The organism is Campylobacter magnus (assembly GCF_028649595.1).
Taxonomy (GTDB): domain Bacteria; phylum Campylobacterota; class Campylobacteria; order Campylobacterales; family Campylobacteraceae; genus Campylobacter; species Campylobacter magnus.
Genome location: NZ_JAQSLK010000003.1, coordinates 1 through 112,800, shown reverse-complemented (window position 1 = coordinate 112,800; position 112,800 = coordinate 1). Strand labels below are relative to the sequence as shown.

The following is a 112,800-nucleotide window of genomic DNA, read 5'->3' as shown; positions in this document are numbered from 1 at the left end:
AGATGCTCTAAGAGAATTCTAGAATATTTGCTTGTTTTTGTAGTAACCGCAGCGATTTTTGCGCCAGTATTTTTAGCTAGAAGCAAGGCTTCATCACAGCCTGCTTTTAGCGTGGTGCCTGCTAAGTAGCTTTTAGCATAGCTTTCTTTGTAAGCTTTGATGATAGCAGGGATTTGATCATCACTTACTCCAAGTCTAGCAAACATAAAATCAAGTGGATAACCGATGAGTTCTAGTATAAGCTCCCTGCTTGGGCAAGGCAAACCAAGAGCCTGGGAAGCATCGCAAAAGCCCTGAACTATGGGCTCTGTGCTGTCAATTAGCGTGCCATCAAGGTCAAATAAAAATGCTTTTATCATTGTGGTAAGGCTGTAGTTTTGCCGGGTAAAATAGGCGCTGGTGACGCGCTGCCATCTTGGGCGTGATACACAACTTGTGGGAAAGGTATGTTAATGCCATTTTTATCAAAGGTGTTTTTGATCTCTTCATTTAGCCCAAAGTAAGCATCCCAGTAGTTTGGCGTGCGAACCCAGCAGCGAACGGTAAGGTTTATGCTAGAATCAGCAAATTCCAAAACGCCCACGAAAGGATCAGCCGGAGCTTCTGGGGCTCTTAGCACGGTTGGGTTTGCGTCTGCGGTTTGTATGATTAGCTCTCTTACTTTTTTGATATCTTCGCTGTATTCTATGCCAAAGACAAGGTCTACCCGACGGAATTCTTGAAGTGAATAGTTTATTATGCGGTTTGCGATTACTTGCGAGTTTGGCATGATTATCGTGCGGTTATCTGTGGTGTGGATTAGCGTGCTAAATAGATTTATCTCGCCAGCCCGACCGCTAACGCCGTTTATTTCTATAAAATCGCCTAGCTTAAATGGACGGAAGAATATTATCAGCACGCCTGCGCCTATGTTGCCAAAGGTGTCTTTAAAGCTCATACCGATGGCTAAGCCCACCGCACCAAGCACAGCTACAAAGCTTGTGGTTTCAATTCCTAGATTTGAAAGTGCTGCAAGCACCACGAAAATAAACAGTAAGGTTTTTATTATATTTAGCAAAAAGCCTGCTAACATAGGGTCAATTTTAATTTTTGAAATAATTTTTTCTAATATAAATGAAAACTTGTTAATTATCCATTTACCGACAAAAAATATCAGCAAAGATACGACAAATCTAATTGCATATTTGCCACAAAGCATGGCAAAACCGATATAATCAAAGTTTTTAAGAGATATAATCTCTAAGCCTAATTGTTCCACTTTTTTACCTTTTTTAATCTTAAAATATAGGGAATTCTAGAATTCTCTAGTACTCTAGAATTCTAGAATTCCTACAATCCAGAATTCCTACAATCTAGAATTCCATAGTGCTCTAGAATTCTAGAATTCCTACAAATAAAAAAAGCCCTAGCAAATTGCTAGGGCTTTGTCTTTGGGCAAAAGCCCAGCGCTTAATTCAGCAAAGATTACTTGCGGAATCTTGCATCAACACGGCGGTTTTTAGCACGACCTTCTTTTGTAGCATTGTCAGCGATTGGTTGAGTTTTACCATAGCCTACAGTGCTGATGCGGTTAGCTGCTACGCCATTTTTCATAAGCACTTTTGCAACAGCAGCTGCTCTACGCTCTGAAAGGCCTTGGTTATACTTATCTGAACCAACGCTATCAGTGTGACCCTCTAGGATAACTGTGTAATCAGGGTTAGCTATTAGTAGGTCTGATACTTCTTTGATTTTGTCAGCATAAGCAGTAGTTATCTCTGTGCTGTCAAATGCAAATAGAACGCCAAGGTCTAAGCGGATAACTTTCTCACAACCCCACTCATCAACAACATGACCTTTTGGAGTGCCTGGGCAGCGATCTACATTGTCTAGTACACCATCACCGTCCTCATCGCCGATCACAGCAGCAGGAGCTGGCAAAGCCTCATATCTCTCGCCAAGACCAAAGCCTAGACCTAGAGTATAAAGCTCTTTACCTTTACCATGGCGGAAGCCGATAAGCTCTCTAGCTTCTAGTTTAAGAGCTACACGCTCAGTTAGGTTAAAGCGAAGACCTAGACCAGCTTGAGCAAAGCCACCTTTTTCAACTTTGTCGTTTGATTTGTGACTGAAGTGTTGATAACCAGCACCAACTAAGCCATAGATACCAAAAGTATCGTTGATTTGCCAGATTTTTACAAGGTCAAGGTAGCCTCTAAAAATATTTGTTTTGTCTTTTTTACCAAAATCATAGCCGTTATCTTTGTATTTTACGCTTGGAGCAAACTCAGCACCAAGTTCGATTTGGCTTAGCCATGGTAGGTCAAGATTTCTAGCGATTCTAGCACCAAAGAATCCTTCGTCTTTGATACCTTGTTTGTGTGGGGTACCGTAGCCTATAAGTGGAGTAAGCTCGTAGTCATATTTACTAGCACCAAATAGTAAGCTAGCAGTACACAGTGCGATTGCAACTTTTTTCATTTCTGTCTCCTTAAAATAGAAATTTATAGGGCGCTATTCTAGCTTTTTTAAACTGATAAAAAGTTTAAAGAATTTAAAAATATCTATTTACTTTAACTTTAAAATTACTTCACTATAATTTCAAGGTAATTTTACTTTTAAAGGAGAAAAAATGGACGCAGTTGTAAAACAACTAAACAAAATTCAAGCTGAAGCTCACGCATTTTATGTAGCTTTTCACGACTATCACTGGAATGTAAAAGGTATGCAATTCTACTCAATTCACGAGTATACAGAGCATGCTTATGATGATATGGGTGATCTTTTTGACGATATGGCTGAGCGCGCACTTATGATAGGCGGCAGACCACTTATAAGCATCGATGAAATCGTAAAAGCTGGCAAAGGCGCACCTGTAGAGGCAAAAGGCGACTACACAGCAGATGCTGTTCTAGTAAATATGCAAAAAGCTTATGAGCACCTAAAAGCTGAGTTTATTAAGCTTGAAGAAGTGGCTGAAAAAGCAGGCGATCAAACAACAGTAGCAATGGCTCAAGAAGGCTATGGCAAGCTAGAAAAATCACTTTGGATGCTTCGCCAAGCACTTAGCAAGTAGGAATTCTAGAATTTTACTTTTGCTTAACAACTTTTATTTAAAGTTGCAAAATTTTTTTTAAGGAGAAAAGATGAAAAAATTTCTTGTTTCTGCACTAGCTGCGGCTGCACTTTTTGGTACTGCAAATGCAGCAGATTTTGAGGTTAGCGAGACTTCTAAAGTAGCTTTTAGTGTAAAACACCTAAAGCTAATGACAGTAGATGGAAGCTTTGGCAAATTTAGCGGTAAAATCAGCTATGATGCTGGCAAACTAAGCGCACTAGAGGGCAGCGTAGATGTAGCTAGCGTAAATACTCAAAACGGCAAAAGAGATGACCACCTAAGAGCAAATGATATCTTTGATGCTGCAAAATACGCTACAATGACTTTTAAAATGAGCGAGTTTAAAGATGGCAAAATCATAGGAACTCTAAATGTAAAAGGCAAAGACCACCAAGTTGCCCTTGATGCTAAAATCAGCGAAAATGCTGGCAAACCAGTAATCGCTGCAACTGGCGTGGTAAAAAGAAGCGAGCTTGGTCTTGTTTGGGAAAACAGTCTAAAAGACAGCGCAGCTAGCGACGAAGTTACTATCAATCTTGAGCTAAGCGCAAAATAATTTTTTTAATTTTCACTTCTTTTGCCCGGGCTTGTAGCTCGGGCTTTTTTTATGCTTGTATTTTTTTAAATCATTTTTAGTGTTATGGGGTATTCGTAGGAATTCTAGATTTCTAGATTGTAGGAATTCTAGATTTAAAACTTAGGAATTCTAGTTTTAAGACTTAGGGAATTCTAGATTTGTAGGTTGTAGGAATTCTATATTTATAGGTTGTGGGAATTCTAGATTTTATCTTAGGAATTCTAGTTTTAAGACTTAGGGAATTCTAGATTTAAAACTTAGGGAATTCTAGTTTTAAAACTTGGGGAATTTTAGATTTGTAAGTTGTAGGAATTCTAGTTTTAAGGCTTAGGAATTCTAGATTTAAAACTTAGGGAATTCTAGTTTTGTAGGTTGTAGGAATTCTAGATTTTAAAATCTAGAATTCCCTAGCTCCGCGGTAGCGGCAGTTAAAACAAGGCTCCAAGATTGCGAGGTGATTTTATTCGCCGCACGCCGACGATAGAATACATAATTCATCGAGGCGGGCGGCGGATAAAGGCGCCCGCAAGCTGAGCCAGCCTATAAAGTCTTAGAGTATTTTTTGCCTCTAAGCGCTAACCCCCATAGCACAAACATACCTATGCCGATGACATACACAAAGGCTGGTACTTGGACAGCATCGCCTGCTGCGTAGCTGTGCATGCCTGTTAGATAGAAGTTTACACCAAAATAAGTAAACACAATCACCCAATACGCAAACATACTAGCTACCGCAAATGTTAGCTGAGAGTTTAGGCATTTTACAAAGCGCATGTGAAGCACAGCAGCATAAACCAAAATGCTAATTAATGCCCAAGTCTCCTTGCTATCCCAGCCCCAGTAGCGACCCCAGCTTTCATTTGCCCACACGCCACCTAAGAAGTTACCAAAAGTAAGCAGACAAAGTCCTAAAATCATTGCCATTTCATTTATGCGAGTGGCTTCAAGTATATTTGTGCTAAGCCTTGTGTTTTCGCTCTTTCCTTGCAGGGCAAAAAGAAGCAAGGTAAAAATACCAAGTAGCGAGCAAAGCCCCAAAAAGCCGTAGCTTGCAGTAATTACGCTAACATGGATTGTAAGCCAGTAAGAACGCAAAACCGGCTGTAAGTTTGTAATCTGCGGATCTATCCAGCTAAGATGCGCTACAAAGAGCACGCAACCTGCTAAAATCGCTGTGAGGGCTAGACTGATTGCTGAGCGGCGAGAGAAGACAATACCAGAGAGTGCCAAAGCCCAAGCTATATAAACAAGACTTTCGTAGCTATCGCTCCACGGTGCGTGTCCGCTAATGTACCAGCGCAGAGCAAGACCTATTGTATGAGCGATGAAAGCTAGGATATTTACTATATAAACTATTTTAAATATCACATTTAGGCGCACACTGCTTGCTAGACGGATAAAGACCACGACCAAAAGCGCAAGTCCAGCGATAAGATAAACTGGCACAAGATTAGCAAAAATGTTGTATTTGTTAAAGGCAAGCTCGGCTTTTATGTGAGCTTCATTTGGCATGATGGCTGCACCTTCTTTTGCTTGGTAGGCTTTGATGGCATTTACAGCTGTATTGGCGTCATTCCAGTTATTTGTAGTAATTCCAGCATCAATGCCTGCTAGATACATGTGAAGTAGCGTGGCGATGATTTCTTTTTGTTCGTTATCAAGGTTTGCACCAGCTATAGAGTTTGGGTCATACCAAGTGTTGCTAGTGTCATTTTTGATAGGGAAAATTCTTAGCAAATCGCCATGAAGCATTAAATACAAAATATTTACCTTCTCATCTGCTTTTACTATTTCTTTATCTAGCGTGGTGCGAGCTGAGAGTGGCTTGCGGTTTGCTTCTTCGCTTTTGATTTTTAGCTTGTAGTTCATGTTTTCGCCATCTTTGATAAAAAAGTCATCAAAGCTAGCGTATTTTTGAGCATCACTTAGTCCCAAAAGCTCACGCAGACGCTCATCAGCGACCTTGATAATAGGCACAGTTCTCCATAGCTCAGGCGCATAAGTCATGCTAAGTAGCACCTCATCAGCTTTCATACCATTAAAGCTTGATGAACGGTAAAGCTTGTTTAAAAGCTCATTAGCTAGAGTATCAAGTGGCTTCATGCGGCCATCGTTGCTTTGAACTACTATTGTTTTTGCAAGTTCTGTGTGAGACTCATGAATTCTAGGTAGTTTGCTCATATCAAGCTCGCTAGCTCTTAGCTCGCCAAGGCTCAAAGCAGAGAACAAAACTAGCGCAAAAATAGCGCATTTTGGTGCCCCAGCCGCTATTAGCTTAGAGAGTTTGATAAAGCGTGAGTGTGGATTTATAAGGCTTAAAAACATTCCAAGTCCTAGTAGAAAATATCCTATATAAGTAGGGATTTTGCCTGGGTCGCGGTTTACTGAAAGTATAGTGCCGCCCTCGTCCATATCATAGCTGCTTTGGAAAAATCTATATCCACCATGGTCTAGCACATGGTTCATGTAGATATGATATGGATAGCTTGTATTGCCATCAATGACATTTACAAAGCTAGAATAGCTCATCGGCGAGCTAGACCCTGAGTAGCGCAGCATCTCAAAACGCTCAAGCTCTAAAGAAAAAGGCAAATCTATTTTCATAGGATTAAAGCTAGCTTCAAAGATTTTATCATCAGCGATTAGCTGCGAAGGCCTAGCGTTTACAAAGATATCCATAGGATAGCTTTTGCCATTGTAAATTAGCTCTGCTTTGATAGCGTCATTGCCGTTTTCATTAGCTTTTAGTGATACTAGCTCTTGTTTTGCGCTAGCTTTCATAGTCTTTGGCGAGAAGTGGATAATCTCATCAGCACTTTTTAGTGTATAAATGCTAAGTTCGCCCATTTTAACTTTTTCATCATTTTTTAGCTGGATGGCGTTCGTATCATTTATAGCGCCCATTTGGCGAGAGAGCAAGTTTATATTATTTGAGATATAAAACTCTCCATTTTCTAGGCTAAATTTTATATATTTGCCACTAGCTGGCTCTGCGTTAAAAGCAATGCTTAAATCGCCTACTTCCATGTGATCACCAGAGCGCAATGTAAGCGTTCTAGAATCAGCTTTATTTGAAAATACAAGCTCTAGCACACTTTCTCCATCGCTGCTATCAATCCACGCATAATCAGCATTTGGAACAAAACCAAGGTATTTTAACTCTGCTCTTTTGCCACCTAGCTCGCCTTTTAGGCTAAAGTCATTACCAAGCGATTTTGAGAGATACATAGGTTTTGAGACCACAGCCGAGCCATTTGCATCAAGCATGCGAAGCTGGATGTAGCTAAGAGAGGTGCGAACCTCGTTAGAACTCTCACCATTGCGGATATGAAGTATGCCCTCTATACCAAAATAGCGTGTAATCCCAGCGCCTACTAGTATAAAAAGAAAGCTTACATGAAAAATAAGCACCGGTAGTTTTTTAAGAGCAATTAGCTTATAAGCAAAGATGTTATAAAGCAGATTTATCCCTAAAATAAGATGAATCAGCCCAAACCACGCCGTGCCATAAACCATCGCCCAAGCAGTAGCTGTGTCGTAATAGCTCTCAATAAATGTCCCAGCCCCACAGGCTATGGCAAAAATGAGAAACCAAACTATCGCCGAAGCTATGCTTAAAAAGAATTTCTCTATCATTCTAGCTCCAAAAAAATTTTTAATGAGTGATTTTAACTATAAATAGTAAATGTAAGTGAGCGTTTTTGTTAAAAGCAAAAAAAATTTATCAATATTAAGAAATTTTGATATAATCTTGCCTTTAAAGCTTAGGAATTCTAGAATTCCTAGGGAATTTTGCGCAGGAATTCTAGATTTGGGAATTCTAAATTTGGGAATTCTAGAATTTCTAGGCTTTTTGGGGGTTAGGGGGTATTTTTTATCTTAGGGAATTCTCTTTAATGAATTCAAGTTGAAAGAATTCTAGAATTCCTATGAAATTCTAGAATTCCCTACTATGTCATACCCCAGCTTGACTGGGGATCTCTATATGGAATTTTAGAATTCCCAAAAATTCGTCATTGCGAGGGAGCAAAGCAGAGGGAGCAATCTCATTTATTAAGCCTTGAACGAGATTGCTTCGTCGTTCGTTTCACTCACTCCTCGCAATGACGGAATTTCCGCAATGACGGAATTTTAAAATTTTCTGTGATGAGATCCTAGGGTCAAGTCGGGGGCACAATGCTTAAAATTTGAATTTTATCAATTATGCTCTCTATTGTTGCAGAACTGTTCATTATTACTCCTTTTATATTAAATTTATTATCACGCATACAGCAATAATTACTATACCTATATAAAATAAAATATAAGAAATTACAGCAAATAAAATTTTAAAAATATATACAAGATTTTCACAAATTCTATATAATGTGCTACTGTATTTAACTCTACCATCGGCTAAAATAGATTTTAATAATGCACATTTTATAAAATAATCATATAAAGAACCGCTGTATTTTTTTGCATAATACGCGCTTAAAAGTAAGTATAGACCTATACCAAAAGAAACAACCCCAAATAAAAATGTTTGCTCAAACATATTTTATGTCCTTTTAATTTAAAATTTTGAATTTTTTCCACTGCTACTTACAGATACTATATCAGCAAGATTGTTGCTGTTTCTCTCAAATTTTGCTAGATCAAAATTATCTGTGTTTTGTATCTTGGGATATTTTTAGCCTTAGGAATTCTAGTTTTTAGGAATTTTAGATTTGGGAATTTTAGAATTCCTTAAAAAATACCCCTAACCCTGGGCCAGCGGATTGCGCAGCAAAAAAAACTTAGCAAGCAGCGGATGCAAAGTAAAAATAGGAATTCTAGTTTAAGGAATTTTAGTTTAAGGAATTTTAGAATTCCTAGGGAATTTTGCACAGGAATTCTAGATTAGGGAATTCTAGAATTCCTAAGGAATTTTGAGCAGGAATTCTAGATTAAGGAATTCTAGAATTCCTAGAAAATTACTAAAAACAAAAGCACTCTACTCCAAGCTAGCTGCGCTTTCGACGACTTTGTAGCTTTCTACATAATCGCCCTCTTTCATATCATTAAAGCCCTCTATGCCAACGCCGCATTCATAGCCTTTTGCTACCTCACGCACATCGTCTTTGAAGCGTTTTAGCGAGCTTACATTGCCCTCAAAAACAACCACACCATCACGGATCACACGGATTTTTGCGCCACGGTTTATGCTGCCCTCAGTTACCAGACAGCCTGCGATTTGACCGATTTTTGGCACAGATATTACTTGCTTGATTACAGCTTGGCCTAGTTCTTCTTGGCTGATTACTGGGCTCATTAAGCCGCTGAGCAAGGCTTTTACATCATCTATTAGATTGTAGATGATATTGTAGGTTTTTATGCTTACACCTCGTTCTTTGGCTAGTTCTTTTACCTCGCCGGTTGGGCGGACATTAAAGCCCAAAATCACGCTATTTGCGCTAGCACTTGCTAGTGTGATATCACTTTGAGTTATACCGCCCACTCCTTGGTGGATGATATCTACTTTTATCTCATCATTTCTAAGCTTTTCTAGGCTTGCTTTTATCGCTTCTAGCGAGCCTTGGACATCTGCTTTGATGATTACAGGAAGGCTTTTTAGGCTGCCTTCTGCGATTTTTGCGCTAAGTTCGTCAATGCTAACTTTTGTAGATTTGCTAAGCTCTTTTTGGCGCAGATATTCATATTTTTGCGCTGCGTAGTCACGGGCTTCTTTTTCACTTTTTACGCTTATTAGCGTCTCGCCAGCATCAGGCACTTCGCTAAGGCCGATTATCACACCACACTCGCCAGGGCCTACTGATTTTAGAGGATTTCCTAGATCATCATTTAGAGCTCTAACCCTGCCGTGAGCTATGCCAGCTACAATTATATCGCCTACTTTTAGAGTTCCATTTTCTACTATTATAGTAGCTACTGGGCCACGGCCTTTTTGAAGTGAGCTTTCTATTATCGTAGCTTTGGCATCTCTTTTTGAATCAGCTTTTAGATCCAAAAGATCTGCTTGAAGCAGCACGATTTCTAGCAGATCTTCTACGCCTTGACCAGTTTTTGCTGAGATTGCGCCAAACTCATACTCGCCACCCCAGTCAGTAGTAAGCACACCAAGCTCAGCAAGTCCTGATTTTACTAGATCTGGATTTGCGTTTTCTTTATCCATTTTATTTATTGCGATGATTATAGGCACATTTGCGGCTTTTGCGTGAGAGATCGCTTCTTTTGTTTGTGGCTTTACACCATCATCAGCAGCTACTACGATAATAGCGATATCAGTAGCATTTGCCCCACGCGCTCTCATCGCTGTGAATGCCTCGTGTCCTGGAGTGTCAATAAAGGTGATTTTACGCCCGTTTTTTTCTACCATATACGCACCCACATGCTGTGTGATACCACCAGCCTCGCCGCTAGCGATGCGAGAGTTGCGGATATAGTCTAGTAGGCTGGTTTTTCCGTGGTCCACATGTCCCATGATAGTAACTACTGGCACCTTTGTTTCGCTGCCACGGCCTTCGTTTTCGCTCTCATAAGCCTTGATATAATCAAAATCCTCTTGTTCATCTATAATGCTAACTTCTATACCGAACTCAGCACCCAAAATCTCAATCTCATCTTCATTTAAAAAGTCGTTTTTAGTTGTCATTTTGCCCAGTTTAAACAAAGCACCGATTACTTCGCTTACGCTTTTTTTGATCTTATCAGCAAACTCATAAAGGCGAATTTCTTTTGGGATTTCTACGCTTGTTACGCTCTCATTATCGCTATTTTTGATTACTTTTTTGTGCTTTTTGCGAGCACCACGAGATATGCCACCATCAAAGTTAAAACCTGTATTTTGCTGTGGCGTTCTATAAACATTTATTTGTTTTTTGGGCTCTTTGCGCTCTACTTCAATAGGCTTTAAAGTAAGATCAGGCAATACCACTACATCTTCATCATCAATTACTATATCGCTACCAAATGAGCCTAGCAAATCAAGCTTTTGCGAGCTTTCATGTTTTCCTGCTGGGCGAGATGCATTAGGCTTTTTCTCTTTTTTCTTTTTAGCTTGCGTGTTACTTTGGCCATCTAAACTAAACATAGATTCAAGATTTTTGCTTTGTTCTTTTAGTGGGCTTGGGCGTTCAGGCTCGCTTTGGCGTTTTTTTACTATTACTAGCCCTTTACGCTTGATTGACTCTGTTTTTTCAGGGATTTTTGGCTCATCTTTTTCATTTTTCATAGTGCTTAGTGCGTTTTCTACAGCGATTTCGTTTATTATATCAGCACTTGGAGTGCTCTCTTTTTGTGCTGGCTGCTCTTTTTTAGGGCTTGGTTTTTCTTGTTTTGAAGTTTCTTTTGTGCTTTTTTTCTCAGCTGTTTTAGTGGTAGTTTTTTTTGCAGCTGTTTTTGGCTCTGCTTTTTGTGCTGTTTTTGGCTCACTTTTTTCGCTGGTTTTTTCAGTAGTAGTTTTGGCAGTAGTTTTTTTGGCAGCTGTTTTTTTGGCTGTTTTTTTGGTCTCGGCTTCTTTTGCCTTTTTTTGACGCTGGGCTATGCTTGCTGGCACCACTCCACTTGTAGTATACTCAAATATCGCCTCAGCATCCTCTACACTCACTCTTGAAGTAGCGTTTTTGACATCAATGCCAAGCTCTAAGGCTTTTGCCACGATTTCTTTGCCCTCATAGCCTAAATCTGCTGCTATATCGCTAATTTTAACTGTATCTTGCATCAAAAGTCTCCTTTTTCATATGTGCCGAAGCGCCCCAAGGCTTTGCGTAGGATGTTTTCGTCCTTTTGCAAGCAGTTTTGGCATAGATAAAACGACCGGCAATTTTTGGGATTTTTTATGATTTTACCATCAATGCTGGCAAATCTTGCTAGTTCGTGCTGAAATAGCCGCATCCTACACACGACACACATACGGATAGGCTGATGAGATTTGCGCATTTTCGTCCTTAAAAACTGCGATTATATCATAATTTCAGGCTTTTTTGGCAAAAAATGCTTAAAAATTTAGCTTTTTTTGCTAGGAATTCTAGAATTCCTAGCAAAAAACTCAAAGAAAACTCAAAAAAAGCCAGATCACTAAAACATTGATAAAATCAATAAAAAAAACGCCACTTAGGCAAAGTATTGCTAGAGCACTTTTTGAGCTAAAAAATCTAAGTTCTAGTTTTTCAAGATTTGCTAAGGCTATAGGCGTAGCACCAAGGCAAAGCCCGCACTGAGCAGATGAGAGCAAAGCTGCCTCATAGTCCCTGCCCAAAACCCTAAAAGTGATGAAAAACACAAAAAAAAGCATTAACACAAGCTCTAAGCACAAAAGTACAAAAAGTGGCAAGCCAATATCTAAAAGCGCCTTTAAATCAATGCTCATAAGGGCTAAAGCCAAAAACAAAGCTAAGCAAAAATTGCCAAGCAAAGCTAGATTTTTGTGTGCTAATGTTAGCCCAAAAAAATAGCATAAAACTCGCAAAATAAGGGCAAAAATAAGGGCAAAAATAATAGCTGGCAAAGAAATAAAAAGCTTTATAACACTAGCGCAAAGCACGCAAAAAGCCAGTAAAAGCACAGAAATAATTGTGTTTTTTAACTCTTTTTTGCTAAAAAAAAGCATTAAGGCATTACCTAGCTCATTGCCTAGCTCTTTTTGGCTAGGGTTTTTTTCTTTACTTTCAAATCTAGAATTCTCTTTTTTCAAAACAAACTTTTCAATTAAAAAAGCCCCAAGCGGTGCACCTAAAACTGAGCCAAAAAGTGCGCCAAAAGTCGCACAAGCAATGCTTATATCAAGCGCATTTGTGATATTGTGAGGCTCGGTTTTTAACACCTCGCTCCAAAAAGCCCCCATACCAAAAGAGCCACTAAGGCTGATTGAGCCAGCAATAACTCCAAGTTCTTTTTGCTTATCAAAGAGTGAAATAATCGTAATTCCAAGTAAATTTTGTAATACCATAATAAAAGCACAAAGCCCTAGAAAAATAAAGAAGTTTTTTGAAAAATTAGATTTTTTGCTAAAATCAATGCTAAAGCCAAGCCCCAAAGAGGCAAAAAAAGCTAGCAAAAAGCTCTCTTTTAAGCTCTCATCAAAGCTGATTTTTAGCTCAAAAAAATGTGAAAAAAGCACTAAAACACTAAGCGCAAAAACACCACCCAAAACAGCAGCAGGCAAGCACAAAACACTAAAAATTCTAAGCTTTGAGAGCAAATAGCCAAAGCCTAAAATCAAAAGCCCTGCACCAAAAGTTTCAAAAAGCCCAAATGAAATCACTGCTGTCCTTTGGCAAATTCTAGAATTCTTAAAGTAAAGTCTAGAATTCTTAAAGTAAAGTCTAGAATTCTTAAAGTAAAATCTAGAATTCCTAAGCAAAAATAAGCTAGGAATTCTAGATTATCTGGACGCCCTCATTGTCTAGCTCATAAGCATTTACGCTAAAAGAGCTAAACTCGCTAGCAAGCAAATTTTTTAGCTTTTTGGCATCATTTTTGTAAACTAGATTAAAAAAGCTAGACCCACTGCCTGAGAGCGTGCTAAGAAGTGCGCCGTTTTGATAAGCTATTTCACGGATTTTAAATAGTTCTGGCACAGCTTTCATGCGAGCATCCTCGTGCATTTTATCCACTCCGCACGAGCGCAAAAGCTCATAGTCACCACTGACAAAAGCAGCACTCATAAGGCTTGCGTGGCTAAGATTGCTGACACAATCGCTGCGAGAGTAGCTAGCTTGCAAGGCTGAGCGAGAAGCCGCAGTTGAAATTTTGATAGGCGGGACTACGACCACAGCACGCAAATCTTCGCTTAAAGTGGCTTTTTTGGTAATTACACTATTGCCTTTTAAAATACTAACACAAAAGCCGCCGTGTGCGCAAGGAGCGATATTATCAGGATGTGGCTCGTAAGCTAAGCCAAGGTCAACTAGCTTGTTTTTACTAAGGCTAAAACCAGCGATTTTATAAGCAGCAAAAATCGCTGAGATGATAATAGCTGAACTTGAACCAAGTCCACGAGAAAGCGGAATTGCGTTTTTAAAATCAAAGCGAAAGTTTTTGCCTTTTAGCCCAAGTTCGCTAAGAGTGCTATTAAAGATATTTACAAAGCTATTATTTTTTTTAAGGCTAGAATTATTTTCGCCCTCGCCACTAATGCTAATTTGGCTAAAACTTTGTTCTGTGATTGTTATTTCATTGTATAACTTAATAGCAAGTCCAAGGCTATCAAAGCCAGGACCTAGATTTGCGCTAGTTGCAGGGGATAGAATTTTCATATTTTTCCTTTGTCTAAACTGCCTCTAAGACATAATTTGGCAAAACATCAGTGCTAATGCTAAGATTTTTTAGGCTTTTTGGCAAGCTAGCACTCACGCCCAAAATAGGCTCAAGGCTGATTTTATCATCATTTAGCACAAAGCTAAAACCTTTTTTAGCAGCGATAGGAGCATTACCATTTAGGCTAAATCCACTAACTGCGCCAAACTCACAGCCATAAACCCCAGCAAACACGCTAAGAGCGACAAAAGCTACTTTTAAGCCCATAAAAGAACCAGGTCCATTTACGTAAATGATTTTTGTGATTTTGTATTGTTTTTTCAGTTCGGCTAGAAGCTCTGTTATAGCCTCGCTGCTAGGCTTATCGCTGCTTAAACTCTGCTTTAGCTCGCCATTTTGGTAAATGCCAACTAATAAAGGCGAGCCGAGCGTGATAAAAAGTAGCTCACAGCTAGGCAAAGACACGAGATAGCTCTTTGCTTTCTTGGCTTTTAAGGCTTACAAGCTCGTAGTTTGAAGCATCGCTTAAAAGCTCCAAACTAAGCTTGTGATTTAACTCGTGGCTACCAGCAATCGCCTCATAATCACCTAGAATTTGCGCACCAAATACATTTAAATCACCAATAGCATCAAGAATTTTGTGGCGAACAAACTCATTTTCATAGCGCAAACCATCTGGATTTAAAATCTTATCGCCATCTATGACAATAGCATTATCTAGGCTTCCACCAAGTGCTAGTCCCATGGCATTTAGCTTTTTAACATCATCTAAAAAGCCAAAAGTGCGAGCACGAGCGATGTGCTCTAAGTAAGTTTTTTTGCTAAACTCAAAGCTAAAGCTTTGTTTGCCAATAGCTGCTGAGCGAGCAAAATCAATGCTAAAGCTAAACTTAGGGCTAGTGCTAGGGCGAAGTGCTACCATTTTTGCGCCATCTTTGATGATAACTTCTTTTTTTACTACTAGCACTTGTTTTGGCTCATCTAGTTCGCTTATGCCAGCTTCATCTAACATCATACAAAAGCTAAGAGCCGAGCCGTCCATTATAGGCACTTCATTTGCATCCACGCTGATTTTGATATTATCAATTCCATAAGCACTAATCGCACTCATCAAATGCTCTATTGTAGAGATAAATCTGCCACTCTCCAAGTCCCCAAGCACGGTAGCTAGCTGCGTGTTTTTGATATTAAGAGCTTTTGCCTCAAAGCTAGCATCTATATCAGAGCGATAAAAAACAATGCCAGTATTTGCCAAAGCTGGTTCTAACACTAATTTTACAGGTTCGCCTTTATGTAAGCCAATGCCGATATTTTCTACTTTTTTAGCTATTGTTCTTTGCTTTATCATTATAAAAACCTTGAAATTACTTCAAAAAATGTGCGATTTTAGCAAAATTTTTATAAATTTTGCTTAAATTACTTGCTGCCATCTATAATTTTTTTAGAATTTTCTAAAATATCATAGACACTTTCTTTCATCCATTTTCTATCCATCCACTCCTCAGGACGAACCTCTATGCCTTGAATCACCACACCAAAGTGCAAGTGATCGCCAAGCGCAAGTCCTGTAGTGCCAGTAGTTGCGATATTTGCCCCACTTGGCACTATTTCGCTTTGCTCGTGTGCCATGGTGGTACAGTGACCATAAAGTGTATAAAGTCCAAAACCATGGTAGATGATCATATTATTGCCATAAATGCCGTTTTTATCGGCAAATACTACCTCTCCTCCATTGCTAGCTACAATGCCAGCCATCGCTGTGCTAGCAAAGTCTAGTCCCATATGATAGCTCTCACTAAGCTCAGCCCCATCAAAGCTAAAAATGCGGTGATCGCCAAAGCTAGCCACCACAGCTCCATTTTTTAGCGGATAAAAAGGCGTGATTTTAAACTCGCCAAGCTTGTCCTCTCGTATCTGGCTGGTAATTTGCTCGATTATATCCTCATTTGCGTTGCGCAAGGTCTCATTTACAAACTTAAACTTAGCAATAGCGTCCATTTGATCAACGTCCTTTGCGTATTCATTGGCAAGTTCTGTTATTTTGCCGTCTATAAAGGCATTTGAGATAGCAATTTTGCTTTCTTTGTATTTTTTGCTTTGTAGATATAGTCTTATTGGCGTTTTGCTAGTATTTCCAGCCTTGTCAGTGGCTACTACTGAGGCAGAAAAACTACTCTCCACACTAGGCCAAGCTAGCAAAACAGCGTAATATCCGTCTTTATAAAAAGGCACTGGCTTAAACTTCTTGCCAAAAGAACTCTCTACATAAAGCTCACTAAGCTCGCCGCTATCATCACTAGCCATAAACACAGCCGAGGCTGCGCCGCCTTGGATAATTTTATAGCTTTGATTTAGCACAGCTAGCGCAGGGGCTTTTGCATCGATTACTACTTTTAGATTTTTTTTAGCTTCGTTTCCGCTAAAAAAGTTAGCCTTACTAGTGTCATTTGCGACGATGTCTAGCTTGTATTCTTGGCCACTTTTATACTTGATATTTTTAGGGAATTCTAGATTTAAGTTAACTTCTTTTTCTCCGCCAAAGCTTTGAGATATTAGCTTTTGGCTACCCTCAGCTGAGCTAAAAATCACCTCAACCTTACCTACGCCACTCTCATCACTGATAGCTACTTTAAGTGGTTTTTTAGGATTGTGATAAGTAGTGCCTGCTTTTTCATTTTCAATCTCTATTTTTGGCGCAGATTCTTCAAAAACGCTAACCCCAGGACTAAAAACCAAAACCCCAGCAGCAACTATCAATAAAACTACTATAAAAAAGATTTTTTTCATATTTCCTACTTTTAAAAAATTTTTTGATTATAGCACAAAGGCTAATAAAAAAGATGAATTCAGGCTAGAATTCTCTAACAAACATTATCTAGGGAATTCTAAAATTCTTACAAATCACAGCATCTATCCTAGCATCAATTGCCAAGCTTAGCTCTTCATCGCTTTCTACGATGAGCGCAATTTTGCTATCAAAAAGATAATCATCAGCTACGCTTTGAAGCTCTTTTGCTAGGCTAAGATTATTACAAACTACGAACTTTACGCCCCTTGCGTTTGAGATTACGGCCTGTAGTTTGTTTTTTACTAGCACAAACTCGTCATTTTGGCTGCTGTTAGAGGCGCTAAAATCGCTGATTTTTGGCGTTTTGCTACTAACTAATGGATGAGAAAAAAGTATCATTTTTTAGCCTTTTATCTGCTGGCACTCTTGGCAAAGTCCGCCTTTTAGCTCATCGCTGCTTACAAAAGTCCCGCACTTTTTACACTCACTCAAAGCTTCTATTTCATCATTTTCTTTGCTTTTTTTGCCTGATAGCTTTGATTTTAGCATGAAATAAATCACCGCAGCAATTAAGGCAAAAATTAAGATTTTTCCTAGCATTTTACACCTTTTATAAATACATAATTTCGCTCTTTAGCTTTTTTTATGCTGATTTGTGCTTTTAGCCCTGATAGTTCAGCTTCAATGCTAGAGCCTTTAAATAACGCAAAGAGTGTATTTTCATCATAAAAACCCTTTGAGAGGGAGAGTAAATCAGCCACCTTAAAAGCTGCCCTTGATGTGATAATATCGGCTCTAAAAGGCTCTTCATCTTCTATTTTTTTGCTATGAACTACGATATTTTCTAGTCCTAAATGCGCCTTTGCGTAGCTTAAAAAGCTCGATTTTTTAGCATTTGGCTCAAAAAGATGAAAAGTACACTCACTCATTTTCATAGCTAAAAAAACAGCTGGAAACCCAGCCCCAGAGCCTATATCAATAACCACCTTTGCGCTAGAAAAGTTAGAGAATTCTAGAATTCCTAGGCTATCTTTTGCCACCTCATCAAGGTTTTTGTAGGTGCTTAGGCTGTGGATTTTATTAAATTTAATAAAAATATCCTCATAAGCCCTAAGTCTCTCATCAAAATCCATCAAAGCAAATGCCCCATTTGTTCTTTTTTGATACGCAAATACTCTTTATCATACGGATTTTCTGGCATTTTTATAGGAATTCTAGACTCTATTTGAACTGATTTTAAAGCTGAGATTTTTGCTGGATTATTTGTAAGCAAATTTATCTTTAAAATTCCCAAATCTGCTAGTATAAACTCAGCCGCTTCGTATGTGCGCTCATCAGCCTCAAAGCCTAGTTGGTGATTTGCCTCAATGGTATTTAGCCCACTATCTTGGAGATTATAGGCGTTTATTTTGTTAAGTAAACCTATATTTCGCCCTTCTTGGCGCAGGTAGATTAGCGCTCCGCCATGTTCGTTTATGTAAGACAAAGCACTTGCTAGCTGCTCGCCACAATCGCACTTCATAGACCCAAAAGCATCGCCAGTTAGGCACTCTGAGTGAATTCGCACATTTATAGCCTCGCCCTTGCTAATAAGCTCATCAAGGTCATTGCGAAACACGACGCAATGCTCTTTTTGCCCACTTTTATAGACCTTTATTTTAAAAAGCCCAAATTTACTAGGTAGATTTGCTACTTTTGAGCTTTTCATTACTCTACCACCACTCGCTCTAAGCTAGGGCTAAGCTTGACTAAAATATCATAGTTTATAGTATCAAAGTACTTTGCCCAGATATTTGCATCATTTATTACACAAAGCTCATCGCTAAGGCTGTCGCTAGAAAAGCTATCCATTGACATGCGTCCTAGCATTTTGTCTTTGGCGTTAAAGACAAACTCGCCCTTGCCATTATAGCGCAAAAGCCCATCGCCATATCCTAGGTCGTAAGTAGCGATATCCATAGGCTCTTTTGCGCAAAATACCCCACCATAGCCCACGCACTCGCCACGCTCTAGCCTGCGCTCGCTAAGTTTGCTAGCCCAAAGACTAAGCACTGGCTTTAGAGCTAAACTCTCATCAAACTGAGCATATCCATACTGCGCAATGCCTACACGCACACACTCATCACGGTTTGCTAGGTTTTTATCACGCTCAACGGCAGCTGAGTTGTGTAGATGAAAGATAGGATTTTTCACACCAAACTCTACGCAAAGCTCTTTAAAATATGCTTTAAGCTCCAAAAACATCTCATTTTGTATAGCAAAGCTAGCGCTTAGCTCATCAGCCCCACAAAAATGCGTATAAGCACCGCAAATATTTATTTTACGCTTTTTAGAGAGCCCAAAAGCCTCTTTTAGCTCGTGCTTTTTTAGTCCGTGGCGATGCATGAGAGTATCAAGAGTAATCTGGACTTTTGAGCCACTTTTTATATGCTCTAAATTGCTAAAATCATTTATAGCATAAATAAACTTAGCATTTGTGCTCTCAGCTCCATTTGCCCTGTGAGAGAGGATAATAATACGCTCAAAAAAGCTCTCAATGCTTCTAGCCTCGCTCTCATCTCGCACCACAGCAGTTTTTAGCCCAAACTCACTAGCAAGAGCAGCGATTTGAGTTAGTCCGTGGCCATAAGCATTGTCTTTTAGCACGGCAAAGACACGGGCTTTATCGCCAACCTTAGCACAGATTTGCTCTAAATTATGAAAATACGCGCTTTTGCTAAGCTTTATTTGTGCCATTTATTGCTCTACTAAGATTTTCATTTTATCGCCATCAAGGCGGACAAATAGGGTTTTTTCGCCCTCAAACTTATAAGAGCTAGTAAGGTATTTTTCATGAAAAATCACTTTGAAAAATGAGCCTTTTTCTACTGATGGATAAGGGATAATGCGAAACTTAGAAAAGTTTATAAATTTGCTTTCTTTTTTGTTAAAAATGCTAGTTTTCATCTCGGCAAAGGCTTTGTATCTTTGCCCATCAAAGCGAATAAAGTCCTTATCATAAAAAGCTAGGTATTTTTTTATATCACTTACACTCCACGCATGCTTCCACGCAAAAAGCTCGGCAAAAATAGCTGCAATCTGCTCGTTTGTAGCTTCTTTTATGCCTTCTTCATTGATTAGCACCACGCCGCCTTTATCGCCTACGATATTCTCGTATTTTACCAGCTCGTCATTGTCAAATGCCACGCAACCACGAGTTTTTTCAGCATCTATGCGATCTCCATCAAAAGGAAGTCCATGTATCCAAATGCCGCCGCCATCACGCTTTCTAAGGCTATCGTATAAATCAGGATAGCTTAGAGAAAAAGCAGCTGGACCATAATACTGATCGCTTGGCTTAAAGTGTCTTGTGATGTGATAAGCACCAACTGGGGTTTTTAGATCGCCTTCTTTTAGCTTATCACCCATTAGACCTGTGATTATGTTTTTTTTAGAAAAGCGACTTTCTAACTTGTCGTTTTCGTAGTGTAGTAGTTCTAGCTTTTTGCTAGTTTTATCCACTACTGTGATAAAAGTAGGTGCTGGATAGTAGCCGTATTTTAGCTCTTTGCCTTTTAGTATTTCTTGCCAGTGCTTTTTGCTTTGCAAGTTATTTTCTATAGCATCACGCACAGCTTCTAAGCCATTATCAAGATAAATTTGTTCCAAGCTCTTTGCGCCCAAAACGCTAGATAAAAATACTAACGCAAGAAGTAGTTTTTTCATTGTTTTTACCTATTTTTTTGAATTTTTAAGGCGCAATTATAGCTAAGTTTTTCAAAAAATTTACTACTTTTTTATAAGTTTTTAGCTAGAATTTCAAACTTTTTTTAAAAAAATCAAGGAGAAAAGATGAAAAAGTTTGTTTTAAGTATAGCTAGCATTGCTGCTGTCTTTGGCGCAGATGTTGAAATAGATGGAGCTTACGCAAGGGCAAGCATACCAAATGTGCCTAACTCGGCTGCTTTTTTTGTGATAAAAAATAATAGCGACAAAGATATCGCAATAACTAGCGCAAATAGCGATATAGCCGAAAAAAATGAGCTTCACACTCACATAAAAGAAAATCAAATGTTGAAAATGATGAAAATAGAAAAGCTTGTAGTGCCTGCAAAATCAAGCTTGGAGCTAAAAAGTGGTGGCGATCATGTAATGCTAATTGGGCTAAAAAAAGAGCTAAAAGCAGGCGATGAAATAAGCTTGGAGCTAAGCTTTAGCGATGGTGATAAAAAAAGCATCAAAGTGCCTGTAAAAGACCTAGCAAGCACTATGCATAAAATGCAGCACTAATGCCTTGGCAAATCATAACTAATCTAGAATTCCCTAGCGGAATTCCAAAATTCCCTAGCGTAGAAATTCTAGAATTCCTAGAAAATCTAGAATTCTTGAGTGAAAAAAGCATAGCAAAAAATCTAGCAAATCTACAAAAAACCTTCATAGCTCATAATGCAAAAACTGGCGAGTATTTCGCTGCAAGAGCGCTTTTTTGCCATAAAGGTATTTATTATTTTTTTGATGGTAAAGATTTTAAGATTTCTAAGAGCAAAAACGAGCTTTTAAAAGGCATTAAAAAAGAGCTTGATTTAAGCGCTTTGAGTGAGTATTTAAGCTTTATGTCTGCAAAAAAAAGCTTTTTTAAATCAGTTTTTGAACTTAGGGCTGGGGAGTATTTGCGCTACAAAAACGGCAAGCTAAAAAAAGGCGTTTTTGATAGCTTAAAAGGCGTGGGAATTCTAGATTGTGATGAGAAAAATCTAGAATTCCTAAAATCTAGAATTCTTACTACCCTAGAAAAACAAATCAGCCTTTATCACAGCCAAAATCCTTGCGCCTTGCTCTCTGGCGGGCTTGATTCATCCTTGCTAACAGCACTTTTTGCTAGGCAAAGCAAGCAAAAAGTTCAGGCTTTTAACCTAGCTTTTTTAGACGCTCCGCACTATGATGAGAGTGAGTTTGCTAGGACTGCGGCTGATTTTATAGGCTGCAAGCTTCATAGTGTGAATTTAGCTAAAAAGGACTTTTTGGATACTTTTTATGCTAGTGATTTTAATGCCGAACCCCTAGCTGATAGTGCTAGTATTGCCTTGCGCTTTTTGTGCGAAAAAATCGCTAGCCACGGACACAGCGTAGCATTTTCAGCTGAGGGGGCAGATGAGTGCTTTTTGGGCTATGATCTTTATTTTAGAGTGCTTGAGTTTTACCGCTACGACCTGCCCCAAGCTCGCTACCCACTTATCTCAAAAGACAGCGAGTACCTGCGCAGAAAGGCTTTAGGTTTGCCTATTTATGGCGGATTTTGTGAGGTTTTTACTCGCTATCAAAAAGAACTGCTTTTTGCTGATTGTAAGGATTTTAGCATTGATGAGCCGATTTTAGCATATCAAAATAATTACAAAGAACTACGCCAAATGCGATACACGGATTTTCGCATTGCAAGCGAGGGCATAGTAGCTAGAAAGCTTGGTGCTATGAGCGATTTAGTGGAGATTAAAACGCCCTTTTTTGCGCTAGCAAAACTTGCTTTAAGCCTTGAAAATCCAAGCCCTAATTATAAGCCAAAAGAGCTTTTAAAAAGCATAGCAAAAGAACAAGGGCTTTTAAGCGATGAGATAATTTATAGAAAGAAAAAAGGGCTTAGCACGCCGTTTTTAGAGTGGGTGCTAAAAGAAATGGATGCTAGTAGCGAGATTTTAAAGGCAAATAAAATTTTAGGCTTTGCGCTTTTTAGCAAAGTTTTTGTACGTGAGCTAGAGCGCAAGGCTAGGCGTGGACGCTTTAAACAGCATTTATGGTCTTTGCTTTGTTTTGTTCGTTGGCTAGAGCGGCACTTTGGCTAAGCAAAAGTGAAGGCAGCAAAATCAAAGATGATGCTAGCATAAAAAACATAACTAAATCTGTGAGAGCTCCAAAATAAATAGTAGGCCAAAAGTTGCTACTAATCATAACCCCAAAGCCTATAAATACAGCAAAGCTAGTATAGTACAGCGCATATCCTATGCTAGCGTGGCTTGCGATGATTGCTTTTTTGCTATCTTTAAAATGCGCTAGTTCTCGCTTGTAGCGGTAGATATAGTGGATTGCGCTATCTACGCCTATGCCAAGGCTGATTGAGCCTATGGTTATGCTCATGATATCTAGGCTAAGCCCAGCTAAGCCCATAGCTCCAAGCACGCAAATAAGTGGCAAGATATTTATACAAATCGCAATTATCGCTAGTCTAAGCGAGGCAAAAATCAGCCAAAATGTCGCAAAAAATGCTAACAAAACAAAGCCAAGGCTATTTATTTGAGAGCTAAAAAGTGAGTCTAGCATATTTGTATAAAGCTTCATTGCCCCTGAGATTTTTACCTGGGCGTTCTCACCTACAAGCTCATTTAGTTCATTTTGTAAAGTACTTAAAAACTCTGCTCTTTTTAGGCGCGGGTCGCTATCAAGGGTTCGCACGCTAAAATGCAGCTCGTCATTTTCAATACTTACAAAAGGCGTCAAAATAAGCTCTCTGCGCTCTCCACTAAGACTAGAATAAATAAGCGCAAGCGCAAGCGCATCAAGCTCTCTGCCCTCATTTAGCTCTTTGCCAACCTCTAACAAATCAGCCAGCGAGCTAACTGAGCCTATGAACTCTTTGTTTTTTAGATATTCATTAACACTTTTTAGCACGCTCATGCGCCGTTCATTAAACCAATACTGAGCAGCATCACTACTAGCAAACTCATCAGCAAACTCATCGTCTAAACTAGAATTCCTAGGCTCTTTTTTATCTTTTTTAAAGCTGATTATTATATCAAGCGGCACGGTGCCACCAAGCTTATTGTCTATTAGCTCCATGCCTTTATAAATATCAGTGTTTTCTTTAAAATACCCTATGAAGCTGTTTTCTACGCTAAGCTTGCTTATGCCCCAAAGCCCTACGCAAAGCCCAAGTGCGCTGATAGCAAAAACCACCTTGCGAGCTCTAAGATTTAAAGCGATTTTTGCGCACAATGTTGTAAGAGAAAAATACCGCTCAAAGGCTGTATTTACGCTCTTTTTGCTAAGTAAACTCATAATAGAGCCAAAAAGCCAAAAGCTAAAGATAAGCGAAAGCGTAATAGAAGCACTCATCATCACCCCAAGGCTGATAATAGGACGAATATCACTAAAAACTAGCGAAATAAAGCCAATAATCGTAGTAAAAATCGCAAAAAAGCAAGGACTCATACGCTCTTTTAAGGCTAAATAAACGATAGCTTTTTGGCTAAAAGAGCTTTTTTTACGCAAGAATTCCCTATATGAGTTTATAAGGTGGATCACAACCGAGAGCGTGATAATAAGCTGTAAGGCGATGTAGTTGCTAGAAATCACCGTAATCTCAAAGCCAAGCAAGCCAAAAAGCCCGCTAGCTGCGCCAACACACACTAAGCAAATAAAAATAGCTAAAAAAACATAGCGAAGCTGTAAATAATAAACAAAAAGGCAAAGCGAACACAAAAGCAAAGTAGCTAGCCCATAAGTAGCAAGATCACTTTTAACAAAGGCTATCATATCATCAGCTATCATATTTATACCGCCTAAAAATAGCTGTGAGCTTGGGAATTCATCTTGGTACGGAATTCCGTTTTGTGAATTTGAGAATTCATCTTGGTGGGGAATTCTAGATTGTGAATTTTGATTATATTTAGCGATTACTTGGCGAATTTGTGTGATTTGCTCGTGTTCTGCTACTCTTAGCTCATCTCTGTAGGCTTTAAAAGCAGCTCTTTGCTCTTTTAGCAGAGTTTTTACTGTGGCGTTGTTTTCAGCGGTTTTTAGCGTGTTTTCTAGCGCAGTTATACTAGAGATAAACTCGTTATACCCAGGATTTGGCTCTAAGGTTAGCAAAAGTGCTGTGGTTTTAAAATCGCTACTTACAAGCGAGTTTTTATAAAAAGGTGAGCTTAAAAACTCAGCTTTTATCGCTTCTTTGCTAGCGTTGCTGTCTTTTAGCGTAGGGATTGTACCTAATAAATCAGAAAATTTTAGCCCTGAGCTAAGCAAAAGTGGCGCATCAAGCATGCTAAATACGCTCTTTACACCCTTAATCTGCGCTAGGTCTTTGCTAAGCGCAGCAAGCGTGCTAATGCTACTTTTGCTAAGTAAATCAGAGTTTGGTGTGTAGGCAATTACCAGCGTGTTTGGGATTTTATATCTTTTTGTTATATCACGCCAGAGCTCTAAGTCTTTATCATTTTCTAAAAGCAGAGTTTGGGTGGAAGCATCAATTGCTAGTTTTGGCACAAAGGCACATAAAAAAGCGCATAAAATAAGAGCCAAAGCCAAAGATAACTTAGGCGCAGATACTAGAATTCTAGCTAGTTTTTGCTTGATTTTATCGCTTTTGTTCATTTATTATTTTTTGCCAGCTTCATCAATGGCGTTTTTGGCATTTATCCTAGCTAGTATTTCATCAAAACCAGCGTTTTTTAGATCCTCAAACTGCGCTCTGTATGTTTGGATGATGCTAACGCCCACAATATCTATATCATAGAGTAAATACTCATTTTCAGCTTTTTTGTGAAACTTAAAAATGATTTTATAAACTTCATTTTCGCCTTTTATTTGTGCGTGGATGAAGTATCTTTTAGGATTTGGGCTCTCATCACCTGTGATTTCTATGCTTTGATTTGTATAAAGTCCTAGCTTTTCGCTAAAAGAAAACTTAAGCCTTGCTACAAAAGCACTCTCAAAACGCTTTTTTTGCTCATCATTCAAGCCCTTATAAGCCTCTCCAAGTGCTAATCTAGCCATAAGCGCATAGTCAAAATACTCATCAAAAATAGCAAAAAGCTCGCTTTCCTTTTCTTTTAAGCTTTTTTGCGTAGCTAAAATCTCCACGGCCTTTCTCAAGTCAACATTTAGCTTAGGTTTTATAGTACCAAGTTCAAGCGCAGATAGTGGCAAAATCACTAGGAATTCTAGAATTCCTAAGGCAAAAAGTAGTTTTAAAAATATTTTTTTCATTATTATATCCCTTGGGCTATTCTTTTATTTGAGCATTGCGTCTTTGTTCGTAAGTATCACGCAAAAATGGATAAAGATCAATAGCATCTTTTGTTAGAATTCTATACTCATCAGGGTTTGTGCCACCTTCGTTTAGTATGTAGCCAGCACCCATGCCAGGGCCTATGAAGCTGTTTTTCCACGCATGTCCGCCAGCCCATCCATCAGCATAACTTATAGGATTTATAAAAAACTCGGCCACTAGTCCTACGCTATCTCTAAGGTTGCTTTGACCGATGATAGGTAGCACAATAGGAAAACCAGAGCCTATGCCCCAATGGCCAAAGGCTTGAGCGATATCTTCATCATGCCTTGGTATATTAAAATGAGTATTTGCCACCTCAAAAAGCCCAGCTACTCCAAAAGTCGTATTTATAGCAAAAGAAAAAAGCTCATCTGTGGCATCCATAAAGCGAAATTGTAAGATATTTCCTACAAAGCGGATAGGGAAAAATAAATTATAAAAAAAGTTTGAAACGCCCTTTTTAGCAGGTTCTGGCACTACTGCGTTATAGCCTTTAAAAACTGGTCTAAAAAAAGCATAATACAAAGAATTATTAAAGCCGGTCATAAAACGGTTATAGCCACTTAATGGATCAAAAACCTCAGCCTTATTAAACTCGGTGCTAAAATCGCTAAAATCATTATTTGAAGTATTTTCTACCTCAGCACAAAAAGCCGATAAAAACAGCAGCAAAGAGAGCATAAATGCCTTCATCTTAAATTCCTTAAAAATGTAAAAACTTGCAATTCTATAAAAATCATCTTTAAAATATAATAAAATTTTTGCTATAATAAATTAAAATTTTATATAAAGGGCAAAAATGATATTGCAAAGCCAGCTAAAAATAACTCTAGAAAACGGCGTTAGCCTTAGTAATGATGATATAGAACTACTAAAAGCTCTAAAAGAGTGTGGCAGCATCATAAAAACAGCTAAAAATATGAAAATATCATATAAAACAGCATGGGATGCTCTAAATAAAATAAACAAAAATAGCGAACTTTTTACTAGCAAAAAAAATCAAGGTTGTACTCTAAATGAAAAAGCCTTAGAGCTAATTAATAAATGCGAACAGATAAAAAAGGCTCAAAATTTTTTAGTCCAAAAAATGCTAGAAAAAAATATAAATTTAGAATATATATCTAGAATTCCTTTAAAACTAAGTGCGAAAAATCAGCTAAAAGTAAAAATACTAGAAATTAATGAAAGTATTGTAAATACTGATATAATAGCCACTTTAAGCACAAACGAAATTCTAAAAGCAAAAATCACAAAATCTAGCCAAAAAGAACTTGGGCTAAAGGTAGGTGATGAAGTAATATTCATCTTTAAAGCTCCAAGCCTAATGATAAAAAAACAAGATTTTTCAAAACTTATATTGCCAAATCTCATAAAAGCAAAAATCACCTCAGCAATCATAGGTTCGCAAAACTGCCAAATAACCGCACTTACAAGTGATAAACAAAATTTAACTGCCATCATACCAAATGATGTAACAATGGATCTGCGCCTAGCGGTAAATGATGAAATAGGCGTAATAATAGACCCAAAAGATATAATAATAGGAATATAAATATAAAAAAATAATTTTTTTGACAAGAATAAAAATTTTTTTTACAATGCTAGAAAATTTTTAAGGATAAAAAATGAAAAAAATCTTGCTTTTTACTCTTTTTGCTGCTATTTGCTTTGCTGCCCAGCTAAAAGTAGCTGCTGCTGCTAATCTAAGCTTTGTGCTAAATGAGATAAAAGATGAGTTCATAAAAACTCATCCAAACGATGAAATAAGCATAACTTTTGGCTCATCTGGCAAGCTTGTTAGCCAGATAAAAAATGGGGCTCTTTATGATGTATTTCTCTCAGCTGATATGGGCTTTAGCGAGGCTTTGATAAAAGATAATTTTAGCGCTGATGAAGCAAGTGCAATCTACGCAAAAGGCAAAATAGCAATGTTTAGCACAAGGGGCTTTGAGACTTGTAGCGATCTAAAATGCCTAAAAAACCCAAAAATAAAAAGCATAATAATCGCAAATCCGAAGCTAGCACCTTATGGCAAAGCTAGCGAGCAGGCTTTTAAAAACGCAGGTGTATATGAAGATATCAAAGATAAAATCATAAAAGCTGGCTCAATCGGTGAGGCTCTAAGCCAAAGTCTAAGCGCTGGTGATGTGGGCTTTGTAGCACTCTCAGCACTAAAAAGTGAAAAGCTAAAAGAGTGGCAAAACGCCTACAAACCCGTTGATAGCAGTCTTTATGAGCCGATTTCTCAAGGCATGATTAAGCTAAAAAATAGCCCAAATCCCAAACTAGCAAAGAAATTTTATGATTTTATTTTAAGCGATAAAGCCAAAGAAATATTTAAAAAATATGGTTATGAAATCTAGAATTCCTAGGAATTCTAGATTTTGCATAAAGAAAAAAGACGCAAAATGTTAGAGCTTAACTGCCAAAAAACTTTTAGCAAAGATTTTAGCTTAAATGCTGATTTCATCGTCCCAAAAGGACAGATTTGCGCTCTTTATGGAGCTAGTGGGGCTGGCAAAACTAGCATTTTGCGCATTATCGCTGGGCTTGAGAGAGCTAGTGGATATTGTAAAAAAGGCGCAAAAATTTACTTTGATAAGCAGTGTTATTTGCCCCCACAAGAGCGAAATGTAGGCTTTTTGTTCCAAGACTACGCTTTGTTTGAAAACTACGATGTTTTAGGCAATTTGCTCTTTGCAAAAAAAGACAAAGATAGGGCTGATTTTTTGCTAGATTTGTGCGGAATTTATAGTAAAAAACATGCTAAAATATCAACTCTCTCAGGTGGAGAAAAACAGCGTGTGGCACTCTCTCGCGCTCTTATGAGAGAGCCTGAACTGCTGCTTTTAGACGAGCCCTTTTCTGCGCTTGATAGCATTAGTAAAACCCAGCTTAGCGAGTATTTGCTAAAAGCGCATGAGAGCCTAAAAAGCACAATTTTGCTAATCAGCCACGATAAAGCCGAGATTTACAAGCTTTGTGCGCTCATAATCGAAGTAAAAAACGGCAAAACACAAAAAATACGCTCAAAGGCTGATTTTTTCAGCTCAGATACTGGAATTTTGGCTAGAATTCTAGATATTTTAAGCCCGGATGAAGCCTTGGTTTTAATAGGCGAACTAAGCCAAAAAATAAATCTAAAAAACGCAAATAGCTTTGCTAAAAATGATGAAATAATCATAAATCTAAGCCAAGCAAGCAAGGTGTAGACAAAGGTTTAGGCAAGATGGATTTTAGCCCTTTTTATCTCTCATTTAAACTAGCTTTTATTAGCACGGTGATTTTACTGGTTTTTTGCGTGCCACTAGCGTATTTTCTAAGCCGCGTTAGCTTTAAAGGAAAAAGCATTATAGAAGCTATTATTTCACTACCTCTCGTGCTGCCGCCATCGGTGCTTGGCTTTTATATTTTAGTTTTTCTCTCGCCTTATTCAGCCATAGGCTCTTTTTTTGAAGAGCACTTTGGCATTAGGTTAGTTTTTAATTTCACTGGTCTTGTTATAGCTAGCTGTATTTACTCGCTACCTTTTATGTTTGCGCCGCTTTTAGGGGCTTTTAACTCTTTGCCAAAAAACATCATCGAAGCTAGCTACACTCTTGGCAAAGGACGCATCACCACCATGCTAAAAATCGCTTTGCCAAATATCAAGCCAAGTCTATTAAATGCTATTATAATAAGCTTTGCACATACTTTAGGTGAGTTTGGCGTAGTGCTTATCATAGGTGGGTCTTTAAGCAGAGAGACAAAAGTAGCTAGCATTGCTATTTACGAAGCTACTGAAATGCTTGATTTTACAACCGCTCATATCTACTCAGGCATAATGCTAGCAATTAGCTTTTTTGTGCTATTTTGTGTATATTTTCTTACAAAAAAGATGAAAAAAGATTAAATTCAAATTAAATTCATAAACTTTTAGCTAGAATTGCGCCGTTAAACTCTAAAATTTTTAAGGAATTTTCAAAATGTTTGAGAATATGGATCTTAGTAAAATGAGCGAAATGATAAGCTCTGTTAAAGAAAAGGTAGAAGCTTATGAAAGCGAAGTAGCAAACAAAATCTACGAAGCAAAAGCAGGTGGCGGCATGATATCTGTAAAAATCAATGGTAATAGCGAAATTCAAGATATAGATATCGACGATGAGCTACTTAGCGACAAACAAAGCTTACAAATACTACTAATTAGCGCAGTAAATGATGCAATCGCACTAGCAAACGAAGAAAAGAAAAAAGGCGCCGCACAGGCCTTTGGGCTAGGCGGACTTGGAGGATTTGGATTATGAAATTTTTAGCATTTTTATTAGCATTTGTAGCCCTTAGCTTTGCTGCGCCACGCCCTACAGCTGAGGATTTGCAGATCTGCTATGAGAAAAACAAGGTCTCGCAGTTTGATTATCACGGACATGTAGCAGTAGCACTAACAGCAAATCTCGCTGCTGTAATCGCAGATGATAACAAAACTCTAGCACCAGTTGATTATATCAAGCACGATCCGTATCTTGGGCTATATTTAGTCAAAATTCCTACTACAATGATAGCTCCCTTTATGATGAGCGAAAAAGATCTTAAAATAGATACTTGGGTAAATGTTTTAGATGCCAATGTTACAGCTATGGGACATGTAAAAGCCCTTAGTGCTAATCTTGGCGAGTTTGACGAGCTAAGCTTTGAGGCACCAAAGACTGGCATATTGCTCTGTGACTGCTGTCAAATGGTAGGTATCGCAAAGGGCGCAGATAAGTTCATTGGCTCACGCTACTTACGCCACTTTATCAAGCATGAAGATGTTTATTACGGCGATATTGGCACTGTTTTTGATAGCGTTAATGAAAAGCTGATTGTAAAAAGCGTTTATCCTTTTGGTCCAGCTAGCGACAAGCTTCAAGCAGGCGATATAGTAAAAGCAGTAAATGACATGATACCACGCGATTTAAGGGAGCTAAATGAGAGTGTGCTTTTTGCCGAAAAAGGCGAGATTTTACGCTTTGAGGTTGAAAGAAATGGCAAAAAGCAAATCATAAATGTAAGCCTGCCAGGCGATAATAAGCAGTTTTTTGACAGCAATGCTACGATGATAAATCTTGCAGATATTAACTTTGATAGTAATGTTACAAAGCCAGAGGTAAATGCTACAAAAATTCCACTACCAGAGAAAAAAGAGGTAAAAAAACCAGTAGTAAAAGACAATCTCTACAAAGCCTACGGCTTTAGCGTGGGTAAGGATATGAGAATAACAAGGATAAAAGCTGACTCACCAGCCGCAAAAGCTGGGCTAGAAAGAGGCGATCTTATCATGCAAGTAGGCAAAGAGCCTATCAAAAATGCTCAGATTTTAGAGCGCAAATTAAGCAATGGTAGGCTAAATCATCTTTTGGTTGAGAGAAAAGATTTTCAGTTTTTTGTAAGAATTCGCAAGTAAATCTAGAATTCCTAGGACATTTTTTCTAGGAATTCTAGAATTTGGAATTCTAGAATTCCTGAGTGATTTTTTCTAGGAATTCTAGATTTTGGGTATTTTTATGATTTAAAAAGGACAAATATGAGTTTTTCAGATTATTTTAACGAGCATATCCCAAGCGTGGAGAGCTTTCATCCGCATTTTGATGAGGCTTTGGGCTGGATTTTAAAAGCTGGTGGCAAGCACTTTCGCGCTCAGCTAATGCTAAGCTGCGCTGGCGAACTGGGTATGAAAAATATCCACGATGCTTATCCAGTAGCCCTTGGCATTGAGCTAATTCATGCTTACTCGCTTATCCACGATGATTTGCCTGCTATGGACAATGCTGATTTGCGCCGTGGCGTAGAAAGCGTTCACAAAAAATTTGGGCAAACTACTGCGATTTTAGTAGGTGATGGACTAAACACTCACGCATTTTATGAGATTTCACGCTGCGAACTAAGCTACAAAAAACGCTGTAAAATCATAGAAATTCTAGCCAAAAACGCTGGTATAAAAGGTATGATTATAGGTCAGGCGATTGATTGTGAGTTTGAGGGCAAAAGCCTAAATGAGAAAAAACTGCGCTTTTTACACGAGCATAAAACAGGCGCACTAATAGCAGCTTGCATACAAATCGCAGCCATCTTAGCAGAGCGCAAACACAAAAAAGAATACCACGACCTAGGGCTTGATCTAGGGCTTGCATTTCAAATAAACGATGATATAATAGACGCCACAGCTAGCGAGCAAGATGCTGGCAAGCCAGTAGCACACGACATAGCAAAAAACTCATTTGTAAATCTACTAGGACTTGAAGGTGCTAGAAGCGAGCTAAAAAGTCTGCGTGAAAAAATCATCAAAAAGGCCGCCAAACTAGGCGTAGGAGTCAGCATAGCAGAGCTTATGCAAACATATATAAAGGGCTAAAATGTTTAATAAAATGTCAAACGAACTGCGTTTTTTGTGTGCCGATATGGTAGAAAAGGCAAACTCAGGCCACCCAGGCGCACCTATGGGACTAGCTGAGATCATCACAGCACTTAGTGGCAACTTACGACATAATCCAAAAAATCCAAACTGGCTAAACCGTGATAGACTAGTCTTTAGTGGCGGTCATGCTAGCAGCTTGGTTTATGCTTTTTTATATCTTAGCGGCTATGATCTTAGCATGGATGATCTAAAAGCCTTTCGTCAGCTAGGCTCAAAAACCCCAGGTCATCCTGAAATCACTACCCCAGGCGTGGAGATTGCCACTGGCCCACTAGGTCAAGGCGTAGCAAACGCAGTAGGTCTTGCCATGGCAGCAAAAAGCGCAGCAAGCTTGCTTGGAGATGATATTATAAATCACAAGGTTTATTGCCTTTGTGGAGATGGGGACTTACAAGAGGGCATTAGCTACGAAGCTTGCGCACTTGCAGGACATCACAGGCTAGATAATCTAGTGTTAATCTACGACTCAAATCGCATCACTATAGAAGGCGATACAAATGTAGCTTGGAGCGAAAATGTAAAAGCTAGATTTGAAGCTCAGGGCTTTGAAGTAGCTATTATAAACGGTCACTGCGAAGATGAAATAAAACTAGCACTTAGTAAACAAAAAGAAAAGCCTTATCTAATCATCGCAAATACAGTAATCGCAAAAGGTGCTTTGGATCTTGAGGGCAGCCACAAAACCCACGGCGCACCGCTTGGAGCAGAGCTTTTAGCCAAGGCAAAAGAAGCAGCTGGCATAAAGGGTGATTTTAGCGTGAGCGAAGATGTGCTTTTTGCCTTTAGAGCTATGGGTGAAAAAGGCGAGCTAGCAAACGCTAAATGGGATGAGCAAGTAAAAAATGCTGGAAAAAAAGAGCTTTTAGATTCTTTATTAAAGCCTGATTTTAGCAAGATTTCTTGGCCTGATTTCAAAGGGCAAAAAATCGCCACCAGAGATAGCAATCACAAAATCTTAAATGCTATTAGTGCATCTTTGCCTGGCTTTTTAGGCGGTAGTGCTGATCTAGCGCCTAGCAATAAAACCGAACTAAGTGGTGCAGGCGACTTTCCAGCTGGTAAAAACTTGCACTTTGGCATTAGAGAACACGCAATGGGTGCAATCACAAATGCTTATGCACGCTATGGGTTATTTTTGCCCTTTTGCGCTACATTTTTTGTATTTAGCGACTATATGCGAGCTTCGGTTCGCATGGCAGCGCTTATGAGCTTAAAAGAGTTTTTTGTTTGGACGCATGATAGCATAGGAGTGGGCGAAGATGGACCTACGCACGAGCCAGTTGAGCAGCTAAGCTCACTTCGCGCTATGCCAAATCTTTTTGTCTTTCGCCCAGCTAGCGGCGTAGAAAACACTCTTTGCTGGCAAAAAGCCTTGGTGCTAAACGCGCCATCGGCCTTTGTGCTCTCTCGCCAAGGACTAGAGGCTACGCCTGAGGCTGCATTTGGCAGCGTAGAAAATGGCGCATACTTACTAAAAGAGAGTAAAAACGCACAAATTACCTTGCTAGCAAGCGGCAGCGAGGTAGAGCTTTGCCTAAAAGCCTCTGATTTGTTAGCTAAAGAAGGTGTGGTGGCAAATGTAGTTAGCGCGCCTTGCTTTGAGCTTTTTGAGAGCCAAGATAAGAGCTACAAATCTAGAATTCTTACTGGCAAAGTGCTAGCAGTAGAAGCAGCTAGCGGCCTAGAGTGGTATAAATACGCCCATGATGTGCTTGGTATGAGCACTTTTGGCGAGAGTGGCAAGGCTGAGAAATTATTTGAGCATTTTGGCTTTAGTCCTGAAAATGTAGCCAAAAAAGCAAAAGAGCTTTTGGATAAATAGTGATAGAAAAATATAAGAAATTTTTGCTTGTTTTTGTTGGTTTACTTTTTTGCGCCAGTGTTATATACACTGGTGGCTTTATCTGGGCAAACACACTAGAAAATGGTACAGACGGTTTTTATTTTACTAAAAATTTTTTATTAGAAAATACAAAAGATAGACCTCGTATTATCTTAGATGGTGGCTCAAGCACTCATCACAGCATAAACTCGCTAATGATAGAAAATAAACTCAATAGAATAACCTTAAACATGGGTTACAATGCAGGATATCCTCTAGATTTTAGACTGCATAGGCTATCACATTTTATAAGTTCTAATGATATTATTGTTTTGCCGCTAGAATATCCATACTATAGCCGTGATGAACAAGCAATGATTTCTGTCATATCAGATGAGCTAGTAAGTTATGGAAAATTTCATTTTAATGCCTTGCCTCTTAGTAAAAAACTTTTAGTTATCACTAGGCTAAATTTTAATCAAGCCACAAAACCACTTAAGAATGTTTACAGACTAGCCAAACATAAACTCTTGGGCTCTGATTTTAACTTTGATGAAAAATTGGAAATTATAAAATTATTAGAAAGTGGTGAGAGGGGTGATATAAATTACAATGCTTTATTACAACAAGGTATTGATTTGCATAAAATAGATCATAACAATGGCGCTACATGCCAAGAGTATATAGCAGTTGATAAAATAAATAGCGATTTTGTTAAAAATATAGAACTAATAAAGCAAATACAGACTGAGAGTGGAGCAAAATTTATTTTTACATACCCTGCACTTGCTGGTAAAGACTGCTTTGATTTTAGCACCACACAAGGGAAAAAGCTAAAAGCATTAATAGAACAAATCAAACCACTTGTAGAATCTTATGGATTGTTATTTGTAGGAAATCCCTTTGAAAGTTATTTTCCAGACAATATGGTAGATACATACTGGCATATAGATGAAAAGGCAAGAGATATTAGAACCAAAAGGCTTATTGAAGAGTTAAAAAAGACAGGGCTTTTCAACACTAACAAATAAGAAAATTTTACACTTTCAATACAAGGATAATTATGCTTTTTACTACCTTTGATTTTATTTTTATATATTTACCTATTGTTTTTGCGATTTATTTTATTTTAAATAAATTACGACTTATTCGTCTTGGTATAGCATTTTTGGCTGTGGCGAGTGTGTTTTTTTATGGATATTGGAACTACATTTATGTCCCTCTCATCATCGCAAGTTTTACTTTTAACTTCTTTGTGGGCTCAAAGCTGTGTGCAATTGCTACTAAGTTTGAAGGACAAGAAAAGGCTAAAAAACCAAAGGGCTTTCTAACTTTTGGAATTTTAGCAAATATCACCTTACTGGGGTACTATAAATACACTGATTTTTTTATAGAAAACTTTAATGGTATTTTTGGCAGTTCTGTGCCACTTATGCATGTGATTTTGCCACTTGGTATTAGCTTTTTTACCTTCACACAGATTGCTTTTTTGGTAGATTGCTACCGTGGCTTTGTGCGTGAAAGAAGCTTTATAAACTACGCTCTTTTTGTTACCTATTTTCCGCATCTGCTTGCTGGTCCTATTATACACCATGCTGAGATGATGCCTCAGTTTGCTAACCTTCGCCGAAAAAAAATTCACTACAAAAACATAAGCTTTGGTCTATTTTTATTTTGTGTGGGGCTATTTAAAAAAGTAGTAATTGCTGATTTTTTTGCTCGCTTTGCTACTTATGGCTTTGATACTAGCACCACACTTAGCATGGCTGAGGCGTGGATTAGCTCGCTATCTTATACCTTTCAGCTATATTTTGATTTTAGTGGCTATACTGATATGGCAATAGGCATTTCTTACATGTTTAATATTGTCTTGCCATTTAACTTTAACTCACCTTATAAAGCTACTAGCATTGGCGATTTTTGGCATAGGTGGCATATGACACTATCTCGCTTTTTGCGCGATTATATCTATATCCCTCTTGGTGGTAATAGAGTAGGCGAGACTAGACTTTATACAAATTTATTGATGGTATTTTTAATAGGTGGAATTTGGCATGGTGCTGGTTGGACTTTTGTAGTATGGGGATGTATGCATGGCATTGGTATTGTGATTTCTCGCTATTATAGCTTGCACTTTAAAAAACTAAATAAGTTTTTAGCTTGGTTTTTGACCTTTAACTTTGTAAATATTGCTTGGATATTTTTTAGAGCAAATGATATGAATGGCGCATTTAAAGTACTTGGGGCTATGTTTGATTTCACAAATATAAAGTTTGGTGTAGAGTTTGTGAGATTTGTAAATTCTACCTTTGGTATTGTTAATAACATAGAAAGATTTAAAGTAGCAAATGCTTCTATGTGGGGTGTTTTGCTTCTTGCGCTTATAGTCTGCGTATTTGCTAAAAACTCGCAAGAAATGATGGAGCGTTCTCACTTTGATTGGCGAACAGCTCTATTCTTGTGCTTTTTGCTGATTTGTTCGTTTTTTGCTACTCGCAGCGTAGTAGAGTCTCAGTTTTTATATTTTAATTTTTAAAAGATATTAAATTATTTTAGCACCTTATACACCTTCATTGCTGGATCTAAAATGACTGGCTCAAAGAGCTTTTTATCATAATTTTCTAGCACAAAAAGCTGTATATAGCTAGATGCAAAGCTCTTGCTATCCATGATAAGAAAACGCCCATAATCATTCATAAAAATCACAAAAAGCTCAGCAGAGCTATTCATCCAAGCAGAGCTTACCTTTAGCTTACCATTTTCATATGAGGTAGTAAAATATGTGTTTATATCATAGCCCTCGCCACCATAGTTTATTCTGCCAAGCCCAAGGTCTATTACAAGCTCTCCACCACCAAGCCTTATTATATCTCCATCTCTACTAAAGCTCTCAGAGCTGATAAACACGCCATCTCCATAGCTTTTGCCATCACGCAAATCAAGATTGCTAAACTTACTAACCACACTTAAAATTCCATGCATCCTATCAGGCAGCACAAAATACACATCACGACTAGGCTCAGGGGTCTTAAATCTCTCATCATTTAGCGAAAATAAAAACTCATTTACATCACTAGCATTGTAGTCTTTCATCATCCAGCCAAGATTTGAGCTAGCAGGACGCTTTTTATTAAATCCAAGCTCAGTATACTCCACCTCTAGCCTAGCTATATTTGCAGCTATGTTCTGAGGGCTACTTAGTGCTAGACTTACAGCAAAGTTATCAGCGCCTAAGTGCTTGCCACCATCGATCAAGGTCTTTACATCACTATAAAAGCGAATTGCATATCCATAGTCCCACCACGCAAGGGCGTAATCCTCTCTACTTGCTATGTTTTTTAGCTCATTTAGCACCCTCACCTCACTAGCAGCAAAGACGCTAAAAGGCTTATAAACATAAATATGAGCAAGGCTTGGCATAATAGCAAGGCTAGCAAAGGCAAAAATCAGCCACTGCTGCGGCTTATAAAAATAAAATACAAAAATACAAAGCAGACCAAAAACAGCCGCCACCACCCAAAAATGTAAGCTAAACTTGGTAAAGTCACCTAAAATCCACGCTCCCACAAAAAGACTAAAAAGCAAAATAGCTAAAAATATAAGCTTTAGCTTTCTAGAATTCCTTAAACTTTTGCTAGATAAAAAAGCCCCTAGCCTAAGTGCCAAAAAATCTAAAAAAAAGCCAAAGCCAAGTGCCATTACAGGCACTGCATAAATGGTAAATCTAAGCCCTCCTTTAAGTGCTAAAAAGCCAAGGGCTAACATAGGCAAAGCAAAAAGCAAAGCTCTATAACGAAAGCACGCAATAGCGTAGCCAAGCACACTAGCTACAAAAACAGCAACCGAGCTAGAAATACGCTGCGCAAAAAGGTCAAGCGGTGGGGTATTGCTCTCCATTATAGTCTGATTTACATTGAAAAAATAAAAATCCTGCCCGCTGCTTTCTGCTAAATCTCTAAAAATATAAAACTTTAGATTAAACCAAAAAGGATTAAAACCACCAAAAAAGCCAAAAAGTAGCACACAAACTACGCACAGTCCCCATAAAATAACCCTGCGCTCTAAAAGCCCAGGACGAATCTGCGCTGCTACGCAAAGTAGCAAAATCAGTCCCAAGCGCAAAAACTCGCTAAAAGCACAAAGTGCAATAAGCATAAGCGAAATAGCAAAATACCCCTCGCTCTCACGCCTGCGATAAATTAGCACAAAAAGCGTAAAAAGAGCCAAAAAAGCAAGATTTAGGTTTATACTAGATGGATACCACCACATATTTGCTAGCATCGCAAGGGACGCAATAAGTGAGCCAAAACGCAGCCTAAGCACAAGTCGCACCAAGCCCCAAAGCACAAAGCACGGCAGCACGATAGTAAGCATATCAGTATCATAATATCCTGCCATGGTGCGGTTATAGTAGCTATTTGCCACCACAGCTATAAAAGCAGCCACAACACCAGCCCTAGCCACGCCCAAATCACGACACACTAGCACCAAAGGTAGCACAATAAAGGAGCTAAGAGCCGTGCTAAGATAAATCATCACGCTCTCTAGCTTAAAGCCAGTAATACTAACTATAAAAGCACTAAGCGCTGAGAGTGGCGAGCCATAAAAACTAAGGTCATTTGGCTGGTGAAAGCCAGCTAGCATATCCCTGGCACCCTCAGCAAATGCATAGCCGTCATTTGTGCTAATCATCAGCTCATTATCCCAGCTAAACTGAGCAAAGCCCTGCGCCCACAGCACCCACTCAAACCTACACAAAACACCAAAAATAAAAGCTGCTAGTGTAAGCCAAAAAACATAACTTTTATAAAAACTTTTTATCATCTTTTTTTCTCTAAAATAAAAATTTGTTCTAGAATTCCCAGGAATTCTAGAATTCATTGTGAAAAAATCTAGAATTCATTGTAAAAATTCTAGAATTCCTAGGAATTCTAGAATTTTTTAGCTCTTTGCTAATACTGAGATGTATTTAGATGTCTTTTTAGCGACTGTTCAAGGTCGCGCTTACCAGCCTTAGTTGAAATAATCTCAAAGAAATCCTTAACATGCACAGTATCATTACTGCCTTTAAATAGCACAGCAACAGTTTGATGTCCCTTGCTCTTACGAGCTTCTTCGATTGCGTTCTTATAGGCTTCATAAGTAAAGCCCTTGATGCCACAATCACACATTACTACTTTATAAGTATCTGTTTTTAGCTTTTTGTAGAACTGACCTATATCATTTACCACATCTACGCTACTAGCAAAGCTTAGCATGGCACTTTTGTAGATATTGCTTGCTGCAAGCGATTTTTTAAAGAGCAAGATATCCTTGATACCACCGGTAATAAGACCTTTTCGTCTTTTGAACACATTTATAGAGTAGATGATTTCTTGTTCTAGTCGCTCGGTTTTATTTTTATCGCAGATTATAGAACGCAAGATAGGCGAGTTTATATCACCCTCTTTTAGTTTTTCGTTTGAGATGCTTACTACTGGGCAGTCTACTTTTAGGTTTTTGAACATATCAGTATCTACAAAGACTATATCGTATTTGCCAGAAAGCTTTCCTTCAAGCGTGAAAACTTTATCTTTTTTGCTATCATCGTAGTCTTTTATCTCGCTTGAAGGTAGTTTTACATGCTGGATGTATTTTGCCACTAGAGAGCTTATGGCTGTTGTAGTTAGTACTAGGGCTGTGGCGTCTAGTTTTTCTATATTTTGTTCGCCTCTGGCTTTGCCTGTGATGATATCATAGGCATTTGCTATGCTATTTACACAAAATGGAGTTTCTATATGCACCTTATCATCTGTGATGACATCTGGTGGTGTAGGTGAGCAAAAGATACATTTTTGCATATCAAAAGGCTCTTTTTCGCCAACTACTATATAGATAGCATCATCAAGCTTAGCATCAGTAAACTCATAATCAAAGCCTAAGTATCTAAGATACGAGTCTAAAAGCACTCTTGGCTTAAGTGTCTCATTATTTTCACCCATAGGTAGCTCAAATTTAGGCAAGCTACTTTCATGGACATAGATTTTTTTGCCAGTATAAGCACCTTTTAAGTTGTGTGCATGATTGCAAAACTCAGCTTCTAGGATAAATGAAGCTTTGGTTCCTTTTTGTGATGAGTTTATTTCAAGCTTTGAGCCCATAACACGCAAATACTCTCTAGAAATTGTTAAATTAAGCCCTTTGGTGCTATATACTTTTATGTTTTTGTCAGTTTGACTATGTTCTATTAGCATTGTTTGATCAAAGCCAGAGCCATTGTCTATTATGCTAATTCTAATTCTTTTTATAATTTTTTCGCCTTGGATTTCTGTGTGTTCGCATTTTATTACCAAAGCAATCATACCATTTACCGAACAATACTTAATCGCATTGCCTAGCAATGTAGCAAAGATAAAACGAAGTTTTGCTATATCACAAACTACGCCACCTTCTAGTTCTGGGTCAATATAGGCTATGAAGTTTATTCTTGTTTTATTATTTTGCTTTATGCTAGCAATCACATCAGAGATTACATTGTTAATAGCGTCAAATATATCAACTTCTAAGAGCTCTAGGCTTAGATTTTTAGCTTGTATGCTAGAAATTTTTAGCAAAGAATTAAATAAAACATCAAGTTCTTTTGCACTACCTAAAAGCTTGTTGTAATAAGTCTCGTGTTGTTGTGTATTTGATTTTAACATTTGTAAAAGCTGGATATTTCCAACTATATCATTTAGGGGGTTTTTTACCTCACTAGTGATAAGATCCATGAAAAATGAATATTCATTTTTATTTCTTAGTTCAATTTTATCCATTTCATAAAAATGCTCGCTAATATCACCAAAAAGCTTGTATATTTCAGCATCATCTGGATTTTTGCTACGAAATCTAGCTATGGCTTTTAGGTTTTGGGTATGCAAATCTAAAAGAGATAGATTTTCTAAAAAGCATTTTTCTCTCCTTTTAAGCGAGATAAATGTATAAGCACAAAGAAGCACGATAAAAAATGAAACACAGGTATAAAAGGTGATTATATAAATCGAATTAAGCTGAGTTTTTTTAGTAAAATCTATCAAAAAATCTATGTTTTCTCCATTTTTATTTTCTATTTTTCTTGATACATCCATGATTACATTTGGGTTAGTTGTTATCTCGCCTCTTATGATTGCGCTATGAACGATGTTATAAAATTTTTCTATATTATATTTTGTGTATTCTTTATCTTGGCTATATTTTGCTTTTATCTCATCAAAATCTATTTTGTTAAAAGTAGCAAACGAAGCTGGTGTTTGATAAAGAATATCTATGTAATTAGCATACTCAAAATACAAATCATCTAATAAAAGCAAATCATCTTTGCTTAAAACCTTGTCTGCCCAAGCAGCCTTTACAAGCAAGTCTTTTATATTATTTTGTCGAACATCATCTTTAGCAATTTGCCACATAGCCATGATGATGCTGTTTATTTCGCTATTTACATTTTTTAAATGCAGTCTATCAAACTCTGCTAAAATATACTCATCAAGTTCTGAAAACCCAAGCAAAAACTCTCTATTTGTAACATTTACATCAAAGTTTTCTCTCATGGAATTTAGCTTGTGAAAAAAATAATCAGGCATATTTAGCTCTTTTGCCAAATTATTTGTAGCCTCTTCTAACTCGCCTATATCAATATCTACATCTAAATAAAACTCTTTAATAAGTCTAGCAGAACGCTCTTTGCTAATATCTTTAATCAAGCTATATAAAGGTGAAGCTCTATCTATAAGCTCTCTAAACTTAATACTACTATAAAGCCCCCAACTAAAATAACAAAGCAATATAATAGATAAAAAAAGTAGCACAAGAACACTTATTTTAGCAAAGAAAAATGTAGAAATATTAGCCTTCATACTTTATCCAAAAAAATAAAATTTAAACATTATAATATATTTTAGCTAAAAGAAAACAAATTTTTTAAGCATTTAAATTAAGAATTTTATTTGTAGTGCTTTTGTATTCTAGATTTTGCTATTTCTAACAAAATCTAGAATTCCTACTTCAAGATTTCTAACTATTTGCCCACACAATCATCGCATAAATAATGGCAAACATAATTAGCGTAGGCACCTCATTCCACACTCTAAAAAACTTGCCAGGCAAGGCGCATTTGCCTAGTCTAAAACTACGCAAAAAGTATCCCAAACTAAAATGATAAATGATAAGTAACACCGCAGCCGTTAGCTTAAGATGAAAATACGGCATTTGCATAAGCTCAGGTTTTAAATGCAATAAATAAAGCCCGCTTAGCAAGGTTATACCAAGCCCCAACCAGCCAATGCCATTATAAAGCTTACGCTCTTGAATTTTTACTACATCGCAAAAGCCAGAGTTTTGTCTATGCTCTGCGTGATAAACATAAAGCCTAGGCAGATAAAAAAGCATCGCCATCCACGAAATAAACGCACAAAAATGCACAAACTTCACCCAAAAATAGTCCATTATTTCTCCTTATTTTTTAATCAAAAGTCGTAGCAAAATAATAACCACGCCCAAATTTATCATCACATCAGCGAAGTTAAACACAGCAAAATTAAACCACTTATGCCAAAATACATAATCTACAACTCCGCCGTGGATAAAGCGATCAAGCACATTTGAAGCACCAGCTCCAAGAATTATTCCAAGCTCTGCGCTAAAGCGAGCAAGCATAGCTCTCTCGCCTATTAAATAGCCAAAAATTCCCACAATTAACACAAGCTGGATAATCTTTAAATACTCGCCTAAAAAGGCAAACATAGAAAAAGCAACACCGCGGTTGTAAGTAAGAACTAAGTCTATCCACTCGCTCTTAACACTAAGTCCGCCGTGAGTAAATAAGTATTTAATAGCTTGATCCACACACATAATGCAGATAAAAAATATAAAAAACTTACCTAAAATTCTAAGCATTTTCACTCTTGTTTTGGCTAATTATTACTAGGAATTCTAGATTTTTTACGCAGACTTTTTGTTACAAAAACCATAATCGCAAAAAGCAAAAAGCCATAAAGTGGATAGCGTATCCAAGTAAGCGTGGTTTTGTTTGAACTGCCTATTGCGCTTTGAAGCTCTACACCTTTGCTAAGAGCAATTCGCTCAGCTATATCAGCAAAGCCATTTAGCAAGGCAGCATTGTAAATATCATCTCTTTTTGATGCTAATAGTGGCAAAATCGTGCCGGTATTTGGCATAGGACTAAGCACAGCATCTTTATCTAGCAAATCAGGATTTGAAAGAATTATATCTACTTTTCCAGTTTTTTCATCAATTTTTTTTGGCACTAGCACGAGAATAGCATACTCACCACTAAGCTCAAACTTAGTGCTAGCTAGTTCTTTTAAAGATAAATTATTAGGATTTGTGCTTGTTAGCAAATGTGCGTTTATGTTTGTTTTTTCTTTTAGCTCGCTACTCATAGTCTCAAGCTTTGAGAGTACATTAGGGTTTAGAAGCTTTGCCTCATCAATAATAAGGGCATTTAGGGCGCACAAGGCGCCCACAAAAATTGCGATGAAATAACGCATTAGCCGATGAAAAGGTGGTTGTTTGTAAGCACAGACCACGCAGTTATAGCAGCTGCAACGATAAGACCGATTACGATTATATAGTCAAGAGCAGATTTCATTTTTACTCCTTTGATCTCATAATTTTACTTTCAGTGTCATAGCTATCAAGCATTTTGACACCAGCAAGCTCGCTGCGGTCGTATTCATAAGGCTTTTGCATTACATCTTGTTGAGCTGAAATTCCAAGCACAGTAAGAACTACTAAAATAGAGAGCAAAAGCACAGTAGCAATTAACATACCACCAACGCCACCAAATCCGAAAACAGATCTATTTTGATTTTCCATTTTACTCTCCTTTTAGCGAGTTAATATATGCACCAACAGCTTTTTGTTGAGTAGCATTTAGCACGCCTGAGTTAGCAAAGTTAGGCATCACACCGATAAAGCCACTTTTACCACGATTTAGCACATCAACTACAAAGTCGCTTGAGCCATATTTGCTAAGGTCTGGTGTCATACCATCCATACCTTTGCCATCTTCACCGTGGCAGCTAGCACAAGTAACAAATGCTTCTTTGCCAGCAGCTACTAATTCTGGATTTTTAGTTTTCTTTATAGCTGAAACTTCAGCAGCCACATAAGCAGCGATTGCCTTAGCAGTAGCATCATCTATTCCTAGATCAGCAGCTTTATTCATCTCACCCATAGGGTAGTTTAGACCTTTTGAACCATTTATTATAGTCTCATAAATAGCCTGTTCGCTACCCCATACATTTAGGTTAGCTGCTTTGCCGTTTATTCCGTTAGCGTCAACACCGTGGCACTGAGCACATTGAACCAAGAAAACTTGCTCACCCATAGCAGCTAGATCAGCACCTGATACACTAGCAAATTTTGCTTCAAACTTATCGTTATAGGCTTTTACTTCTTCGTTATACTCACCGATTTGAGAATATGAGTTTAGCGGATATCCTGCTAAGAAATACCAAATCGCCCAAATAATAGTACCTGCAAAACAAATCGCCCAGCCAAAAGGCAATGGGTTTTTATACTCGCCAATGCCATCCCAGCTATGCTCAGAAAGCTCACCTTTATCTGATCTATCTTTCATGGTACCAAATAGCCTGATCACAACAACAGCTGTGATTGTCAAAATAGCTATAGCACCAATAAAAGTAAGCAGATTTATATTATCTTCTAGATTAAACCATTTCATTTATTACTCCTATTGTCTGCAGAAGACTCGACAAGACTATCATCTAGCTTATCATCAAGAGCTAAGCGACCATATTTTTCGTAATTTCTACGACCAGCTTTTTCAGATTTTACCAAATGAAACCAGTAGCTGTATAAAATCACTACCATTAGCACTAGTAGTATGAAAAACCCATACCCCTGAAGCTCTCTAATTGTCTCTACACTCATTTTTTGCCTTATTTCAAGCTATTTAGATATGCGATAAGCGCTACAATTTCGCGGATTTCGCCATTTTTCTCAAATGCATCTTTGATCTCTTGATCTTTCATTTGATCGATAATAGCTTTAGCCTCTGCTTTTACTTGCGCTTGCGCTTCATCCCAAGAACCAAGTTTTACACCACCTTCAACATCATAAGGTACATTAAATACCTTCTTAACAGTCAAAGCCTCAGCATAAGCAGTTTCTATATTTGCATTGTTTTTAAACATATGTTTATAAGCAGGCATAATAGAGCCATCAACTACGCTTGTAGGATCTTTCATGTGGTTTTCGTGCCAGTCAGCTGTGCGGTAGTTACCGATGCGAGCTAGGTCTGGACCAGTTCTTTTAGAGCCCCAAAGGAAAGGTCTATCATAAGCAAACTCACCACTAACAGTATAAGCACCGTATCTATCAGTTTCTGATTTAAACGGACGAATTAGCTGTGAGTGGCAGGCGTTACAGCTGTCTTTTATGTATATATGGCGACCTGCAAGCTCTAAAACACTATAAGGTTTAGTATCTTTTGTAGGTCTTGCACGCTCAGCAAAATCTGGCAAAATCTCAACTACACCAGCATAAGCAATGAAAACAAATACAAAAACAGCAAAAAAGAAAGGATTTTTTTCTAACCAACTAAACATTTTATCTCCTTTTTCTTAATTGCCCATAGGTGAGGCAGAAGCTGGCTCACTCTCGATTTTTCTAGCACCCAAAGATTTCATAATGTTATAGCAGAACATAAAGAAACCAACTAAGTATAGCAAGCCACCAATTGCTCTAATCCAATAATATGGCTCTAGAACAGTCACAGTATCGATGAAAGTATAAGCAAGGTTACCAAACTCATCAGTAGCTCTCCACATCATACCTTGTGTGATACCTGCGATCCACATTGAAGCAAAGTATAGCACGATACCTGTAGTTTGGATCCAAAATTGTGCTTCCATTAGTGATTTTGAGTAAATCTCTCTTTTAAACACGCGTGGAGTCATATGATAAAGTGCGGCCATGGTCATAAAGCCAACCCAGCCAAGAGTACCATCGTGAACATGTCCTGGAATCCAGTCAGTAAAGTGTGCAATAGCATTTACTGATTTGATTGAAAGGATTGGACCTTCAAGAGTAGAGAACATATAGAATGTACTAGCTAGAATCATAAACTTAATAAGTGGTGATTCTCTTAGTTGACCCCACTCACCTTTCATAGTAAGCAAGATGTTAATAGCTGAACCCCAGCTAGGCAAGATTAGCACAATCGAGAAAATAGAACCCATTGTTTGCATCCAATCAGGAACAGCTGAATAGATCAAGTGGTGACCGCCAGCCCATAGATAAACAAACATTAGACCCCAGAAGGCAAATACAGAAAGTTTATAGCTGAAAATTGGTTGACCGCTTTCTTTTGGTAAGAAATAATAGATTTGCGCAACGATAGCTACTGTAAATACAAACGCAACTGCGTTGTGTCCCCACCACCATTGAACAAGAGCGTCGTTTGAACCAGCATACATAGATACTGAGTGCCACCAATCTCCTAGTCCTGTTACAAAATAAGTAGGAACTGCCATATTGTTAAAGAGATATAGCATAGCCACGCCAAGGAAAGTAGCTATATAGTACCAAATAGATACATATAGAGTTTTCTCACGGCGAATTCCAATAAGACCAAAAATGCTAACACCCCAAAGAACCCAGCAAATCACGACCAAAATATCAATTGGCCACTCTAGCTCAGCATATTCTTTTGATGTAGTAATACCAGCAAATAGTGTAATTACTGCAAGAGCAATGATAAGAATATATAGCCAGAAGTGCAATTTACCAATAAACATCAAAAACTTGCTCTCGCTCATTGATACTTTTAGCACCCTTTGACCTACATAATACCATGTAGCCCAAATACCTGAAAGCATGAAACCATATACCACACCATTTGTGTGCAATGGTCTAAGACGGCTAAATGTTGCGTATTCGCCAGCTAGATAGTTTAGATCTGGATAAGCCATTTGGAACGCAATAAGCGTACCAATGCCCATGCCCACGATACCAAAAATCAGCGTGGAAAACATAAACAATTTAGCAACACTAAAATCGTAATTCAATACATTACCTGGTTGCATTGAAGTCCCCCCTACTAAAATTTTGTTTTGAGATAAACAACGAGCGAAGTATAGCATAAATAAAACTTAAATAATATTAAAATTATATTAAAAAGTGAAAAAAAATAAATTTTTTAAAAATAAAAAATTCCTAGCAAAAAAATAAATTTTTAGTTTTTTTTTGCTATAATGCGCCAATTTTATACAAAATTTTCAGGGGAACACCATGCAAATAAGCACAGCTATAAACGAATCTGTCCTTCATATCTGCGATGTTTTGGATACAAAAGTAGATTTTGCTGATTCTATAGAAGGCGAAATTTACGGCTCTTCAATCCCAGTTTATGAAAAAACAGAAGAAGGAGAAAAGGAAATTCAGTTTTTCTTGTATTTCAAAAAAGAAGTTTTAAAAGACGCTGCTGATAAATTGCTTCAATCAAGCTACACAGAAGACGATTTAGACGACCTTTCACGCGAGCTAGCAAACCAAATAATTGGATATGCTAAAAATCTTTTAAACAATGCTTCTGCGCACAATCCTTACTCTTTGGGCGTACCTGAGTTTTTGGGTGTGGTTGAGCATTTTCACATAGAGTTTATTGAATCAAAAATTTATAAAATAAATGGCAATGTACTAAAAATAGGTTATAGAATAGCATGGCAGAAGAAGAATTAAGCCCCAATGGGCTCTTTCATGGCTATGATGAGCTACTTGATATCGGCGTAGAGTTTATTAGCGAGCTTGGCACTAGTACTATTAGTGTGCGGGAGCTACTAGCACTTGATATAGGCAGCATCATAGACCTTGAAAAGCCAGCCGGTGAAAGCGTTGAGCTATATATAAATAACTGCATAGTAGGCAAAGGCGAGGTTATGGTATATGAAAAGAACCTAGCTATTCGTATAAACGAAATTCTAGATTCTAAATCAGTTATTCAATACTTCAAAAAAGAGCTCTCGCAATGATTTTACGCCTTTTTTTTACCCTTTTTGCCAGCTTTGTTTATTTGCAAGCTGGCAATTTGCTTACTTATAATCTATATTCTAGGGCTGAGAATTTTGATATAGTGCTTGGCTTTGATGAGCCTTATAATGCGCAGATTAGACAGCAAAATCAAGATGGTAAAATAATACTTTTGCTAGAAAATACCAAAATCAAAGAAAACTTTTCTCAAGCTCTAAACTCTAAGTTTATAAACTCTATAAGCATAATGAACTTTCAGGGCCAAATGCTTGGCATAGAGCTAAAAAGCGATAAAAACCTACAAATCACCCCAGCAAAAAATCCTGATAAAATGAGTATGTTAATCCGCATAACCCCAAAAGCTATTAGCAATTTTAGCGAGCTTGGAGCGCAAAAAACTAGCTCAGTTGACGGTAAATACACAAGCCTTATCGTCGTGCTTTCGCTACTTTGTATCGCCCTTGTGATAATAAGAAAGCGCCTTGATAAAAAAATAAAAAATGCTAAAAAAGCAAAGGCTGTCCAAAAAAATCTTTCTAGCTCAGAGAATTCTAGAAAAACAGAACAAAGCGTAGAACAAAAACCAGAACAAAACACGCAAAAAAATATAGAAAGCAAAAAAACTGATTTTGCAAGCGAACTGGCAAATGCTGATTTTGAGATAGAAAACACAGCAAAAATCATCTTTGAAAAGCCACTAGATGATAGAAATAAGGTTGTGCTTTTTGAGCATAATGCCCGCAAATACCTTGTGCTAACTGGCAGTTCAAATGTGCTTTTAGACCGCTTTGGCGAGGATAATATCCGCACACAAAGCGACTTTGAGCTGTTTTTTGAACAAAATAAAAATATGCTAGCAAACTTTATATCAAAGCGCACAAATAGCTTAGAAAATTACAAAAACAACCTTGGCGCAGAATAAGGGAATTCTAGAATTCCCTAAAGAATTCTAGAATTTTGTTAGATAAATATAAAAAATAATTCTAGAATTCCCTAAGGAATTCTAGAGTAAGGAATTCTAGAATTGGTTAGATAAATATAAAAAATAATTCTAGAATTTCGTTAGATAAATATAAAAAATAACTCTAGAATTCCCTAAGGAATTCTAGAATTGGCTAAGAAAATAAGTTATAGCTTACCGCCTTCAACTACGATATCATCAGCATTTGAATCAGCTCCATAAACTGGACGCAAGGTCTCTTCATAGGCTTTATGAAAGAAGTTTTCTTTGCCAAGCTCAACGATTTTTTCATTTATCCATGATAAAAGCTCTTTATTTCCCTTTTTCACAGCAGGGGCAATCACATCCAAATCACCTAGCTTTGCTATACCTACGCTAAAGCCTTCATTTTGATTTGCCCAAGCTTGAACCTCGGTATTATCGGTGCTAAAAGCATCCCCACGACCATCTAAGAGTGCGTTATATGCTTGAGAGTATTGATCGAACTTTAAAAGTTTTATCTCAGGGTAATTTTTTGTGAAATAAAAATCAGCAGTAGTACCCTTTACCACTATTAGCGTTTTGCCTTCAAGCTCTTTTACATCGGTAATTTGCGCCTTTTTAGGACTTACTACGCCAAGGGCTACTTTCATATAAGGCAGAGCAAAATCTACTTGCTTTTCTCTCTCGGCTGTTTTTGTGAAATTTGCTAGGATAATGTCAGCCTTATCGCTTTTTACAAACTGCACCCTGCTAGCTGGATCAAGTGCTAAAAACTCTAGCTTCACGCCCAAATCCTGCGCAATACGCTTAGCAAAATACACATCATATCCTTGATACTCACCCTTGCTATCAACATAGCCAAAAGGTGCTTTATCGCTAAATACACCTATACGAACCACGCCTGCTGCTTTTATTTCATCTAAACTTTTTGCCCATAAAGAACCAAAAAGCACAGCTGCTAGAAAAACTATTTTTAATAGTCTCATTTTTTCTCCTTTAAATAAAATGTTTAGGGAATTCTAAACTAGCAAAATAAATATATAGTAAATAACAAATATTTTTTCTAAAACTTTAATATATAATGTCTTAAAATATTTATAAAATTACTTAGTATTCAAAAGACTTCAAAAATTCTCTAGCTCTTTCATGCTTTGGTGAGCTAAAAAATTGCTCTGAGCTCTCATCTTCAGCCACCCTACCACCATCTAAAAACACTACCCTAGAAGCCACCGCTCTTGCAAAGTTCATCTCATGCGTTACTATAAGCATTGTCATTCCATCATTTGCTAGATCTCGCACGACTTCTAGCACCTCTCGCACCATCTCTGGATCAAGCGCAGCTGTAACCTCATCAAACAGCATTAGCTCAGGTCTCATACAAAGTGCTCTAACAATCGCAATGCGCTGTTTTTGTCCACCACTTAGCTCTCTTGGATAAGCACTTTGCTTTTCTAAAAGTCGCACACGCTCCAAAAGCCTTAGCGCAAACTCTTTTACCTCTTTTTCATCTCTTTTTTGAACCTTAAGCGGAGCTAGCATAATGTTTTGGAGTACATTTAAATGGGCAAAAAGATCATAACTTTGAAAAACCATACCGATTTTTTGGCGCATTGCGATGATATTTTTTTTGTTAATTAGCTCGTCTTTGAAGTAGATTTCCCCACTATTTATGCTCTCAAGTCCATTTATCGTGCGAAGCAAGGTACTTTTTCCACACCCAGAAGGCCCTAGCACGGCTACAACTTCGCTTTTTTTTATCTCTAAGTTTATACCCTGTAAAACCTCTAAGCTTCCATAGCTTTTTACTAATTGCTTGATTTTTAACATTTTATCTCTTTTCAAAAAATTTTGAGCACAGTGAAGTAGCAAAACACAGCACAAAATACATCATAAACACCACCCCATACACCCACAGCGCACCATTTGGGTGGCTAAATCTCGTGCTATCAATGATCTGTTCGGCTACTTTTAGCACCTCCACCACGCCTATTAAGGCTACTAGCGAAGTAGTTTTTATGATACGAGTAATGAGATTTATACTAAGTGGAGTTAAATTTTTTATAGTCTGTGGAATGATGATATAAGCATAAGTTTGGGTTTTATTTAGCCCTAAAGCAAAGGCGCTTTCATACTGGTGTTTTGGAGTGTTTATAAGAGCTGAGCGAACCAAATCTCCCATTTCAGCTGTCCCCCAAAAAGTAAAAACAATCACAGAGCTTAAAAACGCAGATATATCAAGCCCCAGCCATGATGAAACACCAAAATACATAATAAAAAGTAGCACCAGCTGAGGCATAATACGCACAAACTCTAAATAAATGCGTGAAATAAGCTTAGTAAGCCAAAAATCTATAGTCATAAAAAGACCAAAAATCACACCAAAAACTAGCGAAAAAAAAGCAGAAATAAGGCTAATCTCAGCACTTACTAAAAGCCCTTCTAAAAGCCTAGAAAAAACACCATCAGCAAATAAAATACTAATTCCCATAGCCAGCAAACCTTAGTTTTTTCTCCAAATAAAAGCCAAGAGCTAAAATAGGCGCAAGCAGCAGCAAATACGCTACTACAAGCATAAAAAGGCTTTCATTTATCATATAATCAATGCCGATTTGATCCTTTGCTACATACATTAAATCAGCTAGCGCAATTGCGCTAAAAACCGAAGTTTCTTTTAGCAAAAACACTACATTTGCCAAAAACGCAGGCACACTAACACTAAGTGCTTGCGGTAAAATCACATAAAAAAACGCTTGAGCATTGCTAAGTCCAAGGCTAAGTGCACTCTCACGCTGAATTTTCTCAACTGAGCTTAGCCCAGAGCCAAAGGCCTCGCACATATATCCACCACCTAAAAACGCAAGCCCTAAAATGCCGCAAACCTCAGCACTAAGGCTAATCCCAGCCTTTGGCAAAGCATAGTAAAGAAAGATAATTTGAATTAGAAGCGGAGTATTTCTGCTAAGTTCTATATAAGCACGGATTAAAAGCCCTAGCACAGGGACAGCACGAAAGCCAGCGCAAAACAGCCCCAGCAAAAATGATAGAAAAATCCCCAAAGCACCAATGCGCAAAGTAAGCCAAAAAGCGTCAATAAACTGATGATAATTTTCTAATATATAAGTAAAATCCACAATTAGCCTTAAAAAAATCCTGGGAATTCTAGTTTAAAAGTTTAAATTGAAATTTAACTTTATATTTTTTATCTAAAAAATTTTGCTTTGTATTATAGATAATTCTAGAATTCCTTAGCAAAGATTAACCAAAATTAGCTATAATCGCAAGGAATTTTAAGCAAAAAGGATACAAAATGGCACTACCAGAATCACAATATATTTGGTATGATGGGAAAATGGTGGCGTGGAAAGACGCTACTACACATGTATTAACTCACTCACTTCACTATGGAAATGCTGTATTTGAGGGCGTTAGAGCCTATAAGCTTGATGAGGGTTATGGCATTTTTAAGCTAAAAGAGCATACAAAACGCCTTTTTAACTCAGCTAAGGCTTGTTTGATTGACATCCCTTTTAGCGAAGATGAGATAAATCAAGCTCATATTGATGTAATAGCTCAAAATACCTTTAATAACAATGTTTATATCCGTCCAATCGTGTTTTTAGGATATGGCAAAATGGGCGTTAGCCACATCGGCTGTCCTGTAAATGTAGCAGTAGCTGCGTGGGAATGGGGTGCTTACATGGGCGAAGAAGCGCTAGAAAACGGCATCAAAGTAAAAATCAGCTCATGGGCAAAACCAGGCGCAAACACAATGATGGCAAAGGCAAAAGCCAGCGCAAACTACTTCAACTCACAAATGGCAGGCTACGAGGCTCACACAGCAGGCTACGATGAGGCACTTTTACTTGACCCGCAAGGCTTTATCGCAGAAGGTCCTGGCGAGTGCTTTTTTATCGTGCGAAATGGCGCGATCATCACTCCGCCAAACGACACTAGCTTAGAGAGCATCACACAAGCAACTGTGATTGAAATAGCAAAAGACCTTGGCTATGAGGTTCGCAGAGAGCGACTGACAAGAGATCATGCTTACACAGCTGATGAGGCGTTTTTTACAGGTACTGCAGCAGAGGTTACGCCTATTGCCTACATCGATGGTCGCAAAATCGGCTCAGGCAAAAGAGGCGAGGTAGCAAAAAGACTTCAAGATGAGTATTTTGCCGCAGTAACTGGCAAAGTAGAAAAATACAAAAAATTTATCACAATAATTAAATAAAGGATAAAAATGCCAGCAGATTTAAATGATTATTTCAACAAAAATAACAACAATAGCAGCAAAAGCTCACGCCCAAAAGTAGATTTTAGCAACTTAAAACTACCTGATTTTAACAAATTCTCAGGGCTTATCTACACTCTAATCATTATTATAGTGATTTTAGTAGTGGCAAAACCCTTTGTCATCATAAACTCAGGTGAAGTAGGCATTAAAAGCACAGCCGGTAGATTTGATCCAATGCCGCTAAATGCAGGCTTTCACTTCTTTGTGCCTTTCATCCAAGAAGTGCGAATCGTAGATACTAAAGTGCGCCAAATCAACTATACATCAAGCGAAGGTCGCAACGAAACAGTTACAAGGGGCAGTGGTATAGAGACAAAAGATACTATCTCAGTGCTTGACTCTCGTGGTTTGCCAGTATCTATGGACATCACAGTTCAATACCGCCTAAATCCACAAAACGCACCGCAAACCATAGCAGCGTGGGGCTTTAGCTGGGAGAATAAAATCATTGATCCAGTGGTGCGAAATGTCGTTCGCTCTGTAACTGGTAAATACACAGCCGAAGAGCTACCTGAGCGCAGAAACGAGATAGCAACAGCAATTGATGCAGCAATTAGAGCTGATATTGACAAACAGCCAAATCAGCCTGTTGAGCTTGCTAGCGTTCAGCTAAGAGAAATTATCTTGCCACCAAAGGTAAAAGAACAAATCGAGCGTGTCCAAATCGCTAAGCAAGAAGCAGAGCGTACCAAATACGAAGTTGAGCGGGCAAACCAAGAGGCTCTAAAAAAAGCCGCCCTTGCTAAAGGTAATGCAGAAGCAATTAAAATCGAGGCGCAAGGTAAAGCCGATGCTGTAAAGATCGAGGCTGACGCACAAGCGTACTCAAATAGCGAAATTGCTAAATCGCTAACCGGCAACTTGCTAAGCTTAAAACAAATTGAAATTCAGCGCAATTTTAACGAGGCACTAAAAGAAAATAAAGATGCTAAGATCTTTTTAACCCCAGGTGGTGCAGTGCCAAATATCTGGGTGGATACAAAAGACAAAGCAAAACAAAGCGCAATGCAATAGTAGTCTAAGCTAGATAACAGTTTTGAAAGCAATGAGTATGCAAATTGATTGGCAAAAAGGACTAATCCCAGTAGTAACCCAAGATGAAAACGGCGAAGTTTTAATGCTAGCTTACATGAACGAAGAAGCATTTAAACTTAGCTGTGAGAGTGGCTATGCTCACTATTTCTCACGCTCAAAAAACCGCATTTGGAAAAAAGGCGAGAGCAGCGGCAACACCCAAAAAATCAAGCAAATCAAGTTTGATTGCGACAATGATGCAATCTTGCTAAAAGTGGAGCAAATTGGCGCTGCTTGCCACACTGGCTCTCACTCTTGCTTTTTTAAAGAGCTTGATATTCTAGAAAAATCTAGAATTCCCAGCGAGAATTCTAGAATTCCTAGTACAAACACGCCTAGCTACGGCATTTTAGACGAGCTTTATCACACTTGCTTAGAGCGCAAGCTAAGTGGCGATGAGAGCACTAGCTACACAGCCAAACTCTACAAAAAAGCCCCAAACTCATATCTTAAAAAAATCGCCGAAGAAGCCTGCGAGTTTGCCCTAGCTATAAAAGACTTTAAAGCTGGCGCAAAAGGCGAGCACAAAGAGACCCAGCCAGCTTATGACATAGTCTATGAGGGCGCAGATGTGCTATTTCATATGCTAGTGGCTTTAGCTGATGTGGGCATACATCCTGAACAGCTTCTAAATGAGCTTAGGCGCAGAGAAGGGCTTAGCGGCTTAATAGAAAAGGCTAATAGAAAAGGCTAATAGAAAATGAAACAAAGCATAAGTGAGCTAAGAGGGCACATTTTTTTTTATTTAGAAAACCTTAATAGCTATGATTATATCTTGCTTGCGTGTTTATTAGCTGGCTTTTTGGTGCTTATGATTTTTGCCTTTTGGGCTTTGTTTCGCTCGCAGTTTTTGGGGGCTATTTTTATCTTGCTAGCAGTGGTGTATTTGCTTTGTGGTGGATACTTTGGCTACAACTATATTGAAGAGAATTTTCGCACAAGAGAGCTACAAATTGTAAACTCAAAGCAACTAGCCTACTCTGATACCTTTTTACTGGATTTAAACCTTACAAACAAAAGTAGCAAAGCCTTTCACATTTGCCGTGTAAATGTAGAGTTTATCAAAAACTCAAAAAAACAAATAAACAAGATAAAAAATACCATAAAACCGCTAAAATCAGTCTTTGCGCAAAGCGAAGGTCGCATCTCCCCAAACCAGAGCGTGGAGCTAAATATGACTATTTATAACTTTAGACCGCAAGATTATAATATCACTACCTTTTCGCAGTGTTTTTAAGGAGAAAATATGTATTTTACTTATATACATATAATTTTTATTATTTTACTTTTTATCATTTTTTGCCTTTTTGGCTTTTTGCTTTTGCGAGGCACAGTTCGGCTAAAAAAGCTCATTATCACAATAAGCTTGCTTTTTGCTGGTTTTTTAGCCTCATCAACTATCATTTCTTTCATCATCGATGACTACACAAAAGTCGCTAAAATAAGCGAGGTAAAATACCAGCGTGTCCTACTAAAAGAGAGCCTAAACTTCACAGGCATTATCAGCAATGTCGGAGGCTTTGATATCACAAGCTGTAATATAAATATCCGCATCACAAATAGCCCCAGCACACTACAAGCCCTCACACCTGATCTTTTCAAACAGCCAGATAGGAGCTTTTTGGACTTTTTTAAAATAAAGAAAAAAGAGTTTAAAATCAGCACCATAAATGAGAATTTTACCATAGGCGAGAGATTAAAAGCAAAATCAGCAAGGCCCTTTAGCCTATATGTGCGCTATCCAACTACTTTTAAAGACCCAAAAGTTAATTATACTCTAACTTGCCACTAAGGAGATAAAATGAGAAAAGATTTGATAAATCTTGCCCAAAGAGCCGCAAAAGCCGCTGGCGCTGAAATTTTACGCTATTATCATGAGGGCAACTTTGAAGTAAGCACAAAAGAAGACAACTCACCTCTAACAAACGCAGATATAGCCGCAAATGATGCAATTTACTTTTATCTTAGTCAAAGTGGCATTGATATTTGTAGCGAAGAAGCCTTGCTAGACCCAGCAAAAATGAGCGAAAATGACACTTTTTGGCTAGTTGACCCACTTGATGGCACAAAGGACTTTTTGGCTCGCAATGGCGAGTTTAGCGTGTGTATTGCGCTGATTGAAAAGGCTAGACCAGTTTTTGGGCTTATTCATATACCTATTAGCAGCGAGACTTTTTATACTAGCACGCTTTTTCAAAGCTTTAATGACCGAGGCTTAATAACGCCCCAAACTGGCTCAAACGCTATTATTTCAGGCAACTCAAGCCATAGCCCAAGCGTGGATAAAATGTGCGATTACTTTGAGAGTGAGCGTTTGCGCTGTGGGTCTGCTATAAAGTTTTGCCGTGTAGCTCAGGGTATTGCGGCTGTTTATCCAAGGTTTTGTGGCAGCAGTCTTTGGGATATAGCAGCAGGGGACGCTATCGTAACAGCAGCTGGCGGTGGTATGTTTAGCATTCTAACAAACGAGCCTTTAAAATACACTGGCGAACATCTGCGAAACGACTATTTTATCGCATTTAGCAAAGACGCCCTAGCACACAAAGACAAGTTCTTAGCCTACGCTAGATCACTTTTAGATAAATAGGAATTCTAGAATTCCCTGCCGTCATTGCGGAAATTCCGTCATTGCGAGGCTTTGAAAAAAGAGGGAGCAATCTCGTTTAAAATTCCGTCTAAAATTCCGTCATTGCGAGGGAACAAAGCGACCGAAGCAATCTCTAGGGAATTCTAGAATTCCTTAGTTCTGTGTCATTGTCCGGCTTGACCGGACAATCTCTATAAAAATCCCGCCTTGCTTTTTTGTCATCCCCCGACTTGATCGGGGGATCTCATCACAAAAAAATTTAGAATTCCTTGCGTCATTGCGAGGGAGCAAAGCGACCGAAGCAATCTCATTTAAGTCTTAATAAATAAGATTGCTCCCTCTTTTTTTTAAAGATTCGAAATGACGAATTTTAGGGAATTCTAGAATTCTATATAGAGATCCCCCAGTCAAGCTGGGGGATGACATAGTAGGGAATTCTAGAATTCCTAAGACTAAAATTCCCACAAAAACACAGATAAAACAAGAGAATTCTAGATTTTAGCGGGGTTGTAGGGGCGGCAGCCACTAAGGGTTTAGGGCGTAGCCCTTATAAAATTTGCGGGGCTAGGGGCTTGCCCCACTAAAGCGAGCAAAAATCTAGAATTCCTAGCAATAAAATCTAGAATTCCTAAGTAAAAATCTAAAATTCCTAGGCAAATTTATTAGGAATTCTAGAATTCCTAAAACTAAAATTTCCTAAACTAAAATTCCTGCGCAAAATTCCCTAGACTTATTTTATATACTCGCCTTGAAGCTCGGCTGGATTTTTCGTAATAGCAGAAGAAGCATTCTCTGCGCTAGAATTCCCTGCAGAATTCTCTGCGCTAAGCTTGGCAATTTGCGCTTTTAGCTCAGCAATTTGCTTTAAAAGCGCTATTACCTCAGGGCTATCCGCGCTTACTAGATTTGCCGCGCGTTCTTTGCGTTTGGCCTCTAGCTCTGCTGCCTCGCGCTCTAGCTCTGCTTTTTGTGTCAAAAGATTTGCTATGCGGATTTTGGCTAGTTCTATCTCTCCAGCCTCTCCAGCCTCTCCACCCAAAAAGCTCTCTAAGCCCAGCGTGCTAGCGTTTTTCTCAGCCACCAAACAACAAACCAAAAGCCCCAAAAAAAGAGCCACTCTACCAAAACTACGCAAAACTCCACGCCCTTTTTAGCATTTCAAGTCGTGAGCTAGCCCCAAGCAAAAGCATATCAGCTAGCACCAGTCTCATCATCGCAGTCGCCACCACCGAGCCTCTCACACCGATACAAGGATCATGTCTGCCAACTAGCGCAAACTTCACCGCCTCTCCACGCTTATTTATCGTTTTTTGTTCGCTAAAAATACTAGGCGTGGGCTTAAAGTGGCTTAGCACCACTAGATCAGCCCCAGAGCTTATACCAGCTAGCACGCCACCAGCGTTATTTGAGCCAAACTCCGCTCTCATCGCCCCAAAACCTCCATTGCTAGCAGGCAAAAGCTCATCATTATTTTCACTACCCCGCAGCCTGCTAGCTGCCACACCTGCGCCGATTTCTACGGCTTTTACGCCGTTTATACTCATCATCGCTTCTGCAATTTTGCTATCAAGCTTATCATACATAGGCTCGCCAAGCCCAGCAAAAAGCCCCTTTGCCACGCTTAGCACGCTAGCCCCCACGCTCTCGCCGCTGTCTTTACATGACTTTATCAGCTCTTTTTGGCTCGCCTCATACTCTGGCAAAAGCGCAAAAATCTCGCTATTTTCAGCATTTTCAAAGTCCACCGCCCCCAAAAGCTCAGCATATCCGCCCTCTGCCCTGCCTATCTCGCCCACGCTTAGCACGCCGCTTTTTACTTCTATGCCAAAGTGATTTAGCAAAAGCTGTGCAAACGCCCCACCAGCCACTCTAACTGCTGTTTCTCTAGCACTAGCTCTGCCGCCACCTCTATGATCCCTTATCCCCCACTTAGCAAAGTAGCCAAAGTCCCCATGCCCAGGGCGAAAAAGCTCTTTAATATTCTCATAGTCTTTGCTATGCTGGCTTGTGTTTTCTATCACAAAGCCTATGCTAGCCCCTGTGCTAAAAAGCTTGCCATTTTCTTCAAAAACACCGCTTAAAATGCGCAATTCATCATCTTCTTTGCGGTTTGTGGCGTATTTGCCGCCTGGCTTTCGCTTGCTCATCTCATTTTGCAAGAATTCTAGATTTATCTCCACATTTGAGGGCATTCCATCTATCACGCCACCTATTGCTACCCCATGACTCTCACCAAAACTACTTAGCGCAAATCTTTTACCAAAAGTATTCATTTTTTATCCCTTAAATTCCAAGCTCAGAGTGAGAGCCAATATTTGCTAAATATAGCAGCAAGGCATTATGTTCTATTTTATAGATTAACACCAAATCAGGCTTAATATGACAATCCCTAAATCCCAAATATTTACCCTTTAATGCGTGGTCGCAATATTTCTCATCTAGCTTTTCATTATTTACGAGCTTACCTAGAACTTCTTTTAAAAGTCCTTTATCTCTATCATTTAGCTTTTTAGCTGCTTTTTTAAAGCTAGCCGATGCTTTGATTTCTAGCATTACAAATCTTTCATCAGCTCATCTACGCTTTTATATACGCTAAATTCGCCACTATTAAACTCTTTTATCGCCTTATCAAGCGCAGGTATTTTATCATCCCTTATACTATATAGCTCTTTTGGCTTGTTTTTTAGCAGTGCTTTTATCGCCTCTATCACATCTGCGCCTATTTTATTATCCAGCGTTATCGTAGTCATTTGCTCCCCTTTTTTAGCGCCTCTACTGCTATCATCGCACATTTTTGCTCGGCTTCTTTTTTGCTAGCGCCCACAGACCTTGCTATTTCTTTATCCCCCAAAAACAGCGCAATCTCAAAGCTCTTTTTATGATCAGGCCCACTAGATCCTATTAGCTCGTATTTTGGCAGCAGTCCTAGTCGCTCTTGTGTTATTTCTTGAAGCCTTGTTTTGTAGTCTTTTAGCACATCTTTATCTATGTTTTTAAACTCACTCTCCACTAACGGCACAAACACGCCCTTAGCGCACTCCAAGCCACTCTCCAAGTAAATCGCCCCAAATATCGCCTCCAAAGCATCGCTAAGCAAACTAGGCTTTTTATCCCCACCGCTTTTTCTCTCGCTTATACTCATTATTAGATACTCGCCAAGCCCCAGTGATCCTGCAATTTTTGCAAATGAGCGCTCATTTACAAGCCCAGCTCTTATCTTTGAGAGATCGCCCTCGTTATGCTCGCCTTTTTTGGAGCTAAACTTATGATATAGATACTCGCCCACCACAAGATCTAGCACCGCATCGCCTAGGAATTCTAGTCTTTCGTTATTTACCCCAGAGCGTGCGCTTTTGTGCGACAGCGCCGCTTTTAACAAGCTTTTATCTTTAAACTCATAACCTAACAATTTTTCTAATTTTTTAAATTTTTCACTCATAATGACATTTTGCCACAAATTCATTTAAACTAAGCAAAAAGTGATGAAATTTCGTAAGAAAATGTGATATAATAAAAAATCGGCTAGCCAAAACTAGCCGAAATAAACCACCAAAGGCTAACTATGAAAAAACATAGTAGCCGAACGCTGAAATTATACCTGAATTTTTGCCTTTTTGGGTGGAAAATCTGTATAAAAATAAGCAAGTAAGCACTGGGGGCGCAAGCCCCTAGCCTTTGGTGGCGACTATTTCATATTTTTAGGCAGTTCTAGAAGCTTACAAAATTTCTGCTATAATCCCCCAAAATTTTTTCTAAAAAGGACACCACATGCCAAAACTACTTTGGATAAGCCAGTTTAATCTCCACGACTCTAGCTCAGGCGCAGCCAAACACTGTAAAGCATTATTAGAACAGCTTGCTAAGCGTGGCGTAGAAATTCTAGCTATCGGCGGTTTTGTCTTTGATAGCATCGCAGGAGCCAAATCCACCTTCCCAAAACTTGAAGCCGAAATCCAGCAAGACGCTGCTAAAAAGCCACCCATATCCCTGGAGCAAAACGGCATTAACTATCTTTATATCCCCACTAGCACGACCTCTCTCTCGCTCCTACCACACGATGAAGAGTGGCGCATATATACAGCCTTTTGCAGACAGCTAAATATATTTCGCCCTGATGTGTGTATGGGCTATGGTATGGCGCTTTTTGGCACGGCAGTTCACGCTGAGTGTAAGCGCCGAGGTATCCCCCACGCCTATCCTATCTGTAATGGCAACCACCCCTACTACAACTTCTGGGATAGTGATTTGCTTTTTACTGATAGCGCAGCAAACGCACAGCTCTACGCACAGCGAGACCATCTAAACCTAGCTACAACAGGCGCTTTTATAGACAAAGACGCCTACATCGCTGGGAGCGGTAGCCACGAGTATATCACCATGATAAACCCAGAACCCCGCAAAGGCGGAGCCATCCTAGCAAAGCTTGCCCTACTAGCAAAAAACGACCCTGAGCTAAAAAATGAAAAATTTCTAGTGGTAAATAGTCGTGGCAACTTTGCCTCTACTGTAAGCGTCCTACACGACGGCGATGGCGCCACAAACTACAAGCCTGAAATGTTTGATAATGTCAGCATGGCGCAAAACACCACAAACATGAAAGCCATCTACGCCCTAACCAAAGTCCTACTAGCCCCAAGCGTGCCAAAAGCTTGGCATGAGGGCTGGGGCAGAGTCGCTAGCGAAGCGGTGCTAAACCGCATCCCTGCGCTCGTAGCAAAAAACGGCGGCTTAGAAGAGGCAATGGCTGGTGCTGGCATAGCGCTAGATGTGCCTAGCACTCTTCATGACGACCCAGCTCGCATGCCAAGCGATGAAGAAATCGCTCCATGGCTAGAAGCACTAAAAGAACTACTAAAAGCCAAAAAACCAGCCGCCAAAAAATCTAAACCAGAACTAACCTTCGATGAGTGGAGAGCCGCCGAGACCAAAGAGTGGCAAGCCCGCTTTGATGAGGCAGCAAGGCTACTAGACATAGGGCGTAGCACCGATAGGACTATGGCTATGTTAGAGCCACTCTTTGCTAAGCGCGCTAGCCAAAATCCGCATATAATGCTAAAAGGACAGCTGCGCTTCGGCTTCGACGGCAACCCTTATTAAAAAGCCTTGTGTGCCAGCGTGTCATCCTCGGGCTTGACCATTATGTGTCATCCTCGGGCTTGCGTTTTTGTCATCCTCGGGCTTGACCCGAGGATCTCTAATGGCAGGAATTCTAGTTTTTTTGGGGGTGCGGGGGTATTTTTAGCTTAGGAATTCTAGATTTTAGCGGTGTTTTAGGGGCGGCAGCCCCTAAGGGTTCAGTGCGGTGCGTTGTGTTCTGTTATGTTTGTAGCGATGATCGCACTTTTGGCAGTCTATGCTAGTATTTTAAAAAGGTTGTAATATGGAAAACTTTGTTTTTGTTGCTATTGCTGTAATGATCGGCTTTTTGGGTTTATACATGGCTTACATAGGCAGACAAATAGCAGCCTAGCCCCAAATTCCCGTCATTGCGGAATTCCGTCTAAAATTCCGTCAAAAACGCAAATAAATCAAGAGAATTCTAGATTTTAGTGGGGTTTTAGGGGCGCAGCCCCTAAGGGTTTAGGGCGTAGCCCTTATTAAAATTTGCGAGCAGTGGGGCTTGTCCCCACTAAAGCGAGCAAAAATCTAAAATTCCTTAACAAAATACTTTAATAAAACATTAATAAAAAACAAAAAAATAGCTTAGTTTAAGCAAAGTTTAATAATTAAAACACTACAATTCCGCCACAATTTATCTTAAAGGAGTTAGCCATGAAAAAGGGCTTTACAATGATTGAGTTGATCTTCGTGATCGTAATTTTAGGAATTCTAGCTAGCGTAGCTATCCCTCGTCTAGCTGGTACAAGAGAGGACGCTGAGATCTCAGCTGCTGTTGCGAACCTACGCACACTACTAAGCGACGCTGCTAGCTACTATGCAGTAAAAGGAGACTTTAAGGACGCAGGGGGCACAAACGACGCAAAATGGACTGAAATTACAAGTGTGCCTCTAAAAAAGGGTGCTGATGGTGCTGCTATGGATAATACAGTAGAAGCTGATACAACTGCATACCTAAAAGTAGGTAACGTTAATGACTGCATCGGTGTTGCAGTGGTAGGTAAAACCACCAATGCACCAGCTCACATTAAATTTACTCTAAAACAACAACCTGCTGGTACTGGACAAACTGGAACAGTAACAACAACAGAAGGTGTTTGCGGTAAAGTTCTAGCTTCAAAACCTGTAAAAGCTTATATTGATTCAGTTGTAAAGGATAATACTACTAATGGTATTGCAAATGCTATGGCTATCGGCTCAAACACATCAGTTTATCAATAACCAACACAACCAGCACCATAAGCTAAAATATTTAGCTTAAAGAGCTAGGGAATTCTAGAATTCTTAATTCTAGAATTCCCTTTTTTTTTAAATTAAATAAAAAGGAGAGAAGATGAAAAAAGGCTTTACAATGATAGAGCTAATCTTTGTTATCGTTATCTTAGGAATTCTAGCTAGTGTAGCTATCCCTCGCCTAGCTGGTACAAGAGAGGACGCTGAGATCTCAGCTGCTGTTGCCAACCTACGCACACTAATAAGCGACGCTAGTGGTTACTATGCAGCAAAAGGAGACCTTATTGGTGCAAAATGGAGAGATATCACAAATGTGCCTCTAAAAGATGAGAATGGTGATGCTATTGATACCACAGTAGGCGCGGTTTACGACGGTACAAGAGTATCCCTAGCAGTAGGTGGTAAAAACTGTCTACAAATATTTCTTCGAGATAGTGAGATAGGCACATATTTTGCTTTTAAACCAGTTAACGGAAATAATGATCCTCTTTGTACAGCAGTTTTGGCATCTACTCCAGTAAAACAACTCTTAGATTCAACTCTACCAAACAGTGGTAAACCTGAAGACGGTACAGCAAACTGTACAGGTGTGAAGAATGATGGTACTGGTCTGGGCTGCGTAGCAATCAGTTCAGGTAAAATATACTAAGTAAATAACGCTGGCAAGCTCAAAACCCTTAAAATCTAGAATTCCCTGCTGTGTCATCCTCGGGCTTGACCCGAGGATCTCTATAAAAATCCCCCGACTTGCGTTTTCTGTCATCCCCCGACTTGATCGGGGGATCTCAAACCTTGTGTCATTGTCCGGCTTGACCATTCTGTGTCATTGTCCGGCTTGACCGGACAATCTCTATAAGGAATTCTAGAATTCTTTAGTGATGAGATCCTCGGGTCAAGCCCGAGGATGACATAGAATGGTCAAGCCCGAGGATGACAAAAAACAGCCCGAGGATGACAAACCTTGTGTCATTGTCCGGCTTGACCGGACAATCTCTATAAGGAATTCTAGAATTCCTTAGTACTGAGATCCTCGGGTCAAGCCCGAGGATGACACACTAACACGCAAGGCGAACAATTTTTATAGAGATCCTCGGGTCAAGCCCGAGGATGACACAAAACAGCCCGAGGATGACATAGAATGGTCAAGCTGGGGGATGACAAAAAACAGCCCGAGGATGACACAAGTAGTTAGGAATTCTAGAATTCCCACTCGCTGCTTAGATCTTTAAATTCTGGATTTTGCTTTTTTATTAGTTCTATTTTCCACTCTCTATTCCACTTTTTGAGTGTTTTTTCTCGTTTTATAGCCTCGTTTATATCACTAGTTTGTTCAAAATACACTAGCTTATTTACATTGTATTTTTTTGTAAAGCCATCTAGTAGTTTGTTTTTATGCTCGTATAATCTGCGCAATAAATTATTTGTTATGCCTATATAAATGACTGAGTTTGTTTTGTTTGTGAGTATGTAGACATAATAATAGTTCAATTCTTGCCTTTTATTTTGTGTTTTTTAGTCTTGTGCCATTATACGGATTGCGTGCTTTTTTTGGGATCCCCCGATCAAGTCGGGGGATGACACAGAATGGTCAAGCTGGACAATTTTTATAGAGATCCTCGGGTCAAGCCCGAGGATGACAAAAACGCAAGCCCGAGGATGACAAACCTTGTGTCATTGTCCGGCTTGACCTGACAATCTCTATAAGGAATTCTAGAATTCTTTAGTACTGAGATCCTCGGGTCAAGCCCGAGGATGACACAGAACGCAAGCCCGAGGATGACAAAAAAGCAAGTCGGACAATGACACAAGTAGTTAGGAATTCTAGAATTCCTTGCCCCATTCGTAGACAATTTTACCTGATTTTATGCTTAGGACATTTGCGCCTTTTAGCGTTTTGCCAAAAAGCGGCGAGTTTATGCTTTTACTGAAGTTTAACTTCTCATCAAAAATATATTCTATATTTGGATCGATTATTGCGATATCTGCTAGCTTGCCTACAGCTATCTCGCCCCTATCATCAAGCCCTAGAATTTGGGCCGGTCTTTTTGAGCATACTCGCACCATATCTTCATAGCTTAGCACGCCCTCACGCACTAGATTTAGCGTGAGTGGCACTAGGGTCTGCAGTCCTGTGATACCAAAAGGCGCATCCTCAAAGGTGCTGTTTTTCTCATCCTTGCTGTGTGGGGCATGGTCGGTTGCTATCACATCTATAACGCCGCTTTTTAGCCCTGCTTTCATCGCCTCTACATCAGCCTTTGTGCGAAGTGGCGGGCTCATTTTGTAGCTTGTATCGTAGTTTTCTAGTGCACTCTCATCGTAGGTGAAGTGGTGCGGCGTAACCTCGCAAGTGATGTTTATGCCCTTTTCTCTAGCCATTTTAACGAGTTCTAAACTCCACGCAGAGCTGATGTGAGCTGTGTGTATGCGGCCGCCTGTTTGCTTAGCAAGTAGTAAATCACGGCTTATCATTATCTCTTCTTGTTCTCGTGGCATGCCTTTTATGCCTAGTTTCATACTCATTTGCCCCTCGTTCATATGTCCGCAGCGGCAAAGTGAGCAGTCTTGGCTGTGATTGATGATAAAGCTGCCGTGATGCGCACTATACTCAAGCGCAGCTCTCATCACATCAGAGCTTACCACAGGTAGCCCATCATCGCTAAATGCGATGCAGCCAGCCTCTAGCATCTTGCCCATATCTACTAGGCGCTCGCCCTTGCTGCCTTGCGTGATAGCAGATATGGGATATAGATCGATTAGACCGCAGTCTTTGGCCTTTTGGATCATGTATTTTGCGATTAGTGGGCTGTCATTTACTGGCTTTGTATTTGCCATGCAGCAAGCAGTCGTCACGCCACCTGCAGCTGCAGCGCGGCTGCCTGTGATGATATCTTCTTTATACTCTTGGCCTGGGTCACGGAAATGGACATGCATATCAATAAGCCCTGGCATAACAAGCTTGCCACTAGCATCTATCACACGGTCAGCATCGCTCATAGCAGAGCTGATTTGCGTGATTTTGTTATCTTTGATCAGGATATTTGCTTTTTGTGTGTTGTTTGCGTTTATTATGGTTGCGTTTTTTATCAAAATACTCATTTTTTCTCCCTTTTAGATGATTTTTAGGTTTTCTAGGCTTGATCTGGGGTGCATTTCTAGGCTTTCACAAAAGTCTTTGTTATGATACTTTGCCACAGCTGCGCGTGCTATCATCGCAGCATTGTCACTACAATACTCCAAAGGCGCAAAGAGTAGCTCGCAGTCATAACTAGCACAAAGATTCTCTAGCATGCTTCTTAGGCGTAGATTTGCACTAGCCCCACCTACTACGCCAAAGCGCGCCCACTTTTGCGAACTAAATGCTAGTTTTAGGCGGTCGATGATGTGAAGACAAGCCACACGCTCAAAACTAGCAGCGATATTTGCTTTTTGCTGGCTGGGAATTTTAGAATTCTCATTAGGAATTTCGCTAAGAATTCTAGAATTCTCGCTAGAGATCCCCCGATCAAGTCGGGGGATGACAGAGTAAGGAATTTTAGAATTCTCACTAGGAATTCTAGAATTCTCTAGCTCCAAGCAGGCTAGTCGCACTTGATTTTTCAGCCCTGAAAAGCTGTATTCTAGCCGCTTTGTGCCCTTTAAAGGCAGGCTAAAATCATAAGCCCTATCATCGCCTTTTAAGGCTAGATTTTGGATTTGCGGCCCACCTGGGTAGCCAAGGCCTAGCATTTTAGCACTTTTATCAAAACTCTCGCCAAAGCTATCATCGCTAGTAGCTCCAAGCACGGATATAACGCCATTTTCGCTGATATCTAGTATCATCGTATGTCCGCCGCTTACTAGTAGCACGCCAAGGGGCAGTTTTATCTGCTCATTTAAAAACAGCGAGTAAATATGCCCTACAAGGTGATTTACGCTAATTAGCGGTAGGTTTAAAGCAGCGGCTAGCGCCTTTGCTGCTACTATGCCAGGAAGCAAGCTCACGCTAAGCCCTGGTTCGTTTGTGACAGCTATGGCTTTTAGAGCTTTAAAATGCTCTTTTGCCCTTAAAATCACAGCCGGCAAGGCAGCGGTGTGTAAGCGTGCGGCTAGCTCAGGCACTACGCCGCCGTATTTGGCGTGCTCTTTTTCTTGGCTGATTTTTTCGTAATGAACGAGCGAAAAATCACTAGCTTTCATAATCGCTACTGAGCTATCATCACAAGAACTTTCTATTGCTAAAATCACTTTTTTGCCTTTTGTTTAGGGAATTCTAGAATTCCTTAGAGTCTTTAATCTCTTTTAAAACATTATCTAGGCTTTTTTCTAGCCTAGCTAAGTCGCTAGTATTTTCTAGCACAAAATCAGCCAAAGCTCGCTTTTTTTCTATATCCATTTGAGAGTTTATGCGAGCATTTGCGTTAATTTCATCAGCCTTATCTCGGCGCAATATCCGCTTTAAACATAGTTCTTTTGGCGCATAAACTAGCAAGGAAGTAGCAAAATCATACTTTGCCCGCCCTCCACTTTCAAAAAACAGCGGAATATCTACAAAATAGAGCTTGCCAGTCTTTTCAAGCTCATTAGATAAAAAGCAAATACGCTCATGTATTAGCGGATGCAAAAGCTCTTCTAAGCTCTTTTTTGCGCTAGGATTAGCAAAGACTATTGCGCCAAGGGCTTTTCTATCCACCTTGCCGCCACTTAGTAGCTGCGCCCCAAAAAGCTCGGCTATCCTGCTTGAATTCAGCTCTAAAATCTCATGAGCTATGCTATCAGCGCAGATTATCTCATAGCCACGCTCTTTTAAAAGCGCACAAACCGTGCTTTTGCCTGAGCCGATTAGTCCGGTTATTACTACGCCGTGCTTAAAAGACATTATTTTTTAGCAATTACTTCTATTTCTACCTTTGCGCCTTTTGGCAAGGCTCCTACTTGAAGTGCAGAGCGCGCTGGGAAAGGCTCGCTAAAATGCCTTGCATATACTTCATTTACAGCAGCAAAGTCTGCAATATCAGCTAGAAAAACAGTGGTTTTTACTACATTTTTGGTGCTAAGTCCTGCTGCTGCTAGCACGCCTTCTACATTTTTTAGGGCTTGTTCAGCTTGCTCGGCTGCTGAGTTGCCAACTATCTCGCCACTAGCAGGGTCTAGTGGAATTTGCCCTGAGCAAAATACAAACTCACCAGCATCTACAAATGCGCTATAAGGTCCTATTGCTTTTGGATAATTCATTTTTTCTCCTTTAATGTATGCGCAATTTTAGCATATTTACAGCGAATTTTAGCTAGAATGCGAACATTATTTAAAGGAAAAACAATGATTTCATACAAAGAAGCAGGCGTTGATATAGACGCTGGAAATAGTTTTGTAGAGGCGATAAAACCGCTTGTTGCTAGCACGCAAAATGAGCATTGTATAGGTGGTATCGGCTCGTTTTCTGGGGCTTTTGCGCTGCCTAGCGGGTATAAAGAGCCTGTGCTACTCTCAGCCACAGATGGCGTAGGCACGAAACTGCGCCTAGCCATAGACTATGATAAGTTTGACACCGTGGGAATTGATCTAGTAGCAATGTGCGTAAATGATTTGATTTGTAATTTTGGCAAGCCACTATTTTTTCTAGATTACTATGCTACAGGTGCTTTAGATATAAATGACGCAAAAGCCGTAGTAGCAGGTATAGCCCAGGGCTGCAAGCAAGCAGGCTGCGCGCTAGTGGGTGGCGAGACAGCTGAAATGCCTAGCATGTATGAAGTAGGCGACTTTGACCTAGCTGGCTTTGCGGTGGGAATTGCTGAGCGTGGGCAAATAGATAGGCGTGAGTTTGTGCGATGTGGCGATGTTTTGGTAGCTTTGCCTAGCACTGGACTTCACTCAAATGGCTTTTCACTAGCTAGAGCTGTGATCAAAAAGCTTGGGCTTGATTTAAAAAGCGAGTTTGATGGACGCACTTTAGGCGAGGTGCTACTAGAGCCTACTAGGATTTATGTAAAAGAGTTTTTGACACTAAAAGAGCATATCTCAGCTCTAGCGCATATCACAGGCGGCGGAATACTAGAAAATCTGCCTAGAGTGCTGCCAAAGACGCTTGGCGCAAAGGTAGATGAGGCCGCTATCAAAGCCCCTGCAATCTACGAGCTACTAAGCAGCCAAGTAGAAAAAAGCGAAATGCGCAGAACCTTTAACTGTGGCGTTGGCATGGTGCTAGTAGTGCCAAAACAAAATGTAGACAAAGTCCTAAAAGCAAGCGATGGCTACGTCATCGGCGAGATAGTAGAGGGCAGTGGTGTTAGCTACTGCTAGGGAATTCTAGAATTCCTTGTTATTTTAAGCGATTTTTTATCTAGGAATTCTAGATTTGGCTAGGGAATTCTAGAATTCCTTGTTATTTTAGGCGATTTTTCATCTAGGAATTCTAGATTTGGCTAGGAATTCTAGAATTTTAGGACTAAAATTTCGTTTTTATTTGACGATATTTATATAAAACCAAAAAGGAGCAAAAATGATAAATCCAGTATCAAGTCCAGCTTACACTCCAGTAAGCTCTGCTAGCAAAGGTGCTGATGTAGCAATGAATCAGGCTGAGATGAGTACAGCTCAAATGGCTCTTGGCGCGCAAACTAATGTGATGAAAGCAGCTATGGAGATAGAGGGGCAAGCTGTGATGAATATACTTAATAACACACTTGATATAAGGGTGTGATGATGAATATATCAAGCTCTACGCCTAGTGTGTCTGCCCCACAACCTGCGCAAACTAACCTAGCTAGCACACCAGCTAAAAAGGCTCAAAGCACTCAAGGTGAGAACATTATAAATATACTAAAAAATGTTTTTGATGTAAAAGCCTAAGGGCTTAGGAATTCTAGAATTCCTTGTTATTTTAGGTGATTTTTATCTAGGTAGGAATTCTAGAATTTCAACTATTTTTATCTAGGAATTCTAGAATTCCTAGTTGTTTTATGTAATTTTTTATCTAGGAATTCTAGAATTTCAACTATTTTTATCTAGGAATTCTAGAATTCCTAGTTGTTTTATGTAATTTCTTATCTAGGAATTCTAGATTTAGCTTTTATTTTTTCACGCTTGCTGCTAGCTCGTTCATTTTTTGATACAGCTTGCTTTTTTCACTCTCGTCATTTGTGCCATACATGAGCTGAGTCATTAGCTGCATGAAATCAAAGGTCTTAAACATCTCTTCATCTTTTTTGGCTTGCGCTTCAAGCTTTTTGAAAGTTGTGGCTAGCTCATCGCTTTTATTCATGGCTTCTATGCCCTCAAGACTCTCTTTTGCTTCTTTGATAGCATCGCTGATTACGCCTGTGGTGTCAGCTTTTTCAGCCTTGTCAAGCAAGTCTTTAAAAGTATCTAGGCTTTTTTCAAAATTAACATTATTTTGCCCTGTGAAATAATCGCTAATACTGCCATATTTGCCATTTGAAACCCTAGCGATAACTGAGTCGTAAATGTTCATTTTCTCTCCTTTGCTTTAAGGATTACAAGCAAATTCTATTCTCTTTTTAAGTGCAAAATCTAGAATTCAATTCTAGATTTTATGGTATTTGCGTGGTAGTAAATGAGTAAGCAAAATTTTCTCTAAAATTATTCGCTTTCTCATCTAAAAGGCTTCTTACTTGACCTGAGATGATGATTGATTGAAGTCCTGTTTTATCGCTTTCTATTCTATTAGCGCAGTTTTTTATCGTATCTTTATCGCCTATGTAGGTAATAGAAATATTTGCTCTAAAAGTTGGGCTTGTGTCATTTGGATAATTTATCTCTATTTCATCCACGCAGGTAGCAGTAAAGTCATTTTGCTGGACTTTCATAATGGCATACTCAGCTGCTCCGTCAGCTAAAAGCTTGGCTTGTTCGTGAATAAAAAGATTAACGCTAGTCTTTGCGCTAGATGATGAAATAGCCATACTTAGCGCACCTATGCTAGCTACTAGCAAGATAAAAATAATCGCTAAAATGAGTGAAAATCCCTTTTTCATGTCGCCCCCTTATCTTACTATCCTGCTTTGGCAAGCCTCGGCTTTGCCATCATTTTCTACTAAGCAAAGTTTAAAAACAATTGTACTAGCGATGTTTGGATCACTTCCAAGCGCACTAAAGCGAAAGGTGCTAACACTAGGTGCTAGCAGGCTTTTTTTACAAGCGCCCTTGATATCGCAGGTGTCTAGATATAGATTGTTATCTTCTAAGTAGATTTTATCTATCTCTTTTGAGAGATAATACTTATGAATAAGCGCAGCCATGCTAGGACGGACGATAGTGCTATTGCTAGTGCTAGCTGGGCAGTTACGTACTAGTGTGAATTTGCCTTCTGTGAACCCTATGCTGCCCTGAGTACATTGATAGGCAAAAGACTTGTTGCCACTATAGTAGCGCCCAAAATGATCACTTTTATTTTCATACAGCAAACTGCTATCATTGCTAAAAAACAGCTCATAATTATCAAGATTTAAGCCAGTAAGATCAGTTTCTTTGCTAACAAACTTTACTTCATCTACAAGCTTTCCACTATCCCTTTTGGTAGTGGTTTCTAGTTCGCTTATAAAGCCGCTTGTCCTAGGGGCTGCCGCTCCGCCTTTTTTGGCTGAGATGAAATTTCGCTCTAGCTCGTAGGCTTTGCGAAAAAACACTAGCTTGCCGTTCTTTGCATCTATAGCTGAGAGTGGCTCATAGTTTTTTGCGCCAGTATCTGTGCTAGTCTCTATAGCTGTGGTTTGTGGTACTCTTTTTTCTAGCCTAGTTGCTATCATATCAGCAGCGTTATTTGCCACAGATTCTAGGCGGTGGATTTGCGCAGTTACAGCATAGTTGTCAAATAGCGAGCGAAGTATATCAGTGCCTACTCCAGCGATGATAGCAAGCACCACCATTACAAAGAGTAATTCTACTAAAGTAAATGCTTTTTTCATCGTGACTCTGTTCCTATATTAAAAGCAAAGCCATTTAACTTGATTTGATTAACACCTTCTATGATATCGCCTCCACCTTTTCCAGTAGCAGTTGCGCTTACTAGCATAGCATTTGTTGTTGGGTCAGTAGTAGTAGCTGTATCGCTAAAAGTGGCTGTGATTTTTATGCCATTTGTGCCAGTTGTTGTTTCAGCAATGTTAATAAACTTTACTTCTGCTGTGATATCAAAATCAAAGGCGTTTTTAGAGCCTTTACTTAGCTCTGCCTTTGCTCCATCTTTGCAGTTTATACCAGAATTGCACGAGCCCACCCCTGCCGCTTGTATAGCATTGCCGTCTTTGGCTCTTGCTAGAGTGCGGCTGAAGTATTTTTTTGTACCAGCAGCAAAGCGGGCATCACCACTTTGCGCATCTAAAATTCCGCTATACATCACAGCTCCGCTGCTGTCAGTAAAACCATCAGCAATAGCAGAATTCCACGGCTCAGAGAGTATATCATCGATGAAAATTCTACTAGAAGTAACGACCTCAGATACCACAGCTTGGACATTTGCCTTGCCTGTGCTAATAGCGATAAAAGGCAGAGCTGCTACAGCAACACCCACTACAACAATAGCTAAAAGTAGTTCAATAAGCGAAAAAGCCCCCTTCATCTCAAACCTAGCTTAAAAAGTTAGAAATTTTCTCAGCTTGAGAGTATTCTACATAGTCTTTTGGATCAAGGACGATTTGAGCCATTGTGTTGTTTTTTACATTACAAACGATAGGCGCGATGAAGTTTACACCGCTCTCGCCGATAGTTTTGCCTAGCATAACCATGTTATAGACTCTTAGATCACTTCTATCATTTATATCAAGTAGCACTTGATACGGAGTTGGTACATCAAAACTATAATCACTTCTTAGCACATAAGGATTGATTAGCGTAAAGCTTGTGTTTTTGTGCTCTGCGCCACTTTCTACGCTTTTCATTGTTACAAAGAACTTATCAAGTGGAGTGATTTCTACCTTTGTGATATCCTCAAAGCCTAGGATAGGACCTTTTACAGTGAATAAATTTTTGTTTACCAAAGTGCCGATTTTCTCAGTTTGGCTGTATTCTGGGTAGAACTTTGGATCAAGCACTACTTGGCTGATTGTATTGTTATTCATATTACAAACAAGTGGAGCTAGGAAGTTTACGCCACTTTCTTCGATAGTGCGAGATAACATAACCATGTTAAAAACTCTTAGTTGGCTATCATTGTTTATATCCATTAGCACTTGATATGGAGTTGGAAGCTCAAAGTCATAATCAGGACGGACTACATAAGGATCAATAATAGTGAAGCTCACAGGCTCTTTGTTAGCATCACGCTCTTTGCTAGTTAGTTTAAAAAAACCATTTTCAAGCTCGGTAATCTCTACACTACGAACATCCTCAAAGCCAAGAATAGGGCTTTTAACATTTAAAATCATTTTTTCTCCTTTGAAATATTTACGCTATTTTATCACAAATTTTTTTTAAATAGATGAAAAATTAAGCATTTTCTATGAAAATTCTTTTAGAATTTCTTTAAATTCATCCATTTTTGGCGTGGCGATTATCTTTTTTCTAAGCTCACCGCTTTTAAAAATCAAAAAAGCAGGCGGACCAAAAATAGAGTAGAATTCTAGAATTCCTTGTTTTTTTTCGCTCATATTGCTCAAATCTACTTTGATGATTTCAAAATTACTAAGCAATTTTTGTGCCATCTCATCTTTGCTAAGTTCTTTTTCAAACTCTATACAATTTACACACCAAGACGCCCAAAAGTCTACTATTACAGGTTTTGAGGCAGTTTTTATTTTTTCTTGAAGTTTGCTTAAATCATCTATGCTTAAATCTGCTTTTAGCTCAGTTGCAGCAGCATTTGAGCTAAATCTAGAATTCCCTACCCCAAAAGATAGAGCAAAAATCATAAAACAAGCAAGCCCAGCAGCTATAAAACTAAGATTTAAAGCTAAAAATGCTCTAGCAATAGCATTTGCTGGTGCCTTAAAATCAGCCAAAAACACCCCAGCAAAAACTCCCAAAAGTCCGTATAAAATCCACGCAAAATCACCTATAATGCGAGAAAGCAGCCAAATAGCAACCCCAAGCATAACAAAGCCAAAAATCTGCGTGATTTTCATCATCCAAGCCCCAGGTCTAGGCATACTAGCAAAACCAGCACCAATAGCAAGTAGCGGTGCTCCCATACCAAGCCCAAGCGCAAAAAGCGCAAATCCACCAAGCAAAATATCCCCAGAACCTGCTATATAAAGCAAAGCCCCAGCCAAAGGTGCTGCTACGCAAGGACTTAGGATAAGGGCTGAAATAGCCCCCATGAAAATCACTCCAAAATGCCCTGAAAATGCGCCAGCTTTGGCGTTTAAGAAGTTATTAAATCTAACAAAAATGGCTGAGTGTGAGCTAAAAATAAGAACTGCTAAAAGCACAAAAATAATAGTGCCAAAAATAATAAAAATAGGCTGCTGCAAGTAAGCTGCAAGCCCAGCACCCAAAGTAGCTGCAAGCACGCCAAGCACAGCATTTGCTACGCTCATTGCTAGCACATATTCTAGGCTTGCTAGCAGTTTTGCGCCCCTGCTTGCGCCACTACTTGCTTTTGCTACGATGATGCCACTTAGCACAGGCACCATAGGTAGCACGCACGGAGTAAGGCTAAGTAAAATTCCATAGCCAAAAAAGCTAGCTAGTATCCAAAAAAACGAGCTTTTGCTAAGTTCGTTTGCGATTTGTTCATCACTACTGAGGCTGGTTTTGCTAGGTTGGTTTGGAGCATTTACTATATTTAGCTTAGTTTCAAGCACCTTTGGTGGGAGCAGAGAGAGCCTAAACTCACTTCTCATCGGCGCATAGCAAAATCCAGTATGCGAACAGCCCTGAAATGCGACTATTACATTGCTCTTTTTATCATCAAAGCCTTTTAATATCCCCATGGGGATAAAAATATTAAAGCTTTCATTAAGTTCGTTATTTGCTGGCTTTGGTAGCTCCAAAAGTGCGCTTATATCGTTATTTTCTACTGATACTTTTAGTTTATCAGCATAAAGATACACACTTTTATCAAAGTTTATGCCAAGCTCAAAGCCACCGCCTACGCTCTTAGCACTAAATTTAAAGGCACTATCTTTGTCTAGTTCAGCGCTAAAAGCAAAACTGAACCAAAAACTAATAAAAATTGTAAAAATTCGTAACATTTTTTTAACACTTTTTTGAAAAATTCGTAAATTTAAATACATTTTTAGCAAAACTTTGTAAATATTAGCTAAAATTTCTAAATTTTTCGCAAAGGAGCAAAAATGTCTGAGGAAATCAAAAAAGACAAAGAAAGCAAATATGTTACCATCAAGGTAAAAAAGAAAAAGCTTAAATATGAAAAAGAGCTTGTAAAACTTCAAATTGAGCTACTTAAACTTCAAAGCTATGTAAAAGAAAAAGGCCTAAAGGTGCTAATCCTCACAGAAGGCCGCGATGCAGCTGGTAAGGGTGGCACGATCAAACGCATCACCGAGCACTTAAATCCTCGTGGGTGTCGCGTGGTAGCGCTTGAAAAACCAAGCGATGTAGAGCGCACACAATGGTATTTTCAACGCTACATAAAACACCTGCCTAGCGCAGGCGAAATCGTGATCTTTGATCGTAGTTGGTATAACCGTGGTGGCGTTGAGCCTGTGATGGGCTTTTGTACCAACGAAGAGCACAATATGTTTTTGCGCCAAGTGCCAAAACTAGAAGAAATGCTAGTAAACTCTGGCATAATTTTGTTTAAGTTCTACTTCTCAGTTAGCAAAGAAGAGCAAAAAGCTCGTTTTGATAGCCGCAAGGACGACCCACTAAAACAATACAAACTCTCGCCAGTCGATCAACAAAGCCAAATTCTTTGGGAGCAATACACCCTAGCAAAATACTCAATGCTACTAGCATCAAATACTGATTTTGCACCGTGGACTATTATTGTTAGCAATGATAAGAAAAAAGCTAGATTAAATACAATAAAATCGATTCTAGCTCGCATTGACTATCCTAAAAAGATCAGTAAAAAAGAGCTAGAAGTTGATGAAAAGCTTGTAAAAACAGGCTCACAAGAAATCGCTATCATGGCAAAAACACTTCGCAATGAAGGCCTTAAAAAAATAGAAGATAAGAAAAAATAAGTCTTTCTAAGCTATTTTTAAAAACTTTAGGGAATTCTAGATATAAATCTAGAATTCCATATCGGCAGATTGAGCTGATATAATTTGAGAGATAAAAATTAAAATATTGAAAATTTATATTTAAACATTTTTTCTATTCAAAAAGAATTTTTTTAATGTTATCTTTTATTTTATTGTTTTTCGCATATTCATTTAACGCTTGATTATTTTGTAAAGAGCCAAAAACATTACGAATTTCTGTGGCAATTTTTGTTAGATTTTTTTGTGAAATATATTCCAAATTTGTTTTGCCATCAATTTGCCTATCTAAAAGAAAATACTCAGGTTTATAGCCACTATTTTTATATTCTTGTAAAAAAGAGCTTAAAGTTTTTTGTTTTTCATTTGTAAAATTGCCAGTAAAAATTTCTTTAACAAACCTATTAGCACCATCGGCGTATTCACTTTGATAAGAAGCTGTATTATTCCTGCTTATGAAAAGGTTTATACAAGTCGCTTTATCATCTCCCCAATCCGAACAAGCCTCTTTTGCATCGTTAAAACATTGTTCGCTATCAGGTATATCACAAGGATTACCCTCGGCAAGTCTTAAAAATTCTAAATACTGATTAGTCGTTTGGCTTAATTCTTCTCCACATACAACATTAAAGGCTAATGCTGAGCCAAGTAAACTACTTACTAATATTTTTTTCATTTTTTTTCCTTTTTTTATTTAAATTTAATATTTTATTCTATCATTTTTTTTAAAAATTTGTCAATAGTTTTCTTTTAAAAAAATTATCCAGTTAAGAACAGCCAAAATCAATTACAAGCTTTGATTTATTATTAAACTTTTCATTATTTTAAATAATTAACTTATCTAGAATTCCCTAGGGAATTCTAGATTTATAAAGAATTATAAGGCTATTTTCTAGCTACGCCGCTTTTTCTAGCAGCATCAGCTACTGCACCGCTAACTTTTTCAAGTAGGCGTGGATCAAACGGACTTGGTATCACATACTCTTTGCCAAACTCTATTTTGCGGCCGTGAATGCTCTCTAACGCAGCTTTAATATCGCTTGGCATAGCATCCCTTGCAAGCTCAGCTAGAGCGTTTGCTGCTGCCATTTTCATCTCTTCGTTTATTGCTTTTGCGCTTACACTTAGTGCGCCTTTAAAAATATATGGAAAGCCAAGAACATTATTTATTTGATTTGGCTCATCACTTCTGCCTGTTGCGATGATCGCATCTGGGCGAGCTTTGCGTGCTAGGGCTGGAGCGATTTCTGGATTTGGATTGCTCATTACAAAGATTAGTGGATTTTCACTCATGCCTGCTATATCATCTTCGCTTATGATATCAGCTCTGCTTAGTCCTAGTAGTACATCAGCGCCTTTTAGAGCGTCTTTATAGCTATCTACGCTTCTACCTTGCTCAGCTAGTTTTGCTTTATCCACAGCAAAGGCTCTTTTATACTCATCAAGCCCACTTCTATCAGTAGTAAGTGCGCCTTTGCTATCAAACATTACTATATCTTTTACTCCAAGGGCTCTTGCCATAGTAGCGCAGCTTATAGCTGCTCCGCCTGCGCCACATACTACCACGCGAAGGTCGCTAATATTTTTATTTACGATTTTTGCGCCGTTTATAATGCCAGCTGTGCAAATGATAGCTGTGCCGTGCTGATCGTCGTGCATGATAGGAATGTCAAGGATTTTCTTAAGCTCTGTTTCTATATAAAAGCACTCTGGGGCTTTAATATCCTCAAGGTTAATACCGCCAAAGGTAGGGGCTAGTGCGCGCACGATATCAACTAGTTTTTTAGGGTCTTTCTCATCAAGCTCTATATCAAAAGCATCAATGCCAGCAAAGCGTTTAAACAACACACTTTTACCTTCCATTACAGGCTTGCTAGCAAGCGCGCCAAGGTCGCCTAAGCCCAAAATCGCAGTTCCGTTGCTGATAACGCCTACTAAATTTGAGCGGTTTGTTAGCTCATAGCCTTTATTAGCATCTTTTTCTATCTCTAAGCAAGGGTAAGCCACGCCTGGTGAGTAAGCAAGGCTTAAATCATCTTGGCTTGCTACACTTGTTTTTACATTTATCTCTATTTTACCGCCTTGGTGGTAATCTAAGGCTGCTTTTTTTAGCTCTTCTTTTGTCATTTTTACTCCTTTAATCTAAAAATTTAGCAATTTTAGCGCAAGTTTTTTAAAAAATAAATTAATTTAAAAATTTAAGCAAATTTTAATAAATTATGTTTCTTTTTGTAACAAAAAAGGCGCAGTTCTTAGAAAAACTCTAAAAACTGCGCCTTATGTCCCTAAAGCTAGGGAATTCTAGAATTCTAGAATTTTAGATTTAGAATTATAGTTTGCTAGCGTTGTCGCTTAGGTAGTCAGCCACGCCCTCAGTTGTAGCTTTCATACCTTTATCGCCTTTGTGCCAACCAGCAGGGCAAACTTCGCCATGCTCGTTTGTAAATAGCATAGTATCAACCATACGAACCATTTCATCAATGTTTCTACCTAGTGGTAGGTCGTTGATTACTGCGTGGCGAACTGTGCCATCAGCATCGATTAGGAATGATCCACGAAGTGCTACTGCATTGTCAAATAGAACATCAAATGCTCTTGCCCAGTCTCTTTTTACATCAGCAACAAGTGGGAATTGAACTCTGCCGATACCGCCAGCTTTAGGCTCAGTCTCTCTCCACGCAAAATGGCAGTACTCATTGTCGCCACTTACGCCAATTACGCTAATGCCACGCTCAGCGAAGTCTTTAAAGCGGTTATCAAATGCGATAATCTCGCTTGGACATACGAAAGTAAAGTCTTTTGGATAGAAAAATACTACCGCACCTTTTGGTCCGATGTTGCTGTATAGGTCAAAGTTTTCCTCAATTTGACCATTGCCTAGAACTGCTACGCCACTTACGCGTGGTGCTTTGTTTGTTACGATCATTGTTTTTCTCCTTGAAATATTTGCGATAATTTTTATCGTCTGCGAAATTGTATTGAAATAAGAATAAATTTTATGTAAACGAAAATTTAAAAACATTTTTTTGCCAAATTTGCTAGAAATTACTTATTTTTTTGTATAATAGCGTGATTTTAAAAAAGAAAGGCAATGTAATGTTTGGCAATTTATTAAGCAAAATTCGCCGTCCACAAGCCAAGCAGGGCGAGGCGCCAAGCCACTGGATAAAGTGCCCTTCGTGTAATTCTCTTATGTATAATAAAGAAGTAGAAGCTTGTTTTAATGTCTGCCCAAAATGCTCTTATCATATGAGAATTTCAGCTCTTGCTCGCATTGAACTACTTAGTGATGATGGGAGTTTTGCTGAGTTTGATAGTGAACTTAGACCAAATGACCCTTTGCATTTTGTGGATAAAAAAAGCTATAAAAAACGCATAGAAGAAGGTCAGAGTAAAACAGGTCGCGCAAGCTCGGTTATAGCTGGCGAGTGTAATATAGACGGACTTGGCGTCCAGCTTGTAGTGTTTGATTTTAGTTTTATGGGTGGCTCGCTAGGCTCAGTAGAGGGTGAGAAAATAACTCGCGCAGTCCATAGAGCTATTGCTAAAAGAGAACCGCTTATAATAGTAAGTGCTTCAGGTGGCGCTAGAATGCAAGAAAGCTGCTTTTCGCTACTTCAAATGAGTAAAACAAGTGCTGCTTTGCAGCTTTTAGCTCAGGCAAAGCTGCCTTATATCAGTGTTTTAACAGATCCTACCATGGGTGGGGTTTCTGCTAGCTTTGCGTGGCTAGGAGATCTTATCATCGCCGAGCCTGGCGCACTAATTGGCTTTGCAGGGCAAAGAGTAATAGAACAAACCATAAAAGCACAATTACCTGAGGGCTTTCAAAGAGCAGAGTTTTTACTAGAACACGGCTTAATAGATGCTATCGTGCCAAGAGCCGAGCAAAAAAGCTACATCGCTGATGTGCTAAGATTTTTAATGAAATAATGAAACAAATCGCTGTGTATTCATGTTTTAAAGGCGAGGATTATGACCTTAGTGCTTTTATTAAAGCTAGCTTAAAATGGGCAAAAATCAGTGATATAAATAAATTTAGCCCAAATATTGCCAAAGCGCAAAGCTCTGGGGATATAATGCTAGCTAAAAAAAGCTATGAAAGTGCGTATGAGACGCATTTGGACGGATTTTGTATAGCCCTAGATGAAAGGGGTAAAGCTATGGATAGCTTAGAGTTTGCTAAGCTCATTGAGCCGCATAATAAAATTAACTTTTTTATCGGTGGGGCTTATGGTTTTAGCGATGAGTTTAGAGGCAAAATGCACACCCTACTCTCACTCTCAAAGCTTACTATGGCGCATAAAATCGCAAAACTCGTGCTATTTGAGCAGATTTTTAGAGCTCTTAGCATTAGCGCAAATCATCCATATCACAAGGGAGAATAAATGTCAAAACGATATATTTTGTATTCAATAGCTTATATAGCTTTGGTGGCTGCTATTGCTTTTTATTTTAGCTCACAGAACTTTACTATTCAAACTTTTGGCTACGAGCTTACACTGCCAGTTGCTGCGTGGTGTGTGCTGCCAGTTGCTATTTTTGCGCTGCTTAGCGTGCTACACATGATGTTTTATGGCTTTAAGCATTATCTAGACAGCAGGGCTTTAAAAAGCGATATGGAGAGCTTTGAGAGCTTTGCAAAAGAGAGTTTTTTAGGCTTAGAGAGCAATAAAGAGTTTAAAACGCCTTTGTATACAAGTGCGGTCTCGGTTTTGCGAGCTTTAAATCCGCTAAATTCTTTTGGTTCGCCTAGTTTTAAAAACGAAGGTTTGCAAGCTGCCTATGAAACATTTACTAAGGTGCGAAATGGCGAAGTTGTAGATCTAAAAAGCTTTCGTTTACCAAAAACAAATGCGCTTTTTATCCAAAATGAAATAAACAAGGCAAAAACTGATGTCAAACATGCTATTTCACTGCTTAGCTCAAAAGATGAGCTGCCAAGTGCCCTACTAGATGCTGCTAAGAAAAATGCTGTGGCAAATGCTGATTATAATCTACTTAGCAAAACTAGAGTAAAGTTTGATTTTAACGATATTTGCGTGCTTTTAGAGCGTCTTGGGCAAAAGCAGATTGAAATAGCTGGCGATGAGCTTTTAAGCCTGCTAAAAACCGAGGGGCTAAGTAGCGAAAATTACCTAAGATTTGCTAAAATCTTAAAGAAAAGAATCAGCCCTGATATGCTAATAAATATCTTTAAAAAATTGCGCTTAGAGGTGCCTATTGCTAGTGAGGCTTGTTTTTATCTGCTTTATGATTTACAGATGATTGATGAGCTAAGAGAGCTTTTAAATGCTTGCGAGGGCGAGAGATTTGAGCGTATTGAGGTGCTTTTATTTTTGCGTGACCATGGAAAAATGGAAAAAGCTGATTTGATTTATAATCTATAATTTTATCCTAGGAATTCTAGATTTAGAAATTTTAAATTCAATATAGAATTCCTAAGTGAGATTCCCTAGGAATTCTAAAATTCCTAAAACTAGAATTCCTATTTTTGTTTCGCAACCGCATTTTCTTGGTGCTACTTTTTTTGCTTTGCATCTGCTGGTTGCTAAGTTTTTGGGGGTTGGGGGGATTTTTTATATTAGGGAATTTAGAATTCCCTAAATAAAATTTAGAATTCCCAAATAAAATTCTAGAATTCCTAAGCGAAATTCTAGTTAAAATCTTCTTATTTGAAATTCAATAAATCCTCTTCTTTGCTAGCATTATCATCGCTTCTTTTGTTTGTGATATAAATAGGCTCACTTAGCCAGCGCAAGACTTGTGGTTGTTCATAAAGCGCTTGGCATTTTTCATCATTTTTAAAATCGCTCATAGCGATACTTATCTTAGCATCTTTGCTAGTATCTAACTCAATCTCAAAGCAAACAGACCACCAAGGCAGCGCATTTAGCGGCACGCCAGCTGTCGTCCAAAAAGCCTCTTTTTTGTTTGGCAAGAAAGATACCGAAGTGATATAGTGATTTTTAACATTTTGTAAGATAACTTGTAACTCAGCAATCGCCGACATGCTTAGTATTTCTTTTTTACCACCCTCAAAGAACTTAGCACCAAAATGCGCCACAAGCAAGGCTGTAATGATACCGATGATCGCATCACCCAAGGCGAGATTTTTCTTTGGCTTTGCGATATAGACTTTGCCCTCTTGATCGTTGATATTTCCGTGATTTTTATTCATTAAGTATCCTTAATTTCTGGATTACCAAAAAGCCTATTCATTTCATTTTCATTTTTTCTATTTATCTCTGCTTGCGTTGGCTCACTTTTTATCGCTGGTGCGATGTTTGGCATCATATCCATAGGTGGAGCTAAGCTCTCATCGCTAGAAAAATCCTCTTGCGCAGGTTCATTTTGATATTGCTGCTTTGGTGGTTGTTCTAGCTTAGTTATAGAGTTTATGATATCACTAACTAGATTTTGCTTTTTTTCTACCTTAAACTTCTTTGCCCCAAAGGCGATTTGCGCAAGTTCTCTTAGCACGCCTGAGTGTGTGCGAAGCGCAGCTGCATCATCAGCAATAGCACTAGAGATAAGCGTGATATTTTCTCCATCAAAGCCGCCAAACTCAATAAAATTATCAAAAATCTTGCCTAAATCATAGCTTCTATCATAAAGCAATTTAATAAAATGCTCGTATTTTTGAGTATCTTGGCTGCTTTGCGGCTGTGATTGCATGGCTGGCTGTGTAGTGGCAGAAAACTGCGCTAGCTCAGGACTTGGTGATACTAGCGCAGGCTGTACCTGCTGCTGTGGCTGGCTAGGAATTCTAGCTGCGCTTATAGGCTGAGTGTTGTTAGGAATTCTAGATTGCGCAGGGCTTTGCTGTGGCTCAAGGCTTGATAAGAGTGGCGCAGACTGTATCGGCTGTTGGCTAGGAATTCTATATTGTGCTGCTGGCGCACAGAAGTTAGCAGCACCGATATCAAAAGCATTTCGCATAGAAAATAACGCTATATAAAGCACAAAAGCAGGGTCCGCGCCGCTGCCAAGCATATTTTTTGCCTCGCTTAAAATCTTGAAAAATCTCTCAAAAATCAGCAAAGAAAACTCATGTCTAGGCTCTAAAAATCGCTCTTTTAAACTTGCGATAAGCTCGTTTATAATCATCTCGGCATCGCTGTCTTCTAGACTTTTAATTAGCGCGCAAAGCTCTTCGCGGCTGCCTTTTTGAGCGGTGCTTAAAATCTCATCAATACGCCTAGGATCAAGCAATCCAAGCATATCAGTAACGCCGTGCGTGCTAATAGTCCCACCGCAAAAAATAATTGCTTGATCAAGCAAGGTTAGCGTATCTCTAAGCGAGCCAGAACCGCTACGAGCGATGATTTTTAGGGCATCGCTCTCAAAGCTGATTTGCTCTTTTATCAAAATATCTTCAAGGTGCTTTACAATTAGCTCATGGCTTATAGCCTTAAAGCGAAAGTGCTGTGTTCGTGAGAGTATCGTAGCTGGCAGCTTTAATGGATCAGTCGTAGCCAAAATAAACTTTATATAAGCAGGTGGCTCTTCAAGAGTCTTTAAAAAGGCGTTTGAGGCTTCTTTTGTAAGCATGTGAGCCTCATCAATGATAAAGATTTTAAACCGCCCAGAAACTGGCGCGTAGCGAGTTTGTTCTATTAGATCACGGATATCTTCGATTTTACGGTGGCTAGCAGCGTCCATTTCTATGATATCCATGTGTCTGCCCTCATTTGCGCTAATGCAGCTAGCACAGCTCTCGCAAGCATGAGAGCCTACTCCACGCTCGCAAAGCAAGTCTTTTGCAAAAATGCGAGCCGAGCTTGTCTTTCCACTGCCTCTAAGCCCTGAGAAAAGATAAGCGTGGCCTAGCCTACCGCTATCTAGGGCGTGGATGAGATTTTCTTTTATCGCCTCTTGACCTATTAATTCATAAAAGCTTTTTGGGCGGTATTTTAGTGCTAGTGCTTGCATTTTTTTCCTTAAATAAAGTTCTAAAGGCTCAGCTTGCGGACGCTTTTAGAATTCTAGAATTCCACAAGCATAAAATTCACAAAACGGCTCCAAGATTGCGAGACGATTTTTAGCTTTTTTGGCGCAGGGCTAGAGGCGCGTCTGCGGTAGCAGCTGCGAAAATTTTGCGTCTGGTTTTCAAGCCGAATATCGGCGCAGAAAAACGCTGCAAAAGTTTTCGCAGAGCGGCTGGGCTGCTGGGGCCAAAAAGGCTAAAAAGCATCCGCAAGCTGAGCCGTTAAACAAATGAGCCCTTAAACAAAACTACTTATTTATAATATTTAAAAACTCTTCGTTATTTTTAGTCTTACTCATTTTTGGATATAAAAACTTTAACGCTTCTATATCATCCATACTTGCTATTGCGTTGCGAATAGCCCAAATGCGAGCTAGATTTTCTGGACTTATTAAAAGCTCATCTTTTCTAGTGCCTGATTTTAGAATATTTAGGGCTGGATAGATGCGGCGGTCGCTAATAGAGCGGTCTAGCACCATTTCGCTATTTCCTGTGCCTTTAAACTCTTCAAAGATCACATCATCCATGCGAGAGCCAGTATCAATGAGAGCAGTCGCCACGATTGTTAGCGAGCCACCATCTTCGATATTTCTAGCAGCACCAAAAAAGCGCTTTGGCTTATGAAGTGCGTTTGCATCCACGCCACCACTTAGCACTTTGCCGCTACTTGGCGTGGCTGTGTTATAGGCTCTTGCTAGGCGAGTTATGCTATCAAGCAAGATTACTACATCTTTGCCGACCTCTACCATGCGTTTTGCTTTTTCTATTACAAGCTCGGCTACTCGCACATGATTTAGTGCTGGCATATCAAAAGTAGAGCTAAAAACCTCTCCGTGCACGCTGCGCTGCATATCAGTAACTTCTTCAGGGCGCTCGTCTATTAGTAGCACAATCAGTTCAGTTTCAGGATGATTTCTAGTAATTCCTTGGGCAAGTTCTTTCATAAGCTCAGTTTTACCAGTACGTGGTGGAGCTACTATTAGGGCTCTTTGACCTTTGCCAATAGGCGTAAAAAGATCAAGCACACGGCCCGTTAAGCGCAGTGGATCGTATTCAAGTCTCAGCTGCTCGGTTGGGAAAATCGGCGTTAAGTTATCAAATAATGGTCTTTGTTTGGCTTCATTTATGCTTTTATAGTTTATCGCTTCTATTTTAAGCAGGGCGTAGTATTTCTCGCCCTCTTTTGGCTCTCTAACTTGGCCGGTGATAATATCTCCCACGCGAAGGGCAAATTTTTTAATCTGGCTTAGGCTTACATAGGTGTCGTTTTGACTATCACCAAAGTTACCCTCCATAGCCCGCAAAAAGCCAAAACCATCAGGGACAATATCTAGAATTCCTGTAAATAAAATATATCCGCCTTGCTTGGTTTGGGCTTTTAGCACCTCAAAGATTAACTCGCTGCGGCGAAATTCTTGCGGATTTTCTATATTCATACTCTCTGCGATTTTAATCAGCTTTTCAAGCTCCATTTCACGCAGCTGTTCTATGGTGTATCCATCTACTGGGGTGTGAGTTTGGGCGTGTTGCTTTTTGCCCCTTGTGGTCGTTGTTTGCTCAGGTTTTTGTTGTTCGGTAGAGTTTTGCATTGATTACCTTTTTAAAATTGTAGAAAGACGCCAGTTCTAAGGCGTATTTTTAGAATAATTTTGAGTGGTGAAATTATAGCCAAAAAAACTTAAAGATTATTAAAATTAAGCTTAGCTTAAAAAAGCCTTGGGAATTCTAGATTTAAGAATTCTAGAATTCCTTAGGGAATTCTCTTTAGGAATTCTAAAATTCCTAGGCTTTTGGGGGTTAGGGGGTATTTTTTATCTTAGGGAATTCTCTTTGGGAATTTTAGATTAGGAATTTTAGAATTCCTAGGCTGTTTGCTAGGAATTCTAGATTTTGCCTTAGGAATTCTAGATTTTTGCTTGCTTTAGTGGGGCAAGCCCCTAGCCCCGCAAATTTTACAAGGGCTACGCCCTAAACCCTTAGGGGCTGCCGCCCCTAAAGCTCCGCTAAAATCTAAAATTCTATTGCTTTATCTGCGTTTTTGGGATATTTTTAGTCTTAGGAATTCTAGATTTAAGAATTCTAGATAAAAGATACCCCCTAACCCCCAGAAAAACTAGAATTCCCTAGAATTCTCTAAATATATTTTAAAATAAACAAATTTTAGAATAGGCGTAGTGTGGCTAAATTAAAAAACAGCGATTCTAGTATCGTGGTGCTAGTGTGCTAAAAGCCTGCGGTGCACATGGCATGGGTAGAACATAAAGTTCACCGAGCCGTGCGCATTTCCGCAGGATTTTGGTGCAATAGTGCTGCGAGACGAATCGCTACAATCGCTACATAAAAAGATTATTTACACTCTCATCATGATAAACCCTACGTATCACCTCAGCAAACAGCGGCGCTACGCTAATTACCTTTATATGCTCGTTTTGCTCTTTTAGCGGGATTGTATCAGTTACTACTAGCTCGTCAATCGCTCCTGCTGCGATGCGCTCGTATGCTGGGCCACTTAGCACCGGATGAGTACAAAAGGCAGTTACGCTAGTCGCCCCTCGTTCTTTAAAGGCAGCCGCAGCCTTGATCAAAGTGCCAGCAGTATCTACCATATCATCGATTAAAATCACATCTTTGCCATTTACATCGCCGATTACATTCATAACTTCGCTTTCATTTGCTTTTTCACGGCGTTTGTCAATGATAGCAAGGTCTAGATTTAGCTGCTTTGCTAGGCTTCTAGCACGAGCTACGCCACCTACATCAGGGCTTGCTACGATAGGATTTGAGAGATGCTTGTTTTTTAGGTAGTTTATGAAGGTAATAGTGCCATAAAGATTGTCCACTGGAATATCAAAAAAACCTTGAATCTGCCCAGCGTGAAGATCCATAGTAACTACTCTATCAATGCCAGCAGTTTCAATCATATTTGCTACAAGCTTGGCAGTAATTGGCACTCTTGGTGCTGCTTTGCGGTCTTGCCTTGCGTAGCCAAAGTATGGGATAACAGCCGTCACCGTGCTAGCAGAGCTTCTTTTTAGAGCGTCTGTTAGGATGAGTAGCTCCATGAGATTTGTATCAGTTGGCGCACAGGTTGGCTGGATGATAAAAACATCCTTGCCACGCACGCTCTCGCCGATTTGGATGCTGATTTCACCATCGCTAAAGCGTTTTATACTAGCCTCGCTTAGTGGAATTCCTAGATATTTTGCTATTTGGCGAGAAAGTTCTTGATTTGCCGTGCCAGAAAATACTTTGTAACCACGCATTGTTTACCTTTTTTGTAAGAATTTTTGTCGGTATTTTAGCAAAAATTGCTAGAAATTTACTTAAATTCTAAGCTATTTTTTGCTAAAATCGCCTGAAAATTTTTAGGAAATAAAATGAAAGACTTAATCTCTACCAAAGATCTCTTAAAAGACGATTTTAAGGCACTTATAGCGCAAGCAAAGCACTTTAAAGAACTAAATGCAAGTGAAGCTAGGCACGAGGATAAATTAGCTGGAAAAAGCGTGATTCAAGCGTTTTTTGAAAACTCTACTAGAACTCGCATGAGCTTTGAGCTCTCAGCCAAGCGTCTAGGCTGCGATAGCACGAGCCTAAGCCCTGCTATCTCAAGTGCAGCAAAGGGTGAGAGCCTGCTTGATACTATAAAAAACTTAGAGGCTATGCAAAATGACTTTTTTGTGATCCGCCATCAAAAAAGCGGTGCTGCAAAGTTTGTAGCGCAGCGCTCAAAAGCCCATGTAATAAACGCAGGCGATGGCTGTAACGAGCATCCTACGCAAGCTTTACTTGATATTTTTACTATGAGCGAGCATTTTGGCGCAGGTGACGCTATAGCTGGCTTTGAGAGCATTAGTGGCAAAAAAATCAGCATTATAGGTGATATTTTTCACTCCCGTGTGGCTAGATCAAATATTTATGCGCTGCAGACTTTGGGTGCCCAGATTACGCTATTTGGGCCGCCGCAGTGCCTGAGATACGCAGAGGTCTTTGGCTCTAAAAGAGCTAAAAATATAAAAGAAGCACTAAATGACGCAGATGCTGTAATAATGCTAAGAATACAGCTTGAGCGTAGCGAGGATGAAGTGCCGCTGCCAAATGAATATGCTAAATACTTTGGGCTAAATGCTAGCAATATAGAGTTTTTGCCGCCACATGCGCTAGTGCTTCATCCAGGGCCGGTTAATCGTGGCGTGGAGATGAGTAGTGAGGTGATGGACTCTCGCTCACTCGTGCTAGAACAAACGCAAAATGGCGTGGCTATGAGAATGGCTGTATTTTCTATGCTAGCGCAGAGCTAGGTTTTTAGGAATTCTAGAATTCCCAGTGCTAAATCTAGAATTCCCTGCGTCATTGCGAGGGAGCAAAGCAGAGGGAGCAATCTAGGAATTCTAGATTTCTGGGGGTTAGGGGGTTTCTTTTAAGTAAAATTTAGAATTCCTAAAATAAATTTAGAATTCCTAGAGATTGCTTCGCTTCACCCCTCAATGACGAGAATTCTAAAATTCCTAAATAAAATCACAAATATTTCTCCACAATTTCACAAAGTTTTTCAAGCACGAGTTCTGCGTCCTTTACGCTCATTTTTTGTTGGCAAGGCAAGCTTAGTTCTTTTGCGTAGAAAAGCTCAGCATTTGGCAGTGAAATATCTCCATACTTTTGCCTATAAAAATCAAAGCTATAAGTAGGCTTGTAGTGAACCTGAACGCCGATATTTTGGCTGTGAAGTTCTGAGAAAATCTGCGCTTTATTTTTGGCTAGATTATCACACAAAAGCACGATATACAAATGCCTAGAGCTTGTTATGCCACTAGGAATTTTCACATTTTTTGCCCACTTACAGCTAGCAAAAAACTCATCATAAACGCTAGCAATTTCACCCCGAATTTTCACAAACTCATCAAGGCGAGCAAGCTGCGAAAGCCCTAAGGCACAAGCCACATCGCTAAGTCGGTAGTTAAAGCCAAGCATGCTCATATCGCTATCCCAAAGCTCTGTTTTGCTTATACCGTGAGAACGCAAAAGTTTACATTTTTTAGCTATTTCATCGTCGTTAGTTAGCACTGCGCCACCCTCGATTGTAGTAATAGGCTTAATAGCATGAAAGCTCATAATAGTAGCGTCTGCGCCATTTTTATTATCTGCTAAAAGAGCCGAACCGATTTTTCTGCCATCAGCAAAACTGCTGCCAAGTGCGTGGCTAGCATCATCTACGACCTTTATGCCCTTTGCATGGGCTAGCTCGCAGATAGCCTCCATATCCACAGGATTTCCGCCAAGATCTACTGGGGCGATGATTTTCGTGCGTGGGCCAATACGCTCTTTGATGCTCTTAACATCGATATTTCCACTCTCCAAGCTCACATCCGCCCAGCGCACATCAGCCCCACACATAAGGGCTGCATTTGCCGTAGCCGCAAAGGTTATAGGTGTGGTTAGCAGCTCGTCCCCTGCGCCAAGCCCTAAGGCAAGATAGGCGCAATGAAGCGCAGATGTCGCTGAGTTCATCACTACTGCGTGTTTTGCGCCGCTGTAGGCACAAAGTGCGTTTTCAAAGTCGCTTACATAATGCCCACCGGTGATTACATCGCCTTTTAAGGCTGTGATTACAGCAGCGATGTCGCTGTCATTTATATCCTGACGGCTGTAAGGTAAAAAACTCATAATTTTCCTTTTTTATATTTGTTTTTATAGGCTGGCTCAGCTTGCGCATTTATTGCGACAAAATCACAGCTTGACAGCCCATCGCCTTTTAAAATTTTTCGCACCGTTTTTCTGCGCTATTGCTTGAAAAATCGGCACGAAAAATTTTAAATCACTGCCGTGAACGGCTCTCCACGGCTAGTCTGCGCTGTGCTTTTGCCACACTAAACGCGCAATCTTGGAGCCTTGTTTTTATTGCCGCTGTCGCGAATCTAGAATTCCTAGGAATTTTAGAATTCCCTGTGAAATTTGGAATTCTCTAGCGAATTTTAGAATTCCCAGGGAATTTTAGAATTCCCTACAAATTTTTTAGCTAAACGGCAATTCTAGTATCGTGCGTCTAATGTGGCGAAAGTGAGCGAGTGCGAGCGTAAATAGAACATAAGGTTCATTGAGCGAAGCACGAGCGAACTTTCGTCGCAGTAGGCGTGCGAGACGAATTGCCACAAAACTTAGCGCAAAATTCGCGGCAAGGTAATCCCCTCTTGCCCCTGATATTTTCCCTTTTTATCCGCATAACTCGTCTGGCAAAGCTCGTCGCCTTCTAAAAATAAAACCTGCGCAATGCCCTCGTTTGCGTAGATTTTAGCAGGCAGTGGCGTAGTGTTTGAAATCTCAATCGTTATATGCCCCTCAAATCCAGGCTCAAAAGGCGTTACATTTACGATTATTCCGCATCTTGCGTAGGTGCTTTTGCCAAGGCAGATTGCTAACGCGTTCTTTGGCATGCGAAAATACTCCACCGTGCGAGCTAGCGCAAATGAGTTTGGTGGCACGATACAAATGTCGCCTTTAAAGTTTACTACATTTTTTTCATCAAAATTTTTTGGATCAACCACGGTGCCACCGATATTTGTAAATATCATAAACTCATCAGCTACGCGTATATCATAGCCATAGCTTGAAAGCCCATAGCTTACCACGCCACGACCTACATTTTGCTCGCAAAAAGGCTCAATCATTTTGTTTTTCAAGCTTTGCTCTTTTATCCATTTATCGCTTTTTAGTCCCATTATTTTGTCCTTAAATCAAAATTTTGCGAAATTATAGCAAATTTGTGATACAATGCTAACTTCACTTTCAAAGGAGTTTGTATGACACATGAAGAAATCAAAGATTTAATAAGCTTTTTGGATGAAAAAGCAAGCATAAATCGCCTAAAAATCAAAGACAAAGACTTCGAACTTGAAATCAAAAAAGAAGACGCAGCTTGCGCAAATGCTGTCATAAGTGCGCCAGCACCAGCCTGCACTCCAACACCATCAGTAAATGTAGTGCTAAGCGAAAAACCAGCCACAAACAAAACCGCAGCCGGAGATACTATAAACTCGCCTATGGTAGGAACTTTTTATAAAGCCCCAAGCCCAGGTGCAAGTCCTTTTGTAAGCGTGGGTCAAAGCGTACGAAAAGGCGAGTGTGTGGGTATCATAGAAGCTATGAAAATCATGAACGAAATAGAAGCAGAGTTTGACTGTCGTATCGTAAAAGTACTTGTCGATGATGGTCAGCCGGTAGAATATGGCATGGCGATCTACGAAGTAGAGAAACTATAAAAAGGAATTCCAAAAGTTTAATTTTGGAAATAATAAGGCATTTTATGAAAGAAATCAAAAGAATACTAATAGCAAATCGTGGAGAAATCGCACTTCGCGCACTTCGCACAATCCAAGAAATGGGCAAAGAAGCAGTAGTAGTTCACAGCACTGCTGATAGTGATGCGCTATATCTTCGCTACGCAGACGCAAGTATTTGTATAGGCGAGGCTAGAAGCAGCGATAGCTATCTAAACATACCAGCTATCATAACAGCAGCTGAGATAGCAGGCGTGGATGCGATTTTCCCAGGATATGGCTTTTTAAGTGAAAACCAAAACTTCGTTGAAATCTGCGCAAAACATAATATAAAATTCATAGGCCCAAGCCCTGAAAATATGGCTTTGATGAGCGATAAAAGCAAGGCAAAGCAAATCATGATGAGAGCTGGAATTCCGGTAGTGCCTGGTAGCGATGGCGAAGTGCCAGATGCTGAGCATGCTAAAAAGCTAGCTAGTGAAATTGGCTACCCAGTCATCATAAAAGCAGCTGCTGGCGGCGGTGGCCGTGGAATGCGTGTAGTAGAGAGCGAGGCTGATATAGAAAAGCTATTTTGGTCAGCACAAAGTGAGGCTATGAGTGCCTTTGGCGATGGGACAATGTATATGGAAAAATACATCGTAAATCCACGCCACATAGAAGTCCAAGTCCTAGGCGACGAGCACGGAAATGTCGTTCATATAGGCGAAAGAGACTGCTCTATGCAGCGCCGCCACCAAAAGCTAATAGAAGAAAGCCCAGCAATAGCCTTAGATGATGCAACTAGAAAAGAGCTGCTTGAAACTGGCGTTAGAGCTGCAAAGGCCATTGGCTACTGCGGGGCGGGGACTTTTGAGTTTTTATACGATAGCAGGGATAAGAAGTTTTATTTCATTGAGATGAACACTCGCCTTCAAGTAGAGCATACAGTTAGCGAAATGCGCTCAGGGCTTGATCTAGTTGAGTGGATGATAAGGATCGCGCAGGGTGAAAAGCTAATGAGCCAAGATGAAATTAGCTTTAACGGCCACGCAATAGAGTGCCGCATAACAGCAGAAGATCCAAAGAGCTTTACTCCAAATCCTGGCAAAATCACTAAATACACAGCTCCAGGTGGAATCGGCGTGCGTATGGATAGCCATGTTTATAGCGGATATAGCGTGCCGCCATTTTATGATAGCATGATAGGCAAGCTAATAGTACACGCAAAAGATAGAAATCACGCTATTAAAAAAATGGAGGTAGCACTTTCTCAGTTAATCGTAGGTGGGATAAAAACTACCAGAGATTTTCATCTAAATATGATGAAAAATCCTGATTTTATAAACAACCACTTTGATACAAACTACCTAGCTAAGCATTAGGAATTCTAGAATTCCTAATCTTTTAGCAAAGGTGTAATTTTAAAGCACTAGGAATTCTAGAATTCCCTAGTACTTTTTTATTTTTAGGATTTATTTTGCAAGAGATATTTAAAAGCGGTGAGTATTATATAGGCTCACCTGAGCTGGTTTTGGACTATGAAGGCTTAGAGGCTTTGGGCAGTTTTGGTGGAATTTGCGAGATTGCTGGGCAAAAATGCGCTAGTTTTGAGTGTAATTCTAGTAGCGCAAGTGATAGCTCTGGCTTTGTTTACAGCATTGAAAACACGCTTTTAGCGCTACTGCCAGCTGCGCTTGTAAACGAAGAAATCTTAAAGCAAAAAATCCTTACCATAAAAAATAATGTCTTATATAATAAATTCTCAGGATTTAAGCTTGCTAGAGTGCTTAAATTTGATAGTGATTTTAGCGTGGAGTTTGGGGAGAATGTGCTAAGAATCGCTGAGCTTGATTTTAAAATTTAAAGGAAAAAAATGGAAGTAGTTTATCCAGTTTTACTTATAATCCACCTATTTTGTGCGATTATATTTTTAGGTTATATATTCTGTGATGTCGTGCTTTTGGGGCTTGTGCGCAAACACCTGGGCGATGCTTGGGCGGATAAGACTTGGAGCGTAGTTAGCCCAAGGGCTAGTAGAATCATGCCTATTTGCTTGCTTGTGCTTGTTATCACTGGCTTTGGTATGATTACAAAATATATTAAGTTTAGCCAAGGTTATGAAGCCTTTTTTGGCTCAAATCTACAAACTCTGCTTACAATCAAGATGATTTTAGCCCTTAGCATTTTTCTAGCGGCGTTTAGTTCTATTTTTTGCTTTTATGTGCTTAAAAAACGCACCTTTATAAGCAAATATGTCCACGAAATAGCCTTTGTTTTAGGCATTTTTGTAGTGCTTTTAGCCAAACTTGCGTTTATTTTATAGCTTGCTGGCTAGCAAATTTGTTATAATCTCAAAAAAGAATTTGACAATGAACGCAAATATAGCCAGTTTTATCATTTACATAATTCATAAAATCGCTAGGCTTGAAAAAATAAGTCCTGCGCAAGTTTATAAAGCCTTGGATAAAAGTGGCTGTATTGATGAATATTTAGTGCCTTTTTATGATGAGTTACACTCTATGGATGCTAGTGTGGTAGCTAGCGATGCTTTGCTTTGGCTAGAAAAACGTGGAGCAAAAATATGACCTTATATCACGGCTCAGACATCATTGTAAAAGAGCCAAAACTGGGCTTTTCTAATAGAAATTTGGACTTTGGCAAAGGCTTTTACACCACTAGCTTAAAAGAACAAGCTCTGCGCTGGGCTAAGCGCAAGGCTGTTTTAAACGCTAAAAGTACTGCCTTTGTTAGTGTTTTTCAGGCTGATTTTAGCTCAAATGATTTTAGAGTGCTAGATTTTTCAAGCGACTTAGAAAGCTGGATTGATTTTGTCTGCGAGTGTAGAAGTGGCTCTCAAATATACGAGAACTTCGATATCATCATCGGTAAAGTGGCTGATGATAAGGTCTTTAAAGTAGTTGATATGTACAAAGACAAAATTTGGGACAAAAACAGAGCCTTAAAAGAAATAAAAGTCTATGAAACATACGATCAAATCGCCTTTGTATCACAAAAAGCACTAGATTTTTGTTTGAAGTTTGATGAGAGTTTTGAGGTGGCATTATGAGCGAAGTAGAATTTGAGAATTTTTACAAAGAAAGACTTGAAGAAAAAATCATTTTCAGCCTTGTCAAACGAAAAAATATTGATTTTAAAACAGCGATGAGTGCGTATTATACTAGCTTTTTATCTAGGCTAATAGAACAAGGCAGCTACGGCATTCAATACCTAGACTCAGAGCTACTTACTGACGAGCTAGAAAAAGAGCTTACAAAAGATTTTTGACTTTTTTGTGGCGCACTATAAGGAATTCCCACGCATTTTAGGCGCTAGCAAAATTGAAATAAAAGCGATTAGCGATTTAAAATAGGGCTTTCTCGCTAAGCGTCGCTGTTAGCATGCAAAGCTATATAAAAAATATTTAGCCCCTTACTATCTCATAGCACCCATTGCTAAGGCGTTTTAAAACGCCTTTGCTTTCAAGTTCTTTAAAACACGCGATCACCGTGGGTTTGCTAGCTTTTGCTAGCTCGCAGACCTGCGCTATAGTAAGCAAGCAAATACCGTTTTCACCTGCGTTATCAGCCAAAACTTTCATAATATCATATTTTTTACCCAAAAATGCTCTTAAAATCGCTTCCAAATTTCAGCCTTTTTGTTATAATTGTAGCAAAATTATAAAAATCAAAGGTAAAAAATGAAGTTAATTTCGTGGAATGTAAATGGAGCAAGGGCGTGCGCAAGCAAGGGCGCATTAGAGTGGATAAAGCAGGCAAAGCCTGATTTTATCGGCTTTCAAGAGGTCAAGGCAAAAGCCGAGCAGCTGCCAAAAGACTTTAGCCAGCTTGGCTATAACACGCTTTATGTAAATAGCGCAAAGCGTGCTGGCTACTCAGGCGTGGCAACTCTTTCAAACTTTAAAAGCGAGATTTTCAATGCTCGCTTTTTTGATGATGATGAAGGGCGTGTGATAGAGCATGTTTTTGGCAACACTCATCTTTTTAACATTTATTTTCCAAATGGGCAAAGTGGCGATGAAAGGCTAGCTTTTAAAATGGATTTTTACGCTAAGTTTTTGGCGCATATTAAAGCTCTTGCAAAAGCTGGTAAAAGCGTGATTTTCTGCGGTGATGTAAATACCGCCCACCGTGAAATCGACCTTGCTCGCCCTAAGCAAAATGAGGATGTGAGTGGATTTTTGCCCATTGAGCGTGCGTGGATTGATGATGTTATCGCTGCTGGCTTTGTAGATACTTTCAGGCTCGTGCGTGGCGATGAAAAAGACCGCTACTCGTGGTGGAGCTACCGCGCAGGCGCAAGAGAGCGAAATGTGGGCTGGCGGATTGATTACTTTTTTGTTAGCAGCGACCTTGTCCCAAAGGTCAAAAATGCAGATATTCTAGCTGATATTACAGGCTCAGATCATTGTCCTGTCATGCTTGAGATTGATTTATAAAATCTAGAATTCCTAGGAATTCTAGCATAGAGTTTTTTTACTTCGCATCCGCTGGCCCAGGGTTAGGGGGTATTTTTTTATAATTTATATTTTATAAGATTATAAATATTAGCCTAGAATTCCCAAAGAGAATTCCCAAAAACTAAAATTCCCTAAGCCTTGTGTCATCCCCCGACTTGACCCTAGGATCTAATCACAGAGAATTCTAAAATTCCGTCTAAAATTCCGTCATTGCTAAAATTCCGTATAGAGATCCCCTAGTCAAGTTGGGGGATGACATAGTAGGGAATTTTAGATAAAATCTAGAATTCCTAGCTTCGCTCGCTTTGCCCCCCAATGACGGAATTTTAGACGGAATTTTGAACGAGATTGCTCCCTCGCAATGACGCAGAGAATTCTAGAATTCCCAAAAACTAGAATTCCAAAACTAAAATTCCCAAAAGAGAATTCTCCATTAACACCGCCCCTGCCAAATCTTTTTAATTTTAGAATAAATATTTTAGTCTCCACTCATTTGAGCGTTTTTTTTCACCTCATCAAGGGCGTAAAAAACTTCACTAATAGCCTTTAAATCATCACTTTTAAAGCCTAGATTTTTTTTCTCTAAAAGCGTGCTCATTAAAGCTGAGTTTTGCGCCATTTCATTGCCAAACTTTGCGCCATTTGCGGCGATCATCGCTAGTTTTGGATCCATTTTTGCCTTTTTTTATCTTTTTATTATCCAGCCGACAAAGCGACCGGTTTTGCCATCTCTGCGATATGAAAAGTAGTTTTTATCACAATGCGAACAAATTTCGCTAATTTCATAGTTTGTTGCGCCAAGCGCGTTTATTTCAGCCCTTAGCGCTGCTGTGATGTCAAAAAATCCGCCATTTTTATAAGCGTTAAACTCGCCCAAGTTCATATCGCCTATTTCATAGCAAGAGCCTTTTATATGTGCGCCGATGATGATTTTAAGGTCTTTTGGCTCGCTTTTCATTTCTAACACGCACTTTGAAAGTATTTTAGCACACACCCCTGCCCTGCCAGCGTGAATTGCAGCGATTATGCCCTGCTTTTCATCACAAGCGACAATCGGCGCACAATCAGCCACCATCACGCATAGCCCCACATTTAAAAGCCTGGTAAAAAGAGCATCGCACTTTGGCGCAGTTTTAGCAAAATTACTTAAATTCTCGCTTGTTACTTCAAGCACATAGTCGCTGTGAATCTGCTCCATAAAAACTAGGCTACCAGCCTTTATTTCACGCTTTAAAAGCTCTCTATTTTTTGCCACTGCTGCTGCTTCGTCGCCAGTGTGAAAGCCAAGATTTAAGGTATCAAATGGTGCTTTTGAAACCCCGCCAAAGCGAGAGCTAAAACCAAAATTTATCATCAAAACAGCCTAGAATACAGCTCGCACTCGTCCCAGCTAAGCTCGTGCTTTGGAATTCTAGTTTGAAATTCCAAAACTCTGGCTGCATAGCGAGCTAGTAGGTCAGTTTCAATGTGAAGTCTGCGACCCTGCTTAAACTCGCCAAAAAGCGTGTCTTTTAGCGTAATAGGGATAATGCTAAGGCGGATAATATCACCTTTAATCTCGCTAATCGTAAGGCTCACACCCTCAATAGCAATGCTGCCTTTGTGCGCTACAAAAGACAAAATATGCTCAGGCAGCCGCACAAAAAAATCACTACCGCTAGGGCGAACCTGCGTGCTTATAAGCTTGCCAATAGCGTCAATATGTCCTTGAATAAGATGCCCATCAATGCTAGCACCATATCGCAAGGCAGGCTCAAGATGAACTAAGGCGCCACTACATAGATTTTCAAGCGCAAGGTGGCTAGCACTCTCGCTACTAAGCTCCACGCAAAAACCCTTGCTATCATACTTTACCACGCTTAGACAAGCACCATTTACCGCCACAGAAGCCCCCATGCTCACCTCTAGCTTAGAAGCAATATTTAGCGTTTTACCATCATTTGAGATAATTTTTCCAAAATCTTTTATTAAACCATTAAACATAGCGCAATTATAGTAAAATTTTTGTTATAATTGCGAAAAATCTATAATTTTTAAGGGCAAAAAATGGACAAAATTGTCGCAAATAGCGATATAGTTGTAAAAAATTATCTTAGCGATGATGACGCGAAAAGACTAAAAGAAGTCTATGAGCTAAGCAAGGCTGGCAAGCTCAAGCATTACAGCATTAAAGAAGCCAGAAAAATGATAAAAAAACGCATAGCCAAGGCTTAAATGAAAACGCACGAGATAGAATTCTAGAATTCTTACGGAATTTTTACGGAATTCTAAAATTCTTACGGAATTCTTACGGAATTCCAAAAAAAATAGATAATTTAAGGCTTCTAGTATCGTGCGCCAGATGTGGCGAAACTGAGAAAAAACGAGCGCAGGCGCACTTGTCGTGCGTCAAGCGAAGTTTTTTTAAAGTTTCGTCGCAGATGGTGTGCGAGACGAAGCCTTATTATAAAGGTAATTTATGAATTATGATGTAATTATCATCGGCGGCGGCCACGCTGGCATTGAAGCCGCTCACGCAAGCGCAAAAATGGGCGCACAAACGCTACTTATCACCACTTTATGCGAGCAAATCGGTGCTGCTAGCTGTAACCCAGCAATAGGCGGCCTTGCTAAAGGGCATTTGGTAAAAGAACTTGACGCTCTTGGTGGCGTGATGGGCTTAGCCACAGATAGCTCAGGGCTGCAATTTCGCATATTAAACGAGAGCAAAGGCGCTGCTGTGCGTGGCTCAAGAGCTCAAATAGACATGGACGCATACCGCATATACATGCGAAATCTGCTGCTAAACACGCAAAATCTAGATATAAGCCAAGAAATTGCCACTGAAATTTTAACTAGCAAAGGCGAAATAAAGGGCATTAGAACACGCATAGGCAACGAATATAGCTGTAAAAAACTCATAATTACCACAGGAACTTTTTTAAAAGGCGTGATCCATGTAGGGCAAAACACGCAAAACGCAGGGCGAGTGGGCGAGCTAGCTAGCGGGGAGTTAAGCGCAAGCCTAAGGGGGCTAGGCATCGAGCTAGGCAGGCTAAAAACTGGCACTTGCCCACGGGTTTTAGGGCGGAGCATTGATTTTAGCGTTTTAGAGTGCCAAAATGGCGATGAGAGACCAAGTCCATTTAGCTTTCGCACCAAGCGTGAGAGCTTTGTGCCAAAGCAGCTGCCTTGCTACGTGGCATACACAAACGAGCAAACACATGAGATAATCCGCTCAAACTTTCATAGAGCACCGATGTTTACAGGGCAGATTTCTAGCACTGGGCCACGCTACTGCCCTAGCATAGAGACAAAGATTTATGAGTTTTCTGAGCGTTCTCGCCACCATGTTTTTATAGAGCCACAGACAAAAGATGCTAGCGAGTACTATCTAAATGGACTCTCAACCAGCCTACCTTATGATGTCCAAGTCGCTATGCTACGATCGATTAAAGGGCTAGAAAATGCTAAAATCACTCGCCCAGGATATGCTGTGGAGTATGACTTTGCCCAGCCTACGCAGCTATTTCATAGCTTGGAGACTAGGGCTATAAAGGGGCTTTATCTATCAGGGCAGATAAATGGCACCACAGGCTACGAAGAGGCAGCCGCACAAGGGCTAATGGCAGGCATTAACGCAGTTTTAGCACTTCGTGGAGATGGGCCTTTTGTTTTGCGCAGGGACGAGGCATATATAGGTGTGCTGATTGATGATCTAGTTACAAAGGGCACAAACGAGCCTTATAGAATGTTTACAAGTAGGGCTGAGTTTCGCCTGCTCTTGCGTGAGAGCAATGCGCATTTGCGCCTTAGTGAGTATGGGTATAATTTTGGGCTAATTGACGAGGGGCAAATACAGCGTGTAAGAACTCTAAAAAATGAGCTAGAGCGTGGCATGCAGATACTTACAAGCACTATTGTAACGCCAAATAAAGCCACACTTGCTATGCTAAAAAACCTTGGCGAAGAAAAAATAAACGCAAACGCAAGCCTACAAAAAATCGTGGCTAGAAAAAGCTTTAACGCTGAGAAATTAAGGACTTTACATGAGTTTTTTGCGCCTTTAAATCAGCAGAGCATTGATGAGATTTTAACACAGGCAAAATACCATAACTACATTTTACAAGAACAAGATGAAGTAGCAAAAATGCGTGCTTTGTATGATAGCAAAATACCAAGTATGCTAGACTACGATGCTGTGCCAAGTCTAAGCAATGAAGTACGAGCAAAGCTAAAAGCTCACCGCCCAGCCACGCTTGGCTCAGCCTTGCAAATCAGTGGCATAACCCCAGCAGCAATAGAAGTGCTACAAATTGCGATAAAAATGGTAGAGCGTGGCAAAAATTAGCAAATTGTTATTGCGGACTTATTGCACCAAAATCTAGCTATGTGCTAGCGCTGCGATGAACTATTTGTTCTATCTTGCGCCGCACACAGCCAGCTTTTGGCACACTAAGCCCACACTAAAATTCGCTATTTTTAACTATACAAAAAGCAGAATTTAAGCAAAATTAGCTATAATTGCGAGTTTTATTTTAGCAAGAAAGGATACGCAAATGCCAAAAATGAAAACGGTAAAAAGCGCTTCAAAACGCTTTAAATTAGGCAAAAATAAGATCAAACGCGGTTCAGCGTTTCGCTCTCACATTTTGACTAAAAAATCACCGCAAAGAAAACGCAATCTTCGCAGCTCTCAATATGTAGATAGCACAAACGAAGCTAGCGTTCGCAAAATGCTTTGCAAATAATCTAAAAGAGGTTTTTTAGAATTCTAAATTCTAGAATTCTAGATTTAATTTAACCGCCGCTTCGGCAAAGTCCCTTTTAAAGGGCGCCACACATAAAAGGATAATAAAATGGCAAGAGTTAAAACAGGCGTAGTTCGCCGTAGAAGACACAAAAAAGTCTTAAAATTAGCGCGTGGATTTTTCAGCGCACGCCACAAACATTTTAGAAAAGCAAAAGAGCAATTAGAGCGCTCATTAGTCTATGCCTTCCGTGACAGAAAGGCTAAAAAGCGTGATTTCCGCCGTCTTTGGATCATCCGTATCAATGCTGGATGCCGCCTAAATGATATTAGCTACTCTCGTTTTATGAACGGGCTTAAAAAAGCAAATATCGAGCTAGACCGCAAAGTGCTTGCAAACCTAGCTATGAGCGATGCAGCCGCATTTGCTAAAGTCGTAGAGCTAGCAAAAAAAGCTCTATAATCACAAGGAATTCTAGAATTCCCTAAGTAATTCTAGAATTCCGCCCTTTTATTTATGAATATCTCTATAACACTTGAAAATATCAAAATCGAGCCAAGCTGGAAAGAGGCTTTAAAGGCTGAGTTTTTAAGCCCTTATTTTAGCGAGCTAAAAGCAAAATTACTACAAGCAAAAGCCACGCACAAAGTCTATCCACCAAGCAATCTAATCTTTAATGCTTTTAATCTAACGCCATTTAACGCTGTAAAATGCGTGATTTTAGGGCAAGATCCGTATATTAACGAAGGCGAGGCGATGGGGCTAAGCTTTTCTGTGCCAAAGGGCGTGAAAATCCCACCAAGTCTTAAAAATATCTTTAAAGAGCTTAGTAGCGACGTAAACATTGAAACTAGCGGCTTTTGCGGCGATTTATCACCTTGGGCAAGGCAAGGAGTGCTGCTGCTAAATGCCACTTTGAGCGTAAATGCTGGGGCTAGCAATTCTCATAGCACTTTTGGCTGGCAGGTCTTTACAGACGCTGTGATAAGCACTCTAAGCCAGCAAAAAGAACACCTAGTTTTCATGCTTTGGGGGAATTTTGCTAAAAGCAAAGCAAGTTTGATTGATAGCTCTAAGCATTTAGTGCTTTGCGCTGCTCACCCTAGCCCACTAGCAAGAGGCGCATTTTTTGGCTCAAGGCCTTTTTCAAAGTGTAATGCCTACTTACAAAATCACGGAATTTCCCCTATAAACTGGGATTTAAAAGGAGAGTTATGAAAAAACTACTACTACTTTGCCTTGGGCTTTGTGCGCTTTGTGCCGAGCCAAAAGTGCTTATTTTTGGCGATTCAAACACCTTTGGCACTACTGATAATCAAGGTGGCGCGCACGATGAGAACAAGCTATATTGGGCTATTGCTTCAAAAGCTCTAAATAAAAAAGCTGATATTAGGGTAAATGCGCTGCCAGGTCGCACGATAGGGCTTGATTTTCCTAGCGAGCATTTTAACGGCTTTAAGGCTCTAAAAGAGACTTTAAGGGCTGAGAGAGCCGATATTTTAGTCGTTATGCTAGGCACAAATGACCTTTTAATCGGCGCAAAGCCAGATATGGCAGCAGAGGCTTTTAGCAATTTTATCACTTATGCTAAAAAACAAGGCATAAAAAGCCTACTTATCATCGCTCCGCCTTTGCTAGATTTTGGCGATGAAAAGGGTGCAGAGGTGCTAAAATCATACTCTTTGGCCTTTAACGATGAGCTAAGAAAAATCGCAAATGAAAATAACGCATTTTTTATAGACGCTATAAAAATCATAGGCAAAGCTAAGGAAAAAGACGGCGTTCATTTAAGCCAAGAAGACCACGCAAAGCTAGCACCAGCAGTCGCTAACTGGCTAAATGAAATCTTGAAAAAATACTAGATTTTATTGCTTATTAAGTGCGTTTAAACTAGAATTCCGCAAAATTTCGTAAAAGGGCAAAAATGAAACACTTACTAATAATCGGCGCAGGTGGCGTCTCGCGCGTAGCTACGGTAAAATCAGCAATGACTATGGCAAAGGGCGAGGCTTTTTCTAAAATCACGCTAGCAAGCAGAACAAAGAGCAAATGCGATGAAATAGCCGCTTTCATAAAAGAGCGAGTGGGCGTGGATATAGCCACAGCCGAGGTTAATGCTGATGATACAGCCGCAGTCGCAAGCCTTATTAAAGAAATAAAAGCTGATTTACTGCTAAATCTAGCTTTGCCTTATCAAGACCTTACTTTGATGGATGCTTGCTTAAAGGCTGGAATTCCTTACATTGACACCGCAAACTACGAGCATCCTGATACTGCGCACTTTGAGTATAAAGAGCAGTGGGCAAGACATGATAAGTTTAAGGACGCTGGTCTCATGGCTTTGCTTGGCTCTGGCTTTGATCCAGGTGTTACAAATGTGTTTTGTGCGTATGCTAAGCAAAATCTTTTTGATGAGATAACTGAGATTGATATATTAGATTGTAACGCAGGCGATCACGGATATCCTTTTGCTACAAACTTCAATCCTGAAATAAACCTGCGTGAAGTAAGCGCAAAAGGCCGCTACTACGAAAATGGCAAGTGGATAGAAACTGAGCCTCTAAGCGAGCATTTTAGCTGGGATTATCCAAAGGTCGGTGAGCGTGAGAGCTATTTGATGTATCACGAAGAGTTAGAGAGCCTTGTTAAAAATATCCCAAGCTTAAAAAGAATTCGCTTTTTTATGACCTTTGGCGAGAGTTATTTGCGCCATATGAAATGCCTAGAAAATGTCGGTATGCTTCGCATTGACGAAGTCGAGCATAATGGCGTAAAAATCGTGCCTATTCAGTTTTTAAAGACCTTACTACCTGATCCTGCCACGCTTGGCGCAAGGACTAAGGGCCGCACAAACATAGGCTGCGTGATAAGTGGCACCAAGGGCGGCAAACCTCGCAAAGTCTATATCTACAATGTCTGCCAGCACGAAGACTGCTATGCTGAAACTGGCGCGCAGGCTGTAAGCTACACTACTGGCGTGCCTGCGATGATAGGCGCAAAGCTAGTAGCAAAGGGCATTTGGGCAGGCAAGGGTGTATTTAACATGGAAGAGTTTGAAGCAAAGCCATTTATGGACGAGCTAAACGCAAATGGCTTGCCGTGGGAAATGATTGAAATGCCTTGCTAAAAGGCTGGTTTTTGGAGTTTTATAATAGAAAGTCCAAAAACCAAATATTGCTTATTTTTAAAAATATTTAAGTAAAAATTACTATATTTCGCTTTTAATCTTACTTTTAAAAGAACAAAAAAACTTATAATTAGCACTCTTAGTTTGTGCGTGTTTTGGGGGTTATGGGGGTATTTTTTAAGTTAATTACTTAGGAATTCTAGATTTTAGTCCAGAAATTCTAAAATTCCTAGTGATTTTAGCTTAGAAATTCTAGAATTCCTAGGAATTCTAGATTGTCAAAAGCCCAAAGTGTTTATTTGTTATTTTGCCAGAGCATTACGCAAATATCAGGTTCTTTTGGCATTCTTTTTATCCAAAAAACAGGCTCGCAAGATAGATTAAAAGGTTCTTTTCGCAAATCAAGTGGTCTGTATTGACCTGTGTTGATTTGAGCGTTTAAGCTAGGCGAGTCAAGCAAATCATTTGCTATCAAAGCGTATTTAAAGCGTGGCAAATTTGCGATAAAATGTGAAATCTTATCATTATCTAAATGTTGTAAAACATCTTTACAAATTAGCAAATCTGCGTCCTTAACTTTATCAAAATCTCCATCGTAACAAATAAAGTTTATATTATGAGCCAAGAAGTTTTTTAAATTTCTTGTAATTACGAAGTTTGCTACATCATATCCTGTATAAGAAATACCGCTAAAATCTATGTTTTTGCTAAATTGCCAGTCACCACAACCTACATCACTTATAGTTTTTATATTGAATTTCTTAAAAAAATCTTGTAAAAATGATACATATTCGACATTTAAACTTTCTTTGCTACCGCTTCCGCTACCATTGCCCCAAGCATTTGTTTCGTAAATGGTATCAAAAATATTATTAATATTTGAGTTTTTTAAAAGCAAAGTTTTTATAAAATTAACTTCTTTATAAACTGCTATAATGTTGTTATTTAGCGCATTTATATGCTCTAAGCTAACACCCCCCCCCACTAAACTATTTGTATTTGACATCTGCAATCCTTTGAAAATAATTTAATACCAAGAAATTCTAGAATTCCTAGTGATTTAGCTTAGAAATTCTAGAATTCCCTAGAATCTTATAATGTACTCATATCAATTACATAGCGAAAATCGCCAGCACCGCTTAGTAATTGCTCATAAACCCAGTCAATTTGATTTGCCTTAACCACTTGTATTTCTGGCAATATCCCTGCTTTTAAAGAAAAATCAAGCATTTCTTGGGTCTCTTTCATAGAGCCTATACACGAGCCTGAGAGCTTCTTTTGCCCAGCAAAAACAAGCTCAGCCACATCCATACTAGGACGCTCTCCAAGCGGTGGTAAGCCCACCACGCAAAACTCTCCGCCGTGTTTTAAAAGCCTAACATAAGCACTCAAATCATAATTTGCAGGAATCGTACAAAGTATAAAATCAAAACGCTCGCCTATGGCCCTAGCGTCTGTGCTGTCATATAGAGCCTTACAGCCCAGCTCTTTTGCGATTTTTTCTTTTTTGCGATTTCTAGCAAAGATACTAACCTCAGCACCCATTGCCAGTGCGTATTTTGCGCCCATTAGCCCAAGTCCGCCAAAGCCAGCGATCGCTACTTTGTGCCCAGGGCGGATGCCAAAGCGTTTTAGCGGCGAGTATGTCGTGATCCCAGCGCAAAGCAGCGGCGCAACTCTGGCTAGATCAGCACTGCTTGGCACAGTTACGGCAAACTCATCACGAACGACGATATTATCGCTATATCCACCATATGTAGGCTCGCCTCCGTGGTAGATATCAGCGCAGTCATAGGTAAAGACTGTTTTGCCCTCCTCGCAGTACTGCTCCATGTCAGCAGAGCATGCTGGACAGCCGCATTTACCATTTACCATGCAGCCAACTCCAGCAAAATCGCCTACTTTAAACTTCGTTACTTTTGAGCCCACAGCTACAACCTGCCCAGCTATCTCATGTCCTGGCACCATAGGATAGATGCCCTCGTGCCACTCGCTTTTTGCGCTGTGGATGTCGCTGTGGCAGATGCCGCAGTATTTGATTTCTATTATTATATCGTGTTCGCCCATAGCATGACGACTACCTTGCCAAAGCTTAAACTTTGCGTTTTTATCAGCCACAGCATAGCTTTTAAAAGGCACACGCTCGCCAGCTTTTACATTTTTAAAATCACTCATTTTTGCTCCTTTTGTAGATTTTTTAGGATTATACAGCATTACACCTAGTGTGAGTCAAGGGTTTTTATGAATTTTAGCGATTTCATCTAGAATTCCTGGGAATTCTAGATGAAAATATTATTTTTTCTTGCGAAGGGCTTTTTGTGCGGCTACATCGTCTTCTAACATGACTTCGATGCCGCCTTCTGTGTTTATTACATACTCGGCTTTTGCGGCTTTATACTCCCACATAGCACCAGTTACAGGGTCTACGATAGCCCAGCCGATGATGCTAGGGCCTAGTAGATTGCCCCACGAGTAGTAGCCGTTTACATCAGCATCTAGCGCAAACTCTCTTGTTTTGTAGCCTTCTTTTGCGAGTATTATGCTGTAGCGACGGCTTTTCATGAAGCCGCCTTCTTTTTTGATATCTATGCTAATAGGGGTTTTGCCTAGCACCTTGCGCTCGCCGCTTGTGTGGTCTACTAGTTCAAGTGTTGCGTTGCTAGGTAGGCTGCGGATTTCTATTTCTTGGGCGTATTCTTGCTTATTTATAGTAGCACAGCCGCTAAAAACTGCGATAACTGCGCTTAGTGCGAAAAATTGCTTTAACATTTTTTTATCCTTTTTTGGTTTTGTGAAAGCAAAATTATAGCAAAAATAATAGAGATTTTAGGCAAATTTTACTTTTTATTTTAAGTAGTTATTTAGGGAATTCTAGAATTGCTTAGGGCTTTTTTACAGCTGCCGCAAGCCAAAAACACTGCGCTAAATCTAGAATTCCCTCTAGAATTCCCTAGGGCTTTTTTGCGGTTAGGGAATTCTAGAATTCCCTAGTGCAGAGATCCTAGGGTCAAGTCGGGGGATGACACAGGTGGTGAATTCTAAGCAATTCTAGAATTCCCTAAAAAGAGATTGCTCCCTCTGCTCCCTCACAATGACGAATTTTAGGGAATTCTAGAATTCCTTAGGCTTCTATACTTAGCACATCGCCGCCAAGCTCTAGTAGCTGGGCTTGCATTTTCATCACTTGCGATTGTAAGGCGTTAATCTGGCTTTGTAAGGCTTGTTTTTGCTCCATATCATCAGTTTTGCTAAGCTGGCTCATTAGAGCTTTTATTTGCTTTTCAAGGACTTTTATCATTTTTTCTATGCTCTTAGCAAGCTCGCTCGTTCCACCACTACCTGCGCTACTTTCTTTTTTATCATCTTCATCATCGCCACTTATAGCTTCACGCATTTGTCTGCCTTGTTCTATGGCTTCGCTTACTCGCTCTAAGCCAGTTTTCTCATCATCGCCAAGGTTTTCTCTACTAGGTTTTGATACTGTGATGTTGCTTGCATTTGAGAGATTATTTTGTATTTCCATTTTAGCTCCTTTGGCTCTATATCGGTGCAAAAGCCCTTTTATTTAGCCGTTTGATATGCGAGCTCTAATCTCTTCAAAGTTATATTCGCGCAGTATTTTGCCGTTTTCAAATACTGGCACAAGCTGATTTTGCTCGCTTGCTAGCTCATCTAAGCGTATGGTTTTCCAGTGCTTACCATCACGCACGAGGGCTAGGCGGCCTGGCTTAGAGTGTTTGCTTGGATCACTTATAGGCTCTTTTGCTATATTTTGCCAGTTTATGCCGTCTTTTGAGACAGCTGAGGCTTTCATAGCAAAGCGCAGAGTATCACGGCTAAGGTGCTGTAATAAAGCCCCACCCATACCAAAAGCGATATTATCGCTACTAATGCCACGCATTTTAAGCTCGCTTAAAATATCTCCAATGCGCTCAAGCTCAATGCCATCGCCATATATAACACGCACAAAATCAGGCAAAACAAGATAGCCTTTTTCATTTTTTCTAGCCCCAACTAGCTCAATAAGCCTTTCAATACAAAGTATAGCCATAGCTACTGGATTGCCACTATCAGGGCGAAGGACGACTCTGCCGCCACGCTCTTTTATGCTTGGCATGAGCTTGCTCCACTCTAAAATCGCATTTTCTATATTGTAGCTATCAATCACACAGGCAAAAACACTATCTCCAAAACGCTCGCTCATGTTCGCATAAGCTAGATTTTCACGCTCTTTGCCCCATGCTGTCATGGTAGAGTGCTCGCTAGCTGGTATGCTAAAAGCAGCCATATCTGCCCCATAAAACTGCCTAGCAAACAAAGCACCTGAAATCGTATCTGATCCTTTGAAATTTAGCAAATGAGCTGAGCCGCCAATGCCAGCACTCTCAAAGCTAGAAACTCCCCTAGCCCCAAAATCATGTAGCTTAAAATCAATCTCGCTTGGCGAGCCAGTCTCGCTTAGAAAACGGCTTATTAGCTCTTTACAAAAATAGCTATTTGTAGCTACTGCTACTGGATACCAAATGGCTCTAAGTAGCGCAGTCTCCACCCAGCCAACAAGCCAAGGCACATTTGCGTCTGTGTTTTGCATCTGAACTAGGACATTTTCAGTAGGCACAACAGAGCCCTCAGCTACTGCTTCTATGCGAAGCGGCAGGGCACCGCCGTGTTCTTTTAGTATATATTCCCAGCCTTTTTCATTAAAAGGCAGACCATGTGGGGCGGCAAACTCTTTTGCTTCTTTTATATCATCAGCGGTGATTTTTTGGCTCAAATACGCCTTTAAAAAAGCCTGCAAACCATAAAAAATCACCCTATTCCACCTACCACCACGGCTTTCAATGTATGAGCTAATAAATTTTAGCTCTGGTGGGTATTGTAAGTAGTGCGAGAGTTTGTAACTATCTGTGTTTAGGATAGGATTCATCTTTGTCCTTAAAGAAAATTTTTTGCGAAATTCTAGCAAAAATTATTCTTTATTTGCTAAAATTCCGTAAATTTTTAGTAGAATAGCAAAAAATCAAAAGGCAAAAGATGAAAATACAACAAATTGCACCACTTAAAAATGATTATTTAGAAAGCATAGGCTTTGCGTGGCATAGCGACATTGACGGCAGCCGCTATGTGCCTGGCGAGCTTGTAGAGGTTAGTAGCGAAGAGTGCGAACGCTACTACGAGGCAGCAAATGAGCTTTATGATATGTTTGTAGCCGCAGCCCAGCATGTGATAGATAATAATCTTTTTCACGAACTAGGAATTCCATATAACCTAGTAAATTTAATAAAAGCAAGCTGGGAAAATGATGTTCACTGGCATTTATATGGTCGTTTTGATTTTGCTGGCGGCATCGATGGTAAGCCTATAAAACTACTTGAGTTTAATGCTGATACGCCAACGGCTGTCTTTGAGACTGCGATTTTACAATGGGCGATGCTAAAGCAAAATGGACTTGATGAGAGTGCGCAGTTTAATGACTTATTTGACGGATTAGTTGAAAACTTCAAAAGACTACTAACGCTTGATGATGATACTAGCGGCTTTGAGGATATGCTAGCGCAAAATGATTTTAAGATTCTCTTTACTTGCTTGGAGGGCAGCGTCGAAGACGAGCAGACTACTAGATTGCTTCAAGCAGCAGCCACGCACGCTGGGTATAAAACTCGCTTTGCTTATATCCATGAAATCGCCTTTGATGATGAAAATGGCGTGTTTATGGAGGGCGAAAATTATGAGTTTTTATTTAAACTTATTCCTTGGGAGAGCATAGCTATTGAAGAAGGCGAGCTAGCCTTGAGACTAGAAAATATAATCGCAAACCAAAAAGCAATCATACTAAATCCTGCTTATACTCTGCTATTTCAAAGCAAGGGCATAATGAAGATTTTGTGGGATCTCTACCCAAATCATCCCTTGCTTTTAGAAAGCTCTTATGAGCCACTTTCTGGTAAAACCTGCGTAAAAAAACCATTTTTAGCAAGAGAGGGTGCTAATGTAAGTGTGCTGGGCGCAAATGGAGAAATACTAGCGCAAAATGATGGAGAATACGGCAATCAAAAGTTTTTATACCAAGAATACACCGAGTTACCACAAGACGCAAAAGGGCAAAAGTATCAAGCAGGCGTGTTTTTTGCCTTTGAGGGCTGTGCCTTAGGCTTTCGCAAAGGCGGAGAAATCATAGATAATTACTCAAAGTTTGTAGGGCATATAATAGTGTGAAAATCATAGTAGGAATTAGCGGCGCAAGTAGCGTTCATCTTGGCATAAGAGCAGCAAATGAAATCTTAGCTGCTGGGCACGAAGTCTGCGCTATAATAAGCGATGGCGCAAGAGTAACATTTAAGAGTGAAAAAGCGTGGGAGTATTTGGGGAATTCTAGAATTCCTAAGGAAAATCTAGGGAATTCTAGAATTCTTAATGACAATCTAGGGAATTCTAGAATTCCTAATGAAAACTTCTTGCAAATTGAAGAGTTTTTGCATGAAAAAATAGATATCCAAAGCAATATGAGCGACGCCGCAGCTAGTGGGAGCAGCGGCTATGAGGCGATGATAATAGCCCCTTGTAGCTCAAACACCCTAGCAAAAGTAGCTGCTGGAATCTGCGATAATCTACTTTTAAGGGCTGCTGCTGTCATGCTAAAAGAGCAAAGAAAGCTAATCATCGCCCCAAGAGAAATGCCCTTTTCGCCGCTGTCTATAAAGCATATGAGCGAGCTAAGCGGCCTTGGCGTGATGTTTGCGCCGCCTATGATAGCGCATTATAGCAAGCCTTTAAGCCTAAATGATGCTGAGAATTTCATTATTGGCAAGTGGCTTGATTGCTTAAATATAAAAAATAATTTATTTAAAAGGTGGAAAATATGAGTGAAAAACTAAAAGTAGTTTTGCTTGATCGTGATACGCTAGGGCCTGATAGCGATGTGAGCATTTTTAGAGAGTTTGGCGAGTTTACTAGCTATGGAATTACTAGATATAAAGAGCGAGCCGAGCGTGCAAAAGACGCTGATATCATCATCACAAATAAAGTACTGATGGATAGAGAGCTATTAAGCGGTAGCAAAATCAAGCTTATTGCGCTAACAGCAACTGGGATGAATAATGTAGACTTAGAGGCAGCCAAAGAGCTAGGAATTGTGGTAAAAAATGTAGCAGGATATTCTACAAATAGCGTGGCGCAACAATGCTTTGCTAATCTTCTTGCCCTGCTTAATCACACGGCTTATTATAATGAGTATTGCACTAGCAAAAACGGCTGGGCTGGATCTGAGCTTTTTGCGCATTTAAACCTACCGATTCGTGAACTTGCTGGCAAGAGCTTTTGCGTGGTGGGGCTTGGCGATATCGGTAAAGCAGTGGCAAAGATAGCCGCTGCCTTTGGCTGTGAGGTGTGCTACTACTCAACATCAGGCAAAAACGATAATAAAGAGTGGCGACAAGTGGATTTTGAGACTGCGCTAAAATGCGATATAATCAGCATTCACGCTCCGCTAAACGAAAAGACAAAAGGGCTTTTTGGCGCAAAAGAAATCGCTAAGCTAAAAACCGGCGCAATTTTAGCAAACTACGGCCGTGGCGGTATCGTAGATGAGCAGGCGATCGCCGATGAGATCGATAGGCGTGAGATTTACTTTGCTAGTGATGTGCTTGAGCGTGAGCCGATGAGGGAGAATCATCCCTTTTTAAAAGTCATTCGCAAAGACAGACTTAGCCTTAGCCCACATATCGCTTGGGCTAGCGTAGAGGCTAGAAAAACGTTAATGGAACTAGTGGCTCAGAACATCCGCACATTTATAAAGGAGAGAAAATGAAAAAAATATTTTTTGCGCTAATTGCTAGTTTTGCACTCTCTAGCGCAGTTTTTGGGGCTAAATATAAAGAGCTGCCTGATAATATCCAGTTTCAAAACGCTCATGGCAGCGTAATAGAGGTCTTTAGCTATGGTTGCATTCACTGCTATAATCATCACAAAGCCCGCACTCTAGCAAATGCTAAGAAGCTTGGTGCTAGCGTGGAGGTGTGGCAAGTGGAGCAAATGGCGCCTTTTGGAGCTGATTTTGCTAAGATTTTGGCTTTTGCAGGGGCTATAGATACTAAAAATGAAACTGCTATCACAGATGAGAGCAGCATGACAAAGAGCATTATGGATGCGTATTTTGAGGCGACTTTTGTGATTAGAGCAAGTTTTAAGAGTGCTGATGAGTTCTACGCACCAGCTCTTGCTATCTTTGAAAAAGCTGGGCATATAGTAAGCATAAATGATATCCAAAACTACAGCCAAAGCGACGCTGGCAAAGCGTATCTAGCAAGAAGTGCCCAGGGGCTAGAAGTAGCTAAAATCGTAGGCACGCCAGCCTTTGTGGTAAATGGCAAATATGTGCTAGAAAATAGCCAGATAAAAAGCGAAGAGGATTTTACAAATATAGTAAAAGAACTGCTAGCAAAATAGTTTTTATTGCAAAATCCTAGGAATTCTAGAATTTACCTTAGAAATTCCAGAATTTGTCTTAGGAATTCTAGAATTCCCTAGCTTAAATTCATTTAAGTTTTCATCAAAATACATCTCATTTTGATTTGCAAACTTTTTTTAAAAATATACTATAATCTCGCTCACAATAGCCTAAAAACTTGTGAATTTTTCTAAGTTTATGATTTTTTTGGCTATTTGAAACAACTGACCCGATTTTAGGGGATTTCTTTTTTATGTGGGGGCACTACACCGCACCCCAAAAAAATCTAAAATTCCTAGGGCAAAATCTAGAATTCCTAGAATTTATTCTAGGAATTCACAAAATCTTGCTAGTATCTTTGCGCTACAAGCAATTTAGTCTATTTGCACTTAGCTTTGGTCTTTTGATGCTTG

At 39.5% G+C, this 112,800-nt stretch carries 123 protein-coding genes and 1 pseudogene (1 of these 124 only partly in view); 53 read left to right on the top strand and 71 right to left on the bottom strand.

Annotated elements, in window-relative coordinates:
• The 3 genes from PTQ34_RS05095 to PTQ34_RS05085 all read right to left on the bottom strand — a co-directional run.
• On the bottom strand, positions 1-359 hold the 5' portion of the coding sequence (locus tag PTQ34_RS05095) for an HAD family hydrolase (protein ID WP_273932437.1). It extends 286 nt beyond the left edge of the window; 359 of the gene's 645 nt are visible here — the first part of the coding sequence; the start codon lies at positions 357-359; its stop codon lies off the left edge, out of view.
• Positions 356-1,258 (bottom strand): mechanosensitive ion channel family protein, encoded by a 903-nt coding sequence (locus PTQ34_RS05090; RefSeq protein ID WP_273932436.1) that lies wholly within the window; start codon positions 1,256-1,258, stop codon positions 356-358. Before PTQ34_RS05090 ends, PTQ34_RS05095 begins: the two co-directional genes overlap by 4 nt.
• Positions 1,259-1,464: 206 nt before the next feature.
• On the bottom strand, positions 1,465-2,460 hold the full coding sequence (locus PTQ34_RS05085) for an OmpA family protein (RefSeq protein WP_273932435.1): 996 nt from the start codon (positions 2,458-2,460) through the stop codon (positions 1,465-1,467).
• Between the two features lie 151 nt (positions 2,461-2,611).
• Between PTQ34_RS05085 and PTQ34_RS05080 the strand changes: the two genes are divergently transcribed.
• Together PTQ34_RS05080 and PTQ34_RS05075 are read left to right on the top strand one after the other, a co-directional pair.
• Positions 2,612-3,055: a Dps family protein gene (locus PTQ34_RS05080; protein ID WP_273932434.1), complete on the top strand. Its 444-nt coding sequence runs from the start codon at positions 2,612-2,614 to the stop codon at positions 3,053-3,055.
• A 70-nt stretch (positions 3,056-3,125) separates the two neighbouring features.
• A complete protein-coding gene (locus tag PTQ34_RS05075; protein ID WP_273930128.1) occupies positions 3,126-3,653 on the top strand; it encodes a YceI family protein in 528 nt (175 codons plus the stop codon).
• Positions 3,654-4,214: 561 nt separating this feature from the next.
• Here PTQ34_RS05075 and ccsA read toward each other — a convergent pair.
• The 15 genes from ccsA to PTQ34_RS05000 all read right to left on the bottom strand — a co-directional run bounded on the left by ccsA (position 4,215) and on the right by PTQ34_RS05000 (position 20,406).
• Entirely contained in the window at positions 4,215-7,310 is a 3,096-nt protein-coding gene (gene ccsA, locus PTQ34_RS05070) for a cytochrome c biogenesis protein (RefSeq protein WP_273932433.1), read from the bottom strand.
• A 607-nt stretch (positions 7,311-7,917) separates the two neighbouring features.
• Positions 7,918-8,211: a hypothetical protein gene (locus tag PTQ34_RS05065; protein ID WP_273930130.1), complete on the bottom strand. Its 294-nt coding sequence runs from the start codon at positions 8,209-8,211 to the stop codon at positions 7,918-7,920.
• A 438-nt stretch (positions 8,212-8,649) separates the two neighbouring features.
• On the bottom strand, positions 8,650-11,376 hold the full coding sequence (infB, locus tag PTQ34_RS05060) for a translation initiation factor IF-2 (RefSeq protein ID WP_273932432.1): 2,727 nt from the start codon (positions 11,374-11,376) through the stop codon (positions 8,650-8,652).
• Positions 11,376-11,594 carry a YlxR family protein gene (locus PTQ34_RS05055; RefSeq protein WP_273930132.1) on the bottom strand — a complete coding sequence of 73 codons (219 nt, stop codon included), beginning with the start codon at positions 11,592-11,594 and terminating at the stop codon, positions 11,376-11,378. The genes infB and PTQ34_RS05055 overlap by 1 nt, the downstream gene beginning before the upstream one ends.
• Positions 11,595-11,703: 109 nt before the next feature.
• On the bottom strand, positions 11,704-12,918 hold the full coding sequence (locus PTQ34_RS05050) for a sodium/glutamate symporter (protein ID WP_273932431.1): 1,215 nt from the start codon (positions 12,916-12,918) through the stop codon (positions 11,704-11,706).
• Between the two features lie 115 nt (positions 12,919-13,033).
• Positions 13,034-13,912, bottom strand: coding sequence for a homoserine kinase (gene thrB, locus PTQ34_RS05045; RefSeq protein WP_273932430.1), 879 nt, complete (start codon positions 13,910-13,912; stop codon positions 13,034-13,036).
• Positions 13,913-13,925: 13 nt separating this feature from the next.
• Positions 13,926-14,378, bottom strand: a complete 453-nt coding sequence (locus PTQ34_RS05040; RefSeq protein WP_273932429.1) for a glycoprotease — start codon at positions 14,376-14,378, stop codon at positions 13,926-13,928.
• Positions 14,365-15,258 carry a UDP-3-O-acyl-N-acetylglucosamine deacetylase gene (gene lpxC, locus PTQ34_RS05035; RefSeq protein WP_273932535.1) on the bottom strand — a complete coding sequence of 298 codons (894 nt, stop codon included), beginning with the start codon at positions 15,256-15,258 and terminating at the stop codon, positions 14,365-14,367. The genes PTQ34_RS05040 and lpxC overlap by 14 nt, the downstream gene beginning before the upstream one ends.
• Before the next feature lie 71 nt (positions 15,259-15,329).
• Positions 15,330-16,700 (bottom strand): M23 family metallopeptidase, encoded by a 1,371-nt coding sequence (locus PTQ34_RS05030; RefSeq protein WP_273932428.1) that lies wholly within the window; start codon positions 16,698-16,700, stop codon positions 15,330-15,332.
• 88 nt (positions 16,701-16,788) lie between these two features.
• The gene (locus tag PTQ34_RS05025) at positions 16,789-17,100 is read right to left on the bottom strand and encodes a hypothetical protein (protein ID WP_273932427.1); all 312 of its coding nucleotides are present in this window, start codon (positions 17,098-17,100) and stop codon (positions 16,789-16,791) included.
• A gap of 3 nt (positions 17,101-17,103) precedes the next feature.
• The gene (locus PTQ34_RS05020) at positions 17,104-17,301 is read right to left on the bottom strand and encodes a hypothetical protein (RefSeq protein ID WP_273932426.1); all 198 of its coding nucleotides are present in this window, start codon (positions 17,299-17,301) and stop codon (positions 17,104-17,106) included.
• Positions 17,295-17,834, bottom strand: coding sequence for a 16S rRNA (guanine(527)-N(7))-methyltransferase RsmG (gene rsmG / locus PTQ34_RS05015; RefSeq protein WP_273932425.1), 540 nt, complete (start codon positions 17,832-17,834; stop codon positions 17,295-17,297). Before rsmG ends, PTQ34_RS05020 begins: the two co-directional genes overlap by 7 nt.
• Positions 17,834-18,409, bottom strand: a complete 576-nt coding sequence (gene ribA, locus PTQ34_RS05010; RefSeq protein ID WP_273932424.1) for a GTP cyclohydrolase II — start codon at positions 18,407-18,409, stop codon at positions 17,834-17,836. Before ribA ends, rsmG begins: the two co-directional genes overlap by 1 nt.
• The gene (locus tag PTQ34_RS05005; RefSeq protein ID WP_273932423.1) at positions 18,409-19,437 is read right to left on the bottom strand and encodes an alanine racemase; all 1,029 of its coding nucleotides are present in this window, start codon (positions 19,435-19,437) and stop codon (positions 18,409-18,411) included. The genes ribA and PTQ34_RS05005 overlap by 1 nt, the downstream gene beginning before the upstream one ends.
• Entirely contained in the window at positions 19,438-20,406 is a 969-nt protein-coding gene (locus PTQ34_RS05000; RefSeq protein WP_273932421.1) for a L,D-transpeptidase family protein, read from the bottom strand. It abuts the gene before it with no gap.
• Positions 20,407-20,532: 126 nt separating this feature from the next.
• Between PTQ34_RS05000 and PTQ34_RS04995 the strand changes: the two genes are divergently transcribed.
• Entirely contained in the window at positions 20,533-20,970 is a 438-nt protein-coding gene (locus PTQ34_RS04995; protein WP_273932420.1) for a copper chaperone PCu(A)C, read from the top strand.
• Entirely contained in the window at positions 20,970-22,517 is a 1,548-nt protein-coding gene (locus tag PTQ34_RS04990; protein ID WP_273932419.1) for an asparagine synthase-related protein, read from the top strand. The genes PTQ34_RS04995 and PTQ34_RS04990 overlap by 1 nt, the downstream gene beginning before the upstream one ends.
• Here the strand turns inward: PTQ34_RS04990 and PTQ34_RS04985 are convergent.
• Genes PTQ34_RS04985 through PTQ34_RS04975 form a run of 3 tightly spaced genes read right to left on the bottom strand, consistent with a single transcriptional unit; the run spans position 22,456 to position 26,416 of the window.
• Positions 22,456-25,044, bottom strand: coding sequence for an efflux RND transporter permease subunit (locus PTQ34_RS04985; RefSeq protein ID WP_273932418.1), 2,589 nt, complete (start codon positions 25,042-25,044; stop codon positions 22,456-22,458). The two genes, PTQ34_RS04990 and PTQ34_RS04985, sit on opposite strands and share 62 nt — an antisense overlap.
• A 3-nt stretch (positions 25,045-25,047) precedes the next feature.
• On the bottom strand, positions 25,048-25,659 hold the full coding sequence (locus PTQ34_RS04980; protein WP_273932417.1) for an MlaC/ttg2D family ABC transporter substrate-binding protein: 612 nt from the start codon (positions 25,657-25,659) through the stop codon (positions 25,048-25,050).
• Between the two features lie 16 nt (positions 25,660-25,675).
• Positions 25,676-26,416, bottom strand: a complete 741-nt coding sequence (locus PTQ34_RS04975; protein ID WP_273932416.1) for an MlaA family lipoprotein — start codon at positions 26,414-26,416, stop codon at positions 25,676-25,678.
• 106 nt (positions 26,417-26,522) lie between these two features.
• On the opposite strand from PTQ34_RS04975, the gene PTQ34_RS04970 reads away from it, so the two are divergent.
• From PTQ34_RS04970 to PTQ34_RS04925, 10 genes are all read left to right on the top strand, one after another.
• Positions 26,523-27,275, top strand: a complete 753-nt coding sequence (locus tag PTQ34_RS04970) for a TOBE domain-containing protein (protein ID WP_273932415.1) — start codon at positions 26,523-26,525, stop codon at positions 27,273-27,275.
• A 73-nt stretch (positions 27,276-27,348) separates the two neighbouring features.
• A complete protein-coding gene (gene modA, locus PTQ34_RS04965; protein WP_273932414.1) occupies positions 27,349-28,086 on the top strand; it encodes a molybdate ABC transporter substrate-binding protein in 738 nt (245 codons plus the stop codon).
• Between the two features lie 45 nt (positions 28,087-28,131).
• Positions 28,132-28,935, top strand: a complete 804-nt coding sequence (locus tag PTQ34_RS04960) for an ATP-binding cassette domain-containing protein (protein WP_273932412.1) — start codon at positions 28,132-28,134, stop codon at positions 28,933-28,935.
• A gap of 17 nt (positions 28,936-28,952) precedes the next feature.
• Positions 28,953-29,615 carry a molybdate ABC transporter permease subunit gene (modB, locus tag PTQ34_RS04955; RefSeq protein WP_273932411.1) on the top strand — a complete coding sequence of 221 codons (663 nt, stop codon included), beginning with the start codon at positions 28,953-28,955 and terminating at the stop codon, positions 29,613-29,615.
• Positions 29,616-29,688: 73 nt separating this feature from the next.
• Positions 29,689-30,006, top strand: coding sequence for a YbaB/EbfC family nucleoid-associated protein (locus PTQ34_RS04950; protein ID WP_273932410.1), 318 nt, complete (start codon positions 29,689-29,691; stop codon positions 30,004-30,006).
• A complete protein-coding gene (locus PTQ34_RS04945) occupies positions 30,003-31,142 on the top strand; it encodes a DUF7488 domain-containing protein (RefSeq protein ID WP_273932409.1) in 1,140 nt (379 codons plus the stop codon). Before PTQ34_RS04950 ends, PTQ34_RS04945 begins: the two co-directional genes overlap by 4 nt.
• A gap of 120 nt (positions 31,143-31,262) precedes the next feature.
• On the top strand, positions 31,263-32,090 hold the full coding sequence (locus tag PTQ34_RS04940) for a polyprenyl synthetase family protein (RefSeq protein WP_273932408.1): 828 nt from the start codon (positions 31,263-31,265) through the stop codon (positions 32,088-32,090).
• A gap of 1 nt (position 32,091) precedes the next feature.
• On the top strand, positions 32,092-33,975 hold the full coding sequence (tkt, locus tag PTQ34_RS04935) for a transketolase (RefSeq protein ID WP_273932407.1): 1,884 nt from the start codon (positions 32,092-32,094) through the stop codon (positions 33,973-33,975).
• Positions 33,975-35,006, top strand: coding sequence for a hypothetical protein (locus tag PTQ34_RS04930; RefSeq protein ID WP_273932406.1), 1,032 nt, complete (start codon positions 33,975-33,977; stop codon positions 35,004-35,006). The genes tkt and PTQ34_RS04930 overlap by 1 nt, the downstream gene beginning before the upstream one ends.
• 32 nt (positions 35,007-35,038) lie before the next feature.
• A complete protein-coding gene (locus PTQ34_RS04925; protein ID WP_273932405.1) occupies positions 35,039-36,511 on the top strand; it encodes an MBOAT family O-acyltransferase in 1,473 nt (490 codons plus the stop codon).
• An 11-nt stretch (positions 36,512-36,522) separates the two neighbouring features.
• Here the strand turns inward: PTQ34_RS04925 and PTQ34_RS04920 are convergent, their stop codons facing one another.
• The 11 genes from PTQ34_RS04920 to ccoN form a co-directional block, all read right to left on the bottom strand.
• Positions 36,523-38,799 (bottom strand): STT3 domain-containing protein, encoded by a 2,277-nt coding sequence (locus PTQ34_RS04920; RefSeq protein ID WP_273932404.1) that lies wholly within the window; start codon positions 38,797-38,799, stop codon positions 36,523-36,525.
• Positions 38,800-38,927: 128 nt separating this feature from the next.
• Entirely contained in the window at positions 38,928-41,846 is a 2,919-nt protein-coding gene (locus PTQ34_RS04915; RefSeq protein ID WP_273932402.1) for a sensor histidine kinase, read from the bottom strand.
• 157 nt (positions 41,847-42,003) lie between these two features.
• Complete coding sequence (locus PTQ34_RS04910) at positions 42,004-42,435, bottom strand: CopD family protein (RefSeq protein ID WP_273930158.1); 432 nt, start codon at positions 42,433-42,435, stop codon at positions 42,004-42,006.
• Positions 42,436-42,444: 9 nt separating this feature from the next.
• A complete protein-coding gene (lspA, locus tag PTQ34_RS04905) occupies positions 42,445-42,885 on the bottom strand; it encodes a signal peptidase II (RefSeq protein WP_273930159.1) in 441 nt (146 codons plus the stop codon).
• Positions 42,886-42,902: 17 nt separating this feature from the next.
• On the bottom strand, positions 42,903-43,499 hold the full coding sequence (locus PTQ34_RS04900) for a hypothetical protein (RefSeq protein ID WP_273932401.1): 597 nt from the start codon (positions 43,497-43,499) through the stop codon (positions 42,903-42,905).
• Positions 43,499-43,600, bottom strand: a complete 102-nt coding sequence (locus PTQ34_RS04895; protein ID WP_273930161.1) for a hypothetical protein — start codon at positions 43,598-43,600, stop codon at positions 43,499-43,501. Before PTQ34_RS04895 ends, PTQ34_RS04900 begins: the two co-directional genes overlap by 1 nt.
• Before the next feature lie 2 nt (positions 43,601-43,602).
• Positions 43,603-43,827, bottom strand: a complete 225-nt coding sequence (locus PTQ34_RS04890; RefSeq protein ID WP_273930162.1) for a DUF4006 family protein — start codon at positions 43,825-43,827, stop codon at positions 43,603-43,605.
• Between the two features lies 1 nt (position 43,828).
• Entirely contained in the window at positions 43,829-44,698 is an 870-nt protein-coding gene (locus PTQ34_RS04885; RefSeq protein ID WP_273932399.1) for a cbb3-type cytochrome c oxidase N-terminal domain-containing protein, read from the bottom strand.
• Positions 44,695-44,907, bottom strand: a complete 213-nt coding sequence (locus PTQ34_RS04880; protein WP_273932398.1) for a cytochrome c oxidase, cbb3-type, CcoQ subunit — start codon at positions 44,905-44,907, stop codon at positions 44,695-44,697. Before PTQ34_RS04880 ends, PTQ34_RS04885 begins: the two co-directional genes overlap by 4 nt.
• A gap of 8 nt (positions 44,908-44,915) precedes the next feature.
• Complete coding sequence (ccoO, locus tag PTQ34_RS04875) at positions 44,916-45,584, bottom strand: cytochrome-c oxidase, cbb3-type subunit II (protein ID WP_273930165.1); 669 nt, start codon at positions 45,582-45,584, stop codon at positions 44,916-44,918.
• 15 nt (positions 45,585-45,599) lie between these two features.
• Positions 45,600-47,063, bottom strand: coding sequence for a cytochrome-c oxidase, cbb3-type subunit I (ccoN, locus tag PTQ34_RS04870; protein ID WP_273932397.1), 1,464 nt, complete (start codon positions 47,061-47,063; stop codon positions 45,600-45,602).
• Between the two features lie 205 nt (positions 47,064-47,268).
• On the opposite strand from ccoN, the gene PTQ34_RS04865 reads away from it, so the two are divergent.
• From PTQ34_RS04865 to PTQ34_RS04855, 3 genes are read left to right on the top strand one after another with little or no spacing between them, the layout of a single operon-like run.
• A complete protein-coding gene (locus PTQ34_RS04865) occupies positions 47,269-47,718 on the top strand; it encodes a chemotaxis protein CheX (RefSeq protein ID WP_273930167.1) in 450 nt (149 codons plus the stop codon).
• Positions 47,700-48,008, top strand: a complete 309-nt coding sequence (gene fliN, locus PTQ34_RS04860) for a flagellar motor switch protein FliN (RefSeq protein ID WP_273930168.1) — start codon at positions 47,700-47,702, stop codon at positions 48,006-48,008. Before PTQ34_RS04865 ends, fliN begins: the two co-directional genes overlap by 19 nt.
• Positions 48,005-48,928 (top strand): hypothetical protein, encoded by a 924-nt coding sequence (locus tag PTQ34_RS04855; protein WP_273932396.1) that lies wholly within the window; start codon positions 48,005-48,007, stop codon positions 48,926-48,928. Before fliN ends, PTQ34_RS04855 begins: the two co-directional genes overlap by 4 nt.
• Positions 48,929-49,134: 206 nt before the next feature.
• Here PTQ34_RS04855 and PTQ34_RS04850 read toward each other — a convergent pair whose 3' ends face one another.
• The 4 genes from PTQ34_RS04850 to PTQ34_RS04835 all read right to left on the bottom strand — a co-directional run bounded on the left by PTQ34_RS04850 (position 49,135) and on the right by PTQ34_RS04835 (position 52,080).
• A complete protein-coding gene (locus PTQ34_RS04850) occupies positions 49,135-49,935 on the bottom strand; it encodes a cysteine ABC transporter substrate-binding protein (RefSeq protein ID WP_273932395.1) in 801 nt (266 codons plus the stop codon).
• A 121-nt stretch (positions 49,936-50,056) separates the two neighbouring features.
• Positions 50,057-50,776, bottom strand: coding sequence for an amino acid ABC transporter ATP-binding protein (locus tag PTQ34_RS04845; RefSeq protein WP_273932394.1), 720 nt, complete (start codon positions 50,774-50,776; stop codon positions 50,057-50,059).
• A 1-nt stretch (position 50,777) separates the two neighbouring features.
• On the bottom strand, positions 50,778-51,437 hold the full coding sequence (locus PTQ34_RS04840) for an amino acid ABC transporter permease (RefSeq protein WP_273932393.1): 660 nt from the start codon (positions 51,435-51,437) through the stop codon (positions 50,778-50,780).
• Positions 51,427-52,080 carry an amino acid ABC transporter permease gene (locus PTQ34_RS04835; protein WP_273932391.1) on the bottom strand — a complete coding sequence of 218 codons (654 nt, stop codon included), beginning with the start codon at positions 52,078-52,080 and terminating at the stop codon, positions 51,427-51,429. Before PTQ34_RS04835 ends, PTQ34_RS04840 begins: the two co-directional genes overlap by 11 nt.
• Positions 52,081-52,256: 176 nt before the next feature.
• Between PTQ34_RS04835 and PTQ34_RS04830 the strand changes: the two genes are divergently transcribed.
• The 6 genes from PTQ34_RS04830 to PTQ34_RS04805 are packed head-to-tail and all read left to right on the top strand — an operon-like array spanning position 52,257 to position 56,904.
• Entirely contained in the window at positions 52,257-53,180 is a 924-nt protein-coding gene (locus tag PTQ34_RS04830; RefSeq protein ID WP_273932390.1) for a branched-chain amino acid transaminase, read from the top strand.
• Between the two features lie 9 nt (positions 53,181-53,189).
• Complete coding sequence (locus PTQ34_RS04825) at positions 53,190-54,257, top strand: SPFH domain-containing protein (protein ID WP_273932389.1); 1,068 nt, start codon at positions 53,190-53,192, stop codon at positions 54,255-54,257.
• A gap of 37 nt (positions 54,258-54,294) precedes the next feature.
• Complete coding sequence (hisIE, locus tag PTQ34_RS04820; RefSeq protein WP_273932388.1) at positions 54,295-55,011, top strand: bifunctional phosphoribosyl-AMP cyclohydrolase/phosphoribosyl-ATP diphosphatase HisIE; 717 nt, start codon at positions 54,295-54,297, stop codon at positions 55,009-55,011.
• 6 nt (positions 55,012-55,017) lie between these two features.
• A complete protein-coding gene (locus tag PTQ34_RS04815; RefSeq protein ID WP_273932387.1) occupies positions 55,018-55,554 on the top strand; it encodes a DUF2393 family protein in 537 nt (178 codons plus the stop codon).
• 9 nt (positions 55,555-55,563) lie between these two features.
• Positions 55,564-56,109 carry a DUF2393 family protein gene (locus PTQ34_RS04810; RefSeq protein ID WP_273932386.1) on the top strand — a complete coding sequence of 182 codons (546 nt, stop codon included), beginning with the start codon at positions 55,564-55,566 and terminating at the stop codon, positions 56,107-56,109.
• A 9-nt stretch (positions 56,110-56,118) separates the two neighbouring features.
• Positions 56,119-56,904: a 3'(2'),5'-bisphosphate nucleotidase CysQ family protein gene (locus PTQ34_RS04805; RefSeq protein WP_273932385.1), complete on the top strand. Its 786-nt coding sequence runs from the start codon at positions 56,119-56,121 to the stop codon at positions 56,902-56,904.
• 730 nt (positions 56,905-57,634) lie between these two features.
• On the opposite strand, the gene PTQ34_RS04800 is transcribed toward PTQ34_RS04805, so the two are convergent.
• The 5 genes from PTQ34_RS04800 to rnc are packed head-to-tail and all read right to left on the bottom strand — an operon-like array spanning position 57,635 to position 60,343.
• Complete coding sequence (locus tag PTQ34_RS04800; protein WP_273932384.1) at positions 57,635-58,039, bottom strand: hypothetical protein; 405 nt, start codon at positions 58,037-58,039, stop codon at positions 57,635-57,637.
• Positions 58,032-59,177: a chorismate synthase gene (gene aroC / locus PTQ34_RS04795; protein ID WP_273932383.1), complete on the bottom strand. Its 1,146-nt coding sequence runs from the start codon at positions 59,175-59,177 to the stop codon at positions 58,032-58,034. The genes PTQ34_RS04800 and aroC overlap by 8 nt, the downstream gene beginning before the upstream one ends.
• Positions 59,178-59,187: 10 nt before the next feature.
• The gene (locus tag PTQ34_RS04790; RefSeq protein ID WP_273930183.1) at positions 59,188-59,457 is read right to left on the bottom strand and encodes a type II toxin-antitoxin system RelE/ParE family toxin; all 270 of its coding nucleotides are present in this window, start codon (positions 59,455-59,457) and stop codon (positions 59,188-59,190) included.
• Positions 59,457-59,654, bottom strand: a complete 198-nt coding sequence (locus tag PTQ34_RS04785) for a hypothetical protein (protein ID WP_273932381.1) — start codon at positions 59,652-59,654, stop codon at positions 59,457-59,459. Before PTQ34_RS04785 ends, PTQ34_RS04790 begins: the two co-directional genes overlap by 1 nt.
• A complete protein-coding gene (gene rnc / locus PTQ34_RS04780; protein WP_273932380.1) occupies positions 59,651-60,343 on the bottom strand; it encodes a ribonuclease III in 693 nt (230 codons plus the stop codon). Before rnc ends, PTQ34_RS04785 begins: the two co-directional genes overlap by 4 nt.
• A 329-nt stretch (positions 60,344-60,672) precedes the next feature.
• Between rnc and PTQ34_RS04775 the strand changes: the two genes are divergently transcribed.
• The 3 genes from PTQ34_RS04775 to PTQ34_RS04765 all read left to right on the top strand — a co-directional run bounded on the left by PTQ34_RS04775 (position 60,673) and on the right by PTQ34_RS04765 (position 63,904).
• Complete coding sequence (locus tag PTQ34_RS04775) at positions 60,673-62,001, top strand: glycosyltransferase family protein (protein WP_273932379.1); 1,329 nt, start codon at positions 60,673-60,675, stop codon at positions 61,999-62,001.
• A 693-nt stretch (positions 62,002-62,694) separates the two neighbouring features.
• The gene (locus tag PTQ34_RS04770) at positions 62,695-63,243 is read left to right on the top strand and encodes a type II secretion system protein (protein WP_404814908.1); all 549 of its coding nucleotides are present in this window, start codon (positions 62,695-62,697) and stop codon (positions 63,241-63,243) included.
• A gap of 130 nt (positions 63,244-63,373) precedes the next feature.
• Positions 63,374-63,904 (top strand): type II secretion system protein, encoded by a 531-nt coding sequence (locus tag PTQ34_RS04765; RefSeq protein WP_404814907.1) that lies wholly within the window; start codon positions 63,374-63,376, stop codon positions 63,902-63,904.
• A gap of 548 nt (positions 63,905-64,452) precedes the next feature.
• On the opposite strand, the gene PTQ34_RS04760 is transcribed toward PTQ34_RS04765, so the two are convergent.
• The 5 genes from PTQ34_RS04760 to PTQ34_RS04740 form a co-directional block, all read right to left on the bottom strand.
• Positions 64,453-64,743 (bottom strand): GIY-YIG nuclease family protein, encoded by a 291-nt coding sequence (locus PTQ34_RS04760; RefSeq protein ID WP_273932376.1) that lies wholly within the window; start codon positions 64,741-64,743, stop codon positions 64,453-64,455.
• A gap of 333 nt (positions 64,744-65,076) precedes the next feature.
• A complete protein-coding gene (locus tag PTQ34_RS04755) occupies positions 65,077-66,354 on the bottom strand; it encodes a dihydroorotase (RefSeq protein ID WP_273932375.1) in 1,278 nt (425 codons plus the stop codon).
• 12 nt (positions 66,355-66,366) lie between these two features.
• Positions 66,367-67,482 (bottom strand): tRNA (adenosine(37)-N6)-threonylcarbamoyltransferase complex transferase subunit TsaD, encoded by a 1,116-nt coding sequence (gene tsaD, locus PTQ34_RS04750; protein WP_273932374.1) that lies wholly within the window; start codon positions 67,480-67,482, stop codon positions 66,367-66,369.
• A gap of 25 nt (positions 67,483-67,507) precedes the next feature.
• On the bottom strand, positions 67,508-68,113 hold the full coding sequence (gene coaE, locus PTQ34_RS04745) for a dephospho-CoA kinase (RefSeq protein WP_273932373.1): 606 nt from the start codon (positions 68,111-68,113) through the stop codon (positions 67,508-67,510).
• Entirely contained in the window at positions 68,113-68,469 is a 357-nt protein-coding gene (locus PTQ34_RS04740) for a RidA family protein (RefSeq protein WP_273932372.1), read from the bottom strand. The genes coaE and PTQ34_RS04740 overlap by 1 nt, the downstream gene beginning before the upstream one ends.
• 84 nt (positions 68,470-68,553) lie before the next feature.
• Between PTQ34_RS04740 and purM the strand changes: the two genes are divergently transcribed.
• The 3 genes from purM (at position 68,554) to PTQ34_RS04725 (ending at position 70,086) form a co-directional block, all read left to right on the top strand.
• The gene (gene purM / locus PTQ34_RS04735; RefSeq protein ID WP_273932371.1) at positions 68,554-69,537 is read left to right on the top strand and encodes a phosphoribosylformylglycinamidine cyclo-ligase; all 984 of its coding nucleotides are present in this window, start codon (positions 68,554-68,556) and stop codon (positions 69,535-69,537) included.
• 199 nt (positions 69,538-69,736) lie between these two features.
• Positions 69,737-69,937 carry a hypothetical protein gene (locus PTQ34_RS04730; RefSeq protein WP_273932370.1) on the top strand — a complete coding sequence of 67 codons (201 nt, stop codon included), beginning with the start codon at positions 69,737-69,739 and terminating at the stop codon, positions 69,935-69,937.
• 2 nt (positions 69,938-69,939) lie between these two features.
• On the top strand, positions 69,940-70,086 hold the full coding sequence (locus PTQ34_RS04725; protein WP_273932369.1) for a hypothetical protein: 147 nt from the start codon (positions 69,940-69,942) through the stop codon (positions 70,084-70,086).
• Between the two features lie 220 nt (positions 70,087-70,306).
• Here PTQ34_RS04725 and PTQ34_RS04720 read toward each other — a convergent pair whose 3' ends face one another.
• The 7 genes and pseudogenes from PTQ34_RS04720 to dsbD form a co-directional block, all read right to left on the bottom strand.
• A complete protein-coding gene (locus tag PTQ34_RS04720; protein WP_273932367.1) occupies positions 70,307-70,708 on the bottom strand; it encodes a hypothetical protein in 402 nt (133 codons plus the stop codon).
• 79 nt (positions 70,709-70,787) lie between these two features.
• Positions 70,788-71,231, bottom strand: a complete 444-nt coding sequence (locus PTQ34_RS04715) for a hypothetical protein (RefSeq protein ID WP_273932366.1) — start codon at positions 71,229-71,231, stop codon at positions 70,788-70,790.
• A gap of 9 nt (positions 71,232-71,240) precedes the next feature.
• Complete coding sequence (locus PTQ34_RS04710) at positions 71,241-72,161, bottom strand: pilus assembly FimT family protein (protein WP_273932365.1); 921 nt, start codon at positions 72,159-72,161, stop codon at positions 71,241-71,243.
• Positions 72,158-72,814 carry a prepilin-type N-terminal cleavage/methylation domain-containing protein gene (locus PTQ34_RS04705; protein ID WP_273932364.1) on the bottom strand — a complete coding sequence of 219 codons (657 nt, stop codon included), beginning with the start codon at positions 72,812-72,814 and terminating at the stop codon, positions 72,158-72,160. The genes PTQ34_RS04710 and PTQ34_RS04705 overlap by 4 nt, the downstream gene beginning before the upstream one ends.
• Positions 72,815-72,821: 7 nt before the next feature.
• Positions 72,822-73,232, bottom strand: a complete 411-nt coding sequence (gene fliW, locus PTQ34_RS04700; RefSeq protein ID WP_273932534.1) for a flagellar assembly protein FliW — start codon at positions 73,230-73,232, stop codon at positions 72,822-72,824.
• Positions 73,233-73,619 (bottom strand): annotated as a pseudogene (gene fliW, locus PTQ34_RS04695) (flagellar assembly protein FliW); the annotation flags it as partial.
• 72 nt (positions 73,620-73,691) lie between these two features.
• Positions 73,692-75,386, bottom strand: coding sequence for a protein-disulfide reductase DsbD (gene dsbD / locus PTQ34_RS04690; protein WP_273932362.1), 1,695 nt, complete (start codon positions 75,384-75,386; stop codon positions 73,692-73,694).
• A gap of 102 nt (positions 75,387-75,488) precedes the next feature.
• Between dsbD and ppk2 the strand changes: the two genes are divergently transcribed.
• Positions 75,489-76,343 (top strand): polyphosphate kinase 2, encoded by an 855-nt coding sequence (gene ppk2 / locus PTQ34_RS04685; protein WP_273930202.1) that lies wholly within the window; start codon positions 75,489-75,491, stop codon positions 76,341-76,343.
• A 133-nt stretch (positions 76,344-76,476) separates the two neighbouring features.
• Here ppk2 and PTQ34_RS04680 read toward each other — a convergent pair whose 3' ends face one another.
• The 3 genes from PTQ34_RS04680 to PTQ34_RS04670 all read right to left on the bottom strand — a co-directional run bounded on the left by PTQ34_RS04680 (position 76,477) and on the right by PTQ34_RS04670 (position 79,287).
• On the bottom strand, positions 76,477-77,037 hold the full coding sequence (locus PTQ34_RS04680) for a hypothetical protein (protein ID WP_273932361.1): 561 nt from the start codon (positions 77,035-77,037) through the stop codon (positions 76,477-76,479).
• A 209-nt stretch (positions 77,038-77,246) separates the two neighbouring features.
• Positions 77,247-78,488, bottom strand: coding sequence for a malic enzyme-like NAD(P)-binding protein (locus PTQ34_RS04675; RefSeq protein ID WP_273932360.1), 1,242 nt, complete (start codon positions 78,486-78,488; stop codon positions 77,247-77,249).
• A gap of 202 nt (positions 78,489-78,690) precedes the next feature.
• Positions 78,691-79,287: a peroxiredoxin gene (locus tag PTQ34_RS04670; RefSeq protein ID WP_273930204.1), complete on the bottom strand. Its 597-nt coding sequence runs from the start codon at positions 79,285-79,287 to the stop codon at positions 78,691-78,693.
• Between the two features lie 170 nt (positions 79,288-79,457).
• On the opposite strand from PTQ34_RS04670, the gene accD reads away from it, so the two are divergent.
• From accD to PTQ34_RS04655, 3 genes are read left to right on the top strand one after another with little or no spacing between them, the layout of a single operon-like run.
• Positions 79,458-80,294 (top strand): acetyl-CoA carboxylase, carboxyltransferase subunit beta, encoded by an 837-nt coding sequence (gene accD, locus PTQ34_RS04665; protein WP_273930205.1) that lies wholly within the window; start codon positions 79,458-79,460, stop codon positions 80,292-80,294.
• On the top strand, positions 80,294-80,749 hold the full coding sequence (locus PTQ34_RS04660; protein ID WP_273932359.1) for a 23S rRNA (pseudouridine(1915)-N(3))-methyltransferase RlmH: 456 nt from the start codon (positions 80,294-80,296) through the stop codon (positions 80,747-80,749). Before accD ends, PTQ34_RS04660 begins: the two co-directional genes overlap by 1 nt.
• On the top strand, positions 80,750-81,751 hold the full coding sequence (locus tag PTQ34_RS04655) for a hypothetical protein (protein WP_273932358.1): 1,002 nt from the start codon (positions 80,750-80,752) through the stop codon (positions 81,749-81,751).
• 281 nt (positions 81,752-82,032) lie between these two features.
• Here PTQ34_RS04655 and PTQ34_RS04650 read toward each other — a convergent pair whose 3' ends face one another.
• The 4 genes from PTQ34_RS04650 to PTQ34_RS04635 form a co-directional block, all read right to left on the bottom strand.
• The gene (locus tag PTQ34_RS04650; protein ID WP_273932357.1) at positions 82,033-82,542 is read right to left on the bottom strand and encodes a hypothetical protein; all 510 of its coding nucleotides are present in this window, start codon (positions 82,540-82,542) and stop codon (positions 82,033-82,035) included.
• Positions 82,542-84,296, bottom strand: a complete 1,755-nt coding sequence (locus PTQ34_RS04645) for a DNA polymerase III subunit gamma/tau (protein WP_273932356.1) — start codon at positions 84,294-84,296, stop codon at positions 82,542-82,544. Before PTQ34_RS04645 ends, PTQ34_RS04650 begins: the two co-directional genes overlap by 1 nt.
• 303 nt (positions 84,297-84,599) lie before the next feature.
• A complete protein-coding gene (rho, locus tag PTQ34_RS04640) occupies positions 84,600-85,940 on the bottom strand; it encodes a transcription termination factor Rho (RefSeq protein WP_273930215.1) in 1,341 nt (446 codons plus the stop codon).
• 744 nt (positions 85,941-86,684) lie between these two features.
• A complete protein-coding gene (locus tag PTQ34_RS04635; protein ID WP_273930216.1) occupies positions 86,685-87,614 on the bottom strand; it encodes a ribose-phosphate pyrophosphokinase in 930 nt (309 codons plus the stop codon).
• 114 nt (positions 87,615-87,728) lie between these two features.
• On the opposite strand from PTQ34_RS04635, the gene PTQ34_RS04630 reads away from it, so the two are divergent.
• Positions 87,729-88,652 (top strand): aspartate carbamoyltransferase catalytic subunit, encoded by a 924-nt coding sequence (locus tag PTQ34_RS04630; protein ID WP_273932355.1) that lies wholly within the window; start codon positions 87,729-87,731, stop codon positions 88,650-88,652.
• Between the two features lie 217 nt (positions 88,653-88,869).
• Here the strand turns inward: PTQ34_RS04630 and pseC are convergent, their stop codons facing one another.
• Both pseC and dcd read right to left on the bottom strand, forming a co-directional pair.
• Complete coding sequence (pseC, locus tag PTQ34_RS04625) at positions 88,870-90,015, bottom strand: UDP-4-amino-4,6-dideoxy-N-acetyl-beta-L-altrosamine transaminase (protein WP_273932352.1); 1,146 nt, start codon at positions 90,013-90,015, stop codon at positions 88,870-88,872.
• 491 nt (positions 90,016-90,506) lie between these two features.
• On the bottom strand, positions 90,507-91,067 hold the full coding sequence (dcd, locus tag PTQ34_RS04620; RefSeq protein WP_273932351.1) for a dCTP deaminase: 561 nt from the start codon (positions 91,065-91,067) through the stop codon (positions 90,507-90,509).
• An 81-nt stretch (positions 91,068-91,148) separates the two neighbouring features.
• On the opposite strand from dcd, the gene accB reads away from it, so the two are divergent.
• The 7 genes from accB to PTQ34_RS04585 all read left to right on the top strand — a co-directional run bounded on the left by accB (position 91,149) and on the right by PTQ34_RS04585 (position 94,892).
• Positions 91,149-91,607: an acetyl-CoA carboxylase biotin carboxyl carrier protein gene (gene accB, locus PTQ34_RS04615; RefSeq protein WP_273932350.1), complete on the top strand. Its 459-nt coding sequence runs from the start codon at positions 91,149-91,151 to the stop codon at positions 91,605-91,607.
• 44 nt (positions 91,608-91,651) lie between these two features.
• Positions 91,652-92,989 (top strand): acetyl-CoA carboxylase biotin carboxylase subunit, encoded by a 1,338-nt coding sequence (locus tag PTQ34_RS04610; RefSeq protein ID WP_273932349.1) that lies wholly within the window; start codon positions 91,652-91,654, stop codon positions 92,987-92,989.
• 95 nt (positions 92,990-93,084) lie between these two features.
• Complete coding sequence (locus PTQ34_RS04605; RefSeq protein WP_273932347.1) at positions 93,085-93,471, top strand: hypothetical protein; 387 nt, start codon at positions 93,085-93,087, stop codon at positions 93,469-93,471.
• A 9-nt stretch (positions 93,472-93,480) separates the two neighbouring features.
• Positions 93,481-93,930 carry a copper resistance protein CopD gene (locus tag PTQ34_RS04600; RefSeq protein ID WP_273932346.1) on the top strand — a complete coding sequence of 150 codons (450 nt, stop codon included), beginning with the start codon at positions 93,481-93,483 and terminating at the stop codon, positions 93,928-93,930.
• 46 nt (positions 93,931-93,976) lie between these two features.
• Positions 93,977-94,192 (top strand): DUF3791 domain-containing protein, encoded by a 216-nt coding sequence (locus PTQ34_RS04595; protein ID WP_273930224.1) that lies wholly within the window; start codon positions 93,977-93,979, stop codon positions 94,190-94,192.
• Positions 94,162-94,674, top strand: coding sequence for a DUF3990 domain-containing protein (locus tag PTQ34_RS04590; RefSeq protein ID WP_273930225.1), 513 nt, complete (start codon positions 94,162-94,164; stop codon positions 94,672-94,674). Before PTQ34_RS04595 ends, PTQ34_RS04590 begins: the two co-directional genes overlap by 31 nt.
• Positions 94,671-94,892, top strand: a complete 222-nt coding sequence (locus tag PTQ34_RS04585) for a hypothetical protein (RefSeq protein ID WP_273930226.1) — start codon at positions 94,671-94,673, stop codon at positions 94,890-94,892. Before PTQ34_RS04590 ends, PTQ34_RS04585 begins: the two co-directional genes overlap by 4 nt.
• Before the next feature lie 136 nt (positions 94,893-95,028).
• On the opposite strand, the gene PTQ34_RS04580 is transcribed toward PTQ34_RS04585, so the two are convergent.
• Entirely contained in the window at positions 95,029-95,250 is a 222-nt protein-coding gene (locus PTQ34_RS04580) for a helix-turn-helix domain-containing protein (protein ID WP_273932344.1), read from the bottom strand.
• A gap of 54 nt (positions 95,251-95,304) precedes the next feature.
• On the opposite strand from PTQ34_RS04580, the gene PTQ34_RS04575 reads away from it, so the two are divergent.
• Positions 95,305-96,063 carry an exodeoxyribonuclease III gene (locus PTQ34_RS04575; RefSeq protein WP_273932343.1) on the top strand — a complete coding sequence of 253 codons (759 nt, stop codon included), beginning with the start codon at positions 95,305-95,307 and terminating at the stop codon, positions 96,061-96,063.
• A 499-nt stretch (positions 96,064-96,562) separates the two neighbouring features.
• On the opposite strand, the gene PTQ34_RS04570 is transcribed toward PTQ34_RS04575, so the two are convergent.
• From PTQ34_RS04570 to PTQ34_RS04560, 3 genes are read right to left on the bottom strand one after another with little or no spacing between them, the layout of a single operon-like run.
• The gene (locus tag PTQ34_RS04570) at positions 96,563-96,757 is read right to left on the bottom strand and encodes a hypothetical protein (protein WP_273932342.1); all 195 of its coding nucleotides are present in this window, start codon (positions 96,755-96,757) and stop codon (positions 96,563-96,565) included.
• Between the two features lie 12 nt (positions 96,758-96,769).
• Positions 96,770-97,438 (bottom strand): peptidoglycan editing factor PgeF, encoded by a 669-nt coding sequence (gene pgeF, locus PTQ34_RS04565; protein WP_273932341.1) that lies wholly within the window; start codon positions 97,436-97,438, stop codon positions 96,770-96,772.
• Positions 97,438-98,067 carry a riboflavin synthase gene (locus tag PTQ34_RS04560; protein WP_273932340.1) on the bottom strand — a complete coding sequence of 210 codons (630 nt, stop codon included), beginning with the start codon at positions 98,065-98,067 and terminating at the stop codon, positions 97,438-97,440. Before PTQ34_RS04560 ends, pgeF begins: the two co-directional genes overlap by 1 nt.
• A 63-nt stretch (positions 98,068-98,130) precedes the next feature.
• On the opposite strand from PTQ34_RS04560, the gene PTQ34_RS04555 reads away from it, so the two are divergent.
• The 7 genes from PTQ34_RS04555 to PTQ34_RS04525 all read left to right on the top strand — a co-directional run bounded on the left by PTQ34_RS04555 (position 98,131) and on the right by PTQ34_RS04525 (position 103,941).
• Complete coding sequence (locus PTQ34_RS04555) at positions 98,131-98,298, top strand: hypothetical protein (RefSeq protein WP_273932339.1); 168 nt, start codon at positions 98,131-98,133, stop codon at positions 98,296-98,298.
• Positions 98,299-98,542: 244 nt separating this feature from the next.
• Positions 98,543-100,414 (top strand): tRNA uridine-5-carboxymethylaminomethyl(34) synthesis enzyme MnmG, encoded by a 1,872-nt coding sequence (gene mnmG, locus PTQ34_RS04550; RefSeq protein WP_273932338.1) that lies wholly within the window; start codon positions 98,543-98,545, stop codon positions 100,412-100,414.
• A gap of 208 nt (positions 100,415-100,622) precedes the next feature.
• Positions 100,623-100,814, top strand: a complete 192-nt coding sequence (gene rpmI / locus PTQ34_RS04545) for a 50S ribosomal protein L35 (RefSeq protein ID WP_273930236.1) — start codon at positions 100,623-100,625, stop codon at positions 100,812-100,814.
• A 108-nt stretch (positions 100,815-100,922) separates the two neighbouring features.
• A complete protein-coding gene (rplT, locus tag PTQ34_RS04540; protein ID WP_273930237.1) occupies positions 100,923-101,276 on the top strand; it encodes a 50S ribosomal protein L20 in 354 nt (117 codons plus the stop codon).
• A 60-nt stretch (positions 101,277-101,336) separates the two neighbouring features.
• The gene (ung, locus tag PTQ34_RS04535) at positions 101,337-102,032 is read left to right on the top strand and encodes a uracil-DNA glycosylase (protein WP_273932533.1); all 696 of its coding nucleotides are present in this window, start codon (positions 101,337-101,339) and stop codon (positions 102,030-102,032) included.
• The gene (locus PTQ34_RS04530; RefSeq protein WP_273932337.1) at positions 102,029-102,676 is read left to right on the top strand and encodes a GDSL-type esterase/lipase family protein; all 648 of its coding nucleotides are present in this window, start codon (positions 102,029-102,031) and stop codon (positions 102,674-102,676) included. Before ung ends, PTQ34_RS04530 begins: the two co-directional genes overlap by 4 nt.
• 62 nt (positions 102,677-102,738) lie before the next feature.
• A complete protein-coding gene (locus PTQ34_RS04525) occupies positions 102,739-103,941 on the top strand; it encodes a saccharopine dehydrogenase family protein (RefSeq protein WP_273932336.1) in 1,203 nt (400 codons plus the stop codon).
• A 295-nt stretch (positions 103,942-104,236) separates the two neighbouring features.
• Here the strand turns inward: PTQ34_RS04525 and PTQ34_RS04520 are convergent, their stop codons facing one another.
• The 5 genes from PTQ34_RS04520 to PTQ34_RS04500 form a co-directional block, all read right to left on the bottom strand.
• Positions 104,237-104,947 (bottom strand): class I SAM-dependent methyltransferase, encoded by a 711-nt coding sequence (locus PTQ34_RS04520; RefSeq protein WP_273932335.1) that lies wholly within the window; start codon positions 104,945-104,947, stop codon positions 104,237-104,239.
• An 86-nt stretch (positions 104,948-105,033) separates the two neighbouring features.
• Positions 105,034-106,116 (bottom strand): NAD(P)-dependent alcohol dehydrogenase, encoded by a 1,083-nt coding sequence (locus PTQ34_RS04515; protein ID WP_273932334.1) that lies wholly within the window; start codon positions 106,114-106,116, stop codon positions 105,034-105,036.
• Between the two features lie 117 nt (positions 106,117-106,233).
• The gene (locus tag PTQ34_RS04510; RefSeq protein ID WP_273932333.1) at positions 106,234-106,710 is read right to left on the bottom strand and encodes a peptidase associated/transthyretin-like domain-containing protein; all 477 of its coding nucleotides are present in this window, start codon (positions 106,708-106,710) and stop codon (positions 106,234-106,236) included.
• Between the two features lie 352 nt (positions 106,711-107,062).
• On the bottom strand, positions 107,063-107,464 hold the full coding sequence (locus PTQ34_RS04505) for a FlxA-like family protein (protein ID WP_273932332.1): 402 nt from the start codon (positions 107,462-107,464) through the stop codon (positions 107,063-107,065).
• A 42-nt stretch (positions 107,465-107,506) separates the two neighbouring features.
• On the bottom strand, positions 107,507-108,868 hold the full coding sequence (locus tag PTQ34_RS04500; protein ID WP_273932331.1) for a nicotinate phosphoribosyltransferase: 1,362 nt from the start codon (positions 108,866-108,868) through the stop codon (positions 107,507-107,509).
• Positions 108,869-108,975: 107 nt separating this feature from the next.
• Here PTQ34_RS04500 and PTQ34_RS04495 point away from each other — a divergent pair, with 107 nt between their 5' ends.
• The 4 genes from PTQ34_RS04495 to PTQ34_RS04480 are packed head-to-tail and all read left to right on the top strand — an operon-like array spanning position 108,976 to position 112,386.
• On the top strand, positions 108,976-110,157 hold the full coding sequence (locus tag PTQ34_RS04495; protein WP_273932330.1) for a glutathionylspermidine synthase family protein: 1,182 nt from the start codon (positions 108,976-108,978) through the stop codon (positions 110,155-110,157).
• A complete protein-coding gene (locus PTQ34_RS04490; RefSeq protein ID WP_273932329.1) occupies positions 110,154-110,804 on the top strand; it encodes a UbiX family flavin prenyltransferase in 651 nt (216 codons plus the stop codon). Before PTQ34_RS04495 ends, PTQ34_RS04490 begins: the two co-directional genes overlap by 4 nt.
• Positions 110,801-111,748 carry a D-2-hydroxyacid dehydrogenase gene (locus PTQ34_RS04485; protein WP_273932328.1) on the top strand — a complete coding sequence of 316 codons (948 nt, stop codon included), beginning with the start codon at positions 110,801-110,803 and terminating at the stop codon, positions 111,746-111,748. The genes PTQ34_RS04490 and PTQ34_RS04485 overlap by 4 nt, the downstream gene beginning before the upstream one ends.
• On the top strand, positions 111,745-112,386 hold the full coding sequence (locus PTQ34_RS04480; RefSeq protein WP_273932327.1) for a thioredoxin domain-containing protein: 642 nt from the start codon (positions 111,745-111,747) through the stop codon (positions 112,384-112,386). Before PTQ34_RS04485 ends, PTQ34_RS04480 begins: the two co-directional genes overlap by 4 nt.
• Positions 112,387-112,800: the final 414 nt, after the last annotated feature.

Coding starts and splice junctions, on each gene's coding strand:
- ccoN (WP_273932397.1), bottom strand. CDS start 47,063: ATGCAACCAGGTAATGTATTGAATTACGATTTTAGTGTTGCTAAATTG.
- PTQ34_RS04845 (WP_273932394.1), bottom strand. CDS start 50,776: ATGTTAAAAATCAAGCAATTAGTAAAAAGCTATGGAAGCTTAGAGGTT.
- PTQ34_RS04555 (WP_273932339.1), top strand. CDS start 98,131: ATGGACAAAATTGTCGCAAATAGCGATATAGTTGTAAAAAATTATCTT.
- PTQ34_RS05080 (WP_273932434.1), top strand. CDS start 2,612: ATGGACGCAGTTGTAAAACAACTAAACAAAATTCAAGCTGAAGCTCAC.
- PTQ34_RS04655 (WP_273932358.1), top strand. CDS start 80,750: ATGTCAAAACGATATATTTTGTATTCAATAGCTTATATAGCTTTGGTG.
- PTQ34_RS04960 (WP_273932412.1), top strand. CDS start 28,132: ATGTTAGAGCTTAACTGCCAAAAAACTTTTAGCAAAGATTTTAGCTTA.
- PTQ34_RS04485 (WP_273932328.1), top strand. CDS start 110,801: ATGAGTGAAAAACTAAAAGTAGTTTTGCTTGATCGTGATACGCTAGGG.
- PTQ34_RS04945 (WP_273932409.1), top strand. CDS start 30,003: ATGAAATTTTTAGCATTTTTATTAGCATTTGTAGCCCTTAGCTTTGCT.
- pgeF (WP_273932341.1), bottom strand. CDS start 97,438: ATGATAAATTTTGGTTTTAGCTCTCGCTTTGGCGGGGTTTCAAAAGCA.
- dsbD (WP_273932362.1), bottom strand. CDS start 75,386: ATGTTACGAATTTTTACAATTTTTATTAGTTTTTGGTTCAGTTTTGCT.
- PTQ34_RS04755 (WP_273932375.1), bottom strand. CDS start 66,354: ATGAGTATTTTGATAAAAAACGCAACCATAATAAACGCAAACAACACA.
- PTQ34_RS04900 (WP_273932401.1), bottom strand. CDS start 43,499: ATGCGTTATTTCATCGCAATTTTTGTGGGCGCCTTGTGCGCCCTAAAT.
- PTQ34_RS04815 (WP_273932387.1), top strand. CDS start 55,018: ATGAAACAAAGCATAAGTGAGCTAAGAGGGCACATTTTTTTTTATTTA.
- rnc (WP_273932380.1), bottom strand. CDS start 60,343: ATGAGTGAAAAATTTAAAAAATTAGAAAAATTGTTAGGTTATGAGTTT.
- PTQ34_RS05055 (WP_273930132.1), bottom strand. CDS start 11,594: ATGCGCAAATCTCATCAGCCTATCCGTATGTGTGTCGTGTGTAGGATG.
- PTQ34_RS04600 (WP_273932346.1), top strand. CDS start 93,481: ATGGAAGTAGTTTATCCAGTTTTACTTATAATCCACCTATTTTGTGCG.
- PTQ34_RS04890 (WP_273930162.1), bottom strand. CDS start 43,827: ATGGAAAATCAAAATAGATCTGTTTTCGGATTTGGTGGCGTTGGTGGT.
- rpmI (WP_273930236.1), top strand. CDS start 100,623: ATGCCAAAAATGAAAACGGTAAAAAGCGCTTCAAAACGCTTTAAATTA.
- PTQ34_RS04560 (WP_273932340.1), bottom strand. CDS start 98,067: ATGTTTAATGGTTTAATAAAAGATTTTGGAAAAATTATCTCAAATGAT.
- PTQ34_RS05085 (WP_273932435.1), bottom strand. CDS start 2,460: ATGAAAAAAGTTGCAATCGCACTGTGTACTGCTAGCTTACTATTTGGT.
- PTQ34_RS04635 (WP_273930216.1), bottom strand. CDS start 87,614: ATGCGTGGTTACAAAGTATTTTCTGGCACGGCAAATCAAGAACTTTCT.
- ppk2 (WP_273930202.1), top strand. CDS start 75,489: ATGTCTGAGGAAATCAAAAAAGACAAAGAAAGCAAATATGTTACCATC.
- PTQ34_RS04970 (WP_273932415.1), top strand. CDS start 26,523: ATGATATTGCAAAGCCAGCTAAAAATAACTCTAGAAAACGGCGTTAGC.
- PTQ34_RS04495 (WP_273932330.1), top strand. CDS start 108,976: ATGAAAATACAACAAATTGCACCACTTAAAAATGATTATTTAGAAAGC.
- PTQ34_RS04885 (WP_273932399.1), bottom strand. CDS start 44,698: ATGAAATGGTTTAATCTAGAAGATAATATAAATCTGCTTACTTTTATT.
- rsmG (WP_273932425.1), bottom strand. CDS start 17,834: ATGGATTTTGATGAGAGACTTAGGGCTTATGAGGATATTTTTATTAAA.
- PTQ34_RS04575 (WP_273932343.1), top strand. CDS start 95,305: ATGAAGTTAATTTCGTGGAATGTAAATGGAGCAAGGGCGTGCGCAAGC.
- accD (WP_273930205.1), top strand. CDS start 79,458: ATGTTTGGCAATTTATTAAGCAAAATTCGCCGTCCACAAGCCAAGCAG.
- modB (WP_273932411.1), top strand. CDS start 28,953: ATGGATTTTAGCCCTTTTTATCTCTCATTTAAACTAGCTTTTATTAGC.
- dcd (WP_273932351.1), bottom strand. CDS start 91,067: ATGGGACTAAAAAGCGATAAATGGATAAAAGAGCAAAGCTTGAAAAAC.
- PTQ34_RS04510 (WP_273932333.1), bottom strand. CDS start 106,710: ATGTTAAAGCAATTTTTCGCACTAAGCGCAGTTATCGCAGTTTTTAGC.
- PTQ34_RS04595 (WP_273930224.1), top strand. CDS start 93,977: ATGAACGCAAATATAGCCAGTTTTATCATTTACATAATTCATAAAATC.
- rho (WP_273930215.1), bottom strand. CDS start 85,940: ATGCAAAACTCTACCGAACAACAAAAACCTGAGCAAACAACGACCACA.
- PTQ34_RS04925 (WP_273932405.1), top strand. CDS start 35,039: ATGCTTTTTACTACCTTTGATTTTATTTTTATATATTTACCTATTGTT.
- PTQ34_RS04785 (WP_273932381.1), bottom strand. CDS start 59,654: ATGACTACGATAACGCTGGATAATAAAATAGGCGCAGATGTGATAGAG.
- PTQ34_RS05075 (WP_273930128.1), top strand. CDS start 3,126: ATGAAAAAATTTCTTGTTTCTGCACTAGCTGCGGCTGCACTTTTTGGT.
- pseC (WP_273932352.1), bottom strand. CDS start 90,015: ATGAGTTTTTTACCTTACAGCCGTCAGGATATAAATGACAGCGACATC.
- PTQ34_RS04770 (WP_404814908.1), top strand. CDS start 62,695: ATGATTGAGTTGATCTTCGTGATCGTAATTTTAGGAATTCTAGCTAGC.
- PTQ34_RS04515 (WP_273932334.1), bottom strand. CDS start 106,116: ATGAGTGATTTTAAAAATGTAAAAGCTGGCGAGCGTGTGCCTTTTAAA.
- infB (WP_273932432.1), bottom strand. CDS start 11,376: ATGCAAGATACAGTTAAAATTAGCGATATAGCAGCAGATTTAGGCTAT.
- PTQ34_RS04855 (WP_273932396.1), top strand. CDS start 48,005: ATGATTTTACGCCTTTTTTTTACCCTTTTTGCCAGCTTTGTTTATTTG.
- PTQ34_RS04585 (WP_273930226.1), top strand. CDS start 94,671: ATGAGCGAAGTAGAATTTGAGAATTTTTACAAAGAAAGACTTGAAGAA.
- PTQ34_RS04950 (WP_273932410.1), top strand. CDS start 29,689: ATGTTTGAGAATATGGATCTTAGTAAAATGAGCGAAATGATAAGCTCT.
- PTQ34_RS04765 (WP_404814907.1), top strand. CDS start 63,374: ATGATAGAGCTAATCTTTGTTATCGTTATCTTAGGAATTCTAGCTAGT.
- PTQ34_RS04725 (WP_273932369.1), top strand. CDS start 69,940: ATGAATATATCAAGCTCTACGCCTAGTGTGTCTGCCCCACAACCTGCG.
- PTQ34_RS05005 (WP_273932423.1), bottom strand. CDS start 19,437: ATGGCACAAATAAAGCTTAGCAAAAGCGCGTATTTTCATAATTTAGAG.
- PTQ34_RS04985 (WP_273932418.1), bottom strand. CDS start 25,044: ATGAACAAAAGCGATAAAATCAAGCAAAAACTAGCTAGAATTCTAGTA.
- PTQ34_RS05000 (WP_273932421.1), bottom strand. CDS start 20,406: ATGAAAAAACTACTTCTTGCGTTAGTATTTTTATCTAGCGTTTTGGGC.
- PTQ34_RS04790 (WP_273930183.1), bottom strand. CDS start 59,457: ATGCTAGAAATCAAAGCATCGGCTAGCTTTAAAAAAGCAGCTAAAAAG.
- PTQ34_RS04530 (WP_273932337.1), top strand. CDS start 102,029: ATGAAAAAACTACTACTACTTTGCCTTGGGCTTTGTGCGCTTTGTGCC.
- PTQ34_RS04710 (WP_273932365.1), bottom strand. CDS start 72,161: ATGAAAAAAGCATTTACTTTAGTAGAATTACTCTTTGTAATGGTGGTG.
- PTQ34_RS05020 (WP_273932426.1), bottom strand. CDS start 17,301: ATGCTAGGAAAAATCTTAATTTTTGCCTTAATTGCTGCGGTGATTTAT.
- PTQ34_RS04715 (WP_273932366.1), bottom strand. CDS start 71,231: ATGAAAAAGGGATTTTCACTCATTTTAGCGATTATTTTTATCTTGCTA.
- PTQ34_RS04670 (WP_273930204.1), bottom strand. CDS start 79,287: ATGATCGTAACAAACAAAGCACCACGCGTAAGTGGCGTAGCAGTTCTA.
- ccsA (WP_273932433.1), bottom strand. CDS start 7,310: ATGATAGAGAAATTCTTTTTAAGCATAGCTTCGGCGATAGTTTGGTTT.
- PTQ34_RS04850 (WP_273932395.1), bottom strand. CDS start 49,935: ATGAGACTATTAAAAATAGTTTTTCTAGCAGCTGTGCTTTTTGGTTCT.
- PTQ34_RS04880 (WP_273932398.1), bottom strand. CDS start 44,907: ATGAGTGTAGAGACAATTAGAGAGCTTCAGGGGTATGGGTTTTTCATA.
- PTQ34_RS04505 (WP_273932332.1), bottom strand. CDS start 107,464: ATGGAAATACAAAATAATCTCTCAAATGCAAGCAACATCACAGTATCA.
- PTQ34_RS04990 (WP_273932419.1), top strand. CDS start 20,970: ATGCCTTGGCAAATCATAACTAATCTAGAATTCCCTAGCGGAATTCCA.
- PTQ34_RS04980 (WP_273932417.1), bottom strand. CDS start 25,659: ATGAAAAAAATATTTTTAAAACTACTTTTTGCCTTAGGAATTCTAGAA.
- PTQ34_RS04730 (WP_273932370.1), top strand. CDS start 69,737: ATGATAAATCCAGTATCAAGTCCAGCTTACACTCCAGTAAGCTCTGCT.
- rplT (WP_273930237.1), top strand. CDS start 100,923: ATGGCAAGAGTTAAAACAGGCGTAGTTCGCCGTAGAAGACACAAAAAA.
- PTQ34_RS04740 (WP_273932372.1), bottom strand. CDS start 68,469: ATGAATTATCCAAAAGCAATAGGACCTTATAGCGCATTTGTAGATGCT.
- PTQ34_RS04995 (WP_273932420.1), top strand. CDS start 20,533: ATGAAAAAGTTTGTTTTAAGTATAGCTAGCATTGCTGCTGTCTTTGGC.
- aroC (WP_273932383.1), bottom strand. CDS start 59,177: ATGAATACTTTTGGTAAAAGATTTGCGCTAAGTAGTTTTGGTGAGAGT.
- hisIE (WP_273932388.1), top strand. CDS start 54,295: ATGCAAATTGATTGGCAAAAAGGACTAATCCCAGTAGTAACCCAAGAT.
- PTQ34_RS05030 (WP_273932428.1), bottom strand. CDS start 16,700: ATGAAAAAAATCTTTTTTATAGTAGTTTTATTGATAGTTGCTGCTGGG.
- tkt (WP_273932407.1), top strand. CDS start 32,092: ATGTTTAATAAAATGTCAAACGAACTGCGTTTTTTGTGTGCCGATATG.
- PTQ34_RS04500 (WP_273932331.1), bottom strand. CDS start 108,868: ATGAATCCTATCCTAAACACAGATAGTTACAAACTCTCGCACTACTTA.
- PTQ34_RS04705 (WP_273932364.1), bottom strand. CDS start 72,814: ATGAAGGGGGCTTTTTCGCTTATTGAACTACTTTTAGCTATTGTTGTA.
- purM (WP_273932371.1), top strand. CDS start 68,554: ATGATTTCATACAAAGAAGCAGGCGTTGATATAGACGCTGGAAATAGT.
- PTQ34_RS04775 (WP_273932379.1), top strand. CDS start 60,673: ATGCCAAAACTACTTTGGATAAGCCAGTTTAATCTCCACGACTCTAGC.
- coaE (WP_273932373.1), bottom strand. CDS start 68,113: ATGTCTTTTAAGCACGGCGTAGTAATAACCGGACTAATCGGCTCAGGC.
- PTQ34_RS04680 (WP_273932361.1), bottom strand. CDS start 77,037: ATGAAAAAAATATTAGTAAGTAGTTTACTTGGCTCAGCATTAGCCTTT.
- ribA (WP_273932424.1), bottom strand. CDS start 18,409: ATGAAAAGCTCAAAAGTAGCAAATCTACCTAGTAAATTTGGGCTTTTT.
- PTQ34_RS04525 (WP_273932336.1), top strand. CDS start 102,739: ATGAAACACTTACTAATAATCGGCGCAGGTGGCGTCTCGCGCGTAGCT.
- PTQ34_RS04660 (WP_273932359.1), top strand. CDS start 80,294: ATGAAACAAATCGCTGTGTATTCATGTTTTAAAGGCGAGGATTATGAC.
- PTQ34_RS04825 (WP_273932389.1), top strand. CDS start 53,190: ATGCCAGCAGATTTAAATGATTATTTCAACAAAAATAACAACAATAGC.
- PTQ34_RS04865 (WP_273930167.1), top strand. CDS start 47,269: ATGCAAATAAGCACAGCTATAAACGAATCTGTCCTTCATATCTGCGAT.
- lspA (WP_273930159.1), bottom strand. CDS start 42,885: ATGCTTAGAATTTTAGGTAAGTTTTTTATATTTTTTATCTGCATTATG.
- PTQ34_RS04610 (WP_273932349.1), top strand. CDS start 91,652: ATGAAAGAAATCAAAAGAATACTAATAGCAAATCGTGGAGAAATCGCA.
- PTQ34_RS05025 (WP_273932427.1), bottom strand. CDS start 17,100: ATGATACTTTTTTCTCATCCATTAGTTAGTAGCAAAACGCCAAAAATC.
- PTQ34_RS04645 (WP_273932356.1), bottom strand. CDS start 84,296: ATGCAAGCACTAGCACTAAAATACCGCCCAAAAAGCTTTTATGAATTA.
- PTQ34_RS04830 (WP_273932390.1), top strand. CDS start 52,257: ATGGCACTACCAGAATCACAATATATTTGGTATGATGGGAAAATGGTG.
- modA (WP_273932414.1), top strand. CDS start 27,349: ATGAAAAAAATCTTGCTTTTTACTCTTTTTGCTGCTATTTGCTTTGCT.
- PTQ34_RS04805 (WP_273932385.1), top strand. CDS start 56,119: ATGAGAAAAGATTTGATAAATCTTGCCCAAAGAGCCGCAAAAGCCGCT.
- PTQ34_RS04940 (WP_273932408.1), top strand. CDS start 31,263: ATGAGTTTTTCAGATTATTTTAACGAGCATATCCCAAGCGTGGAGAGC.
- PTQ34_RS04910 (WP_273930158.1), bottom strand. CDS start 42,435: ATGGACTATTTTTGGGTGAAGTTTGTGCATTTTTGTGCGTTTATTTCG.
- PTQ34_RS04630 (WP_273932355.1), top strand. CDS start 87,729: ATGAAAGACTTAATCTCTACCAAAGATCTCTTAAAAGACGATTTTAAG.
- mnmG (WP_273932338.1), top strand. CDS start 98,543: ATGAATTATGATGTAATTATCATCGGCGGCGGCCACGCTGGCATTGAA.
- PTQ34_RS04920 (WP_273932404.1), bottom strand. CDS start 38,799: ATGATAAAAAGTTTTTATAAAAGTTATGTTTTTTGGCTTACACTAGCA.
- accB (WP_273932350.1), top strand. CDS start 91,149: ATGACACATGAAGAAATCAAAGATTTAATAAGCTTTTTGGATGAAAAA.
- PTQ34_RS04720 (WP_273932367.1), bottom strand. CDS start 70,708: ATGAACATTTACGACTCAGTTATCGCTAGGGTTTCAAATGGCAAATAT.
- PTQ34_RS04520 (WP_273932335.1), bottom strand. CDS start 104,947: ATGTCAAATACAAATAGTTTAGTGGGGGGGGGTGTTAGCTTAGAGCAT.
- fliN (WP_273930168.1), top strand. CDS start 47,700: ATGGCAGAAGAAGAATTAAGCCCCAATGGGCTCTTTCATGGCTATGAT.
- PTQ34_RS04675 (WP_273932360.1), bottom strand. CDS start 78,488: ATGACAAAAGAAGAGCTAAAAAAAGCAGCCTTAGATTACCACCAAGGC.
- PTQ34_RS05065 (WP_273930130.1), bottom strand. CDS start 8,211: ATGTTTGAGCAAACATTTTTATTTGGGGTTGTTTCTTTTGGTATAGGT.
- ccoO (WP_273930165.1), bottom strand. CDS start 45,584: ATGTTTAGTTGGTTAGAAAAAAATCCTTTCTTTTTTGCTGTTTTTGTA.
- PTQ34_RS04915 (WP_273932402.1), bottom strand. CDS start 41,846: ATGAAGGCTAATATTTCTACATTTTTCTTTGCTAAAATAAGTGTTCTT.
- PTQ34_RS04840 (WP_273932393.1), bottom strand. CDS start 51,437: ATGGGAATTAGTATTTTATTTGCTGATGGTGTTTTTTCTAGGCTTTTA.
- PTQ34_RS04975 (WP_273932416.1), bottom strand. CDS start 26,416: ATGAAGGCATTTATGCTCTCTTTGCTGCTGTTTTTATCGGCTTTTTGT.
- PTQ34_RS04570 (WP_273932342.1), bottom strand. CDS start 96,757: ATGGATCCAAAACTAGCGATGATCGCCGCAAATGGCGCAAAGTTTGGC.
- PTQ34_RS04895 (WP_273930161.1), bottom strand. CDS start 43,600: ATGAAATCTGCTCTTGACTATATAATCGTAATCGGTCTTATCGTTGCA.
- PTQ34_RS04480 (WP_273932327.1), top strand. CDS start 111,745: ATGAAAAAAATATTTTTTGCGCTAATTGCTAGTTTTGCACTCTCTAGC.
- PTQ34_RS04650 (WP_273932357.1), bottom strand. CDS start 82,542: ATGAATAAAAATCACGGAAATATCAACGATCAAGAGGGCAAAGTCTAT.
- thrB (WP_273932430.1), bottom strand. CDS start 13,912: ATGAAAATTCTATCCCCTGCAACTAGCGCAAATCTAGGTCCTGGCTTT.
- PTQ34_RS04810 (WP_273932386.1), top strand. CDS start 55,564: ATGTATTTTACTTATATACATATAATTTTTATTATTTTACTTTTTATC.